The sequence below is a fragment of the Nocardioides marmotae genome (assembly GCF_013177455.1).
In the GTDB taxonomy this organism is placed as follows: domain Bacteria; phylum Actinomycetota; class Actinomycetes; order Propionibacteriales; family Nocardioidaceae; genus Nocardioides; species Nocardioides marmotae.
In genome coordinates this window covers 2087378-2200253 of sequence record NZ_CP053660.1, presented here as the reverse complement: position 1 = coordinate 2200253, position 112876 = coordinate 2087378, and the positions used below count along the sequence as shown (strand labels likewise).

Below are 112876 nucleotides of genomic sequence, written 5' to 3'. Positions count from 1 at the left end.
AACTCCCCGCGCAGCCGGGCCCGGGTCGTCTGCGGCGGCACCGACTTGGCCTCGAAGATCTTCAGGTCGGTCGTCACCCGCGCGACCTTTCCGCGCTTCTCGAGCAGGTAGTACAGGCCGCGGTCGCGGTGGATGTCGTGGTAGGCGAGGTCCAGCTGGGCGATCCGCGGGTGGCCCAGGGGCAGCCCGTGCTTGGCGCGGTAGGCCTCGATGAGCTTCCACTTGATGACCCAGTCGATCTCGCGGTCCACCAGGCCGAGGTCGTCGGACTCGATCGCCTTGAGCCCGCGCTCCCACAGGTCCAGCGCCTGCTCGATCACCGGCGTGCTGATCCCGCGGCGGTCGACGAAGTCGCGGGCCTTGGAGAGGTACTCCCCCTGGATCTCCAGCGCGCTGGCCTCGCGGCCGTTGGCGAGGCGGACCTTGCGGGTGCCGGTGACGTCGTGGGAGATCTCGCGGATCGCGCGGATCGGGTTCTCCATCGTGAGGTCGCGCATGACGACCCCCTCCTCGATCATGCGCAGCACCAGGTCGCAGCTGGCGACCTTGAGCATGGTCGTGGTCTCGCTCATGTTGGAGTCGCCGACGATCACGTGGAGCCGGCGGTACTTCTCGGCGTCGGCGTGCGGCTCGTCGCGGGTGTTGATGATCGGGCGGCTGCGCGTGGTCGCGCTGGAGACGCCCTCCCAGATGTGCTCCGCGCGCTGGCTGACGCTGTAGCCGGCACCGCGCGGGGTGTGGGTGACCTTGCCGGCGCCGACGACGATCTGCCGGGTCACCAGGAACGGGATCAGCACGTCGGCGAGGCGGGAGAACTCACCGCTGCGGCTGACCAGGTAGTTCTCGTGGCAGCCGTAGGAGTTGCCCGCGGAGTCGGTGTTGTTCTTGAACAGGTAGATCTCGCCGGCGATGCCCTCGTCGTGCAGCCGCTGCTCGGCGTCGAGCAGCAGCCCCTCGAGGACCCGCTCGCCGGCCTTGTCGTGGGTGACCAGCTCGGTCACGTCGTCGCACTCGGGCGTGGCGTACTCGGGGTGGCTGCCGACGTCGAGGTAGAGCCGGGCGCCGTTGCGCAGGAAGACGTTGCTGGAGCGGCCCCAGCTGACGACCTTGCGGAACAGGTAGCGCGCGACCTCGTCGGGCGAGAGCCGGCGCTGGCCCTTGAACGTGCAGGTGACGCCGTACTCGTTCTCGATCCCGAAGATCCGGCGGTCCATGGCTGAACACTACGCACCGGCTGGTCACCGCGGGGGCGACCCGCGGTGACCGGCCGGGCGCGTCAGGTCAGGAGACCGGGGGTGCCACCGGCGGCTCGGGGTCCGAGGGCGGCGGGTCCGCGGGCCCGCCCGTGGCGGGTGCGGGCGGGAGCGGGATGGCGGCCGCCGTCGCCGGCTCGGGCGCCGAGGCGGGTGCCCGCCCGGCGAGGATCGTCTCGAGCCGGGCGGGCGAGAGGCGGCTGAACTTGCGCGGCCGGGTGCGCGTGCGGTCGAGCACGGCGACCTCGAGGTCCTCGATGGGCAGCACCCGGTCCTCGGTGTCGCTGTGGCCGAGGGCGGCCACGGCGGTGCGCAGCGCGTCCTCGAGCGCCGCGCCCTCGCGGTAGTGCTCCTTGAGGTACGTCGAGACCTGGTCGGCGGCGCCGCCCATGACGGCGTACCGGTGCTCGTCGGCGACCTGGCCGTCGTAGGTCAGCCGGTAGATCTGGTCCGCGGCGGGCTCGTCGCCGACCTCGGCGACGAAGATCTCGACCTCGTAGGGCTTCTCCCCGCCGCTGGAGAAGATGGTGCCGAGGGTCTGGGCGTAGGCGTTGGCCAGGCCGCGACCGGTGACGTCACGCCGGTCGTAGGCGTAGCCGCGCATGTCGGCGAGGCGCACGCCGGCGATGCGGAGGTTCTCGAACTCGTTGTAGCGACCGACGGCCGCGAAGGCGATCCGGTCGTAGATCTCGGAGACCTTGTGCAGCGCCTGGGAGGGGTTCTCGGAGACGAACAGCACGCCGTCGGCGTACTGCACCGCGGCCACCGAGCGGCCGCGCGCGATGCCCTTGCGCGCGAAGTCCGCCCGGTCCTTCATCAGCTGCTCGGGCGAGACGTAGAACGGGGTGCTCATCGCACCTCACCTCCGGTCGTGGGACCGGTGAGCGGGGCGACGGGGCCGTCGGGGCGGTTCATCCGGCCGGCGACCACCCGGTCGGCGATCGTGGCGACCTCGGCGTCGGTCATCCGGTGGCCGCCGTCGGCGGTGATCACCTGGACGACGGGGAAGATCCGGCGGGCCAGGTCGGGGCCACCGGTGGCGGAGTCGTCGTCGGCGGCGTCGTAGAGCGCCTGCACGACGAGGGTGACGCAGTCCTCGGTGCTGAGGTCGTCGCGGTAGAGCTTCTTCAGTGCGCCGCGGGCGAACAGCGAGCCGGAGCCGACCGAGTGGAACGCGGTCTCCTCGTAGCGGCCGCCGGTCACGTCGTAGCTGAAGATCCGGCCCTGGGAGGCGGTGAGGTCGTAGCCGGCGAAGAGCGGCACGACGGCCAGGCCCTGCATGGCCATGCCGAGGTTGCCCCGGATGAGGGCGGCGAGGCGGTTGGCCTTGCCGTCCATCGACAAGGTGGTGCCCTCGATCTTCTCGTAGTGCTCGAGCTCGGTCTGGAACAGGCGCACCATCTCGACCGCGAGCCCGGCGGTGCCGGCGATGCCGACCGCGGAGTACTCATCGGCCGGGAAGACCTTCTCGATGTCGCGCTGGGCGATGATGTTGCCCATCGTCGCCCGGCGGTCTCCGGCCATCACGACGCCCCCGGGGAAGGTCGCGGCGACGATCGTGGTGCCGTGCGGCGCCAGGTCGCCGGCGTTGCCCGGCGGCATCGTCCGGCGCGCAGGCAGCAGGTCGGGCGCCTGCTCGGCGAGGAAGTCGGCGAACGACGAGACGCCCGGCTGGAGGTAGGCCGCGGGCAGGCGAGGATCGGACAAGACCTACTGCCCGCCCTTCTGGATGAAGGACTTCACGAAGTCCTCGGCGTTGGTCTCCAGGACGTCGTCGATCTCGTCGAGGATGTCGTCGATGTCGCTGTCCAGGGCTTCCTTGCGCTCCGCGACGTCGGTCTCCGGGGCGGTCTCGACGGCCTCCTCGGTCTCCGAGGACCTCTTCGGCTGCTTCTGCTCCTGTGCCATGTCCCGACCCTAGCCGAGCACGACGAAGGGACCCCGTGCGTTCTCGCTCTACCGCGTGAGCGCCGCGAACAGGTCCTCGGCCGTGTCGCACCGGTCCAGCAGCGCCCCGACGGCTGCCCGGCTCCCGCGGAGCGGGTCGATGGTCGGCACCCGCTGCAACGACTCGCGCCCCGGCAGGTCGAAGATCACCGAGTCCCAGGAGGCGGCGGCGACGTGCTCGGCGTACTTCTCCAGGCAGCGGCCGCGGAAGTAGGCGCGGGTGTCCTCCGGCGGGTCGTGCATCGCCGACTCCACCGAGGCGTCGTCGAGCAGCCGCTCGATCCGGCCGGCCGCGACCAGCTTGGAGTAGAGGCCCTTCTCGGGGCGGATGTCGGAGTACTGCAGGTCGATGAGGTGCAGCTTGGCGTCGTCCCAGTCCAGGCCGTCGCGGGAGCGGTAGGACTCCAGCAGTTGGAGCTTGGCGACCCAGTCCAGCTCGCGGGCGCAGAGCATCGGGTCGCGCTCGAGGCGGTCGAGGACCGACTCCCAGCGCTCGAGCACGTCCACGGTCTGGGCGTCGGCATCGGCGCCGTACCGGTCCTCGACGTACTTGCGGGCCAGGTCGAGGTACTCCAGCTGGAGCTGGACCGCGGTCAGCCGGCGGCCGTCGCGCAGCAGCACCGTCTGGCGCAGGGTCGGGTCGTGGGAGACCGCCCGCAGCGCCGAGACCGGACCGTCGATGGAGAGGTCCGAGGTGATGAAGCGGTCCTCGATCATCGCCAGCACCAGGGAGGTCGTGCCGACCTTGAGGTACGTCGAGACCTCGGCGAGGTTCGCGTCGCCGATGATGACGTGGAGCCGGCGGTACTTCTCGGGGTCGGCGTGCGGCTCGTCGCGGGTGTTGATGATCGGCCGCTTCAGCGTGGTCTCCAGGCCCACCTCGACCTCGAAGAAGTCGGCGCGCTGGGTGAGCTGGAAGCCCCGCTCGCGGCCGTCCTGCCCGCGGCCGACGCGACCGGCGCCGGCCACGACCTGGCGGCTGACGAAGAACGGCGTGAGGTGCCTGACGATGTCGGTGAACGGGGTCGAGCGCCGCATCAGGTAGTTCTCGTGGGCGCCGTAGGAGGCGCCCTTGCCGTCGGTGTTGTTCTTGTACAGCGCGATCGGTGCGCCCCCGGGCAGCAGCGCGGCCCGGCGCTGGGCGTCGAGCATCACCTGCTCCCCCGCCTTGTCCCACCGCACGATGTCCAGCGGCGTGGTGACCTCGGGCGTGGAGTACTCCGGGTGGGCGTGGTCGACGTAGAGCCGGGCCCCGTTGGTGAGGATGACGTTGGCCAGGCCGAGGTCCTCGTCGGTGAGCTGGCTGGGATCGGCGACCTGGCGCGACATGTCGAAGCCGCGGGCGTCGCGCAGCGGGGACTCCTCCTCGAAGTCCCAGCGGGCCCGCCGTGCCCGGGCGGTCGCCGAGGCGTAGGCGTTGACCACCTGGGAGGACGCGACCATCGGGTTGGCCATCGGCTGGCCGGCCACCGAGATGCCGTACTCGACCTCGGTCCCCATCACGCGGCGGACGCTCATGCTCCGAGCCTACGGGGGCGACGGGCCTAGGCTGGGCGGATGGGCCTGTGGAGCGATCGCGTCGTCCCCCACCTGGTCGACCGGGCGTTGTCGACCCCCGAGGTGCGCGCGCTGCGCGACGCGGCGTGCGCCGGGCTGGCCGGCCGGGTCCTGGAGATCGGCGCGGGCAGCGGGCTGAACCTGTCCCACCTGCCGCCGGCGGTCACCCGGCTCGACGTGGTCGAGCCCTCCGACGTCGCGTGGCGCCTCTCGGCCGGGCGCCGGGCCGCGGCCGGGGTCGCCGTGGACCGGGTCGGCCTCGACGGCGCGTCCCTCGAGGCGGACGCGGCCTCCTACGACGCGGTGCTCTCCACGTTCACGTTGTGCACGATCCCCGACGTGGCCGCGGCCCTCTCAGAGGTACGCCGCGTGCTGTGCCCCGGGGGCTCCTTCCACTTCGTCGAGCACGGCCGGGCGCCCGACGCCCGGGTGGCCGCCTGGCAGCGCCGGCTCGACCCCGTGCAACGGGCGGTCTGCGGCGGGTGCCACCTCAGCCGCGACGTGCCGGACCTCGTCGGCTCGGCGGGGCTGGACGTCGTCGAGCTGCGCACGGAGTACCTGCCCGGCCCGGCGGTGTCGCGGCCGTGGACCCACGGCTTCGCCGGCCGCGCGGTGGCCGGGTGAGCGCCCCGCCCGAGGAGCCGGCGGGCCAGGCCGGGGCAGGGGCCGGCGGTGTCGACGGCGGTGTCGACGGCGGTGTCGACGGCGGTGTCGACGGCGGTGTCGACGGCGGTGTCGACGGCGTGGTCGCCGCGGCGCGGGCGCTGGGCCTGGCGGTCGAGGTGGTGCGGCACGGCCCGGTCGCCTCGCTGGCGGAGGCCGCGGCGGCCCGGGGCGTGGAGCCGCACCGTCTGGTGAAGACGATGGTGGTGCGGGTGGCCGAGGACGACCACCGGTTCGTGCTGGTGCCGGGTGACCGGCAGATCGCGTGGCCGAAGCTGCGGGGGCTGCTCGGCGTCAACCGGCTGACGATGGCCTCGGCTGAGGAGGCCCGGCGGGTGACCGGCTACGAGCGGGGCACGATCACGCCGCTGGGCAGCGCGCACGCGCTGCCGGTCGTCGCGGACGCCGGTGTCGCGGGTCGGATCTCGATCGGAGGCGGGGAGCACGGCGTCGGCGTGAGGGTCGACGCCGGCGACCTGGTCGCCGCGCTGGGCGCCCAGGTCGCCGACGTCACCGAGACTGTCGAGGCGGCCCGCGCCTAGCGGCGGCGCAGGACCATCGAGGCGACGTAGACGATCGCGAGGACGACGAGCACGATCAGCAGGATCTTCAGCACAGGGGTTCCCTCCATCCGGGCGGCCCGGGGTGGCCGCCGCGCCGGGACCGTTACCCACAACGGCCCCGACGCGAACGGGTCAGAGGTACTGGCCGGTGTTGGAGACGGTGTCGATCGACCGGCCGGGCTCGGTGCCCTGCTTGCCGCTGATGAGCGTGCGGATGAAGACGATCCGCTCGCCCTTCTTGCCCGAGATCCGCGCCCAGTCGTCGGGGTTGGTGGTGTTCGGGAGGTCCTCGTTCTCCTTGAACTCATCGACGCACGCCTGGAGCAGGTGGGCGACCCGCAGGCCGCGCTGGTCCTGCTCGAGGAGGTCCTTGATCGCCATCTTCTTGGCGCGGTCGACGATGTTCTGGATCATCGCCCCGGAGTTGAAGTCCTTGAAGTACAAGATCTCCTTGTCACCGTTCGCGTAGGTGACCTCGAGGAAGCGGTTCTCCTCGGTCTCGGCGTACATCCGCTCGACCGTCGCCCGGATCATCCCCGCCACCGTCGCCTCCCGGTCCCCGCCGAACTCGGCGAGGTCGTCGGCGTGCAGCGGGAGGTTCGGGGTGAGGTACTTGGAGAAGATGTCGCGCGCCGACTCCGCGTCGGGCCGCTCGATCTTGATCTTCACGTCGAGGCGGCCGGGGCGCAGGATCGCCGGGTCGATCATGTCCTCGCGGTTGGAGGCACCGATGACCAGGACGTTCTCCAGCAGCTCGACGCCGTCGATCTCGCTGAGCAGCTGCGGGACGATGGTGTTCTCCACGTCCGAGGAGACCCCGGAGCCGCGGGTGCGGAACAGGGAGTCCATCTCGTCGAAGAACACGATCACGGGCGTGCCGGTGCTGGCCTTCTCCCGGGCCCGCTGGAAGACCAGGCGGATGTGCCGCTCGGTCTCGCCGACGTACTTGTTGAGCAGCTCGGGGCCCTTGATGTTGAGGAAGTAGGACTTCACCTCCTGGCCCGACCCGTCGGTGCCGTGCCGCGCCGCGACCTTCTTGGCCAGGGAGTTGGCCACGGCCTTGGCGATCAGGGTCTTGCCGCAGCCGGGAGGGCCGTAGAGCAGCACGCCCTTGGGCGGCTTGAGCTCGTGCTCGCGGAAGAGCTCGGGGTAGAGGTAGGGCAGCTCGACGGCGTCCTGGATCTGCTCGATCTGGCCACCGAGACCACCGATGGACTCATAGGCGATGTCGGGGACCTCCTCGAGGACGAGCTCCTCGACCTCCGACTTCGGGACCTTCTCGTAGACGTAGCCCGCCCGGGCGTCGAGCAGGAGGCTGTCGCCGGCCCGGATCGTCTGCTGGCGCAGCGGCTCGGCGAGCCGGACGACCCGCTCCTCGTCGGCGTTGGCGATGACCAGGGCGCGCTCGCCGTCGGCGAGGACCTCCTTGAACATCACGACCTCGCCGACCTCCTCGAAGTCGAGCGCGGCGACGACGTTGAGCGCCTCGTTGAGCATGACCTCCTGGCCGCGGCGCAGCCCGTCGAGGTCCACGGTCGGGCTGACGTTGACTCGCAGCTTGCGCCCGCCGGTGAAGACGTCGACCGAGTCGTCGTCGTTGCGGGCCAGGAAGGTGCCGAAGCCGGCCGGCGGCTGGGCGAGCCGGTCGACCTCCTCCTTGAGCTTCATGATCTGGTCGCGGGCCTCGCGCAGCGTGCCGGCGAGCCGCTCGTTCTGGGAGGTCACGGCGGCCAGGGACCGCTGCGCGTCGGCGAGCCGCAGCTCGAGGCCGCGGTTGTGCGAGGGCGAGTCGCTGAGCCTCCGGCGCAGGTCGGTCACCTCCGCCTCCAGGAACCGGACGTGGCTCGCGAGCTCCTCGGGGCTGGGGCCGTCCTGAGCGCGGCTACCCGAGCTGGGGATGTCGGATGTCATCGGCGCACCTCCTCGTGTCCAGCGACCCTACCCGTGCACTACGACAACGGAAGGGGCCGAACCGCCGGGGAGACCACGATGCGGACGACGAAGGGCCTCAGGCCTCGGTGACGTCCCCCGTGACGTCCGCGGTGGTGTCCGCGGTGGTGTCAGCGGCGAGGTCCTCGATGGCGTCCTCGGCGGGCACGCCGGGCGGGCGCGGCCCGAGGTAGTCGGGTCCGTACGCGCCGGGGGCCGGGCGCCGCCTCTTCAGCGGGGGCCGCTGGCCCGGTGCCATCCGGCGGGCGGTGACGAGGAACGCCGTGTGGCCGATCATCTTGTGGCCGGGGCGGACCGCGAGGCCCTCGACGTGCCAGTCGCGGACCAGCGACTCCCAGGGCTGCGGCTCGGTGAACCCGCCGTGGAGCCGCACGGTCTCGACGAACCGCGAGAGCTGGGTGGTCGTGGCGACGTACGCGCACACGATGCCGCCGGGGACCAGCGCGTCGGCGGCCGCGTCGAGGCACTCCCAGGGCGCGAGCATGTCCAGGATGATCCGGTCGCAGCGCTCCCCCGAGGCCGGCAGCGCCTCGGCGAGGTCGCCGAGGGTGAGCTGCCAGGCGGGGTGGGTCTGCCCGTCGGGGGCGCCGAAGAACTGCGTGACGTTCTTGCGGGCGACCTCGGCGAACTCCTCGCGCCGCTCGTAGGAGGAGACCTTGCCGAAGGGGCCGACCGCGCGCAGCAGCGAGCAGGTCAGGGCGCCGGAGCCGACGCCGGCCTCGACGACGTGCGCGCCGGGGAAGATGTCGGCCATGGCGACGATCTGCGCGGCGTCCTTGGGGTAGACCACCGCCGCGCCGCGCGGCATCGAGACCACGAACTCCGAGAGGAGCGGGCGGAAGACGAGGTACTCCCCGCCGGCGGAGGAGGTGACGGTGAAACCCTCCTCGCGGCCGATCAGCTCGTCGTGCTCGAGGTGGCCGCGGTTGGAGAAGAAGCGCTTGCCGGGGACCAGCTCGAAGTTGTGGCGGCGGCCCTTCTGGTCGGTCAGGCGCACCCACTCCCCCTCGCGGAGGGGGCCGCGGTGGACCCCCGACCAGGCGTCTCGGCTCACGTCGGGAAGTGCGTCGGGCATGGGCGAGACCCTAGTGGCGACCGTGGCGGAACGCGTGATCGACGTCGGCGGTCACCAGCACGCCGTAGACCTCGCCGTCGTCCTCGACGAGGAGGTACTCCGTCGCGGGCGTCTGCCCGATCGCGCGCACCAGCTCCTCGCCGGCGAGGTCCGCGGAGAGCCGGAGCCCGGGCTCGAGGGTGCGCGCCACGGTGGACGTCGCGACCCAGGGGCGGCGGTCCTCGGGCGTCGCCAGGAGGGCCGCCTCGTTGACGACGCCGACCGGGACGCCGGCGGAGGTGACGGTGAGCAGGCTGCCGGCGTGGGCCTCCTGGGCACGGCGCACGCCCTCGGAGAGCGGCAGGTCCTCCGGCACGGCGAGGGCCCGCCGGGCGAGGTCGCGGGCGACGAGGTTCGGCAGGCGGCGGCGGACCCGGGCGGAGGTCATCGCCGCCGTCGCGCCGGTCCACAGGAACAGCCCGACGACGAAGGCCAGCAGGAAGTCCAGCAGCTCGGGCTGGAGCCCCAGCAGGGGCTCGAGCGCCAGCGGCCAGAGCAGGACGAGGACGGCGGTCACCCGGCCGCCCCAGCCGGCTGCGATCGTCCCGCGGTGCGGGTCGCCGGTGGCGCCCCAGACGGCCGACTTGAGCACGCGGCCGCCGTCGAGCGGCAGGCCGGGCACCAGGTTGAGCACGCCGACGAGCAGGTTCGCCGCCGCCAGGCCCTCGACGGCGAGCCGCAGCAGCCCGTCGGGGACGACGAACCACAGCCCGAACGCCGCGGCGCCGACCGCCAGCGAGGTCAGCGGACCCACCACCGCGATCGCGAACTCCTGCTTGGGCTTGGTGGTCTCGGCCTCGATGGCCGTCATCCCGCCCAGGAAGTGCAGCGTGATCGAGCTGATCGGGTAGCCGTAGCGCTGGGCCATCACCGCGTGGGAGGCCTCGTGGAGCAGCACCGAGAGGTAGAGCACCACGGCGAAGGCGAAGCCGGCGACGTACTTCAGCGCCCCGAGCCCGGGCTCCACCTGCTCGACACGTGGCGCGATCACCACGGCGATCAGCGCCGCGACGATGAACCAGGAGGAGGACACCAGCACGTCGGCGCCCGCGATGGTCCCCACCTTGAAGGTGCCGGGCGGGCGCGGGGCGGGCGTGCGGTCGGTGGCCCGGCCGTCGCCGGGATGATCGGGGTCGGCCACGCCCGCAGCCTAACCGGGCGCCCCCGTGCCCGGACCGCCCGGAGGTGCGCACGGCTGTCGGCGGGCTCGCCTAGGGTCCTCCCCATGAGCGTGCAGCAGGGCGTGTCGCCGGCGGAGCGGGTCTCCACGCCCGTCGACGGGGTGGAGGTCCTCGGTGCCCTCTCCCCCAGCCGCGCGGGCGACTTCCTGACCTGCCCGCTGCTCTACCGCTTCCGCACCGTCGACCGGCTCCCCGAGCCGCCGTCGCCCGAGCAGGTCCGTGGCACGGTCGTGCACAAGGTGCTCGAGGACCTCTTCGACCTGCCCGCTGCGGAGCGGACCCCCGAGCAGGCCCTGGCGATGGTGCGGCCGGTCTGGGAGCGGCTCAGCGAGGAGGCGCCCGACCTCGCGGCGCTCTTCGGCGACGACGACCCGGAGACGGCGGCCTGGCTCGCCTCGTGCGCGACCTCCCTGGAGCGCTACTTCACCCTCGAGGACCCGCGCCGGCTCGAGCCCGCCGAGCGGGAGCTGTACGTCGAGAGCCTCCTGGACTCCCGGCTGCTGCTCCGCGGCTTCGTCGACCGGGTCGACGTCGCACCCGACGGCTCGATCCGCGTGGTGGACTACAAGACCGGCCGCTCCCCGGGCGAGGGCTTCGAGGCCCGGGCGCTGTTCCAGATGAAGTTCTACGCCCTGGTCCTCTGGCGCACCCGCGGGGTCGTGCCGGCGGTGCTGCAGCTGGTCTACCTCGGCAACGGGGAGATCCTGCGCTACCGACCCGACGAGCAGGACCTGCTCGCGACCGAGCGCAAGGTCGAGGCGGTCTGGCGGGCGATCCGGTCCGCGGAGGAGTCCGGCGACTGGCGGCCGCGGCGCAGCCGGCTGTGCGACTGGTGCCAGCACCAGGCGCTGTGCCCGGAGTTCGGCGGCACCCCTCCCCCGCTGCCCGACCCGGTCGTCCGCCCTGCGGAGACCGGTGAGGCCGGGGACGGCTGAGGGGTCGGTCAGATCCCGTTGCGCTCGGCCCACAGGGCCGCCTGCGTGCGGTCGGCGACGCCGATCCGGGCGAAGGCCGAGGTCAGGTGGGCCTTGACGGTCCGCTCGCTGATGTCGAGGCGCCGGGCGATCTGCTTGTTGGCCAGGCCCGCGCGGACCAGTCCCAGCACCTCGGTCTCGCGGCCGGTCAGCTGCACCTGCGGGGCCCCGGACCGTACGCCGAGCAGCGCGCGCGCCGCGCGCGGGTGGATCGGCGACTCCCCGCGGCTCACCGACCGGATCCCGGCGAGCACGTCGTCGGGGTCGGCGTCCTTGAGGAGGTACCCGACGGCTCCGGCGTCCAGGGCGCCGACGATCCGTTCGCTGTCGGAGTAGGAGGTCAGCACCAGCACGTCGGCGGCGAGCCCCGCGGCCTTGATGTTCCGGGTCGCGGTGACGCCGTCCACCCGGGGCATCTGCAGGTCCATCAGGACGACGTCGGGCTGGACCTCGCGGACGACGGCCAGCGCCTTCTCCCCGTCCTCGGCCTGACCGACGACCTCGATGTCCTCGGTGCCGGCCAGCAGCTGGGCCAGGCCGGCGCGGATGACGGCGTGGTCGTCGACGAGGACCACCCGGATCGGCGTGCTGCTCGTGCTGCTCACTGCCGTGCTACCTCCATCCGCACCGTCGTGCCCTCGCCGAGCGCCGAGACCACGTCGATCTCGCCGCCGATGTCCTTGACCAGGCTCCGCAGGCCCTTGAGACCGTAGCGGTCGGGGTCCGCGACCGCCGGGTCGAAGCCGACCCCGTCGTCGACGACCTCGAGCCGCAGCCGGTCCCCCACGCCCTGCACCGTCACCGCGACGGTGCTGGCGCCGGAGTGCCGCAGGGCGTTGCGGACCGCCTCCTGGGCGACGCGCCACACGAGCGCGACGGCCGTGTCGGAGGCTCCCTCGATCCCGCTGACGCTGACCGAGGCCTGGATGCCGGCGTTGACCGCCGGGGCGATCAGGTCGCCCAGCGCCGGCTCCAGGCCGTCCGCGTGCAGGTCGGGCGGGTGGATCTCGGCGAGCAGGGACCGCAGCGCGCGCAGGCTGTCGCGCAGTGCGTCGCCGGCCCCGTCGAGGGTCTCCCGCGCCGGCGCGGGCACGTCCGGGTCGCGGGCGAGCGCCGTGAGGGAGAACGTCGTGCCCGCGATGTCCTGCACCACCCCGTCATGCAGGTCGCGGGCGATCCGGCGCCGCTCGGCGTCGGAGGCGTCGGCGGCGTGGACCAGGAGCCGCTCGCGCTCCTCGCCGGCCCGGGTGAGCCGGCGGGTCAGCAGCCACAGCATCGGGGTCACGACGAGAAGCAGGCCGGCCAGCGAGCCGATGGTGATCCAGCGGAAGGGGGCGAGGATGTCCTGGCGCCGCTGCTCGATCCGGTCGAGGCTGAAGTAGGCCTCGAACAGCACCGGCTGGTCGGCGACCACCAGGGGCGTGTAGACCCGGACCAGCTGCTCCTCGAGGCTGGTGCCCTCGTTCTCGGGGTCGTCCGCGTCGGCGACGGCGTACCCCGTCCCGCCGTCGCGGAGCACGCGGCGGTGGTCGGCGCTGAGGTCGAACGGGGCCCCGCTGAGGCTGGGGAGGTCGCTGAAGACGAGCGTCCCGTCGGCCAGCCAGACGTTGATCCGGACCGTCTCGGGGTTGTCGATGAGCAGGCCCTGCCTGGTCACGTCCCGGAACCGGTCGATCGCGCCGGGCTTGGCCCGCAGGAACCGCTCGTCCATGGCCGGGAGGGCGACGGAGTTGGCGAGGACGATCGTGGTGTTGCGGGCCTCCGCGATCGCCTCCTCCTCGGCGACGCCCTCGGCGATCCAGCTGGTGCCGACCACGATCGCGGTCATCGTGACCACCGCGAGCAGGAGGAACTGCACGACCGGACTACGCAGGAACCGCACGGCTGCCTCTCGACGACGCGCCGGGCGGCGCAGCCGACAGGATAGGGCGCCGGCGGGTGCGGATCAGGCGGTTCCCTCGACCTTGCAGGCCTCGCCGGTCTTCTGGTTCACGGCCCGGAAGAGCACGACGTCGGGGCCGTAGAGGTCGACCATGAAGCGCACGATGCGGAGCGACCGGTCGGCGTCCTTGGCGCGCACCTCGCCCATGAAGGAGAGGTCGTCGTTGTGCTTGAACCTCCATGACCAGACGTCGTCGTCGTCGCTGAAGACCACCCCGACGACCTCGATCTCGCCGTTGGTCATCATCGTGGTGCGCAGCTTGACCCGGCTGCCGTCCTGGCAGTTGCCCCAGAAGCTGTTCTGGGTGTCCTTGCGGCGCTTGGCGGCGGTGCCGTCCGCACTCAGGGTCGGGACGAGCCCGGCTCCGTCCGAGGTGCTGCTGGCGCTGCCGGCGGCGGCGACGACCGGGGCCGGCACGCCCTCCGCAGCCCCGCCATCACTCGCCACCGCCGGGGCGGGGACGAGGGCCGCTGCGCTCAACACCAGGCCGAGCACGATGGCGGGGCTACGTCGGACGAACATGTGGAACCTCTCCTGGTGGTACCTCGGAGCACCAGGTGTTCCGAGCGAGCACGATCCTCCCGTGCGGAGCGTACGCGCGCCATTGCCCGGTGGTACTAGGACCTCACGGCGCCCGGCATGGCCCGGTCCTGGCCGGACCGGGTGGTCGCCCACACCTCGGTCAGGTCGAGGTCGACCAGCGAGGCGGCGAACGTGCGTCCCGGGCCCGGGGGCACCTCGACGTGGTTGGGGACGACGAGCACCGGGCACCCTGCCGCCTCGGCCGAGGTGGCGCCGGTCGCGGAGTCCTCGACCGCCAGGCAGGCGGTCGGGTCGACACCCAGCCGCGCCGCCGCGGTGAGGTACGGCTCGGGGTGGGGCTTGCCGTGGGTGACGTGGTCGCCGGTGACGATCGCGGAGAACGTCCCCGGCGGGAGCTGCTCGAGGATCGGCTCCACGAACCGGGTCCACGACATCGTCACCAGCGCGCACGGCACGCCCGCCTCGGCCAGGGCGACCAGCTGCTCGCGCGCACCCGGGCACCACGGCACGTCGCGGCGTACCCGCTCCACGACGCCGTCGAGGAGCAGCTCCACGATCTCCTCGGGCGGGAGGTCCAAGGGCATGTGCTCGCGGATGTAGCGCGCGGAGACCATGAGGTCGTTGCCGACCAGCGCGAGCGCGTGCTCCTGGGACCAGCGGCCGCCGAAGCGCTCGGCGAGCGCGAACTCGGTCTCGATCCAGTACGGCTCGGTGTCCACGAGCGTGCCGTCCATGTCCCACAGGACGGCGGCGGGTGGTCGGGCCGCGTGATCTGGTGCCTGACCTGAAGGATCATCAGACATTTCGGTACTCAGCATGCCCTCCGAGGAATCCCGTGCCACGTCCGGTGCGACGAACGGCTAACCACCCTAGAACGCAGACGCGCAGCGATCGCCATCGTCGAGGCGCGCGGGGACCGGCACACGGGTGGTTGGCACGTGGACGTGCTCAGGGGTCGGTCACCCCGTTAGCCTCGTGGTGTGGAGAGCAAGCGCCAGCGTCCGTTGCGGATCGCGATCGTCGACGACTACGCGGTCGTGGTCGCGGGGGTCGCTGCGTTCCTGGCCGACGAGCACATCGACGTGGTCGAGACGGGGGCGTCGACCTCGGTGCACTCCGACGTCGACGTGGTGCTGTACGACACCTTCGGCCAGGTCCAGGGACGAGGGATCGACCTGGAGGACTTCGTCCGCGACAGCGACGCACTGGTGGTCGTCTACAGCTGGAACCTCGAGCCGAAGCTCATCGAGCAGGTGATCGCGGCGGGTGCTCGTGGCTACCTCTCCAAGGTGCTCACCGGACCGCAGGTCGTCGCTGCGCTGGAGCGCGTCATGGCAGGTGAGATCGTCATCCTCCCCGGAGCCGAGGAGGCGAGCGGCGAGGGCGAGGGCGACGGCGACTGGCCCGGGCGGGAAGCCGGCCTGTCCCCCCGCGAGGCGGAGATCATCGCGCTCGTCACCCAGGGCCTCAGCAACAAGGAGATCGCCGCGCGCGCCTTCCTGAGCATCAACACGGTCAAGACCTACATCCGCACCGCCTACCAGAAGATCGGGGCCAACCGGCGCTCGCAGGCGGTGCTGTGGGGAATGCAGAACGGCTTCGAGCCCGACACCCTTCGCACCATCGACCCCGAGCTGGTGCTGCGCACGGCCCGCACCTCACCTAGAACCGCTGGTTGACCGACCGGGACGGCGTGGCCGCGTCGATCAGGTGCGAGCGATGAGCCGCGCCATGCCACGTCGTGCGAGCAGGGCGACGCCGCCGGCGCCGGAGACGCCGAACCGCGAGCCTGATCGGTCCTGAGGACCACCGTCCTGCCCGAAGCGCTCCAGCTCCTCGGGTGCGGGACGCCGGCCGTGGACGCGGATGAAGTGGTGCACGGCGCAGTGCTGGTCGACGCCGGTGAGCTGGATGGGGCTGGATCCCCGCATGAGCGGACACCTCCTGGATCGGTACCACAACGCCGCTGATGGGCATTGCGTCCACGGTGCCCCTGCCCTACCTTGCGCAGCCACGCCCCACGGGGTGAAGCGGTGCTTGAGGTTGCAGGTCTCCCCTGGACCGCCCTGGTCGGAGCGGGCTCCGGCCTCAGTCGTCCGGGCTGTGACGGAGGTTCGGGAGAGCCAGCGCTCGTCGGCTGGCCGGGGGTCAGCGGGGCGCAGGGCGGTTCAGGACCGGGTCGCGGAGGTCCGCGCGGACTTCTTCGCCGGTCTCCTCGGCGCGGTCCGTGTGGCTCCGCCGTGTTCGGCGCGTGCGTCGGTCTGGATCGCCCGCAGCTGCGCCCCCGCACCCTCGGCGCCGAGCACGCCGCCCAGCAGCCGCCGACGGGAACCAGCGGTGAGACCGGTCCCGCGCGGCTGCGATGCATCCGCGGGAAGGTCTCAGTGCGCAAGCTCCTGTCGGTGCTGCACATCGAGGACTCCCGAGCGGGGGCCGAGCCCGTCGAAGAAGCCGGTGAGCTCCTCGGGGGCTCGGAGCGGAAGGACCGCGGCGACGTACTGGTCGGGCCGGACCACGACGATCACGCCGGCGCGGTCGATGCCGCGCAGGGCGTAGACGTCCTCGTCGGGCAACGTGGCGTGGACGCACCCGCGGTCCACGAGTGCGTAGGGGCCGACCCGCGGCTTGAACAGGTCCGGGACCTGTCCCCACTCGACGGCGTGGTGGTGCTGTTGGTAGACCACCTTGAGGTCGAACCGGTCGTGGACGACGACGCCCTCAGGCAGCCCGACGAGCGGCGAGTCCGGTGACGTGGTGAGCCACTGAGCCGTGCTCGCCACGACCGACCCGGGGTCACCGGGCGCGGCGGCGTCGGCGAACACGTACACCCGCCACCGGCCGTCAGCGGTCGCGTGGTGGCCCAGGTGGACCGGGTTGGTGTCCGCTACCCGGGCGACCCGGGGCGAGGCGAAGCGCTGGCCGATCGGGAAGCCTGTCGCCAGCGCCTGGTGGGTCCCCTCGGCCACGGCCATCGACGGCGGGTACTCGGTGCGGAACCCGGTCCGGAACTCGATCGTGGAGGTGAAGTGCTCCGGGACCGCGGCCGCTTCGGCGGATCCGTCCGCCTTCGAACCGATCGCCGCGGCCCAGGCCTTGTCGAAGTCGATCAGGTTCTTCGCGATCGCCTTGCGCTCGGCGTCGTACGTGGTGAGCAGGCTCGCAGCGGCACGGCCGTCGAGGACGTGGCCGAGCTTCCACCCGAGGTTGAAGCCGTCCTGGAGGGAGACGTTCATCCCCTGGCCGCCCTTGGCGCTGTGCGTGTGGCAGGCGTCGCCGAGGATGAAGACCCGGGGCTCGGCCGCGTCGTCGTCGAACCGGTCGGCGAGGCGGTGGCCCACCTCGTAGACGCTGAACCACGCGACCTGCTTCACGTCGAGGGAGTACGGGTGCAGCACCGCGTTGGCCTGCGCGATCGCCGCTTCCGCCGGCGTGTTGCGGACCGCGCCCGCGTCGTCCTGCGACACCTCTCCCAGGTCGACGTAGAGCCGGAAGAGGAAGCCGCCCTCGCGCGGGATGACCATCATGTTCCCGGCGCTCGACTGGATCGTCGACAGCACCCGCACGTCGGGGTAGTCGGTGTCGGCGAGGACGTCGAGCACCCCCCAGGCGTGGTTGGCGCTGTGCCCCTCGAACGTGCGGCCCATCGCGGTCCGGACGCGACTGTGGGCGCCGTCGGCACCGACCAGGTACTTCGTCTCCACCTCGAGCTGCTCCCCGGCCCGCTCCCCTGTCGTGCGGGCCAGGGTGACCCGGACCGGGAACTCACGTCCGGGGCACACCTCGTGGTCGACGTAGGCGATGCCGAAGTCCGGGCTCATCCGGGTCGGCGCGTCGGCCATGAACGCCGCGAAGTAGTCGAGGACGCGAGCCTGGTTGACCAGGATGTGCGGGAACTCGCTGAGCCCCTTCGGGTCGTCGGGAGCACGCCCGGCGCGTGCGATGCGCCTCGGATCGGCCGGGTCCGGCTGCCAGAAGGCGAACTCGGTCACGTGGTGGGCCTCGGCGGCGAGCCGCTCGGCGAAGCCGAACGCCTGGAACGTCTCCACGCTGCGGGCCTGCAGCCCGTCGGCGTGACCCACCTCGAGTCGGCCCTCACGTCGCTCGATGATCCGGGTGCTGACGCCCGGGAACTGGGAGAGCTGGGCGGCGGTGATCATGCCGGCCGGCCCGGTGCCGACGACCAGGACGTCCATCTGCTCGGGGAGGTCGACGGGACGGTCGATGCCGACGCCGGCGACCGGCTGGCGCCGCGGATCCCCCGAGACGTAACCGTGGTGGTGGAACTGCATGGCTGCTCTCACCCCTGCCCGGCCGCGACTCGTACCTGCTCGCGCCAGACGTCCCAGGCCCGGACGGACTGGGCGCCGATCGTCCGGCGGGCCGTGTCGGCCTCCCCGGAGGTGAGGTAGCGGGGCTCGCCCAGCGCGAGCGCGGACGCCTGGGTGTGAGCGTTGATCTCGGTGTAGACCGCGCGGTAGACCGCTTCCTGGACCGAGGAGCCGACCGCGACCGATCCGTGACCCCGCATCAGCGCGACGGCGGACTCCCCCAGCGTCTCCGCCAGCGCGGCGCCGAGCGCGGAGGAGGTGATCAGCAGGTCGGTGTCGTCGCCCGCGACGTCGGCGATCTCGAAGACCGGGGTCCGCGCGCCGCCGAGGAACCCGGCCATGTGGATGACCGGGCGCATCGGCGTCGCGACCAGGCTGAAGGGCACGACCGCCGGTGAGTGGCTGTGCACCACGGCCATCACCTCGGGTCGGCGGCGGTAGATCTCGGCGTGGATGAACCGCTCCAGGTAGGGCTTGCGCGGGTCCTGGGTGCGGCCGTCGAGGTCGTGCTCGAGCAGGTCCGCGGCCGTCACCGAGCCCGGGGCGAGGTTCCGGGAGAGCCAGAACGTGTCAGCGCCGGGCGCAACGCGCATGCTGACGTGGCCGAAGGCGTCGAGGACGCCCTGTCGCACCAGGATGTGGTTCGCCGCGACGAGGTCGGCGACGGTCGAGAGGTCGGCTGCGGGGGTGGTCGCCTGCTGGGTCATGAGGGGGTCCGTCCGATGTTCTGAGATCGCGGTTCAGGGGCTGAGGAAGAGGACGCCGGCGCGCTCGGCGATGATCGGCCGGACGTGGTCGTGGACCCACTGCTGATGGGCGGGGTGGTCCCGGAACGCGAGGTAGCCGGCCTGGTCGTCGAACTCCAGCAGCGAGGCGAAGTCGAAGTTGTCCGCCCGCAGGCCGAGGTCGCGACCCATCCGCATCGACCGGATCGTGTCGATCTGCTCGCGCAGGCCCCGCAGGCCGGCGGCCATCTCCTCGACCTGAGCGTCGGTCGTGTCGTCGTTGAAGCGCAGCTCGATGACGTGGTGCAGCATCACAGGCCCCGGCGGGGGATGCTGACGGTCTTGGTCTGGGTGAAGCTGAGGATCTCCTCGAGCGACTCCTCCTTGCCCAGCCCGGATGCCTTGACGCCGCCGAACGGCAGCCCCGGGAAGTGCCGAGAGGAGTCGTTGATCCAGAGGTAGCCGGCCTCGAGGTCGTCGACGAAACGATGGGCGCGATCGACGTCCTGGGTCCAGACGCTGGCGGTGAGTCCGTAGCGGACGCCGTTGGCGATGCGGACCGCCTCGTCGTCGTCGTCGAAGGTCAGCACCGAGAGCACCGGGCCGAAGATCTCCTCCTGCGCGACGGTCATCGAGGGGGTGACCTGGTCGAAGACGGTCGGAGCGAGGAAGTAGCCGGTGGGCAGGTGGGCGGGGCGACCGCCGCCGGTGGCGAGGACGGCGCCCTCTCGCCGGCCCGCCTCGATGTAGCCCATGACCCGCTCGTAGTGCTCGCGCGAGACGAGGGCGCCCATCTGGGTGGACTCCGAGATCGGCACGCCGACCTCGATCTGCTCGACCAGCTCGACCACCCGGGCGACGACCTGCTCGGCGATGGAGCGGTGGACCAGCAGCCGGGAGTTCGAGCCGCAGGACTCACCCTGGGTCGCGGTGAAGTTCATGCCGAAGACGGCGCCCTGAGCGGCTGCCTCGATGTCGGCGTCACCGAGCACGACCATGGCGTTCTTGCCGCCGAGCTCGAGGCTGACGTGCTTGACCGCGGCGCCCGCTGCGACGCGCTGGATGTCGCGACCGGTGCGCTCACTGCCGATGAACGCGATCCGCTCGATCTCCGGGTGGGCGGCGATCGCGACGCCCGGCTCGGGGCTCGCGCCGTTGACGATGGTGACCACGCCCGGAGGCAGGACGTCGGCGATCAGCTCCCCGAGGCGGATCGCCGAGAGCGGGGCCTGCGGCGGCGGCTTGAGCACGACGGCGTTGCCCGCCATCAGCGGGGCGCCGAGCTTGCCGGCACCGAAGAAGATGGGGTGGTTGAACGGGATGATGCGACCCACGACGCCGTACGGAACCGGGCGCGAGTAGTGCAGCCCGGTCCCGGAGCCCGGGTAGGTCTCACCCTTGATCATCAGCGCCCAGTCGGCGAACATCTCGAGGTGGTCGGCCGCCCACAGCGCGTCCTTGCGCATCGAGGTGACCGAGCTGCCGCCGTCCACGGCGTCGAGGAAGCCGAGCTCGTCGGCATGGGTCCGGATGTGCGCCGCGAGCTCGCGCACCGCAGCGGCGCGCGACTGCGGCGAGTACCGGCGCCAGGTCTCGAACCCGCGCTGGCCGGACCGTACGGCCGCCTCGACGTCGGCCGCGCCGGCGTCCGCGACCTCGGCCAGCGGCAGCTCGGTCGCCGGGTCGAAGGTGGTGAAGGTCCTGCCGCTCGCGGCGGGGCGCAGCTCGTTGTCGATGAGCAGGCCCCAGGGGCGCGAGCGGATGCGTTCGAGCGTGGTGCGGTGGGCGGCGTAGTCCGCCTCGTAGGGCGTGGCGATGGCGGTGGTGGATGACATCGGGTTCCTGGTTCCGTCAGCAGTCGGGTCAGCGGTCGGCGGACGCCGCGCCGGGACGCGCGCGCAGCTCGCGCCAGCGCTCTCCGCAGGCGATCGCGGCGGCGGCGTACTCGCTGGGGAGGTGGTGGTACGGGGAGCGGGCCGGTCCGGGGCGGCAGTAGCCGGCGGCAGCGATCCGGGCCTTCTCGATCTGGATGTTGTAGGAGGCGAAGACCTCCTGGTCGGCGAAGAGGTGGGCGCACGGCTCGTTGGCCCAGGCGATGTCGGCCACCGCCTGCTTCAGGTCGCGCTCCTCGCCGCCCGCGATGGCCTCCATCAGGGCGATCGACGGCTCCGGGCCCATGCCCGCCGCCGTGGCCCAGCAGGCCGTGGTGGTCTGCGGGGAACGGGCCGCGAAGTCGTGAGCCACCATGTCGGAGGGGATGAAGTTGATCCGGCCGTCGGTGACCTCGAGCATGCGCTCCAGCTCGGGGGCGCGCGAGACCTTGGCCGAGGTGACGGTGGGGGCCTGGCTGGCGACGCCCTCCCAGAACTCGACCGGGAAGGTGTAGCGGAAGGCGCGGGCGTTGGCGTAGACCATGATCGCCAGCTCGGGGAACGCCTCGCTGACCTGGGCGTAGTAGTCGATGGCCATCTCGGTCGTGAGCGGCTGCCAGATCGGCAGGCCGAGGAGGGCACCGTCCGCACCTGCGGAGGCGACCTTGCGCAGTCGCCTCGCGGTCGCGTGACCACCCGCCCCGGTGGCGCCGATGAACGTCGGCACGCGCCCGGCAGCGCCCTGGACGACCGCGTCGACGACGCGGTCGAAGTCGTCCTCGCTCAGGGTCGGGCACTCCCCCGTCGTACCGAGCGCGATGATGCCCGAGACGCCGTCGCGGATGAGCTGGTCGACCAGGCGAACGGTCTCGGCGACGTCGACGGTGTCGGTCGCGTCGAGCCGGTCGGCCCCCGGCAAGGCCGGGGTCGGGATGATGCCGTACATCCCGCTGATCTGTGCTGCGGTGATCATCAGTGCTCCTTGTCGCTACTGGGTGAAGTTCTTCGGCGGGGGCCCGGCATAGCCCCAGGTGTCGCCCTTCCACTCCTCGCCCCAGAAGCGGGCCTCGAGGGTGTCGCCGATCTCCTCGTCGACCTGTTCGAGCTCGGCGTAGTACTCGACGAACACGCCGGCCGGGTCGGCGTAGTAGGTGAAGATGTTGTGGCCGGGCCCGTGGCGGCCCGGGCCCCAGACGCACTCGGTCCCCTCGCGAGTGAGTGCGCCGAGGGCGGTCATGACGTTGTCCATCTCGACCACGTCGAAGGCGATGTGCTGCACGCCCGTGCGCTCGGAGTCGCACAGGGCGAGGCTGTGGTGGTCGCGGTTGCAACGCAGGAAGGACATGCCGCGCGCGGTGCGATCGCTGACCCGGAGGCCGACGTGGGCGTAGAAGCGCTCCATCGCGTCGCGCTGCGGAGTGTTGAGCACGACGTGGCCGAGCTTGCGTGGTGCGACGATGCGGGCCCGGTGGCCCTCCTCGGTGACGGCGGCGCCGTAGAGGATCTGGACGAGGTTCCCGTCCGGGTCGCGCACGGCCGCGCTCGCCTCGTGGCCGGGGCCGATGGCATCGCCCGGGTCCCGCTCGAGCGTGCCGCCGGCGGCGAGCGCCTGCTCGACGACGCTGTCGACGTCCGAGCGGGTGGCGACGTCGAAGGAGACGTGCACCATCTCCCCACGGGTGGCGCCCTCGGCGGCCTGCTCCAGGGAGAGCCCGTGGTGGGCCGAGAACAGGGTCCGGAAGTAGTGGTGCCCGCCGTCGCCGTCGCCCTGGACGGCGGCCAGGCCCCAGCGGTCGCGGTAGAAGTCCACGGCCTCGTCGAGGTCGGGGACCGCCAGGGCGATGTTGCTGAGGGTTTGCACGTGGATCATCGGAGACCTCCGGGATGGGCGGTGAGAAGCAGCGGCATACGCGGCCCGGGCCGGGACCGGGGACGGCCCGTCAGGGCCCGGGGCCGCGATCGGCCTCAGTGGTGCTGGACGAAGTCCACGACGAGGCGGTTGAACTCGTCGGCGTGCTCGAGCTGCGCCCAGTGGCCGCAACGGCTGATGATGTGAGCACGGCTGTCGGGGATGTTGACCCCGAGGAAGACGGCCGTCTCCGCGCTCACGCAACGGTCGTCGCGCCCTTGGATGATCAGCGTGGGCGCCTTGATCTCCGAGAGCCGGCTCGTGTCGAGCCACCTGGTGATCGGTGCGCGCGGAGCGTGCGCCACGACGTTGGCGACGTGCTCGGGTCGCCTGGCGATCGCAGCGGAGCGCTGCTCGCACAGCTCCGGGGTGGCGAAGCGAGCCTTGTCGTAGACCATGATCTCGACGAGCCGCTTCATCTGCTCCGGGCCGTAGTCGCGCCAGGTCTGGCCCATCACCTTCAGACCCTCCGGCGGACCGTCGGCGGCGCCGAAGAGGATCGGCTTCATCTGGACCGGCGCGCCCATCGTGATCAGGTGCGAGACCCGGTCCGGGTGCTCGATCGCCAGTCGCAGCGAGGTGTGACCACCCATGGAGTTGCCGACGAAGGCGGCCCTCTCGATCCCGAGGGCGTCCAGCAGCTCGATCACGGCATCGACCTGGTCGTAGGTGGCCCAGTCGACGGCCGACGAGTCGCCCCAGCCGGGGAGATCCGGGGCGATGACCCGCAGGCCGGGCGCGGCGATCGGCTCGATGTTGGGGTTGTAGTTGCTCCACCCCGTGGCGCCGGGGCCGCCGCCGTGGATCAGGATGACCGGGTGGCCGTCGGCCGGGCCGGCCTCGTTGTAGTGGATCATGAACGACGGGGTCTGGACGTCCTTGACGACATCGGTCTCGGTGAGACCCATCAGGCGACGCCCTCCGGCCTCATGTTGGTGAACGGCGCCTCGCCGAGCAGTGCGTGCACGACCTCGGGCGGACGGTGTCCCCACGCACTGAGCTGGCCGAGGGTCTGGACCTCCCAGGTCTCGTCGTCGATGAGCAGCCCACCCCAGCCGTACTCGACCGAGAAGCCCGAGGGCGTCCGGACGTAGAAGCTGAACATGTGGTCGTTCGGGTGCATGCCGAGCGTCATCTCGAAGGGCTGCTTGGCGTCCATGCAGCGGTCGTAGGCAGAGCCGACGTCGCGGATGTCGGAGACCTCGATCATGAAGTGGTGGGTGCTCTTCGGGTGCGGCATGTCACCGAAGGCCACGGTGTGGTGGCGCGGGTTGCAGTGCAGGAAGACCGCGTCCATCACGATGCCGGGCGCGACCTCCTCGAGGATGAAGTCGCTGATCCGGAAGCCGAGCAGGTCGAGGTAGAAGGCCAGGTAGACCTCGCGGCTGACGCCCTTGGCGACCAGGACCTGGTGACCCGCGCCGCCGGCGCCGGTCACGAACCCGCCGATCATCTTCTCGGAGCTGAAGGGGGTGTCGGCCTCGGCGAAGCCCGTGACCAGCTCGAGCCGGTTGCCGATGGGGTCCTGGGTGACGACGATCCGCTCGACCTTCCGCGCGGCGGCAAGGGCGGCGCCACCCTCGGTCACCTCGACGCCGGCTCCCGTGAGGGCCTCGACGATCCTGTCGAGCGAGGCACTGCTCTCGACCTCGTAGCCGGTGGCCACCAGGTCGTCCGCGGCACCCTGGGTGCACAGCCAGCGGTAGGCCTTCTGGTCGGTGCGGAAGCCGATCGAGTCGGCGTCCTTGTGGCCGACCTGCATGGCGAGCAGCCCGGCGGCGAAGTGCTCCCACGCCGCGAGGTCGCTGACCTCGTAGACGACGTAGGCGAGTTCCTTGACTCCAGTCATGGTCTTTCCTTCTCTCTAGAGTGCGGGGGCCGCGAGACCGGACTTGTCCGATGCGGCGATGAACTTGTCGGGGCGCACGGCGACCGCCTGGACGCCGTAGCGGGCGAACCAAGGGAGCAACGTGTCGTCGAGGTCGACCAGGTCGTTCTCGCCCTCGGTGTAGGACTTCTTGGAGCGCACCGTGCGGTAGGTGGCGCCGAGCGCGTCCCAGGCCGCCTTCTCGTCGGGGGTGAGCAGCGAGGTCGGGTCGACCTCGGCGCCCAGGAGCACGAAGCCATGCCCGATCAGCTCATCGAGGCGGGCGCGCGCTCCGACGTGGTCGCCAGCGTGCGGCTGGGGAAGCATCCGCCCGACGATGCTCGCGTCGCCGAGCTCACCACGCAGCCAGCCGGCCTGCAGCACCGGCGGGGCGAAGATGGGCTGCTCGTGCGGCGTGACCGTGTTCTCGGGGACGGCGTCCATCAACGCGATCTCCTCCGGCGTCGCCTGCTGGGTGATCACGCGGCCGAGGCCGACGGCGATGTTGGTGAAGAACTCGACGTTCGGGCGGCGCTCGGCCTCGTAGGTGTCGAGCCACTCCTCACCCAGCTCGCCGCGGAGGACCCGCGCGAGCTTCCAGCCGAGGTTGTGGGCGTCACGGATGCCCGACTGCATGCCGGCGCCGGCCCACGGCGGCATCAGGTGGGCGGCGTCGCCGGCCAGGAAGACCCGGCCCTCGCGCCAGCTCTCCGCGGCGCGGACGTGGTGACGGTAGAAGGCGTACTGGTCGATCTCGACGTCCTCCTCCGACTTGCCCACGGCGTGCAGCAGCGGCCAGACCTCGGCTGCGGTCGGGTAGTCGGCCTCGGACTCGCCGTCGCGCAGGGCGATCTCCCAGCGGTGGTGGCCGCCGGCCAGCGAGATGTCGACGACCGGGTGCTCGGCGTCGGTCCAGAAGGTGGGGCAGTCCGAGTCCGGCCAGAACCGCTTGGCCCTGCAGTCGATGACGATCCACTGCGTCGGGGCCGTGTCGCCCAGCATCGCGATGCCGAGCGCCTTCCGGGTCGGCGAGGAGCCGCCGTCGGCAGCGATCACGTAGCGGACGCGGGTGGTCGTCTCCGCGCCTGTCTCGCGATCGCGGGCCGTGAGCGTGACGCCGGCGTCGTCCTGCTCGAGACCGATGACCTCGACGCCGAGCCTCACCTCGAGCGCGTCGTACTCCTCGGCACAGCGCCGCAGCTCGGCTTCCATCCTCGGCTGGTAGATGTTGAAGAAGCGCGGCTTGGTGTTGCGGGTCCCCAGCTCCGACTGCGCGTGCTCGGTGCGCATGATCTCGTGACCGTCGTAGGTCACCCAGCGCAGCTTGTTCTCCGGCTCGATGACCTTCTCGACGCGCTCGTCGACCCCGAGCTCCTGGAAGATCCGCATGGTCCAGTCATTGATGGTCACGGCGCGCGCGCGGGCGTAGATGTCGTGGTCGCGCTCGAAGGCGATGACGCTCGCGCCCTTGGCGGCGAGGGTGAGGGCGCCCGCGAGGCCGGTCGGTCCGTAGCCGACGATCGCGACGTCGGCGTCGAAGTGTTCAGACATGAATGACTCCTCAGTGTTCGACCGGTCGGTCGATAAGTGAGGAGCGTCACAGCACGGAGGGGTCGCGTCAATCGGTTCGGGCAAGATTCCGCTGTGAAGAATGGGCTTGCGACCGGCCCGTGCAGGTGCGTACGCACGCGCGGCGCGAGGGGGACGTACGTCACAGCCGGCGCCCTATGCTTCCGCGGGTGGAGACGCAGAGAGTCAGCAACCGGCGCGGACGGCAGTCGCGGGAGGAGATCCTGGACACGGCCGCGCGCGTGATGGGTCAGCGCGGGTACGCCGCCACGTCGCTGTCCGCGATGAGCGCGGAGATCGGGCTCGCCAAGAGCGTCATCCTCCACCACTTCCGGACCAAGGCCGGGCTGCTCTCCGCGGTGATGGAGCGGGGCCTCGACGACTTCTTCGCCGACCTCGACGAAGCGCGGGCCCAGACGCCTCCCGACGGGCCCCCGGGTGAGCGCCTGCAGTGGTTCCTCGAGCATGCCGCGTCCGTCCTGACGGCCCGCCAGGAGTTCCTGCGGCTGCACATGTTCCTCATCCTCAGCGAGGACGAGGACGCCACCTCCGCGGAGGTGGCCACCGCCATCGCGAAGGTGCGCACCGACGGCATGCGGCACGTGAACGAGATGATCCGAGCGTCGTTCTCCCTGGCCTATCCGGACCAGGCACAGGCGATCGCCGACCGCCTCGAGCGCCTGGTCCTGTCGGGGATCGACGGCGCCTTCCTCGACGGCCAGGCCGATCCGCGGCGCACCATGACAGAAGACATGGCCGACCTCGCCGAGGCGGCGGCGGCGATGGGCGAGTCGTTCGCCGCGCGCCTCCAGCCGGTGGGCGAGCAGACGGGAGGAGCGACCGGTGCGATCCGTCGCTGACCTCACCGCCGCGCTCCGCGGGAGCGGTTACCTGGCCGACCGGGGACTCTCCACCGCCCTCCACCTGGGCCTGGCGCTGGACCGACCGGTGCTGCTGGAGGGTGAGGTCGGTGTCGGCAAGACCGAGGTCGCCAAGACGCTGGCCACCGTCCTGGGCCGTGACCTCATCCGCCTGCAGTGCTACGAGGGCATCGACACCCACCAGGCGCTGTACGAGTGGGACTACGCCCGCCAGATGCTGCAGATCCGTGCCCTGTCCGAGGCCGACCTGGCCGGCGACGAGGCGGTCGAGTCCCTCTACGGGCCGCGCTTCCTCGTGGAACGGCCGCTGCTGAAGGCCGTCCGCGCCGGTGATCGGGCCGTGCTGCTGATCGACGAGGTCGACCGCGCCGACGACGAGTTCGAGGCGTTCCTGCTCGAGCTTCTCTCCGACTTCGCCATCACCATCCCCGAGATCGGCACGATCGCCGCGAAGCGTCCGCCGCTGGTCATCCTGACCTCCAACCGGACCCGCGACCTGCACGACGCCCTGAAGCGCCGCTGCCTCTACCACTGGGTCGGCTACCCCAGCCCCGAGCGCGAGATCGAGGTCGTCCTCGAGCGGGTTCCCCGGGCGAGCCGGCAGCTGGCGACCAAGGTCGTCGCCGCCGTCACCCGCCTGCGCGAGCTCGACCTGGCCAAGCCGCCCGGCGTCGCCGAGACGATCGACTGGGCGCGGGGCTTGGACGTCCTGGGGGCCGGTGACCTCGACGCCGAGACCGCAGCCGACACCCTCGGCACCGTCATCAAGGACCGCGACGACCTCGAGCTGGTCCAGGGCCGGCTGCCCGACGTCGTCGGCGCGGCCGTCGCCGGATAGCCGCGTGGAGAGCCCGTTCCTCGCCCGCATCGTCGGCTTCGGCGCGGCGCTGCGCGGGGCCGGCCTCGCGGTCGGGACCAGCGAGCTGCTCACGTTCACCGCAGCCGTCGCCGAGCTCGACCCCAACGACGCCGGGGACCTCTACTGGGCCGGTCGCACCACCCTCGTCGGGCACCGCGACGAGATCGCGGTCTACCACCGGGTCTTCCTCGACCACTGGCTCGCGCCGGCCGCTGCGGGCGCGGACGCGAACGGCGAGAGCGCGGCTGCCGAGGACGGCCGGGTGACGTTCAACCTGCCGGACTTCGACGCCCTCCCGGCGACCGAGACCCTCGAGGGTGCGGTCGACGGGTCGGGCGCTGCGGGGACGCTCGGCTCGGACGCGGAGGGGCTGCATGCCAAGCCGTTCACCGCCTGCACCCCGGCCGAGCTCGACGACCTGCGGCGGGTCATGCGTTCGCTGCGGTTGCGCCGGCCGCAGCGCTCCAGCCGTCGTTTGCGAGCCGCCCGTCGGGGTCGGCTCCACGACCTGCGCCGTACGGTCCGCGAGACACTGCGCACCCAGGGTGAGCCCCGCCGTCAGCTGTGGGCGGCACCCCGGCTGCGCCGGCGTCCGCTGGTGCTGATCCTCGACGTCTCGGGGTCGATGGTGGCCTCGTCGCGGGCCCTGCTGCAGTTCGCGCACTCGACCTCGCAGGTGGACCGCCGCACCGAGGTGTTCTGCTTCGGGACCACCCTGACCCGGGTCACCGTCGACCTGCGCCAGCGGCGGATCGACGACGCCCTGACCCGGGCGGCGGCGGCCGTCGTGGACTTCGAGGGTGGCACCCGGATCGGCGCCTCGTTGGACGCGTTCGTGCACGACCACGGCCGACGCGGCGTGGCCCGCGGCGGGACCGTGGTGATCTGCTCCGACGGCCTCGACCAAGGTCGGCCCACCGAGCTCGCCGCCGCGCTGCGGCGGCTGTCGCGACAGTGCCGACGACTGGTGTGGCTCAACCCCCTGCCGTCGTACGCGCCCTCTCCCGGCCTGCTCCTCGCCCGGCCCCTCGTCGACGCGATGCTGCCTGCCCGCGACCTGGACGACCTGGTCGCCTTCGCGGGCGCGCTCGAGCGGATCGATGCCCAGCCCCGTGCTGCGCGCGGCATCCGCTCGGGAGCGCAGCCGGTCGAGGACCTCGACCTGCGCCCGCTGCGCAGCTCGCCCTTCGACGGGCCACGGACCTCCTCGCGTCAGGTCTAGCGGCTCGCTAGGCGGTGAGCGAGGCCTCGATCGCGCCGGCGGTCCTGTTCAGGGTCGCGACCAGGCGCGGCAGGCGGCCCTTCTCGTAGCGAACCTCGGGCATCGAGATCGACAGGCCCGCCAGGGCGTTGCCGTCCTCGTCGCGCACGGGGACGCCCACCGCCACCACGCCACGCTCCGAGCGTCCCTGGTTGACCACGAAGCCCTGGGCGCGGATCACCGCGAGCTCCTTGCGCAGCGCCGCCAGCTCGGGCGGATCTCCGTCATCGTCGACCGGCTCCGCGTAGATCACGCTGAGCTCCTCGTCGGGCAGCTCGGCCAGCAGGAGGAGCCCACCGGTGCTGCGGTGGGCCGGGAACACCATCCCCTCGCGGGAACCGACCCGCAGCGTCTGGCTGCACTCGACCGAAGCGATGAAGCGCGCGGTCGTGCCGGTCCGGATGGTGAGGTTGGCCGACTCCCCCACGACCTCGACGACGCGATCCAGGTGCGGCATCGCTGCGGACCGGAGCCGGGAGGTCTGCGACCGGGAGTGCGTGGCGAGCTGGAGCACCGGTCCGGCGTGGTAGATCCGAGCGTCGTCCTGCACGGCGAAGTCGCGGTAGACCAGCATCTGCAACAGCCGGTGGGCGGTCGAGCGCGCGACCCCGAGGCGCTCGGCGGCCTGCGCGACGGAGAGCGTGCCCTCGAGCTGGAGCATGGTGGCCAACCGCAGGGCGTGGTCGACGCTCGCGACGGCGTACGTCGGCGCTGTCTTCATCCCCCGCCCTCCCGGACCCTGTTCCTCAGAACAGAATCGACTGTTCTGGGGCCTGTGATCGGGCTCACTCTAGGGCACATGACCGCCTTCGACACCCCGGTGCGCCTGACGGCCGTCGCGGCACCCGACCAGCCGGACGTGACCCCCGCCCTCGAGGAGCTCTACCGCGGCTTCGAGGAGGAGCTGCTGGTCCCGCTCTGGACCGAGATCGGCGACCTCATGCCGGCCCACCCGAGCAGCAAGGCGAGCACGCACCTGTGGCGGTGGGAGAACCTGCGCACGCTCGCAGACCGGGCCGGGCACCTCGTGCCGGTCGGCCGGGGTGGGGAGCGCCGCGCCATCGCGCTGGCGAACCCCTCGCTGGGCGGCCGCCCGTTCGCCACCCCCACGCTGTGGGCGGCGATCCAGTACCTGATGCCGGGCGAGAGCGCGCCGGAGCACCGCCACTCCCAGCACGCCTTCCGCTTCGTCGTCGAGGGCTCGGGGGTGTGGACCTGCGTCGGCGGCGACGGCCCGAGCGGTGGCGGCACGGACGCTGTGCCGATGAACCGCGGAGACTTCCTGCCCCAGGCGGGCTGGAACTTCCACGCCCACCACAACGCCACCAGCGAGCCGATGGCCTGGATCGACGGCCTCGACATCCCGTTCCAGTGGACGAGCGAGGCGCAGTTCTTCGAGTTCGGGCGCGACGCGCTCACGCCGGAGGAGTGCGTGACGCCGGTGCGCTCCCGCTCCGAGCAGCTGTGGGGCCACCCGGGCCTACGCCCGCTCTCGGCGACACACGCCACCCCGGGCTCCCCGCTGCTGAACTACAAGTGGTCGCACACCAACGCCGCGCTGTGCGACCAGCTCGCGCTCGAGAGGGCGGGCTTCGGTGGCACCGTCGAGCCGGGCCACGCCGCGGTGCGCTACGCCAACCCGCGCACCGGCGGCGACGTGCTGCCGACGATCCGCGCCGAGCTCCACCGTGTCGCGCGTGGCGCCGCGACCGCACCCGTGCGGGAGACCGGCTCCTCGGTCTTCCAGGTGTTCGACGGCTCCGGCGTCGTGAGCGTCGGCGACACGTCCTGGACCGTCGCCCGTGGCGACCTCTTCGTCGTCCCGTCCTGGGAGCCCGTCTCCTTCCGCTCGGAAGCCGGCGCGACCGACTCCGACGAGGGCGCCCTCGACCTCTTCCGCTTCTCCGACGCCCCGATCTTCGAGGCGCTCCACCTCCACCGCACCCAGAAGGACACCTGATGACCAAGAACGCGACGATCCGCACCGCTGAGGGCACCCGCTCCGTTCAGCTGCGCGGCGACCGGCACGTCGACCTCGGCTTCGCCGACCTCGGCGCGTGGCTCGCCGCGGGCGCTCCCGCCCCGGCCGAGGACGCCACGACGTACGCGGTCGAGGCGGCGGACTTCGCGCCGGTCGTGCCGAACCCGTCGAAGGTGATCTGCGTCGGCCACAACTACACGAACCACATCCAGGAGATGGGCCGCCCTCTGCCGACCCACCCGACGCTGTTCCCGAAGTTCGGCCAGACCCTGATCGGCGCCCGTGACGACATCGTCAAGCCGGACGAGACCGATGCGTTCGACTGGGAGGTCGAGCTCGCGATCGTGATCGGCAAGCCGGTTCGCCGGGCGAGCGAGGAGGAGGCCGCCGACGCGATCGCCGGCTTCACCGTCATGAACGACATCTCCGTGCGCGACTGGCAGTTCCGCACCATCGAGTGGACCCAGGGCAAGATCTGGGAGGCAACCACCCCGGTCGGTCCGTACCTGGTCACGCCCGAGGAGATCGGCGGCGTCCGCCCCGCGCTGCGGGTGCAGACCACCGTCGACGGCCAGGTCATGCAGAGCGACGACACCGGCACGCTGCTCTTCGACCCGGTCTTCCTGGTCCAGTACATCTCCACGATGATCACGCTGAACCCCGGGGACATCATCGCCACCGGCACACCGGCCGGCGTCGGCCACGCTCGCGACCCGCAGGTCTACCTCGTGGGCGGCGAGCAGGTCGTCACCTCGGTCGAGGGCATCGGCGAGTGCATCAACACCATCGTCAAGGCGTGACGTGGCGCGCTCCTTGGCAGATGCCCGGGGCTGGGTCGCCGTGGGGAACGAGCTGCTCCTCGAGGCGACGGCCGGCCTGACCGACGACGACCTGCGCGCACCGTCCACGCTTCCGGGCTGGTCGGTCGGCAACCTGGTCGCCCACATCGCCGCCAACGGCGACGCGCTGCTCAACCTCGTCACCTGGGCGCGGACCGGTGTCGAGACACCGATGTACGCCTCACCCGAGGCCCGCGCGGCGGGCATCGCGCGAGGCGACACGCTGACCGCAGCCGCGGCCGATGCATGGCTGGAGTCCTCGGTCGCTGCCCTCGCCGAGGGCTTCGACGCTCTCTGCGAGGCGCAGTGGAGCAACGAGGTCGTCACCGCGCAGGGCCGGACGGTCCCGGCGAGCGAGCTGCCCTACATGCGCAGCCGCGAGAGCCTGGTCCACGTCGTGGATCTCGACCGGGGGGTGCGCTTCGCGGACCTGCCGGTCGGCTTCCTCGACGCGCTGATCGACGACACCCGCCTCAAGCGTGGGCTGCGCCGCGAGGACCTGCCTGCCGGGCCGGCCGCCGAGGTGGCCGCCTGGCTGGCCGGACGCGCGCACGCGCTGACCGACGCCCCCGAGATCGGAGCATGGCTGTGAGCCGCGAGCACACCGAGCACACCGCGAGCCCCGACGTCGTCGTGGTCGGCGGTGGCATCGGCGGCCTGTCGACGGCGTACGCCCTCTCCCGCGTCGGTCTCGAGGTCCGGCTGCTCGAGCGCGCGCCGGAGTTCGGCGAGATCGGCGCCGGCCTGCAGATCGCCCCGAACTGCACGCGCATCCTCGACGAGTACGGGCTGCTGGAGGAGGTCACGAGCCTCGGCGTGCTGCCCGACGACATGATCATGTTCGACGGCGTCGGCCCGCAGCGCTCGGGCGAGGAGATGACCCGCCTCGACCTGCACGACCTGGAGAAGCGGTACGGCTTCCCGTACGTGGTCATCCACCGGTCCGACCTGCACGGCATCCTCCTGCGGGCCTGTCAGCGCAGGGGTGTCCAGCTGGTCAACGGCGCCACCGCCGTCGACTACGAGTCCGGCGTGGACGAGCACGGCCGCCGCTGCGCGACCGTGATCCTCGAGGACGGCACCCGGCACACCGCACCGATCGTGATCGCCGCCGAGGGCATCCACTCCCCGGCGCGCGCCAGGTTCGTCGGCGACGACCCCGTGTCGTCCTCCTACGTCGCCTACCGCGGCGCCATCCCCATGGCCGAGGCCCGGGAGAACAACATCCACGAGAAGGCGGTGGTGCTCTACCTGGGCAACAACTGCCACTTCGTGCAGTACGGCCTGCGCGGCGGGGAGATGTTCAACCAGGTCGCCGTCTTCGAGTCACCCGCGGCGCTCGCCGGCGACGAGGACTGGGGCACGCCCGATGAGCTCGACGCTGCCTTCGCCGACACGGTCGGCGACGTCCAGGACGGCCTGAAGTTCATGTGGCGCGACCGCTGGTGGCGGATGTATGACCGCGAGTCGATCCCGAACTGGATCTTCGGTCGCGTCGCGCTGCTCGGCGACTCCGCGCACGCACCGCTCCAGTACATCGCGCAAGGCGCGATCATGGCCATCGAGGACGGCTGGGTGCTCGCCAAGCACGTCGAGATGAACCGCTCCCCCTCCGGGGAGGTCGACTGGGACACCGCCCTGCAGGCGTACAACGCGGTGCGCACCCAGCACACGGCGCGGGTGCTCGCGACCTCGCGAGAGTGGGGCATCCTGTGGCACCACGTCGGGGTGAAGCGGCGGCAGCGCAACGCGATCCTCCGGGCGCGCGACGTCTACGACTACTCCTTCGTCGACTGGCTCTACGGCCCCACCGCGCTCTTCCCGGAGGACGAGGCGGAGATGTTCACCCCGATCCCGCTGGAGAGCGCCGTCCTTGCTCAGTCCTCCGGGTCGTAGCCGAGGTTCGGGGAGAGCCAGCGCTCGGCCTCCGCGAGCGTCCACCCCTTGCGCTCGGCGTACGCCGCCACCTGGTCGCGGCCGAGCCGGCCGACGACGAAGTACTGCGACTGGGGGTGGCTGTAGTAGAGCCCGGAGACCGAGGCGCCCGGCCACATCGCCATCGACTCGGTCAGCCGGATCCCGGTGCTCGCCTCGACGTCGAGGAGCTCCCAGATCGTCTGCTTCTCGGTGTGGTCGGGGCAGGCGGGGTAGCCCGGCGCCGGCCGGATGCCGGTGTAGCGCTCGGCGATGAGGTCCTCGTTGGACAGCGACTCGGCCGGCTCGTAGCCCCACAGCTCGGTGCGGACGCGCTGGTGCAGCCGCTCGGCGAAGGCCTCGGCGAGCCGGTCGGCCAACGCCTCGATCATGATCGCGGAGTAGTCGTCGAGGTCGTCCTTGAACTGCTGGACCCGCTCGGGCAGGCCGATCCCGGCGGTGACCGCGAACGCGCCGACGTGGTCGGGCAGGCCGGAGTCGACGGGGGCGACGTAGTCCGCGAGCGAGCGGTTGGGCACGCCCTCGCGGTGCTGGCCCTGCTGGCGCAGCTGGTGGAGGACGGTGCGCCGCTCGCGGCGGTCCCCGTCGGACCAGACGACGACGTCGTCGCCCTCGGAGCCGGCGGGGAAGAAGCCGTAGACGGCGCGGGCGGTCAGCCAGCGCTCCTCGACGATCCGGTCGAGCATGGCCTGCGCGTCGTCGTACAGCTTGCGGGCGGCCTCCCCGGAGGTGGGGCTGTTGAGGATGTCGGGGAACTTCCCCTTCATCTCCCAGGCGTTGAAGAACGGCTGCCAGTCGATGTACTCGCGCAGCTCGGCGATGTCGTAGTCGTCGAGCACGTGCACGCCGGGCTGCTGCGGCGCCGGCGGGAGGTAGCCCTCCCAGTCGATCGGCGTGGCGTTCGCGCAGGCGTCGGCGTAGGCGAGCTGGGGCCGGTCCTGCTTGGTGGCATGCCGGGCGCGCAACGCGTCGTAGTCGGCCTTGACCGCCTCCAGCAGGGGCACCCGCCGCTCGGCGTGGAGCAGCGAGGCCACCGTCGGCACCGAGCGGGAGGCGTCCTTGACCCAGACGACGGGGGCGTCGTAGCGGGGGTCGACCTTGACCGCGGTGTGCGCCCGGGAGGTCGTCGCGCCGCCGATCAGCAGCGGGATCTCCAGGCCCAGGCGCTGCATCTCGGTCGCGACCGTCACCATCTCGTCCAGCGACGGGGTGATCAGGCCGGACAGGCCGATGACGTCGGCGCCGACCTCGCGGGCGGTGTCGAGGATCTTCTGGGCCGGCACCATGACGCCGAGGTCGATGACCTCGAAGTTGTTGCACTGCAGGACCACGCCGACGATGTTCTTGCCGATGTCGTGGACGTCGCCCTTGACCGTCGCCATGACGATCGTGCCGTTGGTGTCCTTGGCGGTCGCCAGCGCGGGGTTGTCGAGCTTCTCCTGCTCGATGTACGGGATGAGGTAGGCCACGGCCTTCTTCATCACGCGCGCGGACTTCACGACCTGGGGCAGGAACATCTTCCCGGAGCCGAACAGGTCGCCGACGACGTCCATCCCGGACATCAGCGGGCCCTCGATCACCTCGATCGGGCGGCCGCCGCGCTCGGCGATCTCCTGGCGCAGCTCCTCGGTGTCGGCCTCGACGTGGGCGTCGATGCCCTTGACCAGGGCGTGGGTGATCCGCTCGCCGACGGGCAGCGAGCGCCACTCCTCGGCCGTGGCCTCGACCTCCTCGCCCTTCCTGTTGAACGACTCCGCGACCTCGAGGAGCCGCTCGGCGGCGTCGGGGCGCCGGTTGAGCACGACGTCCTCGATCCGCTCGCGCAGCTCGGGCTCGACCTGGTCGTAGACCACCAGCGCGCCGGCGTTGACGATGCCCATGTCGAGGCCGGCAGCGATGGCGTGGAAGAGGAAGACGGCGTGGATCGCCTCGCGCACCGGGTTGTTGCCGCGGAAGGAGAAGCTGACGTTGGAGATGCCGCCCGAGACCTTCGCCCCGGGGAGGTTCTCCTTGATCCAGCGGGTCGCCTCGATGAAGTCCAGGCCGTACGACGCGTGCTCCTCGATGCCCGTGGCGACCGCGAAGACGTTGGGGTCGAAGATGATGTCCTCGGCCGGGAAGCCCACCTCGTCGACGAGGATCCGGTAGGCCCGCTCGCAGATCGCCTTGCGGCGGTCGAGGTTGTCGGCCTGGCCGTCCTCGTCGAAGGCCATGACGACCGCGGCGGCGCCGTACTTCCGGCACAGCCGGGCGTGCGCGCGGAAGGCGTCCTCGCCTTCCTTGAGCGAGATCGAGTTCACGATCGGCTTGCCCTGGACGTTCTTCAGCCCGGCCTCGATCACCTCGAACTTCGAGGAGTCGACCATGACCGGGACCCGGCTGATGTCGGGCTCGCTTGCGATCAGCTTGAGGAAGCGGTCCATCGCCGCGACCCCGTCGATCATCCCCTCGTCCATGTTGACGTCGATGACCTGCGCGCCGTTCTCGACCTGCTGGCCCGCGACCGAGAGGGCGGTGTCGTAGTCGCCGTCCTTGATCAGCGTGCGGAAACGGGCCGAGCCGGTGATGTTCGTGCGCTCGCCGACGTTGACGAACAGCGAGTCCGCGTCGATGGTGAAGGGCTCCAGGCCCGAGAGGCGCAGGGCCGGCCGGAGCTCGGGCACCTCGCGCGGGGTGGCGTCGGCGACCGCGTCGGCGATGGCGCCGATGTGGGCCGGCGTGGTGCCGCAGCAGCCGCCGACCAGGTTGACGAACCCGGCCTCGGCGAACTCCCGGACCACCGCTGCGGTCTCCTCGGCGGCCTCGTCGTACTCACCGAAGGCGTTGGGCAGGCCGGCGTTGGGGTAGCAGCTGACGAAGGTGTCGGCGACGCGGCTCATCTCGGCGATGTAGGGGCGCATCTCCTTGGCGCCCAGCGCGCAGTTGAGGCCGACGGCCAGCGGGCGGGCGTGGCGCACGGAGTTCCAGAACGCCTCGGTGGTCTGGCCCGAGAGCGTGCGGCCCGACGCGTCGGTGATGGTGCCGGAGATGATGACCGGCCAGCGGCGGCCCTGCTCCTCGAAGAGCGTCTCGACGGCGAAGATCGCGGCCTTGGCGTTGAGGGTGTCGAAGATCGTCTCGATGACGATGAGGTCGGCCCCGCCGTCGACCAGGCCCTGCGCGGCGGTGCGGTACGCCGCCACGAGCTGGTCGTAGGTCACGTTGCGGGCAGCGGGGTCGTTGACGTCGGGCGAGATCGACGCGGTGCGCGTGGTCGGGCCGAGGGCGCCGGCGACGTACCGCGGCCGGTCGGGGGTCTCCACGGCGTCGCAGGCGCTGCGGGCCAGCTGCGCGGCGGCCAGGTTGAGCTCGTAGGCGAGCTCCTCCATGCCGTAGTCGGCCAGCGAGACCGCGTTGGCGTTGAAGGTGTTGGTCTCGATGATGTCCGCGCCGGCCTCGAGGTACTCGCGGTGGATGGCCTCGATGATGGCCGGTTGGGTGAGCGTCAGCAGGTCGTTGTTGCCGACGACGTCGCTGGGCCAGTCCGCGAAGCGCTCGCCGCGATAGCCGGCCTCGTCGGGCCGGTCGCGCTGGATGGCGGTGCCCATGGCGCCGTCGATGACCATCACCCGCTCCCGGAGCATCGCGGTGAGCGCCTCGGAGGCGTCGGGGCGGTGGTTCGGCTGCACGAGATCGGGCACGCCAGCTCCTTTTCGGGCGGGTGGCCCAGCCTAGGAACAGCGTCCGAGTGCTGGACAGGGTTCTCAGATCGTGGCACCGGGCGTCGGGCCCGACGAAATCCCGGGGCGTGACTACCCTGGATAGGTGATCGAGATCGAGGACCTGCCCGTGCTGGTGGACCCCGTCGTCATCGCCGCCTTCGAGGGCTGGAACGACGCCGCTGACGCCGCCTCGTCGGTGGTCGACCACCTGATGGTGGCCTGGAACGCCCGGATCGTCGGCGCGCTGGACCCCGAGGACTTCTACGACTTCCAGGTCAACCGGCCCGTCGTCGGCACCGACGAGCTGGGCCACCGCCGGATCACCTGGCCGACCACCCGGATCGCCATCGCCTCTCCCCCGGACCTCGACCGCGACGTGATCCTCGTCCGCGGCATCGAGCCGAACATGCGGTGGCGGCAGTTCTGCGCCGAGATCCTCGCCGTCTGCGACGACCTGGGCGGCGAGCTCGTCGTCACCCTCGGCGCCCTGCTCGCCGACACCCCGCACACCCGCCCGATCCCGGTCACCGGCACCGCCACCGAGCCCGACCTCGTCGACCGGATGAAGCTCGAGCAGTCCAGCTACGAGGGCCCGACCGGCATCGTGGGTGTCTTCCAGGACGCCTGCGCCCAGCTCGACATCCCCGCGGTGTCGTACTGGGCCGCGGTGCCCCACTACGTCGCCCAGCCGCCGTGCCCGAAGGCCACGCTCGCGCTCCTCGTCCAGCTCGAGGACCTGCTCGAGGTCTCCATCCCCCTCGGCGACCTGCCCGAGGACGCCCGCGCCTGGGAGCGCGGCGTCGACGAGCTGGCCGAGGACGACGAGGACGTCGCCGACTACGTCCGCGCGCTCGAGGAGACCCGCGACACCACCGACCTGCCCGAGGCCTCCGGCGAGGCGATCGCCCGGGAGTTCGAGCGCTACCTCAAGCGCCGCGGCGACGAGGCCGGCGGCGGGGCCGGCTGAGGGTGTCGCCCTCCCGTCCGGCCGCGGGCCCGAGGAGCGCCCCGAGGTGACTCCTCAGGGAAGGCAGGCGCTTCTCAGGGGATGATTCCCCTGAGACGTACCGGTCTCCCCGGGGCACCGGGGACTCCGATGACCCGGGTCACGCCCGAGGACCCTCAGACGGTCAGCCCGAGCGCGGCGTCGAGGACGGCGATCATCGCGAGGGCGGCGTCGGGGTCGCTGGTGTCGGCGAGGCCGTCGGTGCCGAGCGTGGCGCGGACCCAGCGGTCGACCGCGGCGACGGCGCGCGGGGCGTCGAGGTCGGCGGCGAGCGCCGCGAGGACCTCGGCGACCACGGGCGCGGCGGGGGCGCCGGCGCCCAGGGCCAGCGCGCGCCGCCAGTCCGCGAGGGTGTCGACGGCGTCCCAGAGCTCGGCGTCGGTCCACTCCCAGTCGGCGCGGTAGTGGTGGCGCAGCAGCGCGAGGCGGATCGCCATCGGGTCGACGTCGCTGTTGCGGAGCGCGGAGACGAAGACCAGGTTGCCGCGCGACTTCGACATCTTCTCGCCGTCGTAGGCGACCATGCCGGCGTGGACGTAGGTCCGCGCGAACGGCGTGCCCGGCTCGGCGACCTGGGCGTGGCCGGCGCACATCTCGTGGTGGGGGAAGACCAGGTCGCTGCCGCCGCCCTGGACGTCGAAGGCGCCGCCGAGGTGCTCCAGCGCGATCGCGGTGCACTCGACGTGCCACCCGGGCCGCCCGGGGCCGAACTGGCTGGGCCACGACGGCTCGCCCTCGCGCTCGCCGCGCCACACGACGCAGTCGAGCGGGTCCTTCTTGCCGGGCCGGTCGACGTCGCCGCCGCGCTCGGGGTAGATCCGCAGCATCGTCTCGCGGTCCCAGCCGGACTCCTCGCCGAAGGCGGGGTCGGCGGTGACCGACATGTAGAGGTCGTCCTCGACGCGGTAGATCGCGCCGGCGGCCTGGAGCCGCTCGATCAGGTCGAGCACGAGCGGGATCGACTCGACCGCGCCGATGTAGTGGTCGGGCGCGAGCACCCGCAGCGCGGTCATGTCCTGGCGGAACAGCTCGGTCTCGCGCTCGGCGAGCTCGGTCCAGTCCGTGCCGACCTTGGTGGCCCGCTCGAGCAGCGGGTCGTCGACGTCGGTCACGTTCTGCACGTAGCGGACCTCGTGGCCGGCGTTGCGCCAGGCGCGGTTGAGCAGGTCGAAGCCGACGTACGTCGCGGCGTGGCCGAGGTGGGTGGCGTCGTACGGCGTGATGCCGCAGACGTACATCCGGGCGGGGCCCTCGGGGGTGACGCTCACGAGCGCGCCGGTCGCGGTGTCGTGGACCGCGACCTCCGGGCCCGTGACGGGGAGGGCGGGGATCTCCGGGGACGTCCAGGCGCGCATGGCGGCAGCCTAACGACCCCCGCGGACCGGTCCGGTCAGAAGGGTGGCCAGGGGATGGCCGGCATGCCCCCGTGCGGCCCGGGCATCACGCCGAGGTCGAGCAGGCGCGCGCACCGCCGGTCGATCGCGTGGATCTCCTGGTCGGTCAGGAGCAGCGAGAGGTCCTCGCCGAGCTCCTCGCCCAGGGCGGTCCGCAGGCGACGTACGACCTCGACCTCCTCGGCCCGCAACGGCTCGCCGAGCCAGCCCCACAAGACGGTGCGCAGCTTGTTCTCGTGGTGGAACGTGATGCCGTGGTCGACGCCGTAGCGGTGGCCGTCGGCCATCTCCAGGACGTGCCCGCCCTTGCGGTCGGCGTTGTTGACCACGACGTCGAAGACCGCCATCCGGCGCAGCGGCAGGGTGTCCTCGTGGACCAGGCTGACCGGCAGGTCCCGGCCGTCGACCCCGTCGAAGACATGGTGGTAGCCCGCGGGCACCTCGTCGACGGCGACGATCTCGACGGCGGCCTGCTCGGGGTCCGGCTCCCGCCAGCGCTGGACCATCCCGACGCCGTGCGGGCCCATGCGCAGCCACGTCTCGGGGACGACGTCCCAGCCGGTGGCCTGCGAGACGAGGTACGCCGCGACCTCGCGCGAGGCGAGGTCGCCGTCGGGGAAGTCCCACAGCGGGCGCTCCCCCGCCACCGGCTTGTAGACGACCTTCACGCCGGCGATCTCACCGAGGAACGTCGCGTTGCTCGCCGGCATGATCCGGCCGTGGAGGACCAGCTCGTCCTCGACCAGGTCGACCCCGGTCGGATCGGTGGAGGTCACGGGTCCCGGCGGCGGAACCCGTTGGCCCGGACGCACAGGTGGCCGTCGGGGTCGATCGGCAGCGCGCAGAACGGGCAGGTGGGCCGCCCGGCCTCGAGGACCTGCGCGCTGCGCTTGACGAACGCGCGGGCGGCTCCGGCGCCGAGGCGGACCAGGAGCACCTCGTCGGGCTCGGGCTCCTCGAAGTCCTCGTCGACCTGGTCGGGCGAGACGACCGCGGCCTCGGTGAACGGGAAGACCTCGATCACCACGCGCTCGTCGTCGGGGTCCCACGACAGCGTCATGGTCCCGGCGCGGAACTCCTCCTCGATGGGCTGCTCCAGCGGCGCGGCGTCCTCGAGGTCCAGCGGCGCGACGGCGGGGATCATCGCGGTGTTCCGCTCGCTGCTCATCACCTCGTCGAGCAGCTCATCGATCCGCTCCGCCAGCGCGGCGACCTGCTGCTTCTCCAGTGCGACGCTCACGACCCGGGCCCCGCTGCGGGCCTGGAGGAAGAACGTGCGGGAACCCGGGGGGCCGACCGTGCCGGAGACGAAGCGCTCGGGCGGGTCGAACCCGTGGACGAGTGGTGCCATGTCCCCCACCCTATGAGGCCGCAGAAGGACCGGCGCCGCCGCCGACCGGTGCGTCGCCGACGGCCGGCGCGGAGGCGGCCCGCTTGCCGGCGCGGGGCTTGCGGGAGGGCTTCTGGGCGAGCCAGCCCAGGTCGCCGGCGTGGGTGTTGGTGGCGAGCACGTAGGGCCGCGAGCCGGTGTAGCGGACGATCGAGATCGACGCGGGGTCGATGTTGATCCGCTGGAAGAGGTCCAGGTGCATGCCGAGGGCGTCGGCCAGGACGGACTTGATGATGTCGCCGTGGCTCACCGCCACCCAGACCGCGCCGGACCCGTGCGCGGCCTCGACCGCGGCGTCGTGGCGTCGTACGGCGGCGACGGCCCGGGCCTGCATCGCCGCCAGCGACTCACCGCCGGGGAACTCCGCCGCCGACGGCTGGGACTGCACGGTCGACCACAGCTTCTCCTTGGCCAGGTCGCGCAGCTGCCGGCCCTGCCACTCGCCGTAGTCGCACTCGGTGATCCCCTTCTCCGTCACCAGGGTGAGCGGCGGGGTCTGGGCCTGCATGATCGCCTTGGCGGTCTGGCGGCAGCGCTCGAGGGGGCTGCTGACGATGGCCTGGACCGGGAGGTCCTTCATCCGCTCGCCGGCCCGGGCGGCCTGCTTCTGGCCCGTAGTGTCGAGCTTCACCCCGGGCATCCGACCGGCCAGCATGCCGCTCGCGTTCGCGGTCGTCCGGCCGTGGCGGACGAGGATGACGGTGGCCATGGCGCCGAACCCTACTGGCCGATCCCTCGCTACCGTGGCGGGGTGATCGTCGACAGCGCTCTCTACCGGCACGGCGCCCGGGTCCCGGACGAGTGCGAGGCGCACGACTACGCCCGGCTGCGGGCGGAGGTCCGCGAGGAGGGCGACTTCGTCTGGCTGGGCCTGCACGAGCCCGACATGGACGAGCTGTCCGAGGTCGCCGCGGCCTTCGGGCTGCACCCCCTGGCGGTCGAGGACGCCGTCAACGCCCACCAGCGGCCCAAGCTCGAGCGGTACGCCGACAGCCTGTTCCTGGTGCTCAAGACGCTCTGGTACGTCGACGCGGACGACGCCGTGGAGACCGGCGAGATCAACATGTTCATCGGCCCGGACTTCGTCGTCACCGTGCGGCACGGGCGCGGCGCGGACCTGCGGCCGGCCCGGCAGCACCTCGAGGAGCACCGGCGGGTCCTCGACCACGGGCTCTCCGCGGTGGTCTACGCCGTCTGCGACTCCGTGGTCGACGCCTACCGCGAGGTCGCCCTGGAGCTCGAGCAGGACGTCGACGAGGTCGAGGAGTCGGTCTTCGCCCCCACCCGATCCGACGACTCGGCGCGGATCTACACCCTCAAGCGGGAGATCGCGGAGGTACGCCGCGCCGTGCTGCCCCTGCGCGACCCGATGCGCCGGCTCGCCGCCGGGGAGGTCGAGGGGATCGCCCCCGAGGCCGGGCCGTTCTTCCGCGACGTCCTGGACCACCTCGGCCAGGTCGACGAGGTCGTCGACAACCTAGAGACGATGCTGTCCTCGGCCTTCGACGCCCAGGTCTCCCGGATCTCGGTGCAGCAGAACGACGACATGCGAAAGATCTCCGCTGGCGCCGCGCTCGTCGTCGTACCGACGCTGATCGCCGGGATCTACGGCATGAACTTCTCCCAGATGCCCGAGCTGCACTGGACCTTCGGCTACCCGTTCGCGCTTTCGTTGATGGTCGGGTCCTCGGCGGTGCTCTGGATCTTCTTCAAGCGCTCCGGCTGGCTGTAGCGGGCCGCGGATGCCGGCGCGCCCCTGGTCTCCGGCCCGCCGGCGGCGCACACTCGGGTGATGGACCACCGCCGGACCTTGAGCGTCCCCGCCTGGCCGCGCCTGCCGTGGGCGGTCTTCGCCGCGGCCGCGCTGCTCGTGCTCGCCGGGTGCGTCGTGGCGGCGTTGCGCACCGGCGACCCGGCCCGCGCCGGCGTGGTCCTGGCCGGCGGGGTGATCGCGGTGGGCATCGCGGCGCTGTTCCTGGTCGGCCTGGTCGCGCCGCTCCCGGATCGGACCGGAGGCGGGCGACCGCGCGGCCACTGGCACGGCGGCCACGGCGACGGAGGCGCCGCGTCGGGCGGGTCGGCCGACGGTGGCGGCGGGTCCGGCGGGGACTGCTAGGCGGTCAGCCCGGATGGGCGCCGCGGCTCAGGCGACCAGCACGCCCGTGCCGACGAGGACGAGCACCAGCGCGCCGAGCCCGATGCGGTAGATCACGAACGGTGCGTAGGAGCGGGTGGAGACGTAGCGCAGGAGCCAGGCGATGGCGGCGTACCCGACGATGAAGGAGACGACGGTCGCGGTGATCGTCGGTCCCCAGCCGTAGGTGTTCTCGCCGTTCGGGATCTCCTTGAGCTCGAAGAGCCCGGCGCCGACCACCGCGGGGATGGCGAGCAGGAACGCGTAGCGGGTCGCGGCCTCGCGCTCGTAGCCGAGGATCCGGCCCATCGAGATGGTCGCGCCGGAGCGGCTGACGCCGGGCACCAGGGCGCAGGCCTGGGCCAGGCCCATGAGGACGGCGTCGCGCAGGTTCATCTGCTTGATCGACTTGTTCGAGGCGCTGAGCTTGTCGGCCACGCCGAGCACGATGCCGAGCACGATCAGCGTGGTGCCGATGATCCACAGGCTGCGGAAGTCGGACTCGATGGCGTCCTTGAGCGCCACGCCCAGCACCACGATCGGCAGCGAGCCGATGATGATGAACCAGCCCATCCGGGCGTCGAGCGTGCCGCGGTACTCCGGCTTGACCAGCGAGCGCAGCCAGGCCGTGGCGATCCGCCAGATGTCGTGGCGGAAGTAGATGAGCACGGCCAGCTCGGTCCCGATCTGGATCACCGCGGTGAACGCGGCGCCCGGGTCTCCCCACCCGAACATCTCCGGGAAGATCCGGAGGTGCGCACTGCTGGAGATCGGCAGGAACTCGGTCAGACCCTGGATGGTCCCGAGCACGACGGCCTGGAGGAATTCCCACACGGGCGGAGATCCTACGAGTCGCGGACCCGCGAGCCGGGCGCGGCGTGCGGGGCGGCGCCCACTACGTTGTCGGCATGCAGCACAGGTCTCTGGGTGCCACCGGTCTGAAGGTCTCCCGGCTGGGCCTGGGCACGATGACGTGGGGTCGCGACACCGACGAGCACGAGGCGCGCGACCAGCTCGTCGCCTTCACGGAGGCGGGCGGCACGCTGCTCGACACGGCCGCCGGGTACGGCGGCGGGGCCTCCGAGGAGCTCATCGGCTCGCTCCTGGGCGACGTGGTCGACCGCGACGAGGTCGTGCTCGCGACCAAGGCCGGCATCGGCGCGCGCCGCGGTGGCCGGGAGTACAACACCTCCCGCGGCCACCTGCTCACCACGCTCGACGCCTCCCTGCGCCGGCTCGGCGTCGACCACGTCGACCTGTGGCAGGTGCACCTGTGGTCCGACGAGACCCCGCTGGAGGAGACGCTCACCGCGCTCGACCTCGCGGTCTCGACCGGCCGGGCGTCGTACGTCGGGGTCTCGAACTACACCGGCTGGCAGACCGCCCAGGCCGCGACCTGGCAGCGGGCCGTGCCGGGCCGCGCGGTGCTGGCGTCGACCCAGGTGGAGTACTCCCTGCTCAACCGTGCGGTCGAGGCCGAGGTGATCCCGGCCTGCGAGGCGCTCGGCCTCGGCGTGCTGCCCTGGTCGCCGCTGGGCCGGGGCGTGCTCACCGGGAAGTACCGCTCGGGGACGCCCTCGGACTCCCGGGCCGCCTCCGCCCACTTCGCCGGCTTCGTCGGCAGCTACCTCAACGAGCGGTCGGCCGGCATCGTCGAGGCCGTCGCCCGCGCCGCCGACGGGCTCGGCTGGTCCCCGCTGGAGGTCGCCCTGGTCTGGGTGCGCGACCAGCCCGGCGTCACCGCGCCGATCGTCGGCGCCCGCACCGCCACGCAGCTGCGGGGCGCGCTCGGCATCGACGAGCTCGTCCTGCCGGCCGAGATCGTCGAGGCGCTCGACGACGTGTCCGGAGAATGAAGCCATGTCCCGGAGCCACCGTCTGCAGCTGAACCGCGGGGTCGAGTGGGAGTTCGACAAGGTGACGTTCTCCCGCGAGTTCTCCCGCAACGTCGTCACCAAGCTCCTCGTCGAGCGTGCCGAGCACGGCGGCTGGGAGCTCGACCGGGTCCGGATCACCGCCGACGGCACCCGCCGGGTCATCCTGCGGCGCAGGATCATCCGCGCCGTCCGCACCGCCTGAGGGGTCCGCCGGAGCGGGCCCGGGCCCCGGGGTCAGACCTGGTCGAGGAACCGGTCGAAGACGCGCGCGCCGAACTCCAGCGCGTCGACCGGCACCCGCTCGTCGACGCCGTGGAAGAGCGCGGTGAAGTCGAGGTCGGCCGGCAGCCGCAGCGGGGCGAACCCGTAGGAGCGCATCCCGAGCTTGCGGAAGTGCTTGGCGTCGGTGCCGCCGCTCATCAGGTACGGCGCGACGACGGCCTCCTCGTCCTCGGCGAGGATCGAGCGGGTCATCGCGGCGACGAGGTCGCCGTCGTACGGCGTCTCCCAGGGCTGCTGGTGGGAGACGTGCTCGATCTCGATGCCCTCGCCGGTCAGCTCGGCCAGGGTCGCGAAGAACTCGTCCTCGAAGCCGGGCAGGAAGCGCCCGTCGACGTACGCCGTCGCCTCGGTGGGGATCACGTTGACCTTGTAGCCCGCCGACAGCATCGTCGGGTTGGTCGTGTTGCTGATCACCGCGCCGAGCATCCGCGCCGCTCCCCCGAACTCCTCGATCAGCGTCGCGGCGTTCTCGGGGGTGGCCTCGGTGCCCGCGAGGTCGGCCACCGTCGCGAGCAGCACCTCCATCGTGGGCGTCAGGCGCACCGGCCACTCGTGCGCGCCGATCCGCGCGACGGCCGCGCTGAGCCGGGTGACGGCGTTGTCGGTGTTGATCATCGAGCCGTGGCCGGCGCGGCCGCGGGCGGTGAGCTTCATCCAGGCCATGCCCTTCTCGGCGGCCTCGATCAGGTAGACCCGGCGGCCCCGGACGGTGGCGGAGAACCCGCCCACCTCGCCGACGGCCTCGGTCACGCCCTCGAGCTCGTCGCGGTGCTGCTCGACGATCACCTGGGCGCCCTTGTGGCCGCCGGCCTCCTCGTCGGCGGTGAAGCAGAGCACGACCGGCCGCTCCGGCGCCCGGCCCGCCTGCTGCCGGGCCCGCACGACCGAGAGCAGCATCGCGTCGAAGTCCTTCATGTCGACCGCGCCGCGGCCCCACACGTAGCCGTCCTGGATCTCACCGGAGAACGGGTCGACCTGCCAGTCCTCGGCCGCCGCCGGGACCACGTCGAGGTGGCCGTGCAGCAGCAGCGCGTCCTCGCGGCTGCCGCCACCGCCCCAGTGGGCGATCAATGAGGTGCGGCCGGGCTCGGACTCGATCAACCGGCTCCCGATGCCGACCTCGTCGAGGAGCGCCGCGACGTGCTCGGCCGCCTTCCGCTCCCCCGGCCCCTGCTGGTCGCCGTAGTTGGAGGTGTCGATCCGGATCAGGTCGCGGCAGAGGTCGACGACCTCCGCAGCGGGGTCGTACGTCACGTCGTCCCGAGCAGTCGTGGCCATGGGGCCAGCATGACACCGGTCGAGGACCTGCCCGATTCGGTCCGCACGACACCTGTGTAGTACGTTTTCTCCGCACTCGTCCGGGTGGCGGAATTGGCAGACGCGCTAGCTTGAGGTGCTAGTGCCCGTATTAGGGCGTGGGGGTTCAAGTCCCCCCTCGGACACCAGATCAGTGGATCGGATCCCATCGCAGGGCCCCGCCGGAAGGCGGGCCGGCGGTGGGATCTTCTGCTTCCCGGGGTCGACCGCCCTCGGGCCCGGAGACGGGCCCCAGGGGGCTGGTGGGGCCGGCGAGGCCGGTCAGCCGGGCGTGAGCAGGAACGGCATGCCGCCGGCGGCACGCAGCCCCGGGAGGTCCACGACCGTCATCCCGACGACCGTGCCGTCGGGCAGCCCGCGCAGCTCGTCGCGGACCCACGGCCACGGCTTGCGGGTGCTCGGCGGGTAGGTCACCAGCAGCGCCGGCAGGTCGTCGACGAGGGAGACCCCGAGGGTCACGACCATCGGCATCGTCTCCTCCAGCGCACCGCCCCGCCGGACCAGGTTGACCCCGGTGACCGAGCCCCGGTCGTCGGCGCGGAAGCGCTTGCCGTGCCAGTCGCGCAGCCCGACCAGCGCCAGGCCGCGGGGCGCGACCCGGCCGAGCGGGGCGACGAAGGAGGCCCGGAGGTCGCCGACCGAGGTGGCCAGCACCTCCTCGGGCGCGAGCGGTCGCAGGCCGGACCAGGCCCGCCGGAGGCTGCGGAGGGTGTGGCGGGTCATGCCGCGCCCCCGAAGCCGCTGCCGACGACCACCACGCCCGCCACACCCGCGTCCCAGCCGGCTTCCCTGGCATCCTCGATCGTCACGGGCGGAGGCTAGCGGCTGGGCCGGACCCGGGTTCGGAGGCCCGCGCACGCCTCTATGGGGTCCACCACCCATCTTCGCCCAGGGACGCCTCACCGGTCAGGGGAATGGTTCGCACCCCCGTACGATTGGAGTCCGTGGAGCCGTCGCCCGCTCCGCCCGCCACGCCCATCCCGACCGGGAGGACACCCGCCTGTGCTGCTGCTGATCGCCGCTCTCCTCGCGGCGGCAGCGCTGTCCCCCTGGGCAGTCCTGCGCGGCGGCCGCCGCACGTTCCTCGCCCTCGCGCTCGTCCCGCTCGCCGGCACCGGCTGGCTCGCCGCGATCGGGCCCGACGTCGTCGACGGCGCGACCCGCGTCGAGGTCCACCCCTGGGTCGACAGCATCGGCATGGAGCTCGCCTTCGCCATGGGCACCCTGCAGTGGGTGATGGCGCTGGTGGTGCTCGGCATCGGCGCCCTGGTGCTCGCCTACTGCGCCTGGTACTTCGACGACGACGAGCCGGGCGTGCCCCGGTTCGCGGGCGTCCTGGTCGCCTTCATCGGCGCGATGCTCGGCCTGGTCCTCGCCGACGACCTGCTCCTGCTCTACGTGTTCTGGGAGCTCACGACCGTCTTCTCCTTCCTGCTGATCGGGCACGACTCCGCCCGGCGCAGCAGCCGCCGGGCGGCGATCCAGGCGCTGGTGGTCACCACCCTGGGCGGCCTGGTGATGCTGGTCGGCGCGATCATGCTGGGCCACCAGGCCGGCACCTTCCGGATCAGCGAGATCCTGGCCGACCCGCCGGCCGGCACGGCCGTCACGGTCGCCGTCCTCCTGCTGCTCATCGGGGCGATCAGCAAGTCCGCCCTGGTGCCCTTCCACTTCTGGCTCCCGGCGGCGATGGCGGCCCCGACCCCGGTCAGCGCGTACCTGCACGCCGCGTCGATGGTCAAGGCCGGCGTCTACCTCGTCGCCCTCCTCGCCCCGGCCTTCGCGGGCGTCCCCGGCTGGCGGGCGGTCCTGCTCACCCTCGGTGTCGCCACGATGCTGCTCGGTGGCATCCGGGCGCTGCGCCAGAACGACCTCAAGCTGCTGCTCGCCTACGGCACCGTCAGCCAACTGGGCTTCCTGGTGCTGGTGCTCGGCACCGGCACCCGCGCGGCCATGCTCGCCGGCCTCGCGCTCCTGCTGGCGCACGCGCTGTTCAAGGCCACCTTGTTCCTCACCGTCGGCATCATCGACCACAGCACCGGCACCCGCGACCTGCGCCGGCTCAGTGGCCTGGCCGGGAAGATGCCCGCGCTCGCCGTCGCGGCCGGGCTCGCGGCGGCCTCGATGGCCGGCGTCCCGCCGCTGCTGGGGTACGTCGCCAAGGAGAGCGTCCTCGTCGCGCTGCTCGACGTCGCCGAGAAGGGCGACGGCACCGGCCTCGGGCACCTCGCGGGCTGGCTCGTCCTGGCCGGCGTGGTCCTCGGCTCGGTGCTCACCGCGGCGTACTCCGCCCGCTTCGTGTGGGGCGCCTTCGGCCGCCGCTCGGTCGCCGAGCCGGTGGAGGTGCACCGCCCGTCCGCGGGGTTCGTCGCCGCCCCGGTCGCCCTCGGGGCGCTCTCACTGGTCCTCGGCTTCCTCGGCCACCCGCTGAGCACGGCGCTCGCGGGGCAGGCCGACGCGTTCCCGCCCGGTGTCCACGAGGCCGAGCTCACCCTGTGGCACGGCGTGGGCCTCCCGCTGCTGCTGACCGCGTTCTCCCTCGGCGTCGGCGCCCTGCTGTTCCTCGCCCGCGAGCCGGTCGCCCGGTTCCAGGCCCGGTTCGTGCACGACTGGAGCATGGAGCGGGCCTACCACGCCGGCATGCGGCTGCTCGACCGCAGCGCGGTGGAGCTGACCGGTGTCGTGCAGCGCGGCTCCGCGGCGGCGTACCTCGGCATCATCCTGGTCGTCGTCATCGTCGTCCCCGGCTCGGCGATGGTCCGCGGCCTCGGCGACCTGCGCGTGCGGGTGTGGGACACCCCCGTGCAGGCCGTCATCGGCGTGGTGATCGTGTGCGCCGCGGTGATGACCGCCCGCTCGCGCCGCCGGATCCGCGCCGTCCTGCTCGTCGGCGTCACCGGCTACGGCACGGCGCTGCTGTTCGTGGTCCACGGGGCCCCGGACCTCGCGCTGACCCAGGCGCTCGTCGAGACGCTGACCGTCGTGGTCTTCGTCCTCGCGCTGCGCCGGCTCCCGGAGTACTTCACCGACCGACCGCTCAGCCGCCAGCGCTACGTCCGCGCCGCGATCGGCCTGGGCGTCGGCGTGGTCACCGCGGGCTTCCTGCTCGTGGCCGTCTCCGCGCGCACCGCCGACCCGGTGTCGCTGGGGCTGCCGCAGCAGGCCGTCGACTTCGGCGGCGGCAAGAACATCGTCAACGTGATCCTCGTCGACACCCGCGCCTGGGACACCCTCGGCGAGATCGCCGTCCTCATCACCGCCGCGACCGGCGTGGCCAGCCTGATCTTCATCAACACCCGGGGCGCGGAGATCCGGCGGGTCCACGAGATCCCCTACCCGACGACGGTGCCCAAGGTGCCGACCGCGCCCGGCCGCCGTGCCTGGCTGCCCGGGTCCCGCACCCTCCCGCCGGACAAGCGCTCGATCATCTTCGAGGTGATGACCCGGCTGGTCTTCCACACCCTCGTGGTCATCTCGATCTACCTGCTCCTCGCCGGGCACAACGCGCCGGGCGGCGGCTTCGCGGCCGGGATGACGACCGGCCTGGCGCTGGTGGTCCGCTACCTCGCGGGCGGGCGCTACGAGCTCAACGAGGCCGCACCGGTCGACGCCGGCCGGCTCATCGGCTCCGGTCTGGCCATCGCCGCCCTCGCCGCGGTCATCCCCATGGCCTTCGGCGGCGAGGTCCTCCAGTCGGCCGTCTTCGACGTCCCGCTCGGCCCGCTCGGCACGCTGCACCTGGTGACCTCGGTCGGCTTCGACATCGGGGTCTACCTCGTGGTCGTCGGCCTGGTCCTGGACCTGCTGCGCGCCCTGGGCTCCCACATCGACCGCGACATCCAGCGCGCCCTGCGCGAGGCCGAGGAGGCACGCGCGTGATCGACGTCAACCTGACCCTGGTGGTCGTCACCGCGGCGCTGCTCGGCTGCGGGGTCTACCTGCTGCTCGAGCGGAGCCTCTCGCGGGTGCTGGTCGGCCTGGTGATGATCGGCAACGGCGTCAGCCTCGGCTTCCTCGTCGCCGGCGGCCCGGCCGGCAAGGCCCCGATCGTCGGCAAGGACGGCGACGGCGCCGGCATCTCCGACCCGCTCCCGCAGGCGATGGTGCTCACCGCCATCGTCATCACGATGGCCACGACGGCGTTCGTGCTGGCCATGGCCTACCGCAGCTGGCAGCTCAACGGCCACGACGACGTCCAGGACGACGTCGAGGACGCCACCGTGCGGCGCCTGGCGACCATCGACGTCACCTCCGAGGCGTACGACGCCACGACCTCGGAGTTCCCCGGCGACGACTCCAGCGGCGACCCCGGCGAGGGTCCGCACGACGACCCGCTCGGGGCCGATCCGCGCACCGGCGACCCGATCGAGAGCGACCCGCTCCGCGCCGACGCGGCCGAGGCGAAGGGAGCCGGCTGGTGAACGCCCTCGTCCCCCTCCCGGTCCTGCTGCCGATCCTCGGCGCCGGCGCCACCCTCGCGCTGGGCCGGCACCCCCACATCCAGCGCTGGTTGAGCCTGGCCGTGCTCGGCGGCGTCGTCGCGATCGCCGGCGTGCTGCTCTACCAGGCCGACCAGCACGGCCCGCAGACCGTGTGGATCGGCGCCTGGCCCGAGCGGCTCGGCATCGTGCTCGTCGCCGACCGGCTCGCGGCCCTGATGCTGCTGGTCAGCGCCCTGGTGACCCTCGCGGTCCTCGCCTACTCCGTCGGTCAGGGCATGACCGAGGACGAGGAGGGTGCGCCGCTCTCAGTCTACCACCCGACGTTCCTCGTGCTCGTCGCGGGCGTCGCCAACGCCTTCCTCGCCGGCGACCTGTTCAACCTGTTCGTCAGCTTCGAGATGCTGCTGTTCGCGAGCTACGTCCTGCTGACCCTGGGCGGCACCGCGACCCGGATCCGCGCGGGCACGATCTACGTGCTGGTCAACCTGCTGTCCTCGACGCTGTTCCTCATCAGCCTCGCGGTCACCTACGCCGCGACCGGGACCCTGACCCTGGCCGACCTCGCCGACAAGCTCGCCGAGCTGCCCGACCACGTCTCGTTGATGATCCAGCTGCTCCTGCTGACCACGTTCGCGATCAAGGCGGCGGTCTTCCCGCTGTCGTTCTGGCTGCCGGACAGCTACCCCACCGCCCCGGCGCCGGTCACCGCGGTCTTCGCGGGCCTGCTCACCAAGGTCGGCGTCTACGCGATCCTGCGCATGCAGACGCTGCTGTTCCCCGACAGCCCGCTGACCGACCTGCTGCTGTGGGCCGCCCTGCTGACGATGCTCGTCGGGATCCTCGGCGCGGTCGCGCAGTCCGACATCAAGCGGATGCTGTCCTTCACCCTGGTCAGCCACATCGGCTACCTCATCCTCGGCATCGCGCTGGACAGCCGGGCCGGGACGGCCGGCACCACGTTCTACGTCGTCCACCACATCACCATCCAGACCGCGCTGTTCCTCGTGCTGGGCCTGGTCGAGCGGCGGGCCGGCAGCACGGCCCTGATGCGGATCGGCGGCCTGGCCCGGATCGCGCCGCTGCTCGCGGTGCTGTTCTTCGTCCCGGCGATGAACCTCGCCGGCATCCCGCCGTTCTCCGGCTTCATCGGCAAGGTGGGGCTCTTCCAGGCCGCGCAGGACGACGGCAGCGCGCTGGCGTGGACGCTGGTCGCGGGCGGCGCGATCACCAGCCTCCTGACGCTGTACGCCGTCGCCAAGACGTGGGCGGTCGCCTTCTGGCGGACGCCGCTGGAGGCCCACGAGGCCCTCGAGGCGATCGGCGCCACCGACGACGCCGGCGGGGAGCCGGTGCCCGGGCACGACACCCACGCGGTGCACGCGCACCGCGGGCACGTCCACACCGCCGGGGGCGTGGTCTCCCGCGCCGACATCGAGGAGGCGCGGCGGCTCGGCGACGACGACACCCCCGACCGGGACTTCTACACCCTGATCGAGGCCGGCGACGACAACCGTGACTCCCCCCGCGGCATGCTCGGCCCCGCGGCCGCGCTGGTCACCGCGAGCGTGCTGCTCAGCGTCGTCGCCGGGCCGCTCTACGCGCTGTGCGACCGCGCGGCCGCGGACCTGCACGACCGCGGGCCGTACCTGACCTCGGTGCTGACGGGTGAGGACCGATGAGCCCGGTGCTGCGCACCCGACGCGACGGGAGCACGCGGCCGGCGCGCTACCGCGCCGTGCAGCCGCTCGCCGTGCTCTGGCTGACCCTCGTGTGGCTGGCCCTGTGGGGCGAGGTCACCCCGGTGCTGGTCATCGGCGGCGTCCTCGTCGCGGTCCTGGTCTGCGTGATGTTCCCCCTGCCCCCGATCGACCTCGCCTCCGGCGTGCGGCCGCTGGCCCTCGCCGCGCTGGTCGGGCGCTTCGCGGTCGACGTCGTGCGCGCCAGCATCCAGGTCTCCGGCGTGGTCCTGCGCCGGCGGCCGTTCCGCAACGCCGTCGTCGCGGTGGACCTGGAGAGCTCCTCGGACTTCGTGATGACCCTGGTCGCCTCGATGCTCTCCCTCGTCCCGGGGTCGGTGGTCGTCGAGGCCCGCCGGTCGACCCACACGCTGTTCCTGCACGTGCTCGACGTGCCCGACCGGGAGAGCGCCGAGGCGTTCCGCCGCGACGCCCTCGACCTGGAGCAGCGGGTGCTGCGAGCCCTCCCGCCGCGCCCGCACAAGGAGGTCCGCGCATGACCGTCGTCCTGGTGGTGGCCGGAGCCATCCTGGTGGTCGCGGCCCTGCTGCTCGTCGTCCGGATGACCATCGGGCCCACGATCCTGGACCGCAGCGTCGCGCTCGACGTGATGGTGGCGGTCACCGTGTGCGCGATCGCCCTGCTCACCGCCCACACCGGCGAGACCTACGCGCTCCCGGTGCTGGTGGTCCTGGCCGGGTGCGCCTTCGTCAGCGCGGTGAGCGTCGCGCGCTACACCAGCCGCAGCGACGACCTCCAGGCCGAGAACGGCGACGACGAGCGTGCTGCCGGGAGGCGCCCATGAGCTGGACCCTCCTCGCCGACGGCGCGGCCGCGGCGTGCTTCCTGGTCGGCGCCGCCCTGACCCTCGTCGCGGCGATCGGCCAGGTGCGGATGCCGGACCTGCTGAGCCGCATGCACGCCGCCACCAAGCCCCAGGTGCTCGGCACGGTGCTCGTCGTCGCCGGGCTGGCGCTGCGCCTGCGTGAGCCGTCGGTCCTCGGCCTGCTGCTGCTCGTGGTGCTCCTGCAGATGGCCACCAGCGTGGTGGCCAGCCACATGGTCGGCCGGGCCTCGTTCCGCGCCGGGCAGGTGCGCGAGGACCTGCTCGTGGTCGACGACCTCCGCGACACCTCGGCCTACGAGGAGCCCCGCGGGGCCCCGTAGGCCGCCGCCGTCACCCTCGCGTCCACCTCGCGACCACCCCGCGGACGACCGAGGGGGGCCGGTCTCCCGGCCCCCCTCGTCTGCGACCGTCGCGGTCGGGTCAGTCCGCGGCCTTGGCCAGGTGCAGCCAGGTGTCGACGACGGTGTCGGGGTTGAGCGACATCGACTCGATGCCCTGGTCGAGCAGCCACCGCGCGAGGTCGGGGTGGTCCGAGGGCCCCTGCCCGCAGATGCCGACGTACTTGCCTTGGGCCTTGCAGGCCCGGATGGCGAGCTCGAGCATGTGCAGCACGGCCGCGTCGCGCTCGTCGAAGGACCCCGCGACCAGCGCGGAGTCGCGGTCCAGGCCCAGGGTCAGCTGGGTCATGTCGTTGGAGCCGATCGAGAAGCCGTCGAAGTGCTCGAGGAACTGCTCGGCGATCACCGCGTTGGAGGGGACCTCGCACATCATCACGACCTGGAGGTCGTTCTTCCCGCGCTCCAGCCCGTGCTTCTTGAGCAGCTCGATGACGCCCGCCGCCTCGCTGGTGGTGCGGACGAAGGGGATCATCACCTTGACGTTGGTCAGCCCCATCTCGTCGCGCACGTGCCGCAGCGCCTCGCACTCCATGGCGAAGCAGTCGACGAAGTCCTCCGAGAGGTACCGCGACGCGCCGCGGTAGCCGATCATCGGGTTCTCCTCGTGCGGCTCGTAGCGCTCGCCGCCGACGAGGTTGGCGTACTCGTTGGACTTGAAGTCGCTCATCCGGACGATCACCGGCTCCGGCGCGAACGCCGCCGCGATCATCGCGACGCCCTCGGCGACCCGCTGGACGAAGAACTCCCGCGGTCCGGCGTACGCCGCCGTGAGCTCCTCGACCTCCTCGCGCAGGTCGGCGGGGAGGGAGTCGGGGTCGCTGGCCAGGTCGAGCAGCGCCTTGGGGTGGATGCCGATCTGGCGGTTGATGATGAACTCCAGCCGCGCCAGGCCGACCCCGGCGTTCGGCAGCTGGGAGAAGGCGAAGGCCTGCTCGGGGGTGCCGACGTTCATCATGATCTTCACCGGGACCTCGGGCATCGAGTCGAGCTCGGTGCGCTCGATCTCGAAGTCGAGCAGGCCCTCGTAGACCAGGCCGGTGTCGCCCTCGGCGCAGGAGACCGTGACCTCGCGCCCGTCGGCGAGGGCGTCGGTCGCGCTGCCGGTGCCGACCACGGCGGGGATGCCGAGCTCGCGGGCGATGATCGCGGCGTGGCAGGTCCGGCCGCCGCGGTTGGTGACGATGGCCGAGGCTCGCTTCATGATCGGCTCCCAGTCGGGGTCGGTCATGTCGGCGACCAGCACCTCGCCGGCGTTGAACTCGTGCATGTCCTCGACCGAGCTCAGCACCCGCACGGCGCCGGCGCCGATCTTCTGGCCGATCGCGCGGCCCTCGACGAGCACGGGGGCGTCCTGCGTGACCGCCCGGTCGATCTTGAACCGCTCGAGCGCACCGGTGCGGCGCGACTGCACCGTCTCCGGCCGGGCCTGCAGCACGTAGAGCTGTCCGTCGAGGCCGTCCTTGCCCCACTCGATGTCCATCGGGCGGCCGTAGTGCTCCTCGATGGTCAGCGCGTGGCGAGCGAGCTCCTGGACCTCCTCGTCGGTCAGCGAGAGCCGCCGGCTCTCCTGCGGGGAGACGTCGACGAACTCGGTGGTGCGGCCGACGGTGGCGTCGTCGGTGTAGACCATCTTGGTCGCCTTGCCGCCGACGCCGCGCTTGAGCACCGCGGGGCGACCGGCGCGCAGGGCCGGCTTGTAGACGTAGAACTCGTCGGGGTTGACCGCGCCCTGGACGACGCCCTCGCCCAGCCCGTAGGCGGAGGTCACGAAGACGGCGTCGGTGAAGCCGGACTCGGTGTCCATCGTGAACATCACGCCCGAGGCGGCCAGGTCGGAGCGGACCATGCGCTGCACGCCGGCGGAGAGCGCGACGTCGCCGTGGGCGAAGCCGTGGTGCACCCGGTAGGCGATCGCCCGGTCGTTGTAGAGGGAGGCGAAGACCTCGCGGATCGCGGTGAGCACCGACTCGATGCCGCGGACGTTGAGGAAGGTCTCCTGCTGCCCCGCGAAGGAGGCGTCCGGCAGGTCCTCGGCGGTGGCCGAGGAGCGGACCGCGAAGGACGGCGCCTCGCCGCCGGCCCCGGCCGAGGCCGTGGCGAGCTGCTCGTAGGCGGTGCGGATGTCGGCCTCGAGGTCCTCGGGGAACGGCTGGGCGACCACCGCGTCGCGGATCTCGCGGCCGACCTCGGCCAGGCGGCGTACGTCGTCGGTGTCGAGGCCGTCGAGCAGGCCCGCGATCCGCTCGGCCAGCCCGGTCTCGCCGATGAAGCGGTGGAAGGCCCCCGAGGTGGTGGCGAACCCGTCCGGGACCCTCACCCCGAGGTCGGCGAGCTGGGAGACCATCTCGCCCAGCGAGGCGTTCTTGCCACCGACCTCCTCCAGGTCGGCGAGGCCGAGGTCGGAGAACCACCGGATGTTCGAGGTGGGCTGGCTGGTCATGGGCGTTTCCCTTCGGTGCTGGCGTCCTGCTGTCGGCGCGCCTGCTTGCGCGCGCTGGCTTTGAGCGTCTGGAGGATCAGGGCGGAGATCTCCTCGACCGACTTCGCGGAGGAGTCGATGACCGGCAGCCGGTGCGCGCGGAAGAGCGCGTCGGCGCGGCGCAGCTCCCAGCGGCACTGGTCGGGCGAGGCGTACCGCGAGCCGGGGCGCCGCTCGTTGCGGACCCGGCTGAGCCGGTCGACGGTCGTGACCAGCCCGAAGCAGCGGTCCAGGTAGGGCCGGACCACCTCGGGCAGGTCGTCGTCGTCGAGGTCCTCGTCGACGAGGGGGTAGTTGGCCACGAAGAGGCCGTGCTGGAGCGCGAGGTACATGCTCGTCGGGGTCTTGCCGCAGCGCGAGGGCGCCAGCAGGATGACGTCGGCCTTCTCCAGCGCCCGCAGGCTCTGGCCGTCGTCGTGCTCGATGGTGAACTCCACCGCCGCCATCCGGGCGTTGTAGCGCTTGATGTCGCCCACGCCGTGCAGGCGGGCGGCCTCGCGGCGGCCGCGCCGGCCCAGGATCGCCTCGACCCGGTTCATGTGCATCTCGAAGAAGTCGATGATCGGCGCCCGCGTCCGCGCGAGCGCGGCCCGGACCTCGTCGCTGGCCGCGGTGGTGAACACCAACGGCACGACCGGCCCGTCGGCGACCTCGTCGAGCATCTCCACCACCCGGGCGGCGTCCTCGACGGTGTGGATGAACGGGATGAGCGTCCGCTCGAACTGCAGGTCGGGGAACTGCAGGAGCAGCGCGTTGCCCATCGTCTCGGCGCTGATGCCGGTGGAGTCGGACAGGAAGAACACAGGTACGACGTCCTGCTCGCTGTTCGCGTCCATCGCCTGCCTTCGTCCCGGTGCCTGCACCGTAGTCCGTCCCGTTCCCACCCGAGCACAGGTCCGCAGCGCGGACGCGTCCGACTCGCATCCAGCGGAAGATTCCACCGCCGAGGATGCATGACTCCTGTCACACCGGGGGACCGTGTCGACGACGGCCCGGGCCTCCCCCCAGTGCTCCGGCCGTCCGCGGGCCGCGACCTCCGGGTCGCGGCCCGTGCCCCCGCCCGGGGTGCGTCCAGGGTGTGCCCGGGGTGCGTCCGGGGCTCAGGCGTAGGCGAGCTCGGCGGTCACCCGCGTCCCGTCGGTCCGGTCGAAGCGCCAGCTCTCGCAGACGTGGTCGACGATCGCGAGCCCGCGACCGCTCAGGGCGTGGTCGTTCAGGTCGACCGGGCGGAGCTCGGCGACGTCGCCGCCGTCGATGACGCTGAGCCACAGGTGGTCGGGGCGCAGGCACCACGAGACCGCGATCCGCTCGTCGGCGTTCGGCCGGCCGTGGACGAGCCCGTTGGTGAGCAGCTCGCTGACCACGAGCCCGGCGTCGTCCACGACGCTCTCCCGGAGCCCGGAGCGGCGCAGGTCCTCGGTCAGCAGGTGTCGTGCTCGCCGGACGCTGCTGGGCTGGTAGGGCAGCCGCATCGTCACGCAGGTCTCGTCGTCGTGCTGGCGCCCCATGCCATCGCTCCTCGCGGTGCGGTCGGTGGTCCCCCGTCCCATGACCGCCGGCGCCGCATCCGAAACCGTCCGTTCACCGATCGAGCGCGAACGGCGCGCGCCGTGACCGAACCGCGTCGGGGTCGTTGGTCACCGCGGCGGATCCGGCGCGCACGCATGGTCGCCGCTGGTGCGGTTCCCCGCTCCGCCAGGGCCCTCCGTGCACCGGAACGGGTGGTGGCCGAACCCTCCAGGACACTCCCCCGCCGCACCGGGGGCAACCTGGTCTGCTCCCCCGGTACGGACACCCGGTCCTGACGGCTGGTCCGGTCGACTGGACCGCCGCCACGGGCGGGAACCCGCCCCCTGCCTGGGAAGACGTCCTCGAGGCGGGGTCGGAGCCCGCCGCCGTCCGTGGTCGGTCGTGGTGCAAATGGCTCCGAGCACCCACCCTTCGACTGACATCACCGGCGGTCCGGGCGCCTACCCGAGGGAGAGGACTGCCTCATGCGAGGCTTGCGCAGCACAGCACTGGGGGGAGCGGCCGTCCTGGCCGCCGCAACGGCACTCGCCTCCCCCCTCATGACCGGCGCCGCCGGCGCCGGCTCGATCCAGACAGCCGGCCACGGCATCCAGACCACCGACGCCGAGGCCCACCTCAGCGTCGGGGCCGGCACGACCGTCACCGAGACCATCACGTGCGCCGACGGCTACTTCGCCACGAGCGGCGGCTTCCTCACCGATGCGGTGGACGACGGTGACGTCTCCTCCGTCTTCGTGACCTCCAGCCGGCTCCAGGGCACGTCCAGCTGGACCGTCACGGTCCGCAACGACAACGACGTGCGTGCCCAGGGGAAGCTCAAGGTCTCCTGTCTCTCCCTCACCACCGCCGCTGTCCAGGACAAGCACTCCCACGGCTTCACCTTCTCCGACGCGACCGTCGTGGGCGTCTCGAGCGTCGGCACCAGGACCCTCGAGTGCAAGGCGGACCAGATCCCGTTCGCCCTGGGCTACGACGCGGGCACCTCTGCCGTCGTCGCGTCCAAGGTCCAGGCGGACAGCAAGCTTCGCCGAGCGACCTTCGAGGTCTCCTTTCTCGAGGACCCGAGCTTCGTCAGCTTCACGGCACGGTGCCTGGACCTGAAGCTGTCCGCTCCGCTCGCCAAGGACGCCCCCGCGGTGGTCGCTTCCGACGTCGGCCTGGCCTTCGAGGCCGGCGAGGGGATCACCGAGGCGAACGTCCCCTGTCCGACCGGCACGGTCTCGCTCACACCGTCCTTCTCCTTCCCCGCAGACTCCGGGCTCGCCTACCTAGGTAACGACCCGCGCGGCACCCAGCGGATGTTCCGCTTCGCCAACCCCTTCGACGAGGCGACGACGGCTGACCTGGCGGTGACCTGCCTCGGCGCCGCACCGGTCGCGGCCGACCCGGTTCAGAAGATCACGATCGAGCCGGTGGCGAAGAAGGACAAGCACAACCACGTGGCTGTGACGGTCGGCTGCGTGTTCAAGTGCACGGTCACGGTGAAGCTCTATGGCCGGTGGGCCGGCTCCCAGGTGATCGCCGTCGGCAAGGCGGTCATCGCGGGAGGCAAGACCAAGCCGGTGGTCCTCAAGGCCAAGTCGGCCTTCTGGAAGGACTGGCTCAAGACCGGCACGACAGGCACCGTCAAAGCGGTCGCCGGCTCCGTGAGGGCGACCCAGCACATCACCTTCGGCTGACACAGCCTCCCAGGAACCCCTGTCACCGCGTTCGGGCGCGGCGGCAGGGGTTTCGCCGTTCCTGCCTGCCGAGGGTCACCGTCCGTTGTTCCCGGTTTCGAGCCCCCGGCGGCCGGTCACCGGACGCCGACCGAAACGTCCGACCAGCAGCACTGGAGAGGGAGACCCGTGGCAGAGCAGTCCGTGTCCGGCACCACCATCGCGTTCCTCGTCTCGACCGAGGGGATCGAGCAGGCCGAGCTCACCGGCCCGTGGGAGGCGGTGAAGGAGGCGGGCGGCACGCCGGTCCTCCTCAGCACCGAGACCGGCGAGGTGCAGGCGTTCAACCACCTCGACAAGGCCGACACCTTCGCGGTGGACAAGGTCGTCGACGAGGTCAGCGTCGAGGACTTCGACGGGCTCGTGCTCCCCGGTGGCGCCCCGAACGGCGACCTGCTGCGGACCTCGGAGTCCGCGGTGTCCTTCGTCCGGGACTTCGTGGGCTCCGGCAAGCCGACCGCGGTCATCTGCCACGCCCCGTGGGTGCTCGTCGAGGCCGACGTGGTGCGCGGCCGGCGGCTCACGTCGTGGCCGAGCCTGCAGACCGACATCCGCAACGCCGGGGGCACCTGGGTCGACGAGGAGGTCGTGGTCGACGGCAACCTGGTGACCAGCCGCCAGCCCGACGACCTGCCCGCCTTCAACCGCGAGCTCCTCGCGCTGGTGGCCCAGCGCCCGTGAGCGGGCGGGGGCGGGGGTTCCGGCCGGCGCGGCGACCACCGCAGCGGAGCCGCCCCGCCCGCAACGGCCCGGAGGCCGGGGCGCGGCAGCCGGAGCCGGCGCGGGACGCGGAGCAGGAACGCCCTAGGGTCGAGCCCGTGACCCCGCCGTTCCGTGTCGGCTTCGTGACCGGCGCGACCCCCGACAAGTGGGCCCGGAACTGGCGGGAGCGCCGCCGCCGCGAGCCCCTCGAGCTGGTCCCGGTCACCGAGGAGGACCAGGAGCGCGTGCTGCGGGACGGCGAGGTCGACATGTGCCTCGTGCGGCTGCCCGTGAACCGCGACGGTCTCCACGTCATCGCGCTGTACGACGAGCTGCCGGTCGCCGTCGTCGGCACCGAGCACCTGCTGACCCTCGCCGAGGAGGTCACGCTGGCCGACCTCGCCGAGGAGCAGCTGGTGCTCCCCCACCGCTCCGGCTGGCGCCCCGACGTACCGCAGCTGGACTGGCCGCCCATGTCGGTCAAGGACGCCATCGAGGTGGTCGCCAGCGGCACCGGGGTGGTGATCCTCCCCATGTCGGTGGCCCGGCTGCACAACCGCAAGGACGTCGAGCACCGGGTCGTGACCGACCTCGCTCCGACGACGGTCGCCCTGGCCTGGCGCGTCGAGCGCGACGACGAGCAGTGCCAGGCGTTCGTCGGCATCGTGCGCGGTCGCACCGCCCGCAGCACCCGGGGGTAGTCCTCGCCACAGTGAGGACCGGGCCGGGGGTGGGTAAGGAGAGCGTTTGTGACCACCCAGCAACAGTCCCCCGGCATCCCCGAGGAGCGGACGACGGCGCGGCGCGTCGCCGACGCCCTCACCCAACCACCGGTCGACGTCGTGCACCCCGCGCTCGACGCCGTGCCCGAGGAGCAGCGGATCGAGCGCGGCCTGGACCGCGTCGTCTTCGGCGTCAGCGCCGGGGTCGCCGTCGCGCTGATCGTGTGGGGCTTTGTCAGCACCGACTCCCTGGCCTCCGCCTCGAGCAGCGCGCTGGCATGGGTGATGGAGTCGACCGGCTGGCTGTTCGTGCTGACCGCGAGCGGCTTCGTCGTCTTCGTCATCTGGATCGCGCTCAGCAAGTTCGGCCGGATCCCGCTCGGCCGCGACGACGAGGAGCCGGAGTTCAGCACCTTCTCCTGGGTCGCGATGATGTTCAGCGCCGGCATGGGCATCGGCCTGATGTTCTACGGCGTCAGCGAGCCCGTGTCGTACTTCACCAGCCCGCCGCCCGGCACCGGTGAGGCCGGCAACCCCGAGGCCGCGCAGACCGCGCTGGCCACGACCATCTTCCACTGGACGCTCCACGGGTGGGCGATCTACGCCATCGTCGGCCTGACCATCGCCTACGGCGTCTTCCGCAAGGGCCGTGCTCAGCTCATCTCGGCTGCCTTCGAGCCGCTGCTCGGCCGCCACGCCAGCGGCTGGGGCGGCAAGGTCATCGACATGCTCGCGATCTTCGCGACGCTCTTCGGATCCGCGGCCTCCCTGGGCCTCGGCGCCCTCCAGATCCGCAGCGGCCTGCAGATCGTCGGCGGCCTCGGCGAGGTCGGCAACGGCGTGCTCGTCGGGATCATCGCCGTGCTGACCCTGGCGTTCGTCGCCTCGGCGGTCTCCGGCGTGGCCCGCGGCATCCAGTACCTCTCCAACATCAACGGGATGCTGGCCGTCCTGCTCGCCCTCTTCATCTTCGTGGTCGGCCCCACGGTCTTCATCCTCAACCTGCTCCCGACCGCGCTCGGCACCTACCTCGGCGACCTGCCGTCGATGGCCGCGCGCACCGGGGCCGCAGGCCCCGAGACCGCCGACTGGCTCCAGAGCTGGACGATCTTCTACTGGGCCTGGTGGCTCTCCTGGACCCCGTTCGTCGGCATGTTCATCGCCCGGATCTCCCGCGGGCGCACCATCCGCCAGTTCGTCAGCGGCGTGCTCCTCGTCCCGAGCGCGATCACCCTGGTCTGGTTCGTCATCTTCGGTGGCACCGCGATCGACCTCCAGCGCAACGGCACCGACATCGCCGGCGCCGACGGCCTGGAGTCGCAGCTGTTCGCCACGCTCGAGGCCTTCCCCTGGGCGACGGCCACCAGCATCCTGGTCATGGTGCTGGTCGCGATCTTCTTCGTCTCCGGCGCCGACGCCGCCTCGATCGTGATGGGCACGCTCTCCGAGCGTGGCACCACGGAGCCGCGCCGACCCACGGTCATCTTCTGGGGTGTGGCCACCGGTGCGGTGGCCGCGGTGATGCTCCTCGTCGGCGGTTCCAAGGCGTTGACCGGCCTGCAGACCCTCACCATCGTCGCGGCGCTGCCGTTCGTGGTGGTCATGCTCGGGCTGACGGTCTCGCTGGTCAAGGACCTGCGCCAGGACCCGCTCGTCGTGCGTCGCCAGTACGCCGTGGAGGCCGTCGAGCAGGCGGTCGTCGCGGGTGTCACCGAGCATGGCGACGACTTCGCGCTCTCCTTCGAGGCGGTCCCGGCCGCGGCCGACCCGGCCGACCCGGCCGCCCCGACCGACGGGTCAGCGGCGACCGTCGACCGCTGATCCGGGCCGGCTCACCAGGAGGTGGCGAGCGGACGCCCCTCCTGGTAGCCGGCGGCGGACTGGACGCCCACCAGCGCGCGCTCGTGCAGCTCGGTGAGGTCGCGCGCGCCGGCGTACGTGCACGCCGACCGGACGCCGGAGCAGATCTGGTCGATGAGGTCCTCCACGCCGGGGCGGGCGGGGTCGAGGTACATCCGCGAGGAGGAGATCCCCTCCTCGTAGAGCGCCTTGCGCGCCCGGTCGTACGCCGACTCCGCCGAGGTCCGGTGGGCGACCGCGCGGGCCGAGGCCATGCCGAAGGAGACCTTGTAGGCGCGCCCGTCGGGGTCCTCGACCAGGTCGCCGGGCGACTCGTGGGTGCCGGCGAACCAGGACCCGATCATCACGCTGGACGCGCCCGCGGCCAGCGCCAGAGCGACGTCGCGGGGGTGGCGCACTCCCCCGTCGGCCCACACGCGCGCGCCGAGGCCCCGCGCGGTCGCGGCGCACTCGAGCACGGCGGAGAACTGCGGGCGGCCGACGCCGGTCATCATCCGCGTCGTGCACATCGCGCCCGGGCCGACGCCGACCTTGACGACGTCCGCGCCGGCCTCGACCAGCGCGCGGGTGCCGTCGGCGTCGACGACGTTGCCGGCCACGATCGGGACCGTCGGGTCGAGGGCACGCACCGCACGCAGCGCGTCGAGCATCCGGTCCTGGTGGCCGTGGGCGGTGTCGACGACCAGGCAGTCGACCCCGGCCTCGAGCAGGCGCCCCGCCTTGTCCGCGACGTCGCCGTTGACGCCGACCGCGGCCGCGATGCGCAGGCCGCCGCGGGCGTCGACCGCGGGCGTGTAGAGCGTGGCCCGCAGGGCGCCGGTGCGGGTGAGCATGCCGACGAGCGCGCCGTCGGGGTCGACGGCGACCGCGAGCGGCTCGCGCGCCTTGTCGAGGGCGTCGAACGCCTCGCGCGGGTCGGTGTCGGCGGGGATCTGCACGAAGGACCGGTTCATCACCTCCTGCACCTGGGCGAACCGGTCGACCTCGGTGCAGTCCGCCTCGGCCACCACGCCCACGGGCCGCCCGCCGTCGACGACGACCGCGGCCCGGTGGGCCCGCTTCGGGATCAGCGAGAGCGCCTCGGCGACGGTCTGGTGCGGCGTCAGCTCGATGGGCGTGTCGACGACCAGGTGCCGGGACTTCACCCACCGCACCACGTCGGCGACGACGGGGATCGGGATGTCCTGCGGGATGACCACCAGGCCGCCGCGCCGGGCGACCGTCTCGGCCATCCGCTTGCCGGCGATCGCGGTCATGTTGGCGACCACCAGCGGCAACGTCGCTCCGGTGCCGTCGTCGGTGGACAGGTCGACGTCGTACCGGCTGGCCACCGTGGAGTGGCGCGGGACCATGAAGACGTCGTCGTAGGTCAGGTCGTGCGCGGGCCGCGCGTCGTGGAGGAACTGCACGTGGTGCGAGTCTACGTGCCCGGTGTTCCTAGGGTGGGCTTGTGAGCCAACTCGCCCCGGGCCGCCCCGACCAGATCGCCGCCGACCTGCGCGCCGCCTTCGAGCGGAGGTACGCCGCCCCCGCGACCGTCGTCGGCCGGGCGCCGGGCCGGGTGAACCTGATCGGCGAGCACACCGACTACAACCGCGGGCGGGTCCTGCCGCTGGCGCTGCCGCACGCGACGTACGTCGCCGCCGCCCCGCGCACCGACGGGCGGGCGCGGTTCGCGAGCCTCCAGGACGACGCCACCTGGGAGGGGACGCTCGCCGAGGCCGGCCCGGGCGGGCCCACCGGCTGGGCGGCGTACGCCGCGGGCGTGCTGTGGGCGCTCGGCGAGGCCGGCATCGAGGTCCCCGGCGTCGACGTGCTGGTCGACGGCCGGGTCCCGCTCGGCGCGGGGCTCTCGAGCTCGGCCGCCCTGGAGTGCTCGGTCGCGGTCGCGGTGCTGGCCCTCGCCGGCCGCGACCTCGACGCCGCGACCCGCCGGCTCGCGATCGACGCCTGCATCCGCGCCGAGACCGAGGTCGCCGGCGCCCCCACCGGCGGCATGGACCAGACCGTGGCCGTGCTGGGCGAGCCGGGCGCCGCGCTCCTGGTCGACTTCGACACCGACGAGACCCGCCCGGTGCCGCTCGCCCTTGACGGCCTCACCCTGCTCGTCACCGACACCCGGGTCTCCCACGAGCTGACCGACGGCGGGTACGCCGCCCGGCGGGCCGACTGCGAGGCCGCCGCGGCCGAGCTCGGCGTGCCGTCGCTGCGCCAGGCCGACCTGGCGGCGGTCGAACGCATCTCCGACGAGCGGGTCCGGGCGCGGGCGCGCCACGTCGTCACCGAGACCGACCGCGTGCTGCCCGTCGCCGAGGCCCTGACCCGTGGCGACCGGGACGCCGTCGCCGAGCTGTTCGCCGCCTCGCACGCCTCGATGCGCGACGACTTCGAGATCTCCTGCGACGAGCTGGACGCCGCGGTGGCGGTCGCCGTCGAGGCCGGCGCGGTCGGCGCCCGGATGACCGGCGGCGGCTTCGGCGGCTCCTCGGTCGCGCTCGTCCCCGACGAGCGGGTCGAGGCGGTCATGCGCGCGATCGACACCGAATTCGCGCTGCGCGGCTTCGCGGCCCCGGCCCACCTGGTCGCGGTGCCCTCGGCGGGCGCCGGGACCCTCTGACCGGGGCGGTCCCCGCGGGGCCGGCTCAGGTCGAGGAGACCCCGATCCGGCCCTCGCGGAAGGCCGCGACGAACAGCGCGTGGTCGGCGCGCACCCGGTCGGCGTAGGCCAGCGCAACGTCGGCGAGCCACTCCTGCAGCTCGGCCCGCCGGTCGCCGACGGAGGCCGCGACGGCCTCCTCCACCTGGAAGTCGACGAGGTCCTGCTCGCTGTCCTCGTCGGAGGCGCAGTGGATCTTCGCGGTGGCTCGTCCGAGCAGCCCGACCACCGCGGCGATCTCGTCGGGCTCGGTCAGCCCGGTCCAGTCGAGGTCGACCTCGTAGGGCGAGACCTCCGAGACGACGTACCCCACGCCGTCGAGCTCGGTCCACCCCAGCAGCGGGTCGGTGTGCACCTGCAGCGCCCGCTGGCTCACCACCGTGCGGTGGCCCTCGTGCTCGAAGTAGCCGTCGACCGCGCCGGTGTCCACGAACCGGCTCACCGCCGGGACGTTGGCCTGCTTCATCGACAGCACCACGTCGTTGTCGAGCGCCTCGCTGTTGCCCTCGATGAGCAGGTTGTACGCCGGCAGCCCGGCCGAGCCGATGCCGAAGCCGGACTTCCCGACCACGTCGCGCAGGTCGTGGAAGAGCCGGCGGCGCGGGCGCTTGTCCTCGGGGATCGTGTCCAGGTAGCGCCGGTAGGCCTCCTCGACCGCGGCCCGCTCCTCGTCGGGCAGCCGGCGCACCGACGGGTCGTCGCGGAAGATCCGGACGCCGTCGAGGCGGACCGTGCTCTCGTCGAGCAGGTCGGCGCGGCGACGCTGCCGGGCCTGCACCAGCGCGTGGTGGACCGGCCCCTCGGTGTTGTCCAGGTGCAGCGCGAACTCCGCGGCGTCGTCGGCGGCGCCGCGGTAGTCCTCGATCTGGTCGAGGTAGCCCGCGACGTAGCGCCCGACCAGGTCGCGCACGTCCTGCTCGGGCAGCGCCTTCTGCCAGCCCACGAGGGCGAGCGAGGCCGCGAACCGCATCAGGTCCCACGTCCACCGGCCGAGGTACGCCTCGTCGAAGTCGTTGACGTCGAAGACCAGCCGGCCGTCGTCGCTGAGGTAGGTCCCGAAGTTCTCCACGTGCAGGTCGCCGTGGACCCAGATCCGCCCCGACCGCTCGTCGACCCAGGCGTCGTCGATCGCCTGCCCCTGCTCGGCGGTCATGTCGGCGTAGAACAGCCCGGCGCTGCCCCGGTAGAAGGCGTGCGGGTCGCGGGCCATGGTGCGGTACTTGCCGCGGAAGGCCACCGGGTCGGCCTCCATCAGCGGCGCGAACGCGTCCGCGAGGGTGTCGACGATCAGCTGGGTGCGCGCCTCGTCGTCGGCCTCGAAGGAGGGGGCGCCGGCGCTCATCGGGCACCTGCCGGCAGTCGCAGCCCGTGGTCGGCCAGCTCGAGGCGGGCCAGCCGGTCGATCACGTCGGCGTCGCCGCGGCGCCAGGCGCCGACCGGGTCGTCGGTGACCCGGTTGAGCACGTGGAGCGGCTGGTGGGCCATCGCCCGCAGGGCGAACAGCTCCAGGTCGGCCGGCCCGTCGACGTACTGCTGGGCGGCGGCGGCCTCGCGAGCGAACCGCACCCGCCCCGGCAGGTAGCGCGAGGCGACCACCAGGATCGGGATCACCGCGATGGAGAGGCCCAGCCAGAGGGCCAGCCGCTCGACGGCGCGCACCGTCGACTCGCCGGTCTCGGCGAGCGCCTGCGAGGCGTCCGAGGCCTGCTGGAACGGCGCCGCGATGCCGTCACCGACCAGCGGCACGCCCTGGAGGTAGCTGCCCGCGTCGCCCATCGACTCCGAGAGGCTGGTCGCCGAGGCGGCGGTCCGCTCCCCCGGGCCAGCGAGTGCCATGGTGCCGTCATGGACGGTGGTGCCGACCCAGATCCACAGCACGACCCAGGCCACCAGCAGGGCGTCGAGCGCGAGCTGGGTGGCGAAGCGCGGCGTCGCGTCGGCGTAGAGCTTCATGGGCGACCGGTGACCACGGTCGAGCACGCGTACTCAGGTCGGTCCGGGTGCCCGCACGGTTCATCGGCGCCTGGGGCCGCGGCCAGGCTGGGCACATGAGCACTCCGACCTCCGTCCGCAACACGAACGCCTTCTACGCCCAGGCCGGCATCTCCTTCGCCGTCGCGCTCTGCGCGATGCTCTTCGCCGTCCTCTACGTCCCCGTCGACCCGTGGGTCCGTGCGTTCTTCGCGGTCACCACGCTCTACCTGACCACCTCGGCCTTCACGCTGGCCAAGGTGATCCGGGACGCCCAGGAGCACCAGGCGGTCGCCGCCCGCCTCGACCAGGCCCGTGTCGACAAGATCCTCGCCGAGCACGACCCGTTCCGCGCGGTCTCCTGACCGCCCGGACCGTTGCACGCGGCCATGGCACATGTCACTGCGACACGGTGTTCTGGTCACCTCCGTCCGGGGTACGGGAACCAGCACGAGGCGCGCGAGGCGCCTGCTTGACTCGTCGCACACCTCACCGATCGGAAGGACCCACGCCGTGGCCCGCAAGAGCCCCCTCGGGAAGATCACGCACGCCGCCCTCGACACCATCAAGGACCCGATCGGCTCGGGCACCCGGGCGGTGGGCCAGGCCGTCGGCCAGGCGAAGGGCACCGTCGAGCTCGGCAAGGCGGTGGCCGGTCAGGTGACCGGGCAGGCGCTGTCCCGGGCGACCGGCGCCGTCGATGCGGTCACCGCGCTCGTGCCGGGGCGGAAGAAGCACGGCTCGGCCGCGTCCCCGGCGGCCCCCAGCAAGGACCCGGTCACCCGGACGACCACCGAGCCAGCTGCCGGCGGTCCGGTCGCGAAGGAGGCCCCCGGCCCCGACCGGGCCCAGGGCGACCCGCTGGCACCGGCCGCGAAGGCCGCCACCACGGCCCCCGCGAAGCCGACCGCCAAGAAGGCCCCGGCGAAGAAGGCCCCCGCCACGAAGGCACCGGCCACCAAGACCCCCGCCGCCAAGGCACCCGCCGCCAAGGCACCCGCCACGAAGGCCCCGGCGGCGAAGAAGGCCTCGACGGAACCGGTGAAGGCGCCGGTCGAGGACGTCGCCACCGCCGCGGTCCGCGAGGCCGCCACCAACGCCCCCACCGGCAAGGGCGCGCTGAACAAGACCGCCACGAAGAAGGCGACGAAGAAGACCGCGAAGAAGGCCGCCCCTGCCGACAACGCGATCGATGCCGCCGCCGACTCGAGCGACGTCGACGTCACTCCCGCCGACATCGCCTCGAACATCGCCAAGAAGGCCCCGGCCGCGAAGAAGGCGCCCGCGGCCAAGAAGACCCCGTCCGCGAAGAAGGTCCCGGCCGCGAAGCGGACCGCCTCCGGTGACGTGCCGCTCTCGGCCGCCGAGCTCGCCGGCGGCGCCGGCACCGAGACGATCACCCCCGCCGGCACCCGCGGCGCGGACGTCGCGACCAACCCCGACACCACCGACCGGGGCCTCCAGCAGGTCGGCACCGAGCCGCTGGTCGACCCGTCCACCACCAAGGCGGTCGCCAGCGAGGCCGAGACCCTCGGTCGCGCCAGCGACACCGACAAGGGCTGACCACCCGGCGTACCCCGTCACCAGCACGGCCCCCGCGGATCGGATCCGCGGGGGCCGTGCTGCGTGCTGTGGTCTGGGTTTCACGGGCGGTTCTGGTCGCCGGTGGGGTCGTCACTCCGGCTGGGATGGGCTGACGGGTCGGGATCTGGCCCGCAGCAGCCAGCCGGTCGTCGTCAGACATGCAGATCCTCGGTCGACCGCCGTGTTTCCCGCAGGTCGCCATCGCTCGCCACGCGGTTCTGCATGTTCGGCGACGGCGATCGGACCCGCCCCGGGGCGCTGGTGGGCCGGGCCGATGGTCGGCGGGATGTTCCTGGTCGACCTTCGCGACGGCAGCACGACAGTCCGTCTGGTGGCAGGCGCATGGGCACGCCTCGTCCGCCGGCGGACGGTGCGGGCCGGCACGGGCACGGGCGGGAACGACGACCGCCCCCGCCGGAGGGCTCCGACGGGGGCGGTACGACGCGGCGCAGGCCGAGGTGCGCTACTTCAGCTCGGCGCTGGAGAGGCCCAGGACGCGGCGGGCGACGATCAGCTGCTGGATCTGCTGGGTGCCCTCGAAGATGTCGAGGATCTTGGAGTCGCGGGCCCACTTCTCCAGCAGCTCGGCCTCGCTGTAGCCGATCGAGCCGCACAGCTCGACGCACGACAGGGTGATGTCGGAGCCGACCCGGCCGGCCTTCGCCTTGGCCATCGAGGCCTCCAGCGAGTTGGGCTTGCGGTTGTCGGCCATCCACGCGGCCTGGAGCATCAGCAGGTAGGAGGCCTCCCAGTCCGCCTCCATCTGCAGCAGCCTGGCGGCCGCGGCGTGCTGGAGGTGGGCGGGCCGGTCGTGGTCGACGGTGACGCCGGCCTCGGCGAGCAGGGACCGGGTCAGGTCGAGGGCGGCGCGGGCGCAGCCGACGGCCATCGCGGCCACGAGCGGCCGGGTGTTGTCGAAGGTCGCCATCGCGCCGGCGAAGCCCTGCTTGGTGTCGATCTCCGGGGAGCCGAGCAGGTTCTCCTTCGGGACCCGGCAGTCCTCGAAGATGATGGTCGCGGTGTCGGAGGCCTTGATGCCGAGCTTGTGCTCGAGCCGGTCGACCCGCATGCCGGGGGTGCCCTTGGGCACGACGAAGGACTTGATCGCGGCCCGGCCGAGCGACCGGTCGAGGGTCGCCCACACGACGATGTGGTCGGCGCGGTCGCCCGCGGTGACGTAGATCTTCTCGCCGTTGAGGACGTACTCGTCGCCGTCGAGCACGGCGGTAGTCGTGATGTTGGCCGAGTCCGAGCCGGTGCCGGGCTCGGTGATCGCCATGCCGGCCCACACCCCGGCGAACCGCTCGGCCTGCTCGTCGTTGGCCACCGAGGCGATCGCGGAGTTGCCGAGCCCCTGGCGCGGCATGGAGAGCAGCAGGCCGACGTCGCCCCAGCACATCTCGGCGATCGACATGACCGAGGCGAGGTTCGCGCCGTTCTTGACGCCGCCCTCGTCCTTGGTCGCGCCGCCCTCGTCCCGGCGTACGCCGGCGGCCCCCGCGCCCTCGCTCGCGCCGGACTCCGAGAGCCCGTCGATCATCGCGGCGAGCATGTCGAGCTCCTTGGGGTAGGCGTGCTCGGCCTTGTCGTACTTGCGGGAGATGGGCCGCAGCATGTTCATCGCGACCTGGTGGGCCTGCGAGACCAGCGGGCGGAACTTCTTCGGGTCCTCGAGTGAGATGGGCATCAGACCAGCACGCTCCCTTCCATCACGCCGACGGCCCGCAGGTCGCGGTACCACCGCTCCACCGGGTGCTCCTTGACGAAGCCGTGGCCGCCGAGCAGCTGCACGCCGTCGAGGCCGATCTGCATGCCCTTGGCGGCACACAGGTTGCGGGCCAGGCCGACCTCGCGGCCGACGTCCTTGCCCGCCGCGGCACGCGAGGCCGCCTTGTAGGTCAGCAGCCGCATCGCCTGCAGCTCGATGGCCATGTTGGCGACCATGAACGCCACCGACTGGCGGTGGGCGACCGGCTCGCCGAAGGCCTGGCGCTCCTTGACGTAGGGCGTCACGTAGTCCAGCACGGCCTGGCCGGTGCCGACCGCGAGCGCGCACCAGGCCAGGCGCGAGAGCCGGACGCACTCGGTGTACGTCGTCCCGTCGGTCGCGCCGAGGACGGCGTCGGCCGGGACGGTCACGTCGGTGAGCACGAGCCGGGTCATCCCGGCGGCCCGCACGCCCATGCCGGGGTCGGCCTCGACGGAGAGCCCCGGCGTCGAGGACTCCACGAGGACGAGCACCGGCGCGCCGTCGAGGGAGGCGCCGACCACGAACAGCTCGGCCTCGGAGCCGAGCGGCACCAGCGACTTGGTGCCGCTGAGCACCAGGGTGTCGCCGCGGCGCTCGGCGGTGGTCGCCGGGGACAGCACGTCGAAGAGCACGCTCGGCTCGTTGAGCGCCAGCGCCGCGGCGGGGACGCCGCCGTCGCCCTCCCCGGAGAACGCCGGGAGGTAGGTGCGCTGCTGGGCGTCGGTGCCCCACAGGCCGAGCGCGGTGGCGACCGCGCCGGGCGCGAGGGTGGCGACGGCCAGGCCCATGTCGCCGCGCGCGAGCGCCTCGGCGACGAGCGTGCCGGCCACGGCCGAGCGCTCCTCGGAGATGCCGCCGAGGGCCTCGGGCACGCCGAGGAGCGGCAGGCCGATCTCCTCGGCCGCCGCGCGGACCGTCTCGGGCACCGCGCACGCCTCGTCGGCCTCCGCGGCGGCGGGCCGCAGGACCTCCTCGGCGAGCTCGGTCACCACGTCGACGAGCATCTGCTCGTCCTCGGTGGGGGTCAGGTCGAAGACGCCGGGGCGCGGCGCCGCGGGGACGCGCACGCCCGGCTCGCCGCGCCGGCCGACCTTCGCGAACGTGCGGCCGGCCGAGGTCGCGGTGCGGAACCCGCTCCGGGTGGCGGTGAAGACCGCCTGCTCGGTGGTCCGGCGCAGGCCGAGGCGGTCGATGAGGTCGCTCTGCGCCACGCGGTTGAGCGCCGCGACGGCGTACCCGATGGGGTCGCGCGACTCCTGCGAGGCGAGCCCGTGCCTGCCGCCGGGCCCCAGCTTCTGGATCAAGGACATGGCGTCAATGTAACTATGAGTTACACAACCGGCTACAGCAGGGCCCGTGGCCCGGCTCACACGGCGGGCGGGCGGGCCCGCGCCGACTAGGATTCGGGTCATGCCCGCCCCCGACGAGCCCGCGAAGCACGCCCCCCACGGACCGCTCCCGACCGGTGGCACCGTCCGGCCGATGACCCGCTGGGGCACCCCGGTGATGCACCGCCCCCAGCAGCCGGTGACCGCCTACGACGAGGAGCTCCGCTCGCTGGTCGCCGACATGGTCGCCACGATGTACGCCGCCGACGGCGTCGGCCTCGCGGCCTGCCAGATCGGGGTGGACCGCGCGGTGTTCGTCTTCGACTGCCCCGACGAGTCCGGCGACCACACGGTCGGCGTGGTGTGCAACCCCGAGCTGACCCTGCCCGAGGGCCGGGACCGCCACCTCGAGGAGTCCGAGGAGGGCTGCCTGTCCTTCCCCGGCGCCTTCGTGGAGTGCGCGCGGCCGGACTTCGCGACCGTGACCGGCACCGGGCTCGACGGGGAGCCGGTGACCTTCTCCGGCGACGGGCTGCTGGCCCGCTGCCTCCAGCACGAGACCGACCACACCAACGGCACGGTCTTCGGCGACCGGATCCCGACCAAGGCGCGCAAGAAGCTGCAGAAGCAGCACGACAAGCTGGCCGGCGACTACCCCGCGGACTGGCCCGTCGGCGAGGAGTGAGGCGGGCGCGGCTCGGAGGCGGGCCGCGCCAGCGCGTTGACGGTCGCGCCGAAGAGCCACGGCACCCGCTCGGCGGCCGGCACCAGCGCCGAGCGGGTCGGCCGCAGGCTGGTCACGCCGAGCAGCGCCTGGGTCAGCCAGCGGTAGCGACGGGTCAGTCGCCGCCAGTCCTGCTCGTAGCCGGGCACGTCATCGAGGGCCACCGCCCGCACCGCGGCCCCGGCCTGGGCCACCCCGAGCGCGATGCCCTCGCCGGTCAGCGCGTCGACGTACCCCGCGGCGTCGCCGACCAGGAGCACGCGCCCCGCGGTCCGCGCGGTCGCCTCCTGGCGCAGCGGGCCGGCCCCGCGGTCCGCGCTCGCCGGCTCCGCGCCGGCGATGCGGTCGAGCAGCTCGGGGAAGGCCGCCAGGTGCTCGTCGTAGCTCCCGCGGCGGGTGGTCAGCACCGCGATCCCGACCAGGTCCTCGGCGACCGGGGTGACGTAGGCCTCCGCCTCCCGGCCCCAGTGCACCTCGACGTGGTCGGTCCAGGGCCGCACGGCGAAGTGGCGGCGCAGCCCGCGGCGCACCTGCCCGCCGCGCGGCCGGTCCAGCCCGAGGGAGCGGCGCAGCGGCGAGTGCAGCCCGTCGGCGGCGACGACGTACCGACTGCGGTGGCCGGCGACGCTCACCCCGTCGTCGTCCTGCGTCAGCCCGGTGACGGTCGCCTGCTCGCACGGCACTCCGGCCTGCTCGACGGCGCCCCGCAGGGCGTCGTGCAGCGTCGTGCGGCGTACGCCGCGTCCGGGCCCGGAGCGGAACTCCGCCTCGACCCGGCGGGCCCCGGCGACGTACCGGATCCCGCGCAGGTCCTGCCCGGCCGGGTCGACCCCGAGCTCGCCCAGGGCCGCGACGGCGCCCGGCATCAGGCCCTCGCCGCACGCCTTGTCGATCGCGCCGACGCGCCGCTCGAGGACGAGCACGTCGAGGCCGGCGCGGGCGGCGTGCAGGGCGGTGGTGAGCCCGGCGGGCCCGCCGCCGACGACGATCAGGTCCCGCACGCCCTTGCTCATGCCGGCGCCCCGCCGGTGAGCCGGGCCAGGGCGGCGTCCTCCGCGCGGATGCGGGTGGCCAGCAGCCCGGCGTTGAGGACGGTGAAGACCAGCGCCGTGATCCAGGCGCCACCGACCAGCGGCAGGGCGACGCCCTCAACGACGACGGCGACGTAGTTGGGGTGCGGGATCCAGCGGTAGGGGCCGCCGGTGACCCGCGGGGCGCCCGGCACGACGATCACCCGGGTGTTCCACTGCTGCCCGAGGGTGCGGATGCACCACCAGCGCAGGCCCTGGGAGGCCAGGCAGAGCACGAGCATGCTCCAGACCAGGGCTGACGGCGGGTCGGGCCGGCGGACCCAGACCTCGACCAGCGCGCCGACGAGCAGGCCGGTGTGGAGCACCACCATGAACGGGTAGTGCCCGCGGCCGGACTCCACTCCCCCGCGCGCCAGGCTCCAGGCGGCGTTGCGGTTGGACACGACCAGCTCGGCGACCCGCTCCAGGCCGACCGCGACGACCAGCAGGGTGAACCCGACCTCGAGGCTCACGCGGCCGCCTCCGGCGCGCGCAGCAGCACCAGCTCGGAGCAGAAGCCCGGGCCCATCGCGAGCATCAGGCCGTAGGAGCCCGGCCGGGGTGGCCGGTCGGCGAGGGTGTCGGCGAGCACGTTGAGCACGGACGCGGAGGACAGGTTGCCGATCCGGCGCAGCGAGTCCCAGGTCATGCCCAGCGCGTGCCGGTCGACGGCGAGGGCGTCCTGGAGGGCCTCGAGCACCTTCGGGCCGCCGGGGTGCGCGACGTACCACTCGATGTCGGCCGCGCTGAGGCCGTGGTCGGCGAGGAACCCCTCGACGTCGCCGCCGACGTACTGACGGACCAGGTCCGGCACGGAGGAGTCGAGGACGATCTTGAGCCCGCCGGCGCCGACGTCCCAGCCCATGGTGCGCTCGGAGTCGGGGTACATCCGGCTCCGGGCGGCGAGGACCTCGGGCTGGTCGGGGCGGGCGGACCGGGCGAGCGGGTGGTCGGGCCCCACCGCGACCACCGCCGCGGCGCCGTCACCGAAGAGCCCGCTGGCGACGAGGTTGGCGACCGAGACGTCGTCGCGCTGCAGGGTCAGCGAGCACAGCTCCACCGAGAGCAGCACCGCGACGCCGTCGGGACGGCCGCGGAGCAGGTCGTGGAGGCGGGCGACGCCGGCCGCGCCCGCGACGCAGCCCAGGCCGACCAGCGGCAACCGGATGACGTCGGGACGCATCCCGATCTCCTGGGCCACCCGCGCCTCGATCGAGGGCACCGCGAGGCCGGTCACGGTGCACGAGACGACGACGTCGACGTCGGCCGGGGTCAGCCCGACCGCCTTGAGCGCGTCCACGACCGCGCGGGCGCCGAGCTCGACGCCGGCGCGGATGAACGCGTCGTTGGACTGCCCGAAGTCCTCGAGCCGGGCGTAGTCCTCCAGCGGCAGCGCGGTGTGCCGCGTCTCGACGCAGGCGTTGCGGTGGAAGCGGTCGACGACCGCGCGGTTCACCGACCCGGCCAGCAGCGTGGACGCGAAGGACTCGGTGATCTCCTCCTGGGTGTGCCGGTGCTCGGGCAGCACGCCGCGGACGCTCACGACGGTGCTCGGTCGGGGGCTCGGTCGGAGCGAGCGGCGCCCCTCGGCGGTGGTGGCGGTCATGCGGGCTCCTTGGCGATGACGGTGGTCGTGTCGGCGGGCGTGTCGGCGGGTGGGCGGAGCAGGGCGCGGCCGAGGCCGAGCGCGAGGGACGGGGTGAGCCGGCCGCGGGCCAGGCCCAGCTCGACGAGGCCGTCGAAGACCTGCTGGTCGGCGGCCGCGGCGGCGATGCCGGCGGTGAGCACGCGCGGGCTGCGGGTGAGCCGGGCGGCCAGCGCGGTGTGCCGCAGGTGCGGGAGCAGGAGGTCGCGCGTCCCGCGGCGGTGCAGCAGCCCCGCGCGTTCGGGCCGGCCCGAGCGGAGCGCCGCGGCCGCCGCGCGACCGGCGGCGAGGCCGGTGGCCACCGCGTAGAAGATGCCCTCGCCGGTGAGCGGGTTGACCAGGCCGGCGGCGTCGCCCACGAGGAGCACACGGCCGCGGCTCGGGCGCCAACGGGCGGTCGAGAGCGGGAGGTGGTGCCCGCGCCAGCCGGTGCCGTCCGCGGCCACGCCGGGCAGCAGCCGCTCGAGCCGGTGGAGCAGCTGGGCGCGGGTGGGCGCCGGCCGGCCGGCATGCAGCACCTCGCCGTAGCCGACGTTGGCGGTGTCGTCGCCGCAGTCGAAGGACCAGGCGTACGACGGCTGGTGCTCGGTGCCGAGCTCGATCACCTGCCGGCCGGCGTGCGCGGCCGCGACCGGCGCGTAGCCGCGGATCGCCAGCGCGACCGGTCCCCGGCGCCGCCCGAGCGCCCGGCGGACGACCGAGTGGGCGCCGTCGGCACCGACCACGACCGCCGCGGCCAGGTCGTCGTCGAGCACGACCGCCTCGGGGGTGACCTCCAGGCCGCGGACCCGGTGGCGGCGCAGGTCGGCGCCCGCGGCGAGCGCCGCCTCGACGAGCCGGGCGTCGAGGACGGCCCGCGGGACGACGTACGCCGGGCGGGTCATGGTGCGCTCGGCCGCGACCGGGCCGTGGGCCAGCCGGAGCCGGCACACCGGCGTGCGGTCGTCGAGCAGCCCGCTGACCCCGACGGTGGCGAGCAGGTCGAGCACGTGCGGGGCGATGCCGTCGCCGCAGGCCTTGTCGCGGGGGAAGTCGGCGCGGTCCAGCAGCAGCACTCGCAGGCCGGGGTCGGCGTGCAGGGCCCCGAGCGCGGTGGCGGCGCCGGCCGGCCCGGCGCCGACGACGACGAGGTCCCAGGCGCTCACCGGGCCACCACCAGGAGCAGGACGTCGAGCAGCGCGACCGCGACCGCGGCGCGGAACGGCGCGCGGCCGCTGGTGACCAGGGTCAGGACGGTGAGCACGAGGACGACGCCGAGGGCGCCGAGCGTCCAGGCCGGCGGGCTCCCGGCGGGCCCGAGGACGGCGAGCACCGAGGCGGCGGCGAGCAGCGCGGCGGCCAGCGCCCGCGAGGCGGGCGCCCCGATCCGGTGCGGCAGGCCCCGGACGCCGGTCCGGGCGTCGTCGGCGAGGTCGGGCAGGGTGTTGAGCAGGTGCGCGCCGACGCCGAGCAGCGCGCCCGCGGCGCCGGCCCAGGCCGGGGCCCACGCCGGGTCGGGCCCGGCGAGGGTGACGACGGAGGGCAGGGTGCCGAAGGCGCAGGCGTACGGCGCCCAGGACCACCAGGTCGCCTTGAGCCCGAGGTTGTAGGCGTGCCCGGCACCGGCGCCGAGCGCCACGTTGACCAGCGCGCTGCGCCAGCCGAGGAGCGCGGAGAGCGCCAGGCACGCGGCGGCCGTGGCGCCCAGCGCGGCGACCACCCAGGAGACCGGCAGCAGCCCGGTGGCCAGCGGCTTGTCGCGGCGGCCGACGGCGCGGTCGCGGGTCACGTCGCGCAGGTCGTTGCCCCAACCGATGGTCAGCTGCCCGGTCAGCACGGCGAGGGTGACCAGCACGGCGTCGCGGGCGTCGAGGTCGCTGCGGACCGCGAGCAGGGCCGCGATGGCGGTGACCGCGAGAGCCGGGCCGCCGTGGGCGGCCGCGAGCAGCGCCGCGGCCCGTCCGCCGGGGCGGGTGGGCCGGGAGGCGGGGACCGCGCTGGTGGTCACGGCCGGCGGCGCACAGCGACCGGTCCGCGTCGTACGGCGTCGCCGACCGCGCCGAGCACGGTCCGCGGCCGCAGGGCAGGGGTGCGGCCGGAGGCGGCGTCCTGCATCCCGGCGACGACCTCGGCGAAGACGTCCGGGCCGTCCTTGGTCGGCGCCCAGCCGAGCTCGACCCGGGCGCGGGTGGTGTCCATGGTCGGCAGCGCGAAGCCCATGTCCAGCCAGCCAGTGTCGACCTGCTGGAGCCGGGCGTGCCAGGTCGCGGACATGAACGCGCGCACCACCGGCGCGGGCACGTGGACCAGTCGCGCGCCGAGCGCGTCGGCGATGGCCTCGGCGGTGACCGGCGGGTCCGCCGCGAGGTTGAACGGGCCGGCGGCACGCTGGCGGAGCACGGCGGCAACGGCCTCGGCCACGTCGTCGGTGTGCACCATCGGCACGACCAGGCCGCGGTCCATGGGGAGCACCGGCAGCAGGCCGAGCGCGCGGGCGGGGACCATCGCCGGCACGCCGTACCGCAGCAGCGCCGACCCGGCGGCGCGCTGGCCGACGATGCCCGGGCGCAGCCGGGTGACCACCCGGTCGGGGTGGGCGGCCTCGTGCTGGTCGAGCAGGCGCTCGGCGGCGGACTTGTGCCGGCTGTAGCGGGAGGTCGGCACGCCCTCGGTGGGCCAGGACTCATCGACCGGGCGGTCGTCGGTCTTGGGCGCGTAGGCGCCGACCGAGGACATGTGCACCACGTGGGGCACGTCGGCCACGGCGGCCGCGCGCAGCACGCGGCGGGTCCCGCCGATGCCGGTCTCGGCCAGGTAGGTCAGGTCGTGGGAGGGCTGGAAGCCCCAGGCGAGGTGCACGACGGCGTCGGCGTCGCGGAAGGCCTCGAGGAGGGTCTCGTGGCAGGCGTCGGTGCTGAGGTCGGCGGCGTGCCAGGTGACGTCGTCCCCGCCGACCTCGGGAGGACGTCGAGCCAGCCCGACGAGGTCGTGGGTGCCCTCGGCCCGCAGCCGCCGCACCAGGGCGGAGCCGATGTTGCCGGTCGCTCCGGTGATCGCGATGCGCATGAGCGCTCGGTGCCCCGTGGCGGAGGGACTCACACGGCGTCCCGGGCGCCCGTCGGGGCACCCGGGACGCCGGGAATGGATCAGGTGACGCCGCGCGTGGGGCGCGTGGGCGGCCCGCGTGGTGGCGGGCGCTGGGCTCAGCGGGTCACAGGAACCGGCCGCAGTGCGGCCACGGCGAGCGGCCGCGCTGCTTGTAGAGCAGCTTGGCGCGGTAGGTCTGCTCGGCGGCCGAGGCGCGGTGCGGCAGGCCGCGTCCGCCGACGGAGCGCCAGGTGGCGACGTCGAACTGGTAGAGCCCGTAGTAGCCGGCGGGGTTGACCGCGCGGGGGTTGTTGCTCGACTCGCAGCGGGCCAGGCCGCGCCAGTTCAGGCGGTCGGCGACGGGCACCGACCGGCGCGGGGCGCCGACGAGCACGCGGCGCGGCCGCGGGTCGCGGACCATCGTCTTGCGGACGGCGCGCTTGACCACGCGGGCGTTGTGGGTCACCCGGATGACGCGCACCTTGCGCACGCCGTGCCGACCGTCGCGCACGACGCGACGCTGGCCGGGCTTCAGCTTCGTCGTACGCCGCTCCACGACGCCGGGACGCACCTTGACGCGGCGGGTGTCGACCTTGCGCTCGACGCGGACCACCTTGACGGTGTCGCCGCGACGCAGCTTGCGCTGCTCGCCGTTGACCCGGCGGTCACCGCGCAGGACCCGGACGTGGTCGCGCGGCGCGACCTCGACGGCGTGCTCGCGGAGGACGCCGGCGGGCCAGGAGGCGGAGGTGCGCACCGTGCGGGTCTTCTGGCGTCCCACGCGGAGCCGGACGGGGGTGGTGGTGTCCTCGGCAGCGGCGGCCGCCGCGGGCGCCTCGCCGGCGTCGGGCGACTGGTCGCCGGTGGCCGTGGCCGCGCCGGGCAGCAGCGCCAGGACGACCGCGGTCGTCAGGGCGGAGGTGGCCGCGAGCCGCGTGGTGCGGCCGGTGGGCAGGACGGAGGGCAGGAAAGGATGCAGGGGCATAGGTGAGGAGGTCCAAACGGGATTCGACGCCCTCGCCGAGCTGCGAGGGTCTCCTGGTCGTGAAACGGCCGGATCGTGCGGCCGCGGGAGCCCGACCGGTCCGGCATCGTGGGCCGCCCGGCGGGACGGCCGTCGACGGTACGTGAGGCCCCTCGATTCCTCGAATCGGCACCAACGGGCCCCGGGCCGATCGGCGCCCGTCCCCGCCTCGTCCCTGCCTCGTCCCCGCCGGCCTTCCCCGCCTGCGGTGTGACATCGGTCGCGTGTGGGCGTGCGAGGGCCGGGTACCCGGCTCGCGTCCGCCCCCGGAAGGAGCACCGACCATGACCGAGCCCACCGACCTGCGTGCCCGCGCCGCCGACCTGCCGAAGGGCGACGTCGTCGCGGTGCTGCTCGAGCAGCACGACCGCATCCGCGAGATGTTCCGCACCGTGCTGGACTCCGAGGAGGAGCACCGCCAGCGCGACTTCGACCGGCTGCGCGCCTTCCTCGCGGTCCACGAGACCGCCGAGGAGATGATCCTCCGGCCGGTCACCGCCCGGACCGACGCCGACGTGGCCGACGCCCGCAACCGTGAGGAGGCGGCGTCCAACGTCGTGCTCGCCGAGCTCGAGCACCTCGACGCCGCGAGCGAGGAGTTCGGGGACCGGCTCCGGGCCTTCCAGGAGATGGTGGTCGCCCACGCCGAGGCCGAGGAGCGCGAGGAGCTCCCCCGGATCCTCGAGACCTGCGACGACCCGATGCGCCAGGTGATGGGCAAGGCGCTCCTCGCCGCGGAAGCGGTCGCTCCCACTCACCCGCACCCCTCGACGGCCGGCTCCCCCGCCGCCCAGTGGATCGCCGGCCCGATCGCCTCGCTGGTCGACCGCACCCGCGACGCGATCCGCGCCGTCACCCGCTGACGCGCCGGCCGGCCGCGGCTCGGTCGTGTGCCCGAGGACGCGCTCGCCCGCGTCGACAGGCACACGACCCCCGTGCCCGGGCACGCAGCGGGGGCAGGTCAGCGGCAGGTCACTGCCGGGTCGGGTACGCCGTGCCGCCGTCGGCCGCGAGCGCCTCGGCGACGATCCGCAGGTGCTCCTCCTGCATCGCGGGGTCGAGCGGCGGGAGCACGTCGTCCCAGAACGCCAGCATCGCGCCGCGGCCCTGCATCATCCCGGCGGGGCGGGCCAGCGCCCACAGGTGGACGTGCTCCGACCCGTCGCCCCAGCGGCTGAAGTGGACCCGCGCGACGCCCGGGACCTGCTTGATCGCCAGGCTCAGCCGCTGCATGAGCGGGCCGAGGCTGGCCAGCACGTGCGGCGGGGCGTCGTCGAGGCGGCAGTGCTCGTTGGGCGCCAGCCCGCCGACGTACGGCAGGCCCATCCGGGTCCAGCCCGCGTCGACGTGCCAGGTGTCGTCCTCCCAGATCCGGTGCGGGTGCCGCTGGCAGTGCGGGCAGGCGGAGGGGTCCTCGACGCCGCGCCGGGGCTCCTCGGGCACGAGCATCTCCGCGAGCGGCGGGAGCCGGACGTCCTCGAACCGGGTGAGCGGCCCCTCGAGGAGGGGCGTGGGGTCCAGGCGCTCGCCGATCGGGAGCGTGCGGTGGTACGGCGAGTCCGCGGGCTGCTGGTCCATGGCAGGACCCTAGGGCCGACGCCGGGTCTGTGACCCGGGTCAGCGCTCCTGGTCAGCGCCGCGCGGTGACGTAGCAGGCGACCGCGGTGGCGGCGGCGACGTTGAGGGAGTCGACGCCCTCGGCCATCGGGATGATCGCGCGGCGGTCGGCGGCCTGCTCCCACCGCGAGGAGAGCCCGTGGCCCTCCGAGCCGAGCACCAGCGCCACCTTGTCGACCCCGGCGACCGCCTCGTCGATGGGCGAGGAGTCGGCCGCGAGGGTCAGCGCGACGGTGGTGAACCCGCGCGCCGAGAGCGACGGGAGGGCGTCGTACCAGTCCGGCAGCCGGGTCCACGGCATCTTGAAGACCGTGCCCATCGCGACCTTGATCGACCGGCGGTAGAGCGGGTCGGCGCACCGGGGCGCGAGGAGCACGGCGTCGAAGCCGAGGGCGGCCCCGGAGCGGAAGATCGCGCCGACGTTGGTGTGGTCGACCACGTCCTCGAGCACGAGGACCGAGCGGGCGCCGTCGAGCACCTCGTCGAGGCTCGGCAGGGGGCGGCGCTGGAGCGAGGCGAGGGCGCCGCGGTGGACGTGGAAGCCGGTGACCTGCTCGGCGAGCGCCTCGGAGAGCACGTAGCAGGGCACCTCGGAGCGGTCGAGGACGTCGGCGAGGCCGTCGAGCCAGCGCGGGGCCATGAGGAAGGAGCGCGGCGTGAAGCCGCCCTCGACGGCGCGGCGGACGACCTTCTCGCCCTCGGCGAGGAACAGCCCGTGCTCGGCCTCGAGGTTCTTGCGCAGCTCGACGTCGCGCAGGTCGCGGTAGTCGGCCAGCCGCGGGTCGGCGGGGTCCTCGATCTGGACCAGGTGCGCCATCAGTCGCCCTCCTCCGTCGACGGCACGGCGCCGAAGCGCTCGGGGTGGGCGACCGCGACGACGTCGCCGACGACGATGATCGCGGGCGGCTTGACCTGCTCGGCCTCGAGGTCGACGGCCAGCGTGGCGAGGGTGGAGAGCACCGTCCGCTCCCCCGGCATCGTCCCGTCGCAGACCACCGCGACCGGGGTCGTCGGCGCCCGGCCGCCGGCGAGCAGCGCCTCGGCGATGAGGGGTGCGTTCTGCACCGCCATCATCAGCACCAGCGTGCCGCGCAGCCGCGCGACCGCGGACCACTCGGTCAACGAGTCGGGGTGGCCGGGCGGCAGGTGCCCGGAGATGACGGTGAACTCGTGGGCGACGCCGCGGTGGGTGACCGGGATGCCCGCGACCGCCGGCACCGAGACGGGGCTGGTCAGGCCGGGCACGACCGTGACCGGCACGCCGGCCTCCCGGCAGGCGATGACCTCCTCGTAGCCGCGGCCGAACACGAAGTTGTCGCCGCCCTTGAAGCGCACCACGCGCTTGCCGGCCAGGGCCCGGTCGACGATCACCCGGTTGATCTCCTCCTGCTGGGCGCTGCGGCCGCGCGGCAGCTTGGCCACGTCGACCAGCTCCACGTCGGCCGGCAGGTCGCCCAGCAGCTCGCGCGGCGCGAGCCGGTCGGCCACCACGACGTCGGCGTCCATGAGCGCCTTGCGGCCGGCGACCGAGATCAGCTCGGGGTCCCCCGGCCCGCCGCCGACCAGCACCACGCCCGGCGTACGCCGCCGCTGCCGCCGTGCCGCCAGCACGCCCTCGCGCATCTGCTCGACGATCTCGTCGCGGATGCGCGCGGAGCGCTGCGGCTCGCGGTTGCCCAGCACCGCGACGGTGATCCCGTCATGGCGGCCGGTGGCCGGCGTCCAGGCGGTGGCGCGGGTCGCGTCGTCGGCGCGCACGCAGAAGACGCGGCGTTCCTCGGCCGCCCGGCTGACCCGCTCGTTGACCTCGGGCAGGTCGGTGGCCGCGATGCAGTACCACGCCTCGTCCAGGTCGGTGTCCGCGAAGCCGCGCTCGTGCCAGGTCACCTCGCCCGAGCCGACCAGGCCCTCGATCGCGGGCGTCACCTCGGGGGCGACGACATGGACCTCGGCCCCGGCGGCGATCAGCTGCGGGACGCGCCGTTGCGCGACGTGACCGCCGCCCACCACGACGACGCGGCGGTCGGCGAGGCGCAGGCCCGAGGGGTACGTCGGGAAGTCGTCCACCCCCGCATTCTCCCGTGTGCCGTCCGGGCGCCGGTGGTACGGGTTCGGGGACCGGACTACGTTCGGCCACGACCGTCCCCTGCGATAGGAGCGCCATGTCCTCGTCCCTCGACCGCCCGGTGGCCCCGAACCCGTACGACCTGCTGCCGCCCGTGCCGTCGTTCACGGTCACCAGCACCGACGTCACCGACGGGCAGCCGCTGGACCAGGCCCAGGTCGCCGACGGCGGGGACACCTCGCCGCAGCTGTCGTGGTCCGGCGCGCCCGAGGGGACGAAGAGCTACACGATCACCTGCTTCGACCCCGATGCCCCGACGCCGAGCGGCTTCTGGCACTGGGTGCTCGTGGACGTGCCGGCCGACGTGACCGAGCTGCCGACCGGCATCGGCGCCGAGGGGGCTGACCTGCCCGGAAAGGCGTTCATGTGCCGCAACGACGGCGGCTCCAAGGCGTTCATGGGCGCGGCGCCGCCGGCGGGCGACCAGGTGCACCGGTACTTCTTCGTCGTGCACGCCGTCACCGAGGACACCCTCGGCGTCGACTCCGACGCCTCCCCCGCGGTCGTGTCGTTCAACCTGGCCTTCAAGACCGCCGGCCGGGCGATCCTGCACGGGACCTACCAGCACTGAGCGAGGCCGCGCCAGCGGACTCGCTGCTGGTGGTCGAGCAAGCCGCGCGACCGAGGAACGAGGTCGCGACCGGCGTGTCGAGACCCGGCGACGGGCGCAGGGCCGCGGCCACGGTCACCGGGTTTCGACACGCTCGCTCGCGCTCGCTGCTCAACCAGCGGTAGCAGCCGTGGGCACCGGGTTTCGACACGCTCGCTCGCGCTCGCTGCTCAACCAGCGGCAGCGGCCGTGGTCACCGGGTTTCGACACGCTCGCTCGCGCTCGCTGCTCAACCAGCGGTAGCAGCCATGGTCACCGGGTTTCGACACGCTCGCTCGCGCTCGCTGCTCAACCAGCAGTAGCGGCCGTGGTCACCGGGTTTCGACACGCTCGCTCGCGCTCGCTGCTCAACCAGCAGTAGCGGCCGTGGTCACCGGGTTTCGACACGCTCGCTCGCGCTCGCTGCTCAACCAGCGGTAGCGGCCGTGGTCACCGGGTTTCGACACGCTCGCTCGCGCTCGCTGCTCAACCAGCGGAGGCCCGGCGGAGCAACTCCTCGAAGGGCGTGGGCTCGGCGAGCTCGTCGTCGACGGTGCGGCGCACCGGGCCCGCGGCGTCGGCGGGGCTGACCTTGCCCACCAGGGCGGCCAGCTCGCCGGCGGCGCGGGTGATCCGCTGCTCGAGCTCGGGGCTCGCGAAGTCCTCGGTCGCCGCGAACACCCCGGTCGGGACCACGACGGCCCGCAGGTAGGCGAACAGCGGCCGCAGCGCGTGCTCGAGCACCAGCGAGTGCCGGGCCGTGCCCGCGGTCGCCGCGACCAGGACGGGCTTCCCGTCGAGCGTGCCGGGTTCCAGGACGTCGAAGAAGGTCTTGAACAACCCCGAGTACGACGCGCTGAACACCGGCGTGACCACGACCAGCCCGTCGGCGTCACGCACCGCGGCGATCGCCGCGGCGAGCTCCGGGCCCGGGAAGCCGGTCAGCAGCCGGTCGGTGAGCTGGTGGGCCAGCTCGCGTAGCACGACGTGGGTGACCTCGACCTCCGCGAGCGCCTCCGCGGTCGCGGCGGCCAGCCGGTCGGCCAGCAGCCGCGTCGAGCTGGGGTCGGCCAGCCCGGCCGAGACGACGACCAGCCGGGTCATGCGAGCACGTCCTCGGCGCGGTGCCCCGTCGCGGAGTCGGCGGCGGCGTACACGGTGGCGTCCTTCCCGCCGCCGGCCGCGGCGACCAGGGAGCCATGGGTGGGGGCGTCCGGGACGTGCGCGGGCCGGCCCTCGGCGAAGCCCTGGCGCATCGCCGGCAGGATCTCGCCGAGCAGGTCGAGCTGCTCGAGCACGGTCTTCAGCGGCAGGCCGGCGTGGTCGATGAGGAACAGCTGGCGCTGGTAGTGGCCGACGTAGTCGCGGAAGGACAGCGTCCGCTCCAGCACCTGCTGGGGCGAGCCGACGGTCAGCGGCGTCGCCTCGGTGAAGTCCTCCAGCGACGGGCCGTGGCCGTAGACCGGGGCGTTGTCGAAGTAGGGACGGAACTCCCGGACGGCGTCCTGGCTGTTGGGCCGCATGAAGAACTGCCCGCCCAGCCCGACGATCGCGGTGTCGGCCGGGCCGTGGCCGTAGTGCTCGAAGCGGCGGCGGTAGAGGTCGACCATCTGCTGGGTGTGCGAGGCCGGCCAGAAGATGTGGTTGTGGAAGAACCCGTCGCCGTAGTACGCCGCCTGCTCGGCGATCTCGGGGCTGCGGATCGACCCGTGCCACACGAACGGCGGGACGCCGTCGAGCGGGCGCGGGGTGGAGGTGTAGCCCTGGAGCGGGGTGCGGAACCGGCCGGACCAGTCGACGACGTCCTCACGCCACAGGCGGTGCAGCAGCGCGTAGTTCTCGATCGCCAGGTTGATGCCCTGGCGGATGTCCTTGCCGAACCAGGGGTAGACCGGGCCGGTGTTGCCGCGCCCCATCATCAGGTCGACGCGGCCGTCGGTGAGGTGCTGGATCTTGGCGTAGTCCTCCGCGATCAGCACCGGGTCGGTGGTGGTGATCAGCGTGGTCGCCGTGGACAGCACGATCCGCTCGGTCTGCGCGCCGATGTAGGCCAGCGTCGCGGTGGGGTTGGAGGAGATGAACGGCGGGTTGTGGTGCTCACCGGTCGCGAAGACGTCGAGCCCGACCTCCTCGGCCTTCTTGGCGATCGCCACGGTGGCCTTGATGCGCTCCTGCTCGGTCGGCGTGCGACCCGTCGTGGGGTCCATCGTGACGTCGCCGACGCTGAAGATGCCGATCTGCATGGCCTGCCTCGTTCCTCGCGGGTGCGGCGGTGTCGCCGACACTGTGATTGAAAGTCGAACTATGCGTGTCAACCACGGTCTCCGCCACGGTATTCCGTGAAGATGGCGCGGTGCGCGTGCGGTGGTGGGTCCCGGTCCTGGTCCTGCTCGCGACGGTCGGGCAGCTGGCCGTCGCCCAGTGGGTGCCGGGCATCGACCGGTTCGAGGGCAAGGCGTTCGGCGCGCGGCTGGTCGCCTACCCGCTGCTGATGCTCCTGGCGCCGCTGATCTGGTGGGCGTGGTCACGCCGCCGCGCCACCTCCGACGCTGCGCCGCCCTGGGGTGCGTTCACCCTGGTGATGCTGCCGTTCCTCGTGGACGTGACCGGCAACAGCCTCGATCTCTACGACTCCGTCGTGTGGTGGGACGACCTCAACCACTTCGTGAACTGGCTGCTGCTGTGCGCGGGCATCGGGCTCCTGGTGTGCGGCTCGGTCCGGCCGCGCTGGGCGGTCGTCGCGCTGGTCACCGGCCTGGGCGCGGCGCTCGCCATCGGCTGGGAGGTCGGCGAGTGGTTCACCTTCATCCGCCACGGCACCGAGGCCGACACCGCCTACGAGGACACCCTCGGCGACGAGGTGCTCGGCACGCTCGGGGCGTTCGTCGCCGGGCTGCTGGTCGCGCGGGTCCTCGGGCGGCGGGACCCGGCGCCGGACCGGGAGGACCGCCCGGCGGCGTACGTCGCCTCCGGCCGCGACCGCACGTGAGCCTCTGGCTCGCGATCGCCCGGCGGGCCTTCCGGCGCTACTCGACCTACCGCGCCGCCACGCTGGCCGGCATCTTCACCAACAGCGTCTTCGGGATCATCCACAGCTTCGTGTTCCTCGCGGTGTGGACGGCCGCGCCGGGCGCCGGCGGCTACTCCGCCCAGGACGCGGTGACCTACGTCTGGCTGGGCCAGGCGCTGATCATGACCACGGCGCTGTGGGGCGGCGGGACCACCGAGGACCTCGCCGAGCGGATCCGCACCGGTGACGTGGTCATCGACCTCTACCGGCCGGTGGGGCTGATCGGCTGGTACCTCGCCGGGGACCTCGGCCGCGCGGCGTACCACCTGCTCACCCGGGGCCTGGCGCCGCTGCTGCTCGGCGCCCTGCTCTTCGACCTGACCGCGCCGAGCGGCGTCGTCGGGGTCGTCGCGGTGCTCGTCAGCGTGGCGCTGGCCGTGGTCGTGAGCTTCGCGATCCGGTTCCTGGTGGCCTGCCTGGCGTTCTGGCTGCTCGACGCGATCGGGCCGCGGCTGCTGGCGCTGGTGCTGGCCACCTTCTTCTCCGGGATGGCCGTGCCGCTGGTGATCTTCCCCGACGGGCTGCGCGAGGTGGCGCTGGTGCTGCCGTGGGCCTCGCTGCTGCAGACCCCGGCCGACATCTGGCTGGGCCAGCGCGAGGGCTGGTCGCTGCTCGGCGGGCTGGGCCTCCAGGCGGGCTGGGCGGTCGCGCTGCTCGCGCTGTGCTCGCTCGTGCTGGCCCGGGCGACCCGGAAGGTGGTGGTCCAGGGTGGCTGAGCCCGTCCCCCCGAAGGTCCTCGAGCCGGTGCGCCTCTACGCCCGGATCGCACAGATGTGGGTGCGCGCATCGCTGGCCTACCCGGCGTCGTTCTGGACGATGACGGTCGGCGCGTTCGTCGTGACCGCCCTGGACTTCGTCGGCGTGTGGATCCTCTTCGGCACCGTCGACGGCCTCGGCGGGTTCGGGCTGCGCGAGGTGGCGCTGCTCTACGGCGCGACCGGGATCGGGATCGGCGTCGCCGACCTGCTGATCGGCAGCGTCGAGCAGATCGGGCAGCACGTGCGCACCGGCGCCCTCGACGTGATGCTCGTGCGGCCGGTGCCGCTGATCGTCCAGGTCTGCGCCGACCGGTTCCAGCTGCGCCGGCTCGGGCGGATCGCGCAGGCCGTCGTCGTGCTGGGCTACGGGCTCGGCGCGGTCGAGTGGACCGCCGCCCGGGCGGTGGTCGCGGTCGTCATGGTCCTCACCGCAGGGGTGATCTTCTTCTGCCTCTTCGTGATCTTCGCGTGCGTGCAGTTCTGGACGACCGACGCCAGCGAGCTCGCGAACGCCTTCACCTACGGCGGCAACACCCTGACGCAGTACCCCCTCACGCTCTTCCCCGGCGAGCTGGTCAAGAGCCTGACCTTCGTGCTCCCGGTGGCGTTCGTGAACTGGTACCCCTGCCTCTACCTCCTCGGCCGCGACGACCCGTTCGGCCTGCCGGACTGGCTCCAGCTCGCCGGCCCCGTCCCCGCGCTGCTGCTGTGCGGCGTCACCGCCCTGGCCTGGCGCGCCGGCGTCCGCCACTACGAGTCCACCGGGAGCTGAGATGACCCAGCCCGAGACCCAGCCCACCCAGACCCACCGCGAGCCCCTCATCGAGGCGCGCGACCTGCGCCGCACCTTCGTCGTACGCCGCCGGGCCGGCCGGCTGCGCCGGGTGGCCACCGAGGTGGAGGCCGTCCGCGACGTGACGTTCTCGATCGGCGCCGGCGAGATGGTCGGCTACATCGGCCCCAACGGCGCCGGGAAGTCGACCACCATCAAGATGCTCACCGGCATCCTGGTGCCGACCAGCGGCCACCTGCGGGTCGCCGGGCTCGAGCCGAGCCGCCGGCGCACCGAGCTGGCCCGCCGGATCGGCGTCGTCTTCGGCCAGCGCACCACCCTGTGGTGGGACCTGCCGCTGCGCGACTCCTTCGAGCTGCTCCAGCGGATCTACCGGGTCCCGCCGGCGACGTACCGCCGCAACCTCGAGCGCTACGTCGAGCTGCTCGCGCTCGGGGACCTGCTCGACACCCCGGTGCGGCAGCTGAGCCTGGGTCAGCGGATGCGCGGCGACATCACCGCCGCGCTGCTGCACGACCCGGAGATCCTCTACCTCGACGAGCCGACGATCGGGCTGGACGTGGTGAGCAAGGGCCGGCTGCGCGAGTTCCTCCGCGCGCTCAACGAGGAGCGCGGCACGACGCTGCTGCTCACCACCCACGACCTGCAGGACATCGAGGCGCTCTGCTCGCGGGTGATGGTCGTCGACGGCGGCACGCTCGTCCTCGACGGGCCGCTCGACGCGCTGCGCGCCCGCGGCGGCGCACGCCGCACCCTGGTGGTCGACCTGGTCGACGAGGCGCCGCCGATCGAGGTCCCCGGCGCTACCACCGACCGGGTCGAGGGGCCGCGGCAGTGGCTGTCCTTCCCCGTCGGCGCGAGCGCCGCGCCGGTGGTCGCCGCCGTCGCCGCGGCCTACGACGTCGCCGACCTGTCGTTGCCGGAGCCGGCGATCGAGGACGTGATCAAGGAGCTGTACGCCGGGGGCTGACCCTCCCGGCCGGCCCGGACCGCAGCCGCGACCGCCAGGCGCCGGTCAGCTCGGCCACGGTGCTGTGCGCGAGGGGGACGTCGGGGTAGCGCGCCCGCAGCGCCACCCCGTCGGGGGTCGCCGAGAGCCACAGCTGCACGTCGTCGGCGAGGGTCGGCGCGGAGACGTGGTGGGCGTTGCGCGCCCGGGCCTCGGCGGCGCCCGGCAGCCGGGTGTAGTCCAGCCAGGACACCATGAACACGTCGGCGCGCTCGCGCACCAGCGGCGCGGGCAGGGCGGCGAGCACCTGCTCGAGCGGGATGGCGGCGAGCCCGACCGCCGCGCGCAGGTCACGGCCCACGGCCACCGGGTCGTCACCGGCCCGCACCTCGAGCGGCACGGTCGAGGTGAACCAGCCGAGCGCGTGCCGCTCGGCGTCGGTACGCCGCGTGCTGACGGGAAGCAACAGGGGCAGCTCGGCGGGGCCGCCGAGGTCGCCGACCGCCCCGGCGAAGGCGGCCAGCGCCAGCGCGAACGGCGAGACGCCGCGGCCGACGGCGGCGGCCCGCAGGACGGCGGTGTCCTCGCGGTCGAGCAGCGGACCGACGCGGGTGGCCTGGGGCAGCCGCTCCCCCGGCGGCAGGCCCAGCGGCAGCGGGAACGTCGGCAGCCGGTTGCCGCGGCGCTCCAGGAACGCCAACCACGCGGCCAGGCGGGGGTCGTCGTCCGGCACCGGCGAGGTGCCGTCCGCGGCCACCTCGGTGAAGCGGGCCGCCGGGCGGGCGGGGGCCGGCGGGCGGCCGTCGCGCCGGGCGACGTACCGCTCGTGGAGCTCGTCGACGACGACCGCGACCGAGCACGCGTCGGCGTGCAGGTGGTCGAGCCCGAGCACGATCGTCGAGCGGCCGGGGCGGGAGACGGCGACCGGGGTGAACGCGGGGTAGGTGAACGGCGCGCAGCCGGCGTCGAGCACGGCCTGCACCAGTGCCCGGGTCTCCTCGAGGTTGGCGGGGTGGGCGACCTCGCGGCAGCGCCAGCCGACCCTCGCGGGATCGACCCGGCGGCCCACCGGCGCGCCGTCCACGACCGCGGCCGCGGTCTGAAGCGTGTCGTGGCGGGCGAGCAGGTCCGCGACCGCCCCGGCGAGGGCCTCGGCGTCGACGGGGCCGTCGACCTCGAAGGCCCCCGCCAGCCAGACCGACGGCTCACCGCCCGCCGCGGCGGCGAGGTGGTGGCGCTGGTTGACCGAGAGCGGGACCACCTCGCCCGAGCCGGGTGCCGGGCCGGACACCTCGGCGTGCCAGGTGAGCACCCGGCCCGGCGCGAGGTCCCACAGGTCAGCGGTCGTGACGTGCACCGGCGGGCTCCAGCAGCCGGTCGTGCGTCGCCGCGACGAGCACCTCGCGCAGCACCTCGAAGTAGCGGGTCACCGCCGCGGCGGCCTCGGCCGTGTCGGGGGTCTGCGCGACGACGTGGAGGCGCTCGGCGTCGCGGTTGACCCACATCGAGGCGTTGCCGGTGCGGCCCTCGCCGGTGAAGTGCAGGCCCCGGTCGTGACCGGGCGTCCCGACGCCGGGGAACCAGCGCAGGTCGAGGAAGGAGACCAGCTGCGGGCTGCCCAGGGACTCCGCGGGCGTCGTGCCGGAGCGCACCAGCGTCTCCAGCACGAGCGGCACGGGTGCCCGGCCGAGCCGCTTCGCGCGCTCGAACCCGGCCTGCGCGGCCGCCGCAGCCGCGCCGAAGCCGTCGAGACCGGCCAGGGAGAAGTCGACCGGCCCGAAGGTGCAGTACCAGCCCTGGGCCGTCACGTGCTCGCCCCGGCGGGTGCCGAGCACGGTGAGCAGCAGCTGGTCGTCGACGCCGGTCAGCGCCCGCTCGGTCGCGCCCAGCGCGGCGAAGACCCCGCCGGTCGTGCGGGCGCCGGCCGCGGCGCAGACCCGGTCGAGCGCCTCGACCTCGGCCCCGGTGAGCAGGTCGGCCGAGCGCAGCCGGACCGGCGCGGTCTCCCCCGGCGCCAGCCCGAGGTCGAGCGGGAAGCGGGGCAGCAGCCCGCCGTGGGCCGCCACCGAGGAGACCCAGCCGGCGACCTCGGGCGACCCGGCGTCGTACTCCTCGCCGGCGGCGCGCTCGGCCGCGACGTGGGCCAGGAAGCTCCCGACCGGCTCCGACGGCGCGGCCGGCTCCGGCGGCTCGGGCGCGGGGTCGGCGCCGCGGCCCGCTTCGGCCTCGTACAGCGCCCCGAGCTCGGCGGCGAGCATGATCTGGGAGGCGGCATCGGTGAAGGCGTGGTCGCAGGCCCACACCAGCCCGAAGGAGTCCGGCCCCTCGACCACGACCAGCGCGAAGCCGGGCCACGCGTCGGGGCGGCAGGTCTCGGTGAACAGGTCGACCAGCAACCGGTGCACCGCGTCCTGCCACTCCTCGTCTCCGGCCGAGCCGTCGCCGGCGGGGCCCTCGAGCGGCTGGGCCTCCAGCGCGACGTCCGCGGCCGGGACCAGGTGCCGGACGGGTGCGCCGCCGTCTGGGACGCCGCCGAGGTCGAACCAGGTCCGCATGCCCTCGTGGCGGGCCAGGAACCGCTCGAGCGCGCGGCACAGCGCCGCGGCCTCGAGGGGCCCGTCGAGGGTCGTCGCCACGCCGGTCCACGCCCGGTGGGTGCCGCCGCGCGCGGCGAGGGCGGCGTAGGCGCGCAGGTGGTCGGCCTGGAGGTACGACGGCGGGCCGGCGTGGACCGGTGCCGCCGCCGCGGCAGCGGCCGACGCGGGGGTCGGCGCGATCCGGACCAGCCGGCCCGGGGCGGGCCGCCAGGTGTCGAGCCCGGCGAGCCTCATGCGTACACCGCCTCGGCGGCGACCCCGCCGACCCCGGCGGGCTCGGCGGGCTCGGCGGGCTCGGCGGGCTCGATCGCGTCCAGGACCCCCTCGCGCAGGGCGTCGAGCAGCCGCGCCATCGCCGCGGCCGCGGCGTCGGTGGCGGGGAACCGGGTGGAGACGCTCAGGCCGAGGTGGCTGCGCACCAGCCAGAGGTAGACCTCGTCGTCGGCGTGGGCCGGGCTGCGCAGGGCGCGGGCCTCCCACTCCGGCCAGTGCCGGGAGCCGGGCACGTACCGGGTGTCGACGAAGGAGACCACCAGGTGCGGGTGGTCGTCGGTGCCGAGCAGGTCGGCGACGCGCGGGAGCGGGATGCGGGCGCAGGGCTTGGCGGCGCGGACCGCGGACTCGACCCGGGCGAGCGCCCCGGTCAGCCCCGTGGTGCCGGCGAGGTCGACGGTGAGGGGCGCGCAGCCGACGTACCACCCGACCGACGAGGCGTGGCCGGGGTCGTGCCGGGTGTGCAGCGGCAGCACGTAGGAGAGCCGCTCGGCGCCCAGCAGGCGGCGCACCGCGAGGGAGAAGAGGGCCAGCGCCCCGGTCTGCGTGCCGGCGCCGGCGGCGCGGCACACCTCGCCGAGGCGGTCGGCCTCGGACGCGGTGGCGACCCAGGTCGACGTGCTGTGCTGGCGGGCGGGGCCGGCGCCGCGGGCGAGGTCGGTGTCGGGGTAGGCCGGGAACCCGCCGTGCTCGTCGAACAGCGTGCGCCAGCGCTCGACGACGGCGTGGTCGGGGCCGACGGCGTCGCCGGTGGCCCGGTCGGTCGCGCTGTGGTCGACATAGCTGGCGATGGTGTCGTCGAGGCAGTCCTCCTCCGCGTCGCCGGCCGCGACCCGCTCGAGCGCCAGGGCGATCTCGCCGAACCAGAGCAGCTGGGAGTAGGCGTCCATCACGCTGTGGTCGGCGCCGAAGGCGAGCACGAGACCGCCGCCGTCACCGGGATCGACCGTGGCCACCCGCAGGTGCGGCCAGCGCCCCGGCGCGACGGTGGCGAAGCACTGCTCGATCTGCCGGCGCACCTCCTCGGCCGGGAGCTCCCCGTGCTCGACGGGCACGACGTCGATGTCGTCGGCGTCCGCCGTCCGGCGGGCCCATCCGTCCCCGGCCGGGAGAACGGTCGTGCGCAGCGCCTCGTGGCGCATCAACCAGGCGCGTAACCCCCGCCGGACCGTGTCGTTGTCGTACCGCACCGGCAGCCGCAGGACGGACCCGATCCACGAGCCCGTCTCGCCGCCCCGCAGGTGTTGACCGTGGTCCCAGGACAGGCCGCGCGGGTCGTCCCGCCACGCGGGCGCCGCCACTTCCGGGGTCCAGGTGGTCAGCCGCCCTCCCGAGAGCGGATAGGCATCCAGTTCGGTGTATTCCACGCGTCGACCCTTTCGGAGTTCCAGACCATCCGAAAGGGTGATTCGAATCACGCCTCATGACAGGTGTGGGACGGCGCCCTGGTGGACAGGCGTGCACCGGGTCCTGTGCTCCTGGCAGGCCCGAACCGACCTGGAAGGCCGCCCGGCTGATGCCTGCCCCCACGACCTCTGGCACCCCCCACCCGACCCGTCCCCCAGCCCCTCCCACCCCTTCCCAGCAGCCCCGCGGCGCCGACGGTGGCGCCGTCCTGCGGTCCTCCTTCGGCGACGACGTGTTCCTCCGGCGGCACCGCGGCCTCGCGGCGCCGGTGCACAACCAGCTCGCCTGGCGGTACGACGCCGCGCTGGCGCCCGCCGCGGTCGAGGCGCTCGTCGACGCGCTGGCCACCGGCGGGCTGGCGCGCCGCGTCGACCGGGCGCTGGTCCCCGCGGCCCGCGACCGGTGGTCGGCCGCCGACCACCGGCCGGCCGTCCAGCACACCGACGCCCTGCCCCCGGGCGAGGCGCTGGCCTGGCTGCGCCGGCACGGGTCGGTGCCCCTGGACCCGACCACGGGCCGGGGCTGGTCGGTCGCGACGGCCTCCCTCACCGACGGCGGGTCGCTGCTGTCGCTGGTGGTCTCGCACGCCGTCGCCGACGGTGGCGCGATGGTCGACGCGGCGACCCGGGCCGGCGAGCGGTCCGCGCCGCTGGTCCTGCCGCCCCGGCCCGCCCTGCTGCCGGCGCTGGCCGGCGACGTCCGCGACGCGGCCGGCCAGGTCGCCGAGGTCCTGCGCTGGGGCCTCGCGCGACTTCCCCGCGGCGGCGGCAGTCGGTCCAGCGCGCCCGCACCCGCGCCCGCCGCGATGCCCACTCCGAGCCGACCGGATGCCCCCGGGGCATCGCCGACCGCGAACCCCGGGGTGGACTGGACCACCCCGCTGGCGGTCGCCGAGGTGTCCGCGGTCGAGGTCGCCGACGTCGCGGCCCGGCACGGCGGCACGCCGAACACCTGGTTCGTGGCGCTGGTCGCCGGGGTCGCCGCGCGGCTGCGCGGAACCGACGCACCGATCCCGGTCGCGCTGCCGGTCGCCACCCGCGAGCCCGGCGACCTGCGGGCCAACGCCACCCGGATCGCCCGGGCGAGCATCTCCCCCGCCCCGAGCGCCGACCCCGCCGTCCCCGAGGACCCCGCTGCCCTGGACCTGACCGCCGTCCGCGCCGCCTGCAAGGACGCCTACCGCCGGCTGGCCCAGGCGGCCGCCGCCGCCGAGCCGGTGCCGCTGGCCCTGGTGCAGATGCTGCCGGACGCCGTCGTCGGCCGGCTGCCGCAGCCGCCGGTCGCCGCCGCGCTCGCCTCCAACGTCGGCGAGCTGCCCGACGGGTTCGTCCGGGCGGCGGGCCTCCCCGCCCGCTCGGTCACCGCGATCGCCCACCAGGTCGGGGCGGGCGCGGCCGAGGTGCGGGCCTCGGGCGGGGGCGTCGCCGCCTGGATGTGCACCACCGGGGGCCGGGCGACCGTCTCCTTCGCCGGCATGGATCCCGACCGGGTGGCCGACGACGAGGCGCTGGCCGCCGCCGTGCTCGCCGAGCTGGACCGCTGGGGCGTGCGGGCGGAGCGGTGGTGAGCCCAGAGGTGGATCCGGGAGTGGGCTCAGCCGACCCGCTCGAGCAGGTCGGCCGTCGTCGCGACGGCGGTCGCCGGCGGGACGAGCCGGGCGCCCAGCTCCGCGGCGCGCCGGGCGACGCCCTCGTCGAGGACCTCACCCAACGCCGCGGTCAGCCGGGGCGCGTCGAGCTCCCGGAACGGCAGGGCGGTCCCGACCCCCTGCCGGGCGAGCAGCCGGCCCCAGACCGGCTGGTCGGCGCTGAACCAGGCCACGACCGCCGGCAGGCCGGCGCGCAGCGCGGCCGCCGTGGTGCCGGCGCCGCCGTGGTGGACCGCCGCGCGGCACCGTGGCAGGACCCGGGCGTGGTCGACCGGGCCGACGACCCGCACGTCGTCGGAGGCCGACGTCGCGGGGTCGCTCCAGCCGGAGCTCATCAGCACGCGGACACCGAGGTCCGCAGCGGCGCGGGTGAGCGTCGCGACGAGGGCGGCGGGGTCGGGCACCGGCATGCTGCCGAGGCCGACGTACACCGGCGCGGGGCCGGCGGCGAGCCAGCCCTCGAGCCCGCCCTCGGGGTCGCCCTCGGAGTCGTCATCCGGTCCGTCGCCGACGCCAGGCCCGAGCCCGACCCGGTCGGCCGGCGCCAGGTCGAGGAAGCCGACGAGCGGGCGGCGGGCGCCCCACTCCTCGGCGACGCCGGGGACGAGGAGCGGGTCGTAGGCCTGCACCTCCAGGGCCCCGCGGTCGCGCAACCGGTCGGGCAGGTGCACCCGCGGGGCGGCGAGGCCGAGCGCGGCGCGCTGCTCGCGCTCGGCGGCGCGGGTCAGGTCCCACCGCAAGCGCTCCCCCAGCGACCACGCGGCACGCTGGACCCGATGCCCGCCGCGCGGCACGAGCGGCACCGCACCGGAGGGGCGCACCGGGCAGTAGTGCAGCGCAGCGAACCCGGCGCCCGCCCGCTCGGTCACCGCCGCGGCGACCTCCTGGCCCAGCAGCCCCGTCACCACGACGTCGTCGCGGCCGACCAGCGGCACCAGGGCGGAGCGCCACTCGTCCCACCCGTGCGCCGCGACGGCGCGCAGGGCGCGGAACCGGCGCACCGGCGAGGCCGAGCGCATGTCGCGCCGCACCAGGTCCGAGCCGAGGAGTGCGCGCGTGCGCGGGCCGACGGCGACCGGGTCCAGCCCGAGCGCCTGGGCCGTGCCGGCGAGGTCCGGGGCCACCGCGACCACCACCTCGTGGCCACGTCGCCGCAGCTCCAGGGCCACGGCCAGGGCGGGTTGGACGTCACCACGACTGCCCGGCAGGGCGAGGACGAACCGCACGACGCCACCGTAGGAGACCACCGTGACCACTGACGACACCGCCTTCGCCGTCCGGGCGCGGGGCCTGGTCAAGACCTGGGGCGGGCACCGCGCCCTCGACGGGGTCGACCTCGACGTGCCCGCCGGCTCCGTGCTCGCGCTGCTCGGCCCCAACGGGGCGGGCAAGACCACCACCGTGCGGATCCTTGCCACGCTGCTGCGCCCCGACGCCGGCACCGCCCTCGTCCACGGCCACGACGTCGCCCGCGAGCCCGACCGGGTGCGCCGGCTGATCGGCCTGACCGGGCAGTACGCCGCGTTGGACGAGGCCCTGACCGCGACGGAGAACCTGGTGGTGATCGGCCGGCTGCTCGGCCTGCGCCCGGCGCGGCGGCGCGCCGCGGAGCTGCTGGAGGAGTTCGGCCTGGCCGAGGCCGCGCGGCGACCGGTGTCGTCGTTCTCCGGGGGCATGCGCCGCCGGCTCGACATCGCCGCGAGCCTGGTCGCGCGCCCGCCGGTGATCTTCCTCGACGAGCCGACGACCGGCCTGGACCCGCGCACCCGCGCCCAGATGTGGGAGACCGTCCGAGGCCTGGTGGCCCAGGGCAGCTCGGTGCTGCTGACCACGCAGTACCTCGAGGAGGCCGACCAGCTCGCCGACCGGGTCGCGGTCGTCGACCGCGGCCGGGTCGTCGCGGACGGCACCGCAGACGCGCTCAAGGCCTCGGTCGGCGACGCCCGGCTCCACGTGCGCGTCCCGGCCGAGCGGCGTACCGAGGCTGCCACCGTCCTGGCCGCCCTCACCGGGGCGGACCCCTCGCCGGTCGGGGCCGACGGGCTGGTCGGCGCGGTGCGCTCCCCCGCGGTCAGCGGCGACCTCGTCGTCGCGCTGCGCGAGCGAGGGATCGAGGTGGCCGAGATCGCCGTGCAGCGGCCCTCCCTCGACGACGTCTTCCTGGCGCTGACCGGCCAGGGCCCCGACCGGACGGGCCCCGCGGAATCGGGCGCCGAGGAGGACGTCGCATGAGCGCCACCAGCACCCGGCCGAGCCACCGCGCGACCCACCGGGCCGTCGCCCGGGGCGGCGCAGGCGGCGCGGCCGGCGGCCACCGGACCGGCCCGGCCGCGGCGACCTCGCAGGCGCTGACCATGGCCTACCGCGGCCTGCTCCGCATCCGCCACGACCCGCAGCGGCTCTTCGACGTCGTCGCGCTGCCGGTGGTGGCGACGGTGATGTTCGCCAACGTCTTCGGCGGGGCGGTGGCCGGCGGGATCGACGAGTACCTCCCCCGCCTCGTCCCCGGCGTCCTCGTCCAGATCGCGGTGACCGCCTCGGTGGTCACCGGCGTGCAGCTGCGCGACGACCGCGACCGCGGCGTCTTCGACCGGTTCCGGTCGCTGCCGATCGCCCGGACCGCGCCGCTCGCGGGCTCCCTCCTCGCCGACGTGGTGCGGTACGTCGTCGCCGTGGGCATCACCGTGCTCGTCGGCGCGGCCATGGGCTACCGGCCCCAGAGCTGGGCCGGGCTCGCGCTCGGCGGCCTGCTCGTCGTGGTCTGCGCGTTCGCGCTGAGCTGGGTCTTCGCCTTCCTCGGCATGGTGATGCGCAGCGCCTCGGCCGTGCAGGGGGCCTCGATGCTCGTGCTGATGCCGCTGTCGTTCATGTCCAACGCGCTGGTGCCGGTCGAGACCATGCCCGGCTGGATGCGGGCGATCGCCGAGGTCAACCCGATCACCCACATGGTCTCCGCGGTTCGTGCCCTCGCGGCCGGCGACCCCGCCGCCGGACCGGTCGGCTGGTCGCTCCTCGGCGCCGGAGTCGTGCTGGCCGTGATGGCCCCGCTGACCGTCCGCGCCTACGTCCGCACCGAGTGACCCTCCGCCCGTCCCCCGCTTCCCCCACCGAGAGGACCCCGTGCCCGCTCCCGCCGCCGCGAACCGGCTGACCTACGACGACGACCTGTTCCTGCGCACCCGGCGGGTCCTCGGGGTGCCGGTCGTCAACCAGACGATCTGGCGCGTGCCGGCCCCGCTGGACCGCGACCGGCTCGCGGCCCTGCACCGCCACCTCGCCCGGGGCCGGCTGGCCCGGGTGGCGGTGCCGCCGCGGGTGCCCGGCGCCCGGCCGCGCTGGGTCCGCTCGGGCGTCGTCGCGCCGCTCGTGGTCGACGAGGCACCCGTCGCCCCCGACGCGGTGCTCGCCTGGGCCGACGCGGCCGTCGCCGGCACCGACCTCGACCCGGTCGGCGGGCCGGGCTGGGCGCTGCGCGCCGCGACCACCGCCGACGGCGGGACGGTGCTGTCCTTCCTCACCTCCCACGTCGTGGCCGACGGCGGCGCGCACCTCGGCGCGATCGTCGAGGCGGTGCGCGGGGAGACCGTGCCGCGGCTGCCCGTCGACGACCTCGCGGCCCTGGAGACCACCCGCCGCGACGACCTCCGGGACGCGGCGGCGCAGGTCGGCCGGGCGGCCCGGGGCGTGGCCACGGCGGTCCGGCGGTCCCGGTCGCCGCGGCCGGCGACCCCGCTGGAGGGCGCCCAGCGCTCCGAGGACACCCCGCCGCGCCGGCCCGCGCCCGGCGACGAGGCGACGTACGTCGTCCCGACCGTGGTCGTGGACTGCCCCGCCGAGGCGTGGGAGGCCGCCGCGCGGCGACACGGCGGCAGCGCCAACACCCTGCTGATCGCGCTCACCGTCGAGGTGCTGCTCGCGACCGGCCGCGTCGAGGCGGGCCGGCCGGTCCGGGCGGCCGTGCCGGTCAACCTCCGCGAGGGCGCGGCCGACCTGCGCTCCAACGCCACCTCCGGGGTCTCGGTCGCCGTGCCGACCACCCTGGTCGACGGGGTCGGCCGGGTCACCGACCTCGCCGCCGTGCGGGACGCGACCCGGGTCGAGCTGGCCTCCCGCGCCGCCGGCACCCGGCACGACCCGCTCGAGCCGCTCAAGCCGCTGCTCCAGGTGCTGCCCGACCGCGCCGTGGCCCGGCTGGCCCGCGACAACGCCGCGCCCCTGTGCCTGGCCTCCAACCTCGGCGAGCTCGCGGAGGAGTACGCCGCGCCCCTGGGCGCCCGGCCCAGCTCGGTGATGATGCGCTCGGTCACCCCCGGGGTCACCCGCGGCCAGATGCGCCGCACCCGCGGCGGGCTGAGCAGCTGGTGGTCGCGGCACGGCGACCGGGCGACGCTGTCGCTGGTGTGCCTGGACCCCGACCTGGTCCCCGGCCCCGACGGCCCCGCGCGCCTGCGGGGCACTGTGCTCGAGGCGTTCGCGCGGTGGGAGGTGCCGGCCGAGGCCTGGTGAGCGCCCCCCGGGGCACGCCCTCATCCGTCGAGGATCCGGCCCTCCTCGAGGCGCAGCACCCGGTCGGCCACGGCGCGGACGCGGGCGTCGTGGCTGGAGACGAGCACCGCGCTGCCGGCCCGCGCGGCCCGCGCGAGCGCGGCGGTCACCAGCTCGGCGCGCTCGTCGTCCTGGTGACCGGTCGGCTCGTCGAGCACCAGCACCCGCGGCGCGAGCACCAGCCCGCGGGCGACCGCGACCCGCTGCTGCTCCCCCAGCGAGGTCTCACCCACCCGCCGGTGCGCGAACGCGCCGAGGTCGAGCTCGTCGGCGAGGCGGTCGAACGGCACGGCCGTCCCGGCGGAGCGGTACGTCGGCAGCAGCACGTTCTCCTCGACCCCGAGCCCCACGACCAGGCCGTGCTGCTGGGGCACGACCGCGACGAGGGACCAGTCGGCGGCCGGGCCCGGCGGCCGGCCGTCGACGGTGACCGTCCCGGCGTCCGGCTCCTCGAAGCCGGCGGCCAGGTGGCACACGGTCGTCTTGCCCGAGCCCGACGGGCCGAGCAGCGCGACCAGCTCACCGGGCGCGACGCACAGCGAGACGTCGTGGAGCACCGACACGCGGCGGCTGCCGGCGCCGTACCCGTGGCTGACGCCGCGCAGCTCCAGCCCGCTCACGACCGCTCCTCCGGGGCGCGCAGCCGCACGTGGTCGCCGTCGGTCTCCACCACGACCCGGCGGGAGGGGAAGCGCTCGAGCAGCGCCGGCGGCAGCTGGAGCCGGCCGGCGGAGTCGATGACCGCGACCGTCTCCCGCGCCCCCTCGGTCTCGCTGGAGAGCACGCCGTCGTGCAGGCGCAGCAGGCGCTCGGCCCGCTCGGTGACCCGGGCGTCGTGGCTGCTCACCACGACCGCGCTGCCGGCGGTCGCGACCGCGGCGAGCGCGTCGAGCACCCGGTCGGCGTTGCGGTGGTCGAGCTCCGCGGTGGGCTCGTCGGCGACCAGCAGCGCGGGGCGGCCCACCAGGGCCATCGCCACGGCCAGCCGCTGCTGCTCCCCGCCGGACATGGTGGCGGGCCGGTGGTCGGCCCGGCCCGCGAGGCCGACGAAGGCCAGCACGTCCTCGGCCCCGAGGCCGCTCCCGTCCGACTCGCCGCCCGCCCGGCGCCAGCCGGCGACCTGGCGCACGTGGTCGGCGGCGGTGAGGTGCGGGAAGAGGCCGGCGGACGCCCGCTGCGGGACGTAGCCGATCCGCCGGTGCCGCAGCCGGCGCAGCGCGCCCGCCGACGCGCCGGCGACGTCGCTGCCGAGCACCTCGAGCACGCCCGCGCTGGGCCGCTCGCGCGCCGAGAGCAGGCTGAGCAGGCTGCTCTTGCCGCTGCCCGAGGGCCCGGCGACGACGGTGAGCGTGCCGGCCTCGACGGTGAGGTCGACGCCGCGCAGGGCGTAGGTCTCCCCCGTCGCCGACCGGTGCACCCGGGTCAGGTCGCTCGCGACGACCACCGGTTCAGCCCTCACCGCGCAGCACCTCCGCGCTCGTGCGGCGGCGGGCCCGGACCAGCCCGACCAGGGCCGCGGCGGCGACCATCACCGCCGCCAGGACGCTCACGGCCGCGACCTCCTCGACCCCCAGCCGGGGTCGGCTGATCGGCAGCACCTGGCCGACCTGGTCGATGAGGCTCGGGCCGAGCAGCAGCGCGGTCGTGGAGAGCGCGGTCGCCGCCGCGGCGGTCAGCACCGCGCGCACGACCTCCCAGGTCCGCGCCGCCTCGAGCTGCCGGGGCCGCCAGCCCATCCGGGTCAGCAGCACGTCGGCGACCGCGTCCCGGTCGGCCAGGCGCAGCCCGAGGGCGAGCACCACGGCGAGCGCGAGCAGCAGCACGACCAGGCCGAGCACGACGACGTACTGCGCGGCCCAGGAGGTGGCCAGCAGCCCCTCCCCGACGGCCGCGCCGGCCGCGGTCGCGACCGTGGTCGGCGGGAGCCCGGCGGAGCGCAGCGCCTCGCGCAGGTCGGTGGGGGCGGCGCCCGACCACACCTCGGCGCTGAACGCCCCCACGTCGGCGACGGCGAGCGGGTCGCGGGGGTCGAGGGTCGGCGGGAGGAGCGGGAAGACCCGGCTGCTGGCCGCGATGACGGCCGCCTCGCCGGTGCCGGCCTCGGAGCCGGGGAAGGCGGGGAGGACGCCGACGACCACGTAGGGCAGGTCGGTCTCCTCGTTGACCTCCATGGTGCCGCGGTCGCCGACCTCGCGGTCGGTGTCGCCGGCGAGCAGGACGGGTACGCCGCCGGCCGTGCCGCCGAGCCGGGCCAGCAGCCCGCGGCCGGGCGCCAGCGTGCCGGTCGAGCCCCAGTCGGCGACGGCGGCGAACGTCGCCGGGTCGACGGTCAGCAGCTCCTGGGCGCCGAAGACCGGCGGGAGGGTCACGCGCTGGCGCCACACCAGCGTGGACTCCTCCACCGGCGGCCGCAGGGCGCGGCGCCCGCTCCCGCGCAGCCCGTCGCCGACCGACGCCACCGACGGCGCGCCGACGAGGGCCGCGACCTTGTCGTCCGCGCCGTCGACCAGGCCGCGCTGGACGGTGAGGGTGTAGGCGAACAGGCCGAGGGTCACCGCCAGCACCGCGGTCAGCGCCCGCTCGCCGCGCCCGAGCCCGGCGGCACGGCGGGTGGCCAGCCACCGCGGGCTGCCGGGCCGGGCGCCCGGCAGCCGAACCAACGGGGCGACCCGGACGACGACGGCCGCAGCGCAGGCGGCCAGCAGCAGGGGCAGCACGGTGGTCAGCGGCGAGTCCGCCCGGCGGGCGGGGTCCAGGGAGAGCACGCCGGCGAGGACGGCCGCGGTCGCGACCAGCACCAGCAGCTCCCACGGCACCGCGCGCACCCGGGCGCCCAGCCGGCCCGGAGCGCTCCGCTCGGCGCGGACCGCCCCGACCAGCGCCACGACCGCGGGCAGGACCAGGACCAGCCCGGCGCCCACGCCGGCGCGCACCCGGTCGCCGGTGACCAGGTCGCCGGCGCCGAGCGCGGCCGGTGGGCCGGCGACCGCGATCGCCAGGAGCGCCAGGCCGACCCCGACCGGCGCCGCCAGCACGGCGACCGGCACCAGCTCCAGGACGGTCAGGCCGGCGACGGCGAGCGGGTGGACGCCGAGACCGGCGGCGAGGGCGCCCTCGCGGCGCCGGCTGCGCCCGACGAGCACCCAGGCGGTCACGAGCAGCGCGGCGGCGAGGACCTGGCCGGCGGCGGCGTACGGGCCGACCTGGCGCTCGGCGCTCAGCGCGGCGGAGCCGGCCTCGTCCACGACGTCGGGCAGGCCGGTGGCCAGCTCCAGACGGGTCGGCAGCGGCGAGGCCCGGTCGGTGGCCGCGGCGAGCTCGGAGGAGTCGTCGAAGGCCTCGACCGCGATCCGCTGCACCGCGGCCACGGCGGCGTCGGCGGTCGCGGGGTCGAGGTCGGGGGCGACCGCGAGGTCGGCGGCGTAGAGCGGCTCCTCGTCGATCGCCCGGGCGAGCGAGGCGAACGCCGCCGGGGCGGCGATCACGAGCGGGCTGGCCGAGCCCGGCCGGGACGGGTCCAGCGGGAGCACCCACTGGTCGCTGCCGGGCAGGTCGGCGGCGGCCGCCGGCAGCACCGAGCCCGGCGCGGTCTCGTAGGTCCCGGCGACGGTCGTCGGCGTCGTACGGGTCAGGGCGGAGCCCGCCGAGAGGCTCTCCAGGCCCACCCGGACCGGGTCGCCGGTGCTCACGCCGAGCCGGTCGGCGACGTCGGTGGGCAGCCACACCCCGCGGTCCTCGGCGTCGCCGCCGAGGGCCTCCACGACGCCGTCGTGGAAGAACAGCGCCCCACCGGTGGTGCTCTCCCCCGCCCGCACGAGCGCGCGGAGCCGGCGGTCCTGGGCGGTGGCGGTGGCGCCGAGCGCGGGCGCGGCGTACCCGGGCAGGTCGTCCAGCTCGGCGAGCACCACGTCCTGGGCCGTCGCCGGGAGCACGCCGGTCCAGGTGGCGCGCAGGTCGGCGGACGCGCCCGGCGCGGGCTCCGCGGCGGCCGCCTCGAGCCCGGCGTCGAGCGCCGCGGTGCGGGCGCTGGTGGCGAAGAGCCCGGGGGCCACCACCGAGGCGACGAGGAGGGCGGCGGCCAGCAGGACCAGGCCCAGCCATCCCGGCGAGTGCGCCAGGCGCACCGGCGCCGCCGTCCACAGCGGGTGCCGGTGCGCGCGGGCCATCAGGTCGCCCGGTGCAGGATCAGCACGGCCCGGTCGTCGTCGCCGCGAGAGACCTGGTCCAGCACCCGCTGGGCGGCGCCGGCGAAGCCGCGGGCGACCGCCTCGCGGGCGGTCCGCTGGAGCCACCCGATGCCCTCGTCGAGGTCGCTGTCGCGGGACTCCACGACGCCGTCGGTGTAGAACATCAGCGCCTCCCCGGGCGCGAGGGTGCCGCTGGAGGAGACCAGCTCGGGCTCGGCGACCACCCCGAGCGCGGTGCCGCGGGCGCCGTCGAGGCGCCAGGTGGCCGCGGCGGCGTCGTACCGCAGCGCCGGCGGGTGGCCCGCGCTCGTCACCGTCCAGCAGCCGTCGGCGAGGTCGACCAGCACGTGCACCGCGGTCGCGAAGGACTCCTCGGACCGCTGGCGCAGCAGGAAGCGGTTGGCCGCTCGCATCAGCTCCTGCGGCGGGAGCGCGCCGATCAGCCCGTCGAGCGCGCCGGCGAAGTGCAGCGCCTGGGGGCCGGCGGCCACCCCCTTGCCGCAGACGTCGACGAGCACCATCTCCAACCGGCGCTCGTCGTCGCTGAGGGCGGCGACGAGGAAGTCGCCGGCGTAGTCGGCGCCGTGGGAGGCGATCATCGCGCTCTGCGCGGTCCAGCCGGCCGGCAGCGCCGGGACCGTGCCCTGGGCCTGCAGGCGTGCCTTGAGCTCGGCGAGCAGCGCCTCGCTCAGGGGTCCGGGCAGGCCGCTGCGCTGGCGGCTGGACTGGTAGAGGATCAGCGCGGCCGAGGCCAGCAGCGTCGCGGCGACCGCGGCGCGGGAGGAGGTCAGCGGGCCGGCGCGCACCATCGCGCCCAGCCCGACGACGAGGACGAGCCCGGTCAGCGGCAGCAGCGCCTCGAAGCGGAGGGTGAGCATGCCGAGCAGCAGCCACACGAAGTACGTCGTCGCCGGGAGCTTCTGGTAGTCGGTCCACGACACGAGGCCGGCGAGGAGCACGCCCACGCACAAGAGCACCAGCACCCGTCGCTGGCTGTCCCAGGAGCCCGAACGCCACTCGCGCACGAAGGTCGCGGGCAGGCTCACGCGCGGAACAGTAGTGCCGCTCGCGCCCGCCCGTGGCGCTTCGACCGCGCCGGTCGACGCGGCCGCTAGGGTCGCGTGCCGTGAGCACCCCACGCCCCAGCTACGAGCAGCTGACCACCCTGCCCGCCTACGCCCAGCAGCCGGTCCCGGTCGCCTTCGAGGACGTCAACGGGCACCTCAACGTGCGCCACTACACCGGCATCGCCAGTGAGGGGCTCGACGAGTCGCTCGTCGACCTCGGGATCCCGCAGAACTGGCCGGCCCTCGGCCACGCCTGCTTCTCCGCCGAGCACCACCTCACCTACCTCGCCGAGCTCCGCACCGGCGACCTGATGTCCGCGCGCGTGCGCCTCATCGGCCGCTCCGAGCGCGCCGCCCACGCGCTGGTGCACCTGCTCGACGACACCCACCAGCGGCTCAGCTACGTGATGGAGGAGGTCTTCCTCCACATCGACATGACCACGCGGCGTACCGCGCCGTGGCCCGAGGACGTCGCCGCCGCCCTGGACCGCCGCATCGCCGAGCACGCCGAGCTCCCCTGGGAGCCCGACGTCTCGGGCTGCCTCGGCCTGCGCTGATCCGCGGTCGTGCGCGCCCCCGCCGGCCCGGCGGGTCGCGGGGGCGCGCCGAAGAGGTGCTTGTCGCCTCCGTCAGGTGGTCACTAGGTTCGCGAGCAACCCGGTGGGCTCTCGGGCCCCCACCCTGACGGCAGACAGGACTCGACATGACCACACGGGAGCACGAGGACGCCGCTTACTTCCAGGAGAGGCAGCTGCGCGGCGGGGTCGCCGGCTGGGTCCTGCTGGCCGGGCTCGGCGTCGCCTACGTCATCTCCGGCGACTTCGCCGGATGGAACTTCGGCCTGGCCGAGGGCGGCTGGGGCGGCCTGGTCGTCGCCACGGCGATCATGGGCGTGATGTACCTGTGCATGGTGCTCGGCCTGGCGGAGATGTCCTCGACGATCTCCACGGCCGGCGGCGGGTACGGCTTCGCCCGCCGCGCGCTCGGCCCGTGGGGCGGCTTCCTGACCGGCACCGCGATCCTCATCGAGTACGCCATCGCGCCGGCCGCCATCGCCAACTTCATCGGTGCCTACGTCGACTCGCTGGTCGGCATCGACGGGCCGCTCGTCTTCGCGGTGTTCTACGCGGTCTTCATCGGCCTGCACCTGTGGGGCGTCGGTGAGGCGCTGAAGCTGATGTTCGTCATCACCGCCGTCGCCGTCGTCGCGCTGGTCGCCTTCGTGGTCGCCGCGGCGCTGAAGTTCGACGCCGGCAACCTCGTCGACATCGCCCCCACCGACGCGGCCGGCGCCAGCGACTTCCTGCCGTTCGGGCTGATCGGCATCTGGGCGGCGCTGCCCTACGCCATCTGGTTCTTCCTCGCCGTCGAGGGCGTGCCGCTGGCCGCCGAGGAGACCAAGGACCCCGCCCGCTCGATGCCGCGCGGGATCATCGCCGCGATGCTCACGCTGCTGTGCTTCGCCGCGCTGATCCTCCTCGTCGCGCCGGGCGCGGCCGGCGCGGACTCGCTGCGGGAGTCCGGCAACCCGCTGGTCGACGCGCTGGAGACGGCGTACGGCGGCTCGACGGCGGTCAGCACCTTCGTCAACGTCGTCGGCCTGCTCGGCCTGATCGCCAGCTTCTTCTCCATCATCTACGCCTACTCGCGCCAGACCTTCGCGCTCTCGCGCGCGGGCTACCTGCCGAAGGTCCTCTCCCGCACCGGCAGCCGCAAGACGCCGTACCTCGCGCTCGTCGTGCCCGGCATCATCGGCTTCGTCATGGCGATGCTCAACGAGGGCGATCTCCTGATCCTGGTCGCGGTCTTCGGGGCGACGATCTCCTACGTCCTGATGACGCTCTCCCACATCGTCCTGCGCGTGCGCGAGCCCGACCTCGAGCGGCCTTACCGGACGCCGGGCGGCGTGGTGACCACCGGCATCGGCTTCGTCCTGGCCTGCGTCGCGGTCGTCGCCGGGTTCTTCGTCAACTCCACAGCGGTGCTCATCACGGCCGGCGTCTTCGCGGTCGCCATCGCCTACTTCGCTCTCTACAGCCGCCACCACATCGTCGCGGGAGCTCCCGAGGAGGAGTTCGCCGCCATCGAGGACGCCGAGAAGGGACTCTCGTGACCGACCTGACCGCAGGGACCGAGCAGCCGGTGAACGACCGGATGCTCACGCTGGACCGGCTGCGCCGACTCGTCGCCGACGGCGAGGTCGACACGGTGGTGATGGCCTTCACCGACATGCAGGGCCGGCTCCAGGGCAAGCGCCTGCACGCGGGGTACTTCCTCAACGTCGCGCTGGAGTCGGGCACCGAGGGCTGCAACTACCTGCTCGCCGTCGACATCGACATGAACACCGTCGACGGCTACGCCATCTCCTCCTGGGAGCGCGGGTACGGCGACATGGAGTGGGTGCCGGACTGGCGCACGCTGCGGCTGCTCCCCCACCTGCCGGCGACCGCGATGGTCCAGTGCGACCTGCTGTGGCCCGACCACGAGCCGGTCGCGGAGTCGCCGCGCACGATCCTGACCGCCCAGCTCGATCGCGCCCGCGAGCGCGGCTGGGAGGCCCACGCCGGCACCGAGCTGGAGTTCATCCTCTTCGAGGACACCTACGAGGAGGCGCAGGCGCGCAACTACCAGCGACTGCGCGCCTCGAACCAGTACAACATCGACTACTCCGTCCTCGGCACGACGCGCGTCGAGCCGCTGCTGCGCGACATCCGCAACACGATGTACGCCGCCGGGATGGACGTCGAGGGCGCCAAGGGCGAGTGCAACCTGGGCCAGCACGAGATCGGCTTCCTCTTCAACGAGGCGCTGGTGACCGCCGACAACCACGTCGTCTACAAGACCGCGGCCAAGGAGATCGCCGCTCTCCGTGGCAAGTCGCTGACCTTCATGGCCAAGTACGACCAGCGCGAGGGCAGCTCCTGCCACGTCCACCTCTCCTTGCGCGGCCTCGACGGCGAGCTGGTCTTCTGGGACGCCGAGCGCGGCGAGCGCTCCCGCGTCTATGACCAGTTCATCTCCGGGCTGCTGGCGACGATGCGGGACTTCACGCTCCTCTACGCGCCCAACATCAACTCCTACAAGCGCTTCGCCGACGGCTCCTTCGCGCCCACCGCGATCGCCTGGGGCATGGACAACCGCACCTGCGCGGTGCGCCTGGTCGGGTCGGGCCCCTCGGCGCGCCTGGAGAACCGGGTTCCCGGCGGCGACGTGAACCCCTACCTGGCGATCGCGGCGATGATCGCCGGCGGCCTGCACGGCATCGAGAACGACCTCGACCCGGTGCCGCCGACCGAGGGCAACGCCTACACCCAGGGCCTGGAGCTGGTGCCCCGCACGCTGCGGGAGGCCCGGGACGCCTTCGCCTCCTCGAAGGTGGCACGATCGGCCTTCGGTGACGCCGTGGTCGACCACTACACGAACATGGCCGATGTCGAGCTCCAGGCGTTCGACGCGGCGGTCACCGACTGGGAGCTGCGCCGGGGCTTCGAACGCATGTGATCCCCGGCCCGACGAGGGGAGCCGCATGACCGACCTGTTCACCGTGGTCAACCCGGCCACGGCCCGGCCGATCACCGACGTGCCGCTGGCCTCGCTCGAGGAGACCGACGCCGCGATCGCGCGCGCCCACGAGGCGTTCGCCTCCTGGCGCGCCGTCGCGCCCGGCGAGCGGGCCGCGCTGCTGCGGCGCTACGCCGCGGTCGTCGACGCCCACGTCGAGGAGCTCGCCGAGATCGAGGTCCGCAACGCCGGGCACACCTGGGGCAGCGCCCGCTGGGAGGCCGGCAACGTCCGCGACTGCCTGAACTACTACGCCGGCGCGCCCGAGCGGCTCTTCGGCCGCCAGATCCCCGTCGCCGGCGGCACCGACGTGACCTTCCACGAGCCGCTCGGCGTCGTGGGGATCATCGTGCCCTGGAACTTCCCGATGCCGATCGCCGCCTGGGGCATGGCCCCGGCGCTGGCCGCCGGCAACACCGTGGTCCTCAAGCCGGCCGAGCTGACCCCGCTCACCGCGCTCCGGCTCGCCGAGCTCGCGCTGGAGGCCGGCCTCCCCGAGGGCGTGCTGACCGTGCTCCCGGGCCGCGGCGACGTGGTCGGCGAGCGGTTCGTGACCCACCCGCTGGTGCGCAAGGTCTGCTTCACCGGCTCCACCGCGGTCGGCAAGAAGGTGATGGCCGGCTGCGCCGAGCAGGTCAAGCGGGTCACCCTCGAGCTCGGCGGCAAGAGCAGCAACATCGTCTTCGCCGACGCCGACCTCGCCGCGGCGGCCGCGGCGGCGCCGTACGCCGTCTTCGACAACGCCGGCCAGGACTGCTGCGCCCGCTCCCGGATCCTCGTCGAGCGCTCGGCCTACGAGGAGTTCCTCGCGCTCCTCGAGGCGGCCGTCACCGGCCTGCGGGTGCTCGACCCGACCGACGAGGCCTCGGAGATGGGCCCGCTGATCTCCGCCCGCCAGCGCGACACCGTCGCGGGCTACCTGTCCGAGGTCGACGTGACCATCGCCGGCTCGACCCCCGGCGGCGACGGCTTCTGGGTCGCCCCGTCGGTGGTGGCCGTGGACGACCCGGCGCAGCGGATCTGGCGCGAGGAGGTCTTCGGGCCGGTCGTGGCGGTGATGCCCTTCGACGACGAGGCCGACGCCGTCGCGCGGGCCAACGACACCGACTACGGCCTCTCCGGGTCGATCTACACCCGCGACCTCGGCCGCGGGCTGCGCGTCGCCCGGGCCGTCGAGGCCGGCAACCTCAGCGTCAACTCCCACGCCTCGGTCCGCTACTGGACGCCGTTCGGCGGCTACAAGCAGTCCGGCCTCGGCCGCGAGCTCGGCCCGGACGCCCCCCAGGCGTTCACCGAGGAGAAGAACGTCTTCATCGCCCACTGATCCGCACCACACGACCAACCGCGGTCGTGTGCCCGCCGACGCGCCCCCGCGCGTCACGGGGCACACGACCCGATCCCAGGAGGGACATCGCATGGCAGGACGCATCCAGGACCGGGTCGCGGTCGTCACCGGCGGGTGCTCGGGCATCGGCCTGGCGACCGTGCAGCGCTTCGTCGAGGAGGGCGCCAAGGTCGTCATCGGCGACATCGACGACGAGCGGGGGCACACGCTGGTCGGCCAGCTCGGCGGCGCCGACGTGGCGACGTACGTCCACGTCGACGTCACCGACAAGGAGCAGGTCGACGCGCTGTTCCAGACCGCGAAGGACACCTACGGCTCGGTCGACATCGCGTTCAACAACGCCGGCATCAGCCCGCCGGAGGACGACTCGATCCTCGACACCGACCTCGACGCGTGGCGCAAGGTGCAGGAGGTCAACCTGACCAGCGTCTACCTGTGCTGCAAGGCGGCGCTGCCCCACATGCTCGAGCAGGGGAAGGGCTCGATCATCAACACCGCGTCCTTCGTCGCCGTCATGGGCGCGGCGACCTCGCAGATCTCCTACTCCGCCTCCAAGGGCGGGGTGCTGTCGATGACCCGCGAGCTCGGCGTGCAGTTCGCCCGGCAGGGCGTGCGGGTCAACGCGCTGTGCCCGGGGCCGGTCAACACGCCGCTGCTCCAGGAGCTCTTCGCCAAGGACGCCGAGCGGGCCGCGCGCCGGCTCGTGCACGTCCCGATGGGCCGGTTCGGGGAGCCCGAGGAGATGGCGGCGGCCGTGCTGTTCCTCGCTTCCGACGACTCCTCGTTCATGACCGCCAACACGTTCCTGGTCGACGGCGGCATCTCCGGTGCCTACGTCACCCCCCTCTGAACCCCCCTCTGAGCCGAGGAGGCCGTCGTGTCCGCACCGGTGATCGGGCTGACCACCTACCGTGAGCAGGCCCGCTGGGGGGTCTGGGACCAGCCCGCCGACCTGCTCCCGACGGCGTACGCCGCGGCCGTCGAGGCCACCGGCGGCCTCGCGGTCCTGCTGCCGCCGCTCGACCAGGTCGGCGCGGCCGACGCCGTGGTCGGCCGCCTCGACGGGCTGGTGATGACCGGCGGGGCCGATGTGGACCCGGCGCGGTACGGCGCCGAGCCGCACGCGCGGACCGCGGGCTGGCGCCCGGAGCGCGACGCCTGGGAGCTCGCGCTCCTCGACGCTGCCGGCGCCGCGGGCCTGCCCGTGCTCGGCGTGTGCCGGGGCATGCAGCTGATGGCCGTCCACGCCGGCGGCGCGCTGGACCAGCACACCCCGGACCTCGTCGGCCACGAGGAGCACTCCCCCGGCGGCGACGCCTTCGGCCGCACCGCGGTGCGCACCGTCCCCGGCACGCTGGTCGCCGGCCTGGTCGGCGAGCGGCTCGACGTCGCCTGCCACCACCACCAGTCGGTCGCCACCCACCCCGGTTGGGTCGCGGCCGCACGGGCCGAGGACGGCACGCTGGAGGCGATGGAGGTGCCGGGCGACCGGTTCTGCGTCGCGGTCCAGTGGCACCCCGAGACCGCGGCCGACGTCGGCCTGCTCGCCGGGCTGGTCCGCGCCGCCGCGTCGTACGCCGCCGGGCGGGACGCATGAGCGCTGCCGTCACCGGGTGGACCGTCGCCCCGGACTCCCCGCTGCGCGACGACGTCGTCGCGCTGCTCGAGGAGCACCTGCGCGACATGCACGCCACCAGCCCGGCCGAGAGCGTCCACGCCCTCGACCCGACCGCGCTGGTCCGGCCAGGGACGTCGTTCTGGACCGCCCGGACCGCCGAGGGCGAGCTGCTGGGCTGCGTGGCGCTGCAGGAGCTCGAGCCGGGCCACGTGGAGCTGAAGTCGATGCGCACCGCGACCGCGGCCCGCCGCCGCGGGGTCGGCGCGGGCCTGCTCGACCACGTCCTGGCCGCCGCGGCCGCGGCCGGGCACCGGCGGGTGAGCCTGGAGACCGGCACCGAGCCGTACTTCCTGCCCGCCCGCACGCTCTACCGCTCCCGCGGGTTCACCGAGTGCCCGCCGTTCGGCGACTACGTGCTCGACCCCCACAGCGTCTTCTTCACCCGCGAGCTGTGAGCGGCGCTCCGCTCAGGGCGCGGCGACGGCGGCGACCGCGGCGACCAGGCGCGCCTCGAAGCGCCGACGCTCTGCGGGGTCGGTGACCCACCCCTCCCCACCCGGCGGCGGGAGGAAGCCGACGGTGTCCACGACCTCCCAGTACGGCTCCCGCGGCCGCCCGGTCAGCGCGGTGTAGGCGGCGGCGAACGCCTCAGCCCGCTCCAG

Annotated in this window: 107 protein-coding genes and 1 tRNA gene (2 of these 108 cut by a window edge); 48 read left to right on the top strand and 60 right to left on the bottom strand. The window is 73.7% G+C overall.

The window, feature by feature from the left end; genetic code table 11:
• The 5 genes from pafA to dop form a co-directional block, all read right to left on the bottom strand.
• Positions 1-1214, bottom strand: partial view of a Pup--protein ligase gene (pafA, locus tag HPC71_RS10655; RefSeq protein ID WP_154614305.1) — the 5' portion only. 148 nt of this gene lie to the left of the window's left edge; the window shows 1214 of its 1362 coding nt (coding positions 1-1214); the start codon lies at positions 1212-1214; its stop codon lies beyond the left edge, outside the window.
• A 67-nt stretch (positions 1215-1281) separates the two neighbouring features.
• Positions 1282-2106 (bottom strand): proteasome subunit alpha, encoded by an 825-nt coding sequence (gene prcA / locus HPC71_RS10650; RefSeq protein WP_154614306.1) that lies wholly within the window; start codon positions 2104-2106, stop codon positions 1282-1284.
• Entirely contained in the window at positions 2103-2960 is an 858-nt protein-coding gene (gene prcB, locus HPC71_RS10645; protein ID WP_154614307.1) for a proteasome subunit beta, read from the bottom strand. The genes prcA and prcB overlap by 4 nt, the downstream gene beginning before the upstream one ends.
• Positions 2961-2963: 3 nt before the next feature.
• Positions 2964-3161, bottom strand: coding sequence for a ubiquitin-like protein Pup (locus tag HPC71_RS10640; protein ID WP_154614308.1), 198 nt, complete (start codon positions 3159-3161; stop codon positions 2964-2966).
• A 48-nt stretch (positions 3162-3209) separates the two neighbouring features.
• Positions 3210-4718: a depupylase/deamidase Dop gene (dop, locus tag HPC71_RS10635; protein ID WP_154614309.1), complete on the bottom strand. Its 1509-nt coding sequence runs from the start codon at positions 4716-4718 to the stop codon at positions 3210-3212.
• 39 nt (positions 4719-4757) lie between these two features.
• Here dop and HPC71_RS10630 point away from each other — a divergent pair, with 39 nt between their 5' ends.
• Positions 4758-5381 carry a class I SAM-dependent methyltransferase gene (locus HPC71_RS10630; RefSeq protein WP_154614310.1) on the top strand — a complete coding sequence of 208 codons (624 nt, stop codon included), beginning with the start codon at positions 4758-4760 and terminating at the stop codon, positions 5379-5381.
• Positions 5378-5962, top strand: coding sequence for an aminoacyl-tRNA deacylase (locus HPC71_RS10625; RefSeq protein WP_253943988.1), 585 nt, complete (start codon positions 5378-5380; stop codon positions 5960-5962). The genes HPC71_RS10630 and HPC71_RS10625 overlap by 4 nt, the downstream gene beginning before the upstream one ends.
• A gap of 153 nt (positions 5963-6115) precedes the next feature.
• Here the strand turns inward: HPC71_RS10625 and arc are convergent, their stop codons facing one another.
• From arc to HPC71_RS10610, 3 genes are all read right to left on the bottom strand, one after another.
• Positions 6116-7894 (bottom strand): proteasome ATPase, encoded by a 1779-nt coding sequence (gene arc / locus HPC71_RS10620; protein ID WP_154614311.1) that lies wholly within the window; start codon positions 7892-7894, stop codon positions 6116-6118.
• A gap of 97 nt (positions 7895-7991) precedes the next feature.
• Complete coding sequence (locus HPC71_RS10615; RefSeq protein WP_154614312.1) at positions 7992-9008, bottom strand: tRNA (adenine-N1)-methyltransferase; 1017 nt, start codon at positions 9006-9008, stop codon at positions 7992-7994.
• 10 nt (positions 9009-9018) lie between these two features.
• Positions 9019-10188 (bottom strand): site-2 protease family protein, encoded by a 1170-nt coding sequence (locus tag HPC71_RS10610; RefSeq protein ID WP_253943987.1) that lies wholly within the window; start codon positions 10186-10188, stop codon positions 9019-9021.
• 84 nt (positions 10189-10272) lie between these two features.
• Between HPC71_RS10610 and HPC71_RS10605 the strand changes: the two genes are divergently transcribed.
• A complete protein-coding gene (locus HPC71_RS10605; protein ID WP_154614313.1) occupies positions 10273-11163 on the top strand; it encodes a RecB family exonuclease in 891 nt (296 codons plus the stop codon).
• A gap of 8 nt (positions 11164-11171) precedes the next feature.
• On the opposite strand, the gene HPC71_RS10600 is transcribed toward HPC71_RS10605, so the two are convergent.
• The 4 genes from HPC71_RS10600 to HPC71_RS10585 all read right to left on the bottom strand — a co-directional run bounded on the left by HPC71_RS10600 (position 11172) and on the right by HPC71_RS10585 (position 14490).
• Positions 11172-11807 (bottom strand): response regulator, encoded by a 636-nt coding sequence (locus HPC71_RS10600; RefSeq protein WP_171896673.1) that lies wholly within the window; start codon positions 11805-11807, stop codon positions 11172-11174.
• On the bottom strand, positions 11804-13084 hold the full coding sequence (locus tag HPC71_RS10595; protein WP_154614314.1) for a sensor histidine kinase: 1281 nt from the start codon (positions 13082-13084) through the stop codon (positions 11804-11806). Before HPC71_RS10595 ends, HPC71_RS10600 begins: the two co-directional genes overlap by 4 nt.
• Positions 13085-13147: 63 nt before the next feature.
• The gene (locus HPC71_RS10590) at positions 13148-13666 is read right to left on the bottom strand and encodes a hypothetical protein (protein WP_154614315.1); all 519 of its coding nucleotides are present in this window, start codon (positions 13664-13666) and stop codon (positions 13148-13150) included.
• 95 nt (positions 13667-13761) lie between these two features.
• On the bottom strand, positions 13762-14490 hold the full coding sequence (locus tag HPC71_RS10585) for an HAD family hydrolase (protein WP_257866175.1): 729 nt from the start codon (positions 14488-14490) through the stop codon (positions 13762-13764).
• 177 nt (positions 14491-14667) lie between these two features.
• On the opposite strand from HPC71_RS10585, the gene HPC71_RS10580 reads away from it, so the two are divergent.
• A complete protein-coding gene (locus HPC71_RS10580) occupies positions 14668-15366 on the top strand; it encodes a response regulator transcription factor (RefSeq protein ID WP_171896672.1) in 699 nt (232 codons plus the stop codon).
• A 27-nt stretch (positions 15367-15393) separates the two neighbouring features.
• On the opposite strand, the gene HPC71_RS10575 is transcribed toward HPC71_RS10580, so the two are convergent.
• The 10 genes from HPC71_RS10575 to HPC71_RS10530 form a co-directional block, all read right to left on the bottom strand.
• A complete protein-coding gene (locus HPC71_RS10575; protein WP_154611616.1) occupies positions 15394-15618 on the bottom strand; it encodes a hypothetical protein in 225 nt (74 codons plus the stop codon).
• A 450-nt stretch (positions 15619-16068) separates the two neighbouring features.
• Positions 16069-17976: an FAD-dependent monooxygenase gene (locus HPC71_RS10570; protein ID WP_154614317.1), complete on the bottom strand. Its 1908-nt coding sequence runs from the start codon at positions 17974-17976 to the stop codon at positions 16069-16071.
• An 8-nt stretch (positions 17977-17984) separates the two neighbouring features.
• Positions 17985-18722: a class II aldolase/adducin family protein gene (locus HPC71_RS10565; RefSeq protein WP_154614318.1), complete on the bottom strand. Its 738-nt coding sequence runs from the start codon at positions 18720-18722 to the stop codon at positions 17985-17987.
• 33 nt (positions 18723-18755) lie between these two features.
• Positions 18756-19052 carry a Dabb family protein gene (locus HPC71_RS10560; RefSeq protein WP_154611619.1) on the bottom strand — a complete coding sequence of 99 codons (297 nt, stop codon included), beginning with the start codon at positions 19050-19052 and terminating at the stop codon, positions 18756-18758.
• The gene (locus HPC71_RS10555; RefSeq protein WP_154611620.1) at positions 19052-20575 is read right to left on the bottom strand and encodes an aldehyde dehydrogenase family protein; all 1524 of its coding nucleotides are present in this window, start codon (positions 20573-20575) and stop codon (positions 19052-19054) included. The genes HPC71_RS10560 and HPC71_RS10555 overlap by 1 nt, the downstream gene beginning before the upstream one ends.
• Positions 20576-20603: 28 nt before the next feature.
• Positions 20604-21584, bottom strand: a complete 981-nt coding sequence (locus tag HPC71_RS10550; RefSeq protein ID WP_154614319.1) for a dihydrodipicolinate synthase family protein — start codon at positions 21582-21584, stop codon at positions 20604-20606.
• A 15-nt stretch (positions 21585-21599) separates the two neighbouring features.
• Positions 21600-22481 carry a VOC family protein gene (locus tag HPC71_RS10545; RefSeq protein ID WP_154611622.1) on the bottom strand — a complete coding sequence of 294 codons (882 nt, stop codon included), beginning with the start codon at positions 22479-22481 and terminating at the stop codon, positions 21600-21602.
• A 95-nt stretch (positions 22482-22576) separates the two neighbouring features.
• Positions 22577-23428, bottom strand: coding sequence for an alpha/beta fold hydrolase (locus tag HPC71_RS10540; protein WP_154614320.1), 852 nt, complete (start codon positions 23426-23428; stop codon positions 22577-22579).
• Positions 23428-24369, bottom strand: coding sequence for a VOC family protein (locus HPC71_RS10535; protein WP_154611624.1), 942 nt, complete (start codon positions 24367-24369; stop codon positions 23428-23430). The genes HPC71_RS10540 and HPC71_RS10535 overlap by 1 nt, the downstream gene beginning before the upstream one ends.
• A gap of 15 nt (positions 24370-24384) precedes the next feature.
• The gene (locus HPC71_RS10530; protein ID WP_154611625.1) at positions 24385-25938 is read right to left on the bottom strand and encodes a bifunctional 3-(3-hydroxy-phenyl)propionate/3-hydroxycinnamic acid hydroxylase; all 1554 of its coding nucleotides are present in this window, start codon (positions 25936-25938) and stop codon (positions 24385-24387) included.
• A 188-nt stretch (positions 25939-26126) separates the two neighbouring features.
• Here HPC71_RS10530 and HPC71_RS10525 point away from each other — a divergent pair, with 188 nt between their 5' ends.
• The 3 genes from HPC71_RS10525 to HPC71_RS10515 are packed head-to-tail and all read left to right on the top strand — an operon-like array spanning position 26127 to position 28918.
• Positions 26127-26816, top strand: coding sequence for a TetR/AcrR family transcriptional regulator (locus tag HPC71_RS10525; RefSeq protein WP_171896671.1), 690 nt, complete (start codon positions 26127-26129; stop codon positions 26814-26816).
• Positions 26800-27675, top strand: coding sequence for an AAA family ATPase (locus tag HPC71_RS10520; RefSeq protein ID WP_171896670.1), 876 nt, complete (start codon positions 26800-26802; stop codon positions 27673-27675). The genes HPC71_RS10525 and HPC71_RS10520 overlap by 17 nt, the downstream gene beginning before the upstream one ends.
• Positions 27676-27679: 4 nt before the next feature.
• Positions 27680-28918, top strand: a complete 1239-nt coding sequence (locus HPC71_RS10515; RefSeq protein ID WP_171896669.1) for a vWA domain-containing protein — start codon at positions 27680-27682, stop codon at positions 28916-28918.
• Positions 28919-28925: 7 nt separating this feature from the next.
• On the opposite strand, the gene HPC71_RS10510 is transcribed toward HPC71_RS10515, so the two are convergent.
• On the bottom strand, positions 28926-29678 hold the full coding sequence (locus tag HPC71_RS10510) for an IclR family transcriptional regulator (protein WP_154614322.1): 753 nt from the start codon (positions 29676-29678) through the stop codon (positions 28926-28928).
• Between the two features lie 78 nt (positions 29679-29756).
• On the opposite strand from HPC71_RS10510, the gene HPC71_RS10505 reads away from it, so the two are divergent.
• The 4 genes from HPC71_RS10505 to HPC71_RS10490 are packed head-to-tail and all read left to right on the top strand — an operon-like array spanning position 29757 to position 33673.
• The gene (locus HPC71_RS10505) at positions 29757-30917 is read left to right on the top strand and encodes a cupin domain-containing protein (RefSeq protein WP_154614323.1); all 1161 of its coding nucleotides are present in this window, start codon (positions 29757-29759) and stop codon (positions 30915-30917) included.
• Positions 30917-31738, top strand: coding sequence for a fumarylacetoacetate hydrolase family protein (locus tag HPC71_RS10500; protein WP_154611629.1), 822 nt, complete (start codon positions 30917-30919; stop codon positions 31736-31738). The genes HPC71_RS10505 and HPC71_RS10500 overlap by 1 nt, the downstream gene beginning before the upstream one ends.
• A gap of 13 nt (positions 31739-31751) precedes the next feature.
• A complete protein-coding gene (locus HPC71_RS10495) occupies positions 31752-32369 on the top strand; it encodes a maleylpyruvate isomerase family mycothiol-dependent enzyme (protein ID WP_154614324.1) in 618 nt (205 codons plus the stop codon).
• A complete protein-coding gene (locus tag HPC71_RS10490; RefSeq protein WP_154614325.1) occupies positions 32360-33673 on the top strand; it encodes an FAD-dependent oxidoreductase in 1314 nt (437 codons plus the stop codon). The genes HPC71_RS10495 and HPC71_RS10490 overlap by 10 nt, the downstream gene beginning before the upstream one ends.
• On the opposite strand, the gene metH is transcribed toward HPC71_RS10490, so the two are convergent.
• On the bottom strand, positions 33655-37335 hold the full coding sequence (gene metH / locus HPC71_RS10485; protein ID WP_154614375.1) for a methionine synthase: 3681 nt from the start codon (positions 37333-37335) through the stop codon (positions 33655-33657). The two genes, HPC71_RS10490 and metH, sit on opposite strands and share 19 nt — an antisense overlap.
• 181 nt (positions 37336-37516) lie before the next feature.
• On the opposite strand from metH, the gene HPC71_RS10480 reads away from it, so the two are divergent.
• A complete protein-coding gene (locus tag HPC71_RS10480) occupies positions 37517-38380 on the top strand; it encodes a PAC2 family protein (RefSeq protein WP_171896667.1) in 864 nt (287 codons plus the stop codon).
• A 155-nt stretch (positions 38381-38535) separates the two neighbouring features.
• On the opposite strand, the gene mshC is transcribed toward HPC71_RS10480, so the two are convergent.
• The 4 genes from mshC to HPC71_RS10460 are packed head-to-tail and all read right to left on the bottom strand — an operon-like array spanning position 38536 to position 41912.
• A complete protein-coding gene (gene mshC / locus HPC71_RS10475) occupies positions 38536-39774 on the bottom strand; it encodes a cysteine--1-D-myo-inosityl 2-amino-2-deoxy-alpha-D-glucopyranoside ligase (RefSeq protein ID WP_154611632.1) in 1239 nt (412 codons plus the stop codon).
• A gap of 35 nt (positions 39775-39809) precedes the next feature.
• Positions 39810-40589 carry an SCO1664 family protein gene (locus HPC71_RS10470; RefSeq protein ID WP_257866176.1) on the bottom strand — a complete coding sequence of 260 codons (780 nt, stop codon included), beginning with the start codon at positions 40587-40589 and terminating at the stop codon, positions 39810-39812.
• Positions 40586-41164, bottom strand: coding sequence for a DUF3090 domain-containing protein (locus HPC71_RS10465; protein ID WP_154611633.1), 579 nt, complete (start codon positions 41162-41164; stop codon positions 40586-40588). Before HPC71_RS10465 ends, HPC71_RS10470 begins: the two co-directional genes overlap by 4 nt.
• 10 nt (positions 41165-41174) lie before the next feature.
• On the bottom strand, positions 41175-41912 hold the full coding sequence (locus HPC71_RS10460) for a histidine phosphatase family protein (RefSeq protein WP_154614377.1): 738 nt from the start codon (positions 41910-41912) through the stop codon (positions 41175-41177).
• Positions 41913-41954: 42 nt separating this feature from the next.
• On the opposite strand from HPC71_RS10460, the gene corA reads away from it, so the two are divergent.
• Both corA and HPC71_RS10450 read left to right on the top strand, forming a co-directional pair.
• Positions 41955-42935, top strand: a complete 981-nt coding sequence (gene corA / locus HPC71_RS10455) for a magnesium/cobalt transporter CorA (RefSeq protein ID WP_171896666.1) — start codon at positions 41955-41957, stop codon at positions 42933-42935.
• A gap of 60 nt (positions 42936-42995) precedes the next feature.
• Entirely contained in the window at positions 42996-43319 is a 324-nt protein-coding gene (locus HPC71_RS10450) for a hypothetical protein (protein ID WP_154614326.1), read from the top strand.
• Positions 43320-43346: 27 nt separating this feature from the next.
• On the opposite strand, the gene HPC71_RS10445 is transcribed toward HPC71_RS10450, so the two are convergent.
• The gene (locus tag HPC71_RS10445) at positions 43347-44171 is read right to left on the bottom strand and encodes an undecaprenyl-diphosphate phosphatase (RefSeq protein ID WP_171896665.1); all 825 of its coding nucleotides are present in this window, start codon (positions 44169-44171) and stop codon (positions 43347-43349) included.
• Positions 44172-44245: 74 nt separating this feature from the next.
• On the opposite strand from HPC71_RS10445, the gene HPC71_RS10440 reads away from it, so the two are divergent.
• Entirely contained in the window at positions 44246-45193 is a 948-nt protein-coding gene (locus HPC71_RS10440) for an aldo/keto reductase (protein WP_154611635.1), read from the top strand.
• 4 nt (positions 45194-45197) lie between these two features.
• On the top strand, positions 45198-45416 hold the full coding sequence (locus HPC71_RS10435; RefSeq protein WP_154611636.1) for a DUF5703 family protein: 219 nt from the start codon (positions 45198-45200) through the stop codon (positions 45414-45416).
• Between the two features lie 32 nt (positions 45417-45448).
• Here the strand turns inward: HPC71_RS10435 and HPC71_RS10430 are convergent, their stop codons facing one another.
• Positions 45449-46774, bottom strand: coding sequence for a M20/M25/M40 family metallo-hydrolase (locus HPC71_RS10430; protein WP_154614327.1), 1326 nt, complete (start codon positions 46772-46774; stop codon positions 45449-45451).
• A 78-nt stretch (positions 46775-46852) separates the two neighbouring features.
• Here HPC71_RS10430 and HPC71_RS10425 point away from each other — a divergent pair.
• Positions 46853-46941: transfer RNA gene (locus HPC71_RS10425), tRNA-Leu, on the top strand.
• A 133-nt stretch (positions 46942-47074) separates the two neighbouring features.
• On the opposite strand, the gene HPC71_RS10420 is transcribed toward HPC71_RS10425, so the two are convergent.
• The gene (locus HPC71_RS10420) at positions 47075-47536 is read right to left on the bottom strand and encodes a hypothetical protein (protein WP_154611638.1); all 462 of its coding nucleotides are present in this window, start codon (positions 47534-47536) and stop codon (positions 47075-47077) included.
• A 279-nt stretch (positions 47537-47815) separates the two neighbouring features.
• Between HPC71_RS10420 and HPC71_RS10415 the strand changes: the two genes are divergently transcribed.
• Genes HPC71_RS10415 through mnhG form a run of 6 tightly spaced genes read left to right on the top strand, consistent with a single transcriptional unit; the run spans position 47816 to position 54158 of the window.
• Complete coding sequence (locus HPC71_RS10415; RefSeq protein WP_171896664.1) at positions 47816-50692, top strand: Na+/H+ antiporter subunit A; 2877 nt, start codon at positions 47816-47818, stop codon at positions 50690-50692.
• Positions 50689-51234 (top strand): Na(+)/H(+) antiporter subunit C, encoded by a 546-nt coding sequence (locus tag HPC71_RS10410; RefSeq protein WP_253943986.1) that lies wholly within the window; start codon positions 50689-50691, stop codon positions 51232-51234. Before HPC71_RS10415 ends, HPC71_RS10410 begins: the two co-directional genes overlap by 4 nt.
• Positions 51231-52934 (top strand): Na+/H+ antiporter subunit D, encoded by a 1704-nt coding sequence (locus tag HPC71_RS10405; protein ID WP_171896663.1) that lies wholly within the window; start codon positions 51231-51233, stop codon positions 52932-52934. Before HPC71_RS10410 ends, HPC71_RS10405 begins: the two co-directional genes overlap by 4 nt.
• Positions 52931-53491 carry a Na+/H+ antiporter subunit E gene (locus HPC71_RS10400; RefSeq protein ID WP_154614330.1) on the top strand — a complete coding sequence of 187 codons (561 nt, stop codon included), beginning with the start codon at positions 52931-52933 and terminating at the stop codon, positions 53489-53491. The genes HPC71_RS10405 and HPC71_RS10400 overlap by 4 nt, the downstream gene beginning before the upstream one ends.
• Positions 53488-53796, top strand: a complete 309-nt coding sequence (locus HPC71_RS10395; RefSeq protein WP_154611642.1) for an MrpF/PhaF family protein — start codon at positions 53488-53490, stop codon at positions 53794-53796. The genes HPC71_RS10400 and HPC71_RS10395 overlap by 4 nt, the downstream gene beginning before the upstream one ends.
• Positions 53793-54158, top strand: coding sequence for a monovalent cation/H(+) antiporter subunit G (gene mnhG / locus HPC71_RS10390; RefSeq protein WP_154611643.1), 366 nt, complete (start codon positions 53793-53795; stop codon positions 54156-54158). The genes HPC71_RS10395 and mnhG overlap by 4 nt, the downstream gene beginning before the upstream one ends.
• 100 nt (positions 54159-54258) lie before the next feature.
• On the opposite strand, the gene ppsA is transcribed toward mnhG, so the two are convergent.
• The 3 genes from ppsA to HPC71_RS10375 form a co-directional block, all read right to left on the bottom strand.
• Positions 54259-56676: a phosphoenolpyruvate synthase gene (gene ppsA, locus HPC71_RS10385; RefSeq protein WP_154614331.1), complete on the bottom strand. Its 2418-nt coding sequence runs from the start codon at positions 56674-56676 to the stop codon at positions 54259-54261.
• Positions 56673-57551 (bottom strand): pyruvate, water dikinase regulatory protein, encoded by an 879-nt coding sequence (locus tag HPC71_RS10380; protein WP_154611645.1) that lies wholly within the window; start codon positions 57549-57551, stop codon positions 56673-56675. The genes ppsA and HPC71_RS10380 overlap by 4 nt, the downstream gene beginning before the upstream one ends.
• A gap of 264 nt (positions 57552-57815) precedes the next feature.
• Positions 57816-58223, bottom strand: coding sequence for an ATP-binding protein (locus HPC71_RS10375; protein ID WP_171896662.1), 408 nt, complete (start codon positions 58221-58223; stop codon positions 57816-57818).
• A 561-nt stretch (positions 58224-58784) separates the two neighbouring features.
• Here HPC71_RS10375 and HPC71_RS10370 point away from each other — a divergent pair.
• From HPC71_RS10370 to HPC71_RS10355, 4 genes are all read left to right on the top strand, one after another.
• Complete coding sequence (locus HPC71_RS10370; protein ID WP_154614333.1) at positions 58785-59924, top strand: hypothetical protein; 1140 nt, start codon at positions 58785-58787, stop codon at positions 59922-59924.
• Positions 59925-60092: 168 nt separating this feature from the next.
• Entirely contained in the window at positions 60093-60644 is a 552-nt protein-coding gene (locus HPC71_RS10365; protein ID WP_171896661.1) for a type 1 glutamine amidotransferase domain-containing protein, read from the top strand.
• A gap of 137 nt (positions 60645-60781) precedes the next feature.
• On the top strand, positions 60782-61366 hold the full coding sequence (locus tag HPC71_RS10360; RefSeq protein ID WP_171896660.1) for a LysR substrate-binding domain-containing protein: 585 nt from the start codon (positions 60782-60784) through the stop codon (positions 61364-61366).
• Positions 61367-61414: 48 nt separating this feature from the next.
• Complete coding sequence (locus HPC71_RS10355) at positions 61415-63208, top strand: BCCT family transporter (protein WP_253943985.1); 1794 nt, start codon at positions 61415-61417, stop codon at positions 63206-63208.
• 11 nt (positions 63209-63219) lie between these two features.
• On the opposite strand, the gene HPC71_RS10350 is transcribed toward HPC71_RS10355, so the two are convergent.
• A complete protein-coding gene (locus tag HPC71_RS10350) occupies positions 63220-64656 on the bottom strand; it encodes a GuaB1 family IMP dehydrogenase-related protein (protein WP_171896659.1) in 1437 nt (478 codons plus the stop codon).
• Positions 64657-64697: 41 nt separating this feature from the next.
• Between HPC71_RS10350 and galK the strand changes: the two genes are divergently transcribed.
• Positions 64698-65864 carry a galactokinase gene (galK, locus tag HPC71_RS10345; protein ID WP_171896658.1) on the top strand — a complete coding sequence of 389 codons (1167 nt, stop codon included), beginning with the start codon at positions 64698-64700 and terminating at the stop codon, positions 65862-65864.
• Positions 65865-65889: 25 nt separating this feature from the next.
• Here the strand turns inward: galK and HPC71_RS10340 are convergent, their stop codons facing one another.
• The gene (locus HPC71_RS10340; protein ID WP_154614334.1) at positions 65890-67245 is read right to left on the bottom strand and encodes a DUF2252 domain-containing protein; all 1356 of its coding nucleotides are present in this window, start codon (positions 67243-67245) and stop codon (positions 65890-65892) included.
• Positions 67242-67856, bottom strand: coding sequence for a hypothetical protein (locus HPC71_RS10335; protein ID WP_154614335.1), 615 nt, complete (start codon positions 67854-67856; stop codon positions 67242-67244). The genes HPC71_RS10340 and HPC71_RS10335 overlap by 4 nt, the downstream gene beginning before the upstream one ends.
• 95 nt (positions 67857-67951) lie before the next feature.
• Between HPC71_RS10335 and HPC71_RS10330 the strand changes: the two genes are divergently transcribed.
• Together HPC71_RS10330 and HPC71_RS10325 are read left to right on the top strand one after the other, a co-directional pair.
• Complete coding sequence (locus HPC71_RS10330) at positions 67952-68239, top strand: YiaA/YiaB family inner membrane protein (RefSeq protein WP_154611650.1); 288 nt, start codon at positions 67952-67954, stop codon at positions 68237-68239.
• Positions 68240-68387: 148 nt separating this feature from the next.
• Positions 68388-69437 (top strand): hypothetical protein, encoded by a 1050-nt coding sequence (locus HPC71_RS10325; protein WP_154614336.1) that lies wholly within the window; start codon positions 68388-68390, stop codon positions 69435-69437.
• Between the two features lie 484 nt (positions 69438-69921).
• On the opposite strand, the gene HPC71_RS10320 is transcribed toward HPC71_RS10325, so the two are convergent.
• A complete protein-coding gene (locus tag HPC71_RS10320; protein ID WP_154614337.1) occupies positions 69922-71145 on the bottom strand; it encodes an acyl-CoA dehydrogenase family protein in 1224 nt (407 codons plus the stop codon).
• On the bottom strand, positions 71145-72518 hold the full coding sequence (locus HPC71_RS10315; RefSeq protein WP_154614338.1) for an acyl-CoA dehydrogenase family protein: 1374 nt from the start codon (positions 72516-72518) through the stop codon (positions 71145-71147). Before HPC71_RS10315 ends, HPC71_RS10320 begins: the two co-directional genes overlap by 1 nt.
• A 100-nt stretch (positions 72519-72618) precedes the next feature.
• Here HPC71_RS10315 and def point away from each other — a divergent pair, with 100 nt between their 5' ends.
• Complete coding sequence (gene def, locus HPC71_RS10310; RefSeq protein WP_154614339.1) at positions 72619-73221, top strand: peptide deformylase; 603 nt, start codon at positions 72619-72621, stop codon at positions 73219-73221.
• Here the strand turns inward: def and HPC71_RS10305 are convergent.
• The 7 genes from HPC71_RS10305 to HPC71_RS10275 form a co-directional block, all read right to left on the bottom strand.
• Positions 73188-74273, bottom strand: a complete 1086-nt coding sequence (locus tag HPC71_RS10305; protein ID WP_154611655.1) for an NAD(P)/FAD-dependent oxidoreductase — start codon at positions 74271-74273, stop codon at positions 73188-73190. The genes def and HPC71_RS10305 overlap by 34 nt on opposite strands.
• Positions 74270-74803, bottom strand: coding sequence for an isoprenylcysteine carboxyl methyltransferase family protein (locus tag HPC71_RS10300; RefSeq protein ID WP_171896657.1), 534 nt, complete (start codon positions 74801-74803; stop codon positions 74270-74272). The genes HPC71_RS10305 and HPC71_RS10300 overlap by 4 nt, the downstream gene beginning before the upstream one ends.
• Positions 74800-75936 (bottom strand): type III polyketide synthase, encoded by a 1137-nt coding sequence (locus tag HPC71_RS10295; protein ID WP_154611656.1) that lies wholly within the window; start codon positions 75934-75936, stop codon positions 74800-74802. Before HPC71_RS10295 ends, HPC71_RS10300 begins: the two co-directional genes overlap by 4 nt.
• Positions 75933-77120: an NAD(P)/FAD-dependent oxidoreductase gene (locus HPC71_RS10290; protein ID WP_171896656.1), complete on the bottom strand. Its 1188-nt coding sequence runs from the start codon at positions 77118-77120 to the stop codon at positions 75933-75935. Before HPC71_RS10290 ends, HPC71_RS10295 begins: the two co-directional genes overlap by 4 nt.
• A complete protein-coding gene (locus HPC71_RS10285; RefSeq protein ID WP_154614340.1) occupies positions 77117-77962 on the bottom strand; it encodes a UbiA family prenyltransferase in 846 nt (281 codons plus the stop codon). Before HPC71_RS10285 ends, HPC71_RS10290 begins: the two co-directional genes overlap by 4 nt.
• A complete protein-coding gene (locus HPC71_RS10280) occupies positions 77959-79020 on the bottom strand; it encodes an NAD-dependent epimerase/dehydratase family protein (RefSeq protein WP_154614341.1) in 1062 nt (353 codons plus the stop codon). The genes HPC71_RS10285 and HPC71_RS10280 overlap by 4 nt, the downstream gene beginning before the upstream one ends.
• A gap of 145 nt (positions 79021-79165) precedes the next feature.
• Positions 79166-80026 (bottom strand): resuscitation-promoting factor, encoded by an 861-nt coding sequence (locus HPC71_RS10275; protein ID WP_154611659.1) that lies wholly within the window; start codon positions 80024-80026, stop codon positions 79166-79168.
• Between the two features lie 323 nt (positions 80027-80349).
• Here HPC71_RS10275 and HPC71_RS10270 point away from each other — a divergent pair, with 323 nt between their 5' ends.
• Positions 80350-80928: a hemerythrin domain-containing protein gene (locus HPC71_RS10270; protein WP_154614342.1), complete on the top strand. Its 579-nt coding sequence runs from the start codon at positions 80350-80352 to the stop codon at positions 80926-80928.
• 109 nt (positions 80929-81037) lie between these two features.
• On the opposite strand, the gene HPC71_RS10265 is transcribed toward HPC71_RS10270, so the two are convergent.
• The 3 genes from HPC71_RS10265 to cobA are packed head-to-tail and all read right to left on the bottom strand — an operon-like array spanning position 81038 to position 83749.
• Positions 81038-81643 carry an HIT family protein gene (locus HPC71_RS10265; protein ID WP_154614385.1) on the bottom strand — a complete coding sequence of 202 codons (606 nt, stop codon included), beginning with the start codon at positions 81641-81643 and terminating at the stop codon, positions 81038-81040.
• 52 nt (positions 81644-81695) lie between these two features.
• Entirely contained in the window at positions 81696-82499 is an 804-nt protein-coding gene (locus HPC71_RS10260) for a TrmH family RNA methyltransferase (protein WP_154611662.1), read from the bottom strand.
• Positions 82499-83749 (bottom strand): uroporphyrinogen-III C-methyltransferase, encoded by a 1251-nt coding sequence (cobA, locus tag HPC71_RS10255; protein ID WP_171896655.1) that lies wholly within the window; start codon positions 83747-83749, stop codon positions 82499-82501. The genes HPC71_RS10260 and cobA overlap by 1 nt, the downstream gene beginning before the upstream one ends.
• Positions 83750-83844: 95 nt before the next feature.
• On the opposite strand from cobA, the gene HPC71_RS10250 reads away from it, so the two are divergent.
• The gene (locus tag HPC71_RS10250; RefSeq protein ID WP_154614386.1) at positions 83845-84378 is read left to right on the top strand and encodes a YbhB/YbcL family Raf kinase inhibitor-like protein; all 534 of its coding nucleotides are present in this window, start codon (positions 83845-83847) and stop codon (positions 84376-84378) included.
• A gap of 504 nt (positions 84379-84882) precedes the next feature.
• Here the strand turns inward: HPC71_RS10250 and HPC71_RS10245 are convergent.
• Positions 84883-85500, bottom strand: a complete 618-nt coding sequence (locus HPC71_RS10245) for a CE1759 family FMN reductase (protein WP_154614387.1) — start codon at positions 85498-85500, stop codon at positions 84883-84885.
• Complete coding sequence (locus HPC71_RS10240) at positions 85497-86639, bottom strand: LLM class flavin-dependent oxidoreductase (protein WP_154614388.1); 1143 nt, start codon at positions 86637-86639, stop codon at positions 85497-85499. The genes HPC71_RS10245 and HPC71_RS10240 overlap by 4 nt, the downstream gene beginning before the upstream one ends.
• A gap of 110 nt (positions 86640-86749) precedes the next feature.
• Here HPC71_RS10240 and HPC71_RS10235 point away from each other — a divergent pair, with 110 nt between their 5' ends.
• The 4 genes from HPC71_RS10235 to HPC71_RS10220 are packed head-to-tail and all read left to right on the top strand — an operon-like array spanning position 86750 to position 89987.
• Complete coding sequence (locus HPC71_RS10235; protein ID WP_216656586.1) at positions 86750-87385, top strand: DUF2238 domain-containing protein; 636 nt, start codon at positions 86750-86752, stop codon at positions 87383-87385.
• The gene (locus HPC71_RS10230; protein WP_171896654.1) at positions 87382-88182 is read left to right on the top strand and encodes an ABC transporter permease; all 801 of its coding nucleotides are present in this window, start codon (positions 87382-87384) and stop codon (positions 88180-88182) included. Before HPC71_RS10235 ends, HPC71_RS10230 begins: the two co-directional genes overlap by 4 nt.
• On the top strand, positions 88175-88996 hold the full coding sequence (locus tag HPC71_RS10225; RefSeq protein WP_253943984.1) for an ABC transporter permease: 822 nt from the start codon (positions 88175-88177) through the stop codon (positions 88994-88996). The genes HPC71_RS10230 and HPC71_RS10225 overlap by 8 nt, the downstream gene beginning before the upstream one ends.
• 1 nt (position 88997) lies before the next feature.
• Entirely contained in the window at positions 88998-89987 is a 990-nt protein-coding gene (locus HPC71_RS10220; protein ID WP_154614389.1) for an ABC transporter ATP-binding protein, read from the top strand.
• Here HPC71_RS10220 and HPC71_RS10215 read toward each other — a convergent pair.
• The 3 genes from HPC71_RS10215 to HPC71_RS10205 are packed head-to-tail and all read right to left on the bottom strand — an operon-like array spanning position 89962 to position 94203.
• Positions 89962-91323, bottom strand: a complete 1362-nt coding sequence (locus tag HPC71_RS10215; protein ID WP_154614390.1) for a condensation domain-containing protein — start codon at positions 91321-91323, stop codon at positions 89962-89964. The two genes, HPC71_RS10220 and HPC71_RS10215, sit on opposite strands and share 26 nt — an antisense overlap.
• Positions 91304-92797, bottom strand: a complete 1494-nt coding sequence (locus tag HPC71_RS10210; RefSeq protein WP_154614391.1) for a condensation domain-containing protein — start codon at positions 92795-92797, stop codon at positions 91304-91306. The genes HPC71_RS10215 and HPC71_RS10210 overlap by 20 nt, the downstream gene beginning before the upstream one ends.
• The gene (locus HPC71_RS10205; protein WP_171896653.1) at positions 92794-94203 is read right to left on the bottom strand and encodes a condensation domain-containing protein; all 1410 of its coding nucleotides are present in this window, start codon (positions 94201-94203) and stop codon (positions 92794-92796) included. The genes HPC71_RS10210 and HPC71_RS10205 overlap by 4 nt, the downstream gene beginning before the upstream one ends.
• Before the next feature lie 149 nt (positions 94204-94352).
• On the opposite strand from HPC71_RS10205, the gene HPC71_RS10200 reads away from it, so the two are divergent.
• Positions 94353-95810 (top strand): hypothetical protein, encoded by a 1458-nt coding sequence (locus HPC71_RS10200; RefSeq protein WP_154614393.1) that lies wholly within the window; start codon positions 94353-94355, stop codon positions 95808-95810.
• Between the two features lie 26 nt (positions 95811-95836).
• On the opposite strand, the gene HPC71_RS10195 is transcribed toward HPC71_RS10200, so the two are convergent.
• A complete protein-coding gene (locus HPC71_RS10195) occupies positions 95837-97117 on the bottom strand; it encodes a glycosyltransferase (RefSeq protein ID WP_171896652.1) in 1281 nt (426 codons plus the stop codon).
• A 22-nt stretch (positions 97118-97139) separates the two neighbouring features.
• On the opposite strand from HPC71_RS10195, the gene HPC71_RS10190 reads away from it, so the two are divergent.
• Genes HPC71_RS10190 through HPC71_RS10180 form a run of 3 tightly spaced genes read left to right on the top strand, consistent with a single transcriptional unit; the run spans position 97140 to position 100397 of the window.
• On the top strand, positions 97140-98123 hold the full coding sequence (locus tag HPC71_RS10190; RefSeq protein WP_171896651.1) for an ATP-binding cassette domain-containing protein: 984 nt from the start codon (positions 97140-97142) through the stop codon (positions 98121-98123).
• Positions 98120-98971: an ABC transporter permease gene (locus HPC71_RS10185; protein WP_154614394.1), complete on the top strand. Its 852-nt coding sequence runs from the start codon at positions 98120-98122 to the stop codon at positions 98969-98971. The genes HPC71_RS10190 and HPC71_RS10185 overlap by 4 nt, the downstream gene beginning before the upstream one ends.
• Before the next feature lie 40 nt (positions 98972-99011).
• Entirely contained in the window at positions 99012-100397 is a 1386-nt protein-coding gene (locus tag HPC71_RS10180) for a hypothetical protein (protein WP_154614395.1), read from the top strand.
• Between the two features lie 20 nt (positions 100398-100417).
• Here HPC71_RS10180 and HPC71_RS10175 read toward each other — a convergent pair whose 3' ends face one another.
• Genes HPC71_RS10175 through HPC71_RS10160 form a run of 4 tightly spaced genes read right to left on the bottom strand, consistent with a single transcriptional unit; the run spans position 100418 to position 105669 of the window.
• Positions 100418-101056 (bottom strand): ABC transporter ATP-binding protein, encoded by a 639-nt coding sequence (locus HPC71_RS10175; protein ID WP_154614396.1) that lies wholly within the window; start codon positions 101054-101056, stop codon positions 100418-100420.
• Positions 101053-101895: an ABC transporter ATP-binding protein gene (locus HPC71_RS10170; protein WP_154614397.1), complete on the bottom strand. Its 843-nt coding sequence runs from the start codon at positions 101893-101895 to the stop codon at positions 101053-101055. Before HPC71_RS10170 ends, HPC71_RS10175 begins: the two co-directional genes overlap by 4 nt.
• A complete protein-coding gene (locus tag HPC71_RS10165) occupies positions 101885-104602 on the bottom strand; it encodes a hypothetical protein (protein ID WP_154614398.1) in 2718 nt (905 codons plus the stop codon). The genes HPC71_RS10170 and HPC71_RS10165 overlap by 11 nt, the downstream gene beginning before the upstream one ends.
• Positions 104602-105669, bottom strand: coding sequence for a PP2C family protein-serine/threonine phosphatase (locus HPC71_RS10160; RefSeq protein WP_154614399.1), 1068 nt, complete (start codon positions 105667-105669; stop codon positions 104602-104604). Before HPC71_RS10160 ends, HPC71_RS10165 begins: the two co-directional genes overlap by 1 nt.
• Positions 105670-105749: 80 nt before the next feature.
• On the opposite strand from HPC71_RS10160, the gene HPC71_RS10155 reads away from it, so the two are divergent.
• The 7 genes from HPC71_RS10155 (at position 105750) to HPC71_RS10125 (ending at position 112669) form a co-directional block, all read left to right on the top strand.
• Positions 105750-106247, top strand: coding sequence for a thioesterase family protein (locus HPC71_RS10155; protein WP_154611677.1), 498 nt, complete (start codon positions 105750-105752; stop codon positions 106245-106247).
• 146 nt (positions 106248-106393) lie between these two features.
• The gene (gene eat, locus HPC71_RS10150) at positions 106394-107803 is read left to right on the top strand and encodes an ethanolamine permease (RefSeq protein ID WP_154611678.1); all 1410 of its coding nucleotides are present in this window, start codon (positions 106394-106396) and stop codon (positions 107801-107803) included.
• Positions 107800-109191, top strand: coding sequence for a glutamine synthetase family protein (locus tag HPC71_RS10145; RefSeq protein ID WP_284438258.1), 1392 nt, complete (start codon positions 107800-107802; stop codon positions 109189-109191). Before eat ends, HPC71_RS10145 begins: the two co-directional genes overlap by 4 nt.
• 25 nt (positions 109192-109216) lie before the next feature.
• Entirely contained in the window at positions 109217-110575 is a 1359-nt protein-coding gene (locus HPC71_RS10140; RefSeq protein ID WP_154614400.1) for an aldehyde dehydrogenase family protein, read from the top strand.
• Positions 110576-110666: 91 nt separating this feature from the next.
• Positions 110667-111446 carry a 3-oxoacyl-ACP reductase gene (locus HPC71_RS10135; RefSeq protein WP_154614401.1) on the top strand — a complete coding sequence of 260 codons (780 nt, stop codon included), beginning with the start codon at positions 110667-110669 and terminating at the stop codon, positions 111444-111446.
• Positions 111447-111473: 27 nt separating this feature from the next.
• A complete protein-coding gene (locus HPC71_RS10130) occupies positions 111474-112193 on the top strand; it encodes a gamma-glutamyl-gamma-aminobutyrate hydrolase family protein (RefSeq protein ID WP_171896650.1) in 720 nt (239 codons plus the stop codon).
• The gene (locus HPC71_RS10125) at positions 112190-112669 is read left to right on the top strand and encodes a GNAT family N-acetyltransferase (RefSeq protein WP_154611681.1); all 480 of its coding nucleotides are present in this window, start codon (positions 112190-112192) and stop codon (positions 112667-112669) included. The genes HPC71_RS10130 and HPC71_RS10125 overlap by 4 nt, the downstream gene beginning before the upstream one ends.
• Positions 112670-112681: 12 nt before the next feature.
• Here HPC71_RS10125 and HPC71_RS10120 read toward each other — a convergent pair whose 3' ends face one another.
• Positions 112682-112876: the end of a phosphotransferase family protein gene (locus HPC71_RS10120; RefSeq protein ID WP_171896649.1), read on the bottom strand. It continues 600 nt past the right edge of the window; only the last 195 of its 795 coding nucleotides appear in the window; its start codon lies beyond the right edge, outside the window; its stop codon occupies positions 112682-112684.

Excerpts from the sequence above, each read along its gene's own strand:
- prcA (WP_154614306.1), bottom strand. The coding sequence starts at position 2,106 with ATGAGCACCCCGTTCTACGTCTCGCCCGAGCAGCTGATGAAGGACCGG.
- HPC71_RS10640 (WP_154614308.1), bottom strand. The coding sequence starts at position 3,161 with ATGGCACAGGAGCAGAAGCAGCCGAAGAGGTCCTCGGAGACCGAGGAG.
- dop (WP_154614309.1), bottom strand. The coding sequence starts at position 4,718 with ATGAGCGTCCGCCGCGTGATGGGGACCGAGGTCGAGTACGGCATCTCG.
- HPC71_RS10630 (WP_154614310.1), top strand. The coding sequence starts at position 4,758 with ATGGGCCTGTGGAGCGATCGCGTCGTCCCCCACCTGGTCGACCGGGCG.
- arc (WP_154614311.1), bottom strand. The coding sequence starts at position 7,894 with ATGACATCCGACATCCCCAGCTCGGGTAGCCGCGCTCAGGACGGCCCC.
- HPC71_RS10615 (WP_154614312.1), bottom strand. The coding sequence starts at position 9,008 with ATGCCCGACGCACTTCCCGACGTGAGCCGAGACGCCTGGTCGGGGGTC.
- HPC71_RS10605 (WP_154614313.1), top strand. The coding sequence starts at position 10,273 with ATGAGCGTGCAGCAGGGCGTGTCGCCGGCGGAGCGGGTCTCCACGCCC.
- HPC71_RS10590 (WP_154614315.1), bottom strand. The coding sequence starts at position 13,666 with ATGTTCGTCCGACGTAGCCCCGCCATCGTGCTCGGCCTGGTGTTGAGC.
- HPC71_RS10585 (WP_257866175.1), bottom strand. The coding sequence starts at position 14,490 with ATGTCTGATGATCCTTCAGGTCAGGCACCAGATCACGCGGCCCGACCA.
- HPC71_RS10575 (WP_154611616.1), bottom strand. The coding sequence starts at position 15,618 with ATGCGGGGATCCAGCCCCATCCAGCTCACCGGCGTCGACCAGCACTGC.
- HPC71_RS10570 (WP_154614317.1), bottom strand. The coding sequence starts at position 17,976 with ATGCAGTTCCACCACCACGGTTACGTCTCGGGGGATCCGCGGCGCCAG.
- HPC71_RS10565 (WP_154614318.1), bottom strand. The coding sequence starts at position 18,722 with ATGACCCAGCAGGCGACCACCCCCGCAGCCGACCTCTCGACCGTCGCC.
- HPC71_RS10560 (WP_154611619.1), bottom strand. The coding sequence starts at position 19,052 with ATGCTGCACCACGTCATCGAGCTGCGCTTCAACGACGACACGACCGAC.
- HPC71_RS10555 (WP_154611620.1), bottom strand. The coding sequence starts at position 20,575 with ATGTCATCCACCACCGCCATCGCCACGCCCTACGAGGCGGACTACGCC.
- HPC71_RS10550 (WP_154614319.1), bottom strand. The coding sequence starts at position 21,584 with ATGATCACCGCAGCACAGATCAGCGGGATGTACGGCATCATCCCGACC.
- HPC71_RS10545 (WP_154611622.1), bottom strand. The coding sequence starts at position 22,481 with ATGATCCACGTGCAAACCCTCAGCAACATCGCCCTGGCGGTCCCCGAC.
- HPC71_RS10540 (WP_154614320.1), bottom strand. The coding sequence starts at position 23,428 with ATGGGTCTCACCGAGACCGATGTCGTCAAGGACGTCCAGACCCCGTCG.
- HPC71_RS10535 (WP_154611624.1), bottom strand. The coding sequence starts at position 24,369 with ATGACTGGAGTCAAGGAACTCGCCTACGTCGTCTACGAGGTCAGCGAC.
- HPC71_RS10530 (WP_154611625.1), bottom strand. The coding sequence starts at position 25,938 with ATGTCTGAACACTTCGACGCCGACGTCGCGATCGTCGGCTACGGACCG.
- HPC71_RS10510 (WP_154614322.1), bottom strand. The coding sequence starts at position 29,678 with ATGAAGACAGCGCCGACGTACGCCGTCGCGAGCGTCGACCACGCCCTG.
- HPC71_RS10505 (WP_154614323.1), top strand. The coding sequence starts at position 29,757 with ATGACCGCCTTCGACACCCCGGTGCGCCTGACGGCCGTCGCGGCACCC.
- HPC71_RS10500 (WP_154611629.1), top strand. The coding sequence starts at position 30,917 with ATGACCAAGAACGCGACGATCCGCACCGCTGAGGGCACCCGCTCCGTT.
- HPC71_RS10490 (WP_154614325.1), top strand. The coding sequence starts at position 32,360 with ATGGCTGTGAGCCGCGAGCACACCGAGCACACCGCGAGCCCCGACGTC.
- metH (WP_154614375.1), bottom strand. The coding sequence starts at position 37,335 with ATGCTCCGGGAGCGGGTGATGGTCATCGACGGCGCCATGGGCACCGCC.
- mshC (WP_154611632.1), bottom strand. The coding sequence starts at position 39,774 with ATGCGCGCCTGGACGTCCCCGGAGATCCCCGCCCTCCCCGTCACGGGC.
- HPC71_RS10465 (WP_154611633.1), bottom strand. The coding sequence starts at position 41,164 with ATGGCACCACTCGTCCACGGGTTCGACCCGCCCGAGCGCTTCGTCTCC.
- HPC71_RS10460 (WP_154614377.1), bottom strand. The coding sequence starts at position 41,912 with ATGGCCACCGTCATCCTCGTCCGCCACGGCCGGACGACCGCGAACGCG.
- HPC71_RS10450 (WP_154614326.1), top strand. The coding sequence starts at position 42,996 with ATGGACCACCGCCGGACCTTGAGCGTCCCCGCCTGGCCGCGCCTGCCG.
- HPC71_RS10440 (WP_154611635.1), top strand. The coding sequence starts at position 44,246 with ATGCAGCACAGGTCTCTGGGTGCCACCGGTCTGAAGGTCTCCCGGCTG.
- HPC71_RS10435 (WP_154611636.1), top strand. The coding sequence starts at position 45,198 with ATGTCCCGGAGCCACCGTCTGCAGCTGAACCGCGGGGTCGAGTGGGAG.
- HPC71_RS10430 (WP_154614327.1), bottom strand. The coding sequence starts at position 46,774 with ATGGCCACGACTGCTCGGGACGACGTGACGTACGACCCCGCTGCGGAG.
- HPC71_RS10420 (WP_154611638.1), bottom strand. The coding sequence starts at position 47,536 with ATGACCCGCCACACCCTCCGCAGCCTCCGGCGGGCCTGGTCCGGCCTG.
- HPC71_RS10400 (WP_154614330.1), top strand. The coding sequence starts at position 52,931 with ATGAGCCCGGTGCTGCGCACCCGACGCGACGGGAGCACGCGGCCGGCG.
- HPC71_RS10395 (WP_154611642.1), top strand. The coding sequence starts at position 53,488 with ATGACCGTCGTCCTGGTGGTGGCCGGAGCCATCCTGGTGGTCGCGGCC.
- mnhG (WP_154611643.1), top strand. The coding sequence starts at position 53,793 with ATGAGCTGGACCCTCCTCGCCGACGGCGCGGCCGCGGCGTGCTTCCTG.
- ppsA (WP_154614331.1), bottom strand. The coding sequence starts at position 56,676 with ATGACCAGCCAGCCCACCTCGAACATCCGGTGGTTCTCCGACCTCGGC.
- HPC71_RS10380 (WP_154611645.1), bottom strand. The coding sequence starts at position 57,551 with ATGGACGCGAACAGCGAGCAGGACGTCGTACCTGTGTTCTTCCTGTCC.
- HPC71_RS10375 (WP_171896662.1), bottom strand. The coding sequence starts at position 58,223 with ATGGGGCGCCAGCACGACGACGAGACCTGCGTGACGATGCGGCTGCCC.
- HPC71_RS10370 (WP_154614333.1), top strand. The coding sequence starts at position 58,785 with ATGACCGGCGCCGCCGGCGCCGGCTCGATCCAGACAGCCGGCCACGGC.
- HPC71_RS10340 (WP_154614334.1), bottom strand. The coding sequence starts at position 67,245 with ATGAGCGCCGGCGCCCCCTCCTTCGAGGCCGACGACGAGGCGCGCACC.
- HPC71_RS10335 (WP_154614335.1), bottom strand. The coding sequence starts at position 67,856 with ATGAAGCTCTACGCCGACGCGACGCCGCGCTTCGCCACCCAGCTCGCG.
- HPC71_RS10330 (WP_154611650.1), top strand. The coding sequence starts at position 67,952 with ATGAGCACTCCGACCTCCGTCCGCAACACGAACGCCTTCTACGCCCAG.
- HPC71_RS10320 (WP_154614337.1), bottom strand. The coding sequence starts at position 71,145 with ATGCCCATCTCACTCGAGGACCCGAAGAAGTTCCGCCCGCTGGTCTCG.
- HPC71_RS10315 (WP_154614338.1), bottom strand. The coding sequence starts at position 72,518 with ATGTCCTTGATCCAGAAGCTGGGGCCCGGCGGCAGGCACGGGCTCGCC.
- def (WP_154614339.1), top strand. The coding sequence starts at position 72,619 with ATGCCCGCCCCCGACGAGCCCGCGAAGCACGCCCCCCACGGACCGCTC.
- HPC71_RS10305 (WP_154611655.1), bottom strand. The coding sequence starts at position 74,273 with ATGAGCAAGGGCGTGCGGGACCTGATCGTCGTCGGCGGCGGGCCCGCC.
- HPC71_RS10295 (WP_154611656.1), bottom strand. The coding sequence starts at position 75,936 with ATGACCGCCACCACCGCCGAGGGGCGCCGCTCGCTCCGACCGAGCCCC.
- HPC71_RS10280 (WP_154614341.1), bottom strand. The coding sequence starts at position 79,020 with ATGCGCATCGCGATCACCGGAGCGACCGGCAACATCGGCTCCGCCCTG.
- HPC71_RS10275 (WP_154611659.1), bottom strand. The coding sequence starts at position 80,026 with ATGCCCCTGCATCCTTTCCTGCCCTCCGTCCTGCCCACCGGCCGCACC.
- HPC71_RS10270 (WP_154614342.1), top strand. The coding sequence starts at position 80,350 with ATGACCGAGCCCACCGACCTGCGTGCCCGCGCCGCCGACCTGCCGAAG.
- HPC71_RS10265 (WP_154614385.1), bottom strand. The coding sequence starts at position 81,643 with ATGGACCAGCAGCCCGCGGACTCGCCGTACCACCGCACGCTCCCGATC.
- HPC71_RS10260 (WP_154611662.1), bottom strand. The coding sequence starts at position 82,499 with ATGGCGCACCTGGTCCAGATCGAGGACCCCGCCGACCCGCGGCTGGCC.
- HPC71_RS10250 (WP_154614386.1), top strand. The coding sequence starts at position 83,845 with ATGTCCTCGTCCCTCGACCGCCCGGTGGCCCCGAACCCGTACGACCTG.
- HPC71_RS10245 (WP_154614387.1), bottom strand. The coding sequence starts at position 85,500 with ATGACCCGGCTGGTCGTCGTCTCGGCCGGGCTGGCCGACCCCAGCTCG.
- HPC71_RS10240 (WP_154614388.1), bottom strand. The coding sequence starts at position 86,639 with ATGCAGATCGGCATCTTCAGCGTCGGCGACGTCACGATGGACCCCACG.
- HPC71_RS10220 (WP_154614389.1), top strand. The coding sequence starts at position 88,998 with ATGACCCAGCCCGAGACCCAGCCCACCCAGACCCACCGCGAGCCCCTC.
- HPC71_RS10210 (WP_154614391.1), bottom strand. The coding sequence starts at position 92,797 with ATGAGGCTCGCCGGGCTCGACACCTGGCGGCCCGCCCCGGGCCGGCTG.
- HPC71_RS10200 (WP_154614393.1), top strand. The coding sequence starts at position 94,353 with ATGCCTGCCCCCACGACCTCTGGCACCCCCCACCCGACCCGTCCCCCA.
- HPC71_RS10185 (WP_154614394.1), top strand. The coding sequence starts at position 98,120 with ATGAGCGCCACCAGCACCCGGCCGAGCCACCGCGCGACCCACCGGGCC.
- HPC71_RS10165 (WP_154614398.1), bottom strand. The coding sequence starts at position 104,602 with ATGGCCCGCGCGCACCGGCACCCGCTGTGGACGGCGGCGCCGGTGCGC.
- eat (WP_154611678.1), top strand. The coding sequence starts at position 106,394 with ATGACCACACGGGAGCACGAGGACGCCGCTTACTTCCAGGAGAGGCAG.
- HPC71_RS10140 (WP_154614400.1), top strand. The coding sequence starts at position 109,217 with ATGACCGACCTGTTCACCGTGGTCAACCCGGCCACGGCCCGGCCGATC.
- HPC71_RS10135 (WP_154614401.1), top strand. The coding sequence starts at position 110,667 with ATGGCAGGACGCATCCAGGACCGGGTCGCGGTCGTCACCGGCGGGTGC.
- HPC71_RS10125 (WP_154611681.1), top strand. The coding sequence starts at position 112,190 with ATGAGCGCTGCCGTCACCGGGTGGACCGTCGCCCCGGACTCCCCGCTG.